The sequence below is a fragment of the Sphingomonas sp. Leaf5 genome (assembly GCF_001421155.1).
In the GTDB taxonomy this organism is placed as follows: domain Bacteria; phylum Pseudomonadota; class Alphaproteobacteria; order Sphingomonadales; family Sphingomonadaceae; genus Sphingomonas.
Genome location: NZ_LMJZ01000003.1, coordinates 57,672 through 152,270 on the forward strand (window position 1 = coordinate 57,672; position 94,599 = coordinate 152,270).

The following is a 94,599-nucleotide window of genomic DNA, read 5'->3' on the forward strand; positions in this document are numbered from 1 at the left end:
ACCCGAGGGGACGCCCGAAAACGATACCGGCGACCCCTTTGCCAGGCCGTCGACGGCCTGTTTGAAGAAGACGTCATATTCTTTTTCACTGCCGCCGCCGATACGGGCGAGCCACACGGTGAACAGCGCCAGCATGACCAGCAGGATCAGCACCACCGCGCCGACAAGGACATGGTTCGACCGGGTTTCCATCAGCGCCTCTGGGCTTGCGGCGAGGCCGGCTCTGCGCCGGCGTCGCGGTCGTGGTTGCGGGCGGCGATGCGTTCCTGCGCATCGGTCGCGGCGCGGCCACGGGGTCCGTTGAAATATTCCTGGATCCACGGATGGTCCAGCGCGAGCAGTTCGTCGATCGTGCCGACGGCGATGACCTTCTTGTCCGCCAGCACAGCCACGCGGTCGCAAATGGCGTGCAGCGTGTCGAGGTCGTGGGTGATGAGGAAGACGGTGAGCCCCAGCGTCTTTTGCAGCGACGCGGTGAGGTCGTCGAACGCCGCCGCACCGATCGGATCGAGGCCGGCGGTCGGTTCGTCGAGGAACAGCAATTGCGGATCGAGCGCGAGGGCGCGCGCCAGCCCGGCACGCTTCTTCATGCCGCCCGACAACTCCGACGGATATTTCGGCCCGGCATTGGCCGGCAGGCCGGTCATCACGACCTTGTACCCGGCAATCTCGTCGAGCAGCGCAGGCTTGAGCTTCGGGTAGAATTCCTTCAGCGGCACCTGCACGTTTTCGGCGACGGTCAGCGTCGAGAACAGTGCGCCGCCCTGAAACAGCACGCCCCATTTCTTGCGGATTTCGGTCGCTTCGGTTTCCTCGCGGCCGATCGTGTTCTCACCGAACACCTCGATCGTGCCGGCGGTTGGCGTCTGAAGCCCAATGATCGAGCGCATCAGCACCGATTTGCCGGTGCCCGATCCGCCGACCACACCGAGGATCTCGCCACGCCGCACGTCGAGATCGAGGTCCTCGTGAATGACCTGGTCGCCGAACTGGTTCTTGAGACCACGGACGCGGATGAGGGATTCGCGCTCGCTCATATCCAGCCGATCCATGCGAAGAAGATCGCGAAAAACGCGTCGAGCACGATCACTAGGAAGATCGCCTGCACCACCGCCGCCGTCGTCCGGCTGCCGACCTGTTCGGCATCGCTTTCGACCTGCATGCCGTGGAAACAGCCGGCCATGCCGATGATCGCACCGAATACCGGTGCCTTGATCAGACCGATATACAGGTCGGTGATCGGCACGACTTCGCGGATGCGGGTGACGAAGGTGATCGGCGGGATGCCGAGCTGTGCCCAGCTGAGCAATCCGCCGCCGATGATGGCGATGATCGACGCATAGAAGCCGAGCAACAGCATCATGACGATCGCGGCGATGACGCGCGGCAGGACCAGCGCCTCCATCGGCGACACGCCGATCGTGCGCATCGCGTCGATCTCTTCGGTCAGCTTCATCGTGCCGAGCTGCGCGGCGAACGCCGAGCCCGAGCGACCCGCGACCATGATCGCGGTCATCAACACGCCCAGTTCGCGGAAGGTGAGGCGACCGATCAGGTTGATCGTGAACACTTCTGCACCGAATTGTCGCAGCTGCACCGCGCCCTGCTGCGCGATGACCATCCCGATCAGGAAGCTCATCAACCCGATGATGCCGAGCGCCGAGACGCCGACGACCTCGAACCGTTGCACCGTCGCATTGAAGCGGAAACGGCGCGGGTGACGCAGGATGTTTAGGAACGCGATGACGGTCGCGCCCATGAAGCCGAGCAGGCCCAGCATCTGTCGCGCGCTGCCCGATACCGCTTCGCCGATCTCTTCCAGCACCCGCAGCGGCGGGCTGAGCGCCTTGCCCTTGCGGACGACCGGATCGTCGGCGGCCGCGACCTGATCGAACAGGTGCTGGCTGTCGGTGTTCAATCCCTCGATGGCGACGTCGCGGTCGCGCGCGAAGCGGTGGACCAGCCACGCACCGACCGTATCGATCCGGTCGACTTGCGACAGGTCGATCCGGCTGACCGGTCCGTCGACCTCGTTCAGTCGTTCGGGCAGGTCGCCGACATGGGCGAGCGACAGGTTGCCGGTGAAGCGCAGCACGCCACCGCCATCGGCCCGGTCGTGCGAAAAATCGGCGGAAGCGCTCATCGCAGCCATCCATCGGCGATTTGCGGCGTCGCGGCAAGATGGTACGCGCTTGGCGCATGCGCCACCGCGACCTCGCCATCTATGACATGGACAAGACCATCACCCGCGTCGCGACATGGACGCCGTTCCTGCGCCATGCGCTGAAGGAGCGCGGACGGGGTGCCTTGTGGCTGCTGCCGATCGCGGGGATCGCCGTCACCGGCTATGTCTTGCGCCTGTACGGTCGCGACCGGTTGAAGGAGATGACGCACCGGCTGGTGCTGGGTCGCACGGTGCCGGGCGAACGATTGACCGATACGGCGCGCGCCTTTGCGCGGGCTACGGTCGCCACCGGCCTGCTCGATGGCGCGCGGGCGCGAATCGAAGCCGACCGTGCCGATGGTCGGATGCTGGTGCTCGCCACCGCATCCTATCGTTTCTACGCACAGGAGATCGCGGACCTGCTCGGCTTCGACGCGGTCATCGCCACCAACTGCGCGCAGGAGCAAGGCGGCAACGTGCTGGCGCGAATCGATGGCGAGAATTGCTACGGCGCGGCCAAACTGCGCGCGATCGAGGCGTGGACCGCCGAACAAGGGATCGCGCGCGGCGACGTGGCGGTCCGGTTCTACAGCGATCACGTCTCGGACGCGCCGGTATTCGACTGGGCCGACGAACCGTTTCCGGTCAACGCCCATGCCCCGCTGAAGGCGCTGGCGCGCAAACGGGGCTGGCCGGTGCTCGACTGGCGCGACTGACGCTGGGGCGGATCGGGTCGGAATGGGGCGGCTCGTCTTCCGTGCGGTTCGACCGCTGTAAACGTTACGCGGGCCAAACGGTTCAATGCCCGCGGCGGACCCTTTTCCCGACATGCTCCCCCCGTCCCTCGTCAGGAAGGAGAAGAGCCTTCAGCGCTTCGACGTCCCCAGCCGCTTCGCGTTCGCCGTCGCCTTGGCATGGATCGGGGTCAGCGCCCGGCCGCCGGCACCGATCACGCCCGCGGTCAGCCGCATCGCCCGGTCCTGCCCTGCCGCGATCCGCCGTGCGGACGGCAACCGGCCGGCGGTGCCGAGCGACCAAGCGTCCTGCATCGCCTGCATCCACAGCCCCTGCATCGCCGCCATGTCCTTCGCCAGCGAATCGCCCGCCTTCGAAAAGGCCTGCGTCTTTTCGGTGACCATGCCGGTCAGTTCGACGTGATCGGCGGTCCATGGATTGCGTAGGCCGGCATCGATCATCGGCATCCGCCGGTCGATCACCACGGCGGAGGCAGCCATCGTTTCCCACAGGCGCAGGCTGGTCTGGGCAGCGTCGGTCCACATCTGCCACCACAGGGTCATTGGCATCGTCATCGCTGGTTCCTTCGACAAGGTCCGCCGCGGATCGGGTGCAGCGCCACCGCCTTACCCGATGACCATTCTTTATACCATGCGCGTGATCGTCGCTTGACCCGCATCCTGCCGCATTGCAGCAAGTGTGCCCATGACGACTCTGCCCCCGATCACCAACAATCCCGACATCCGCTTTCTCGGCCGGCTGCTCGGTGACGTCATCCGCACCTATGGCGGGGACGCGCTGTTCAAACGGATCGAGCATATCCGATCGACGTCGGTCGACCGGCATCGCGGGGTGGCCGGGGCCTATACGATCGACCTGGGGCTCGACAGCCTCAGCCTCGACGATACGATCGCGTTCGTGCGCGGGTTCATGATGTTCTCGATGCTCGCCAATCTGGCCGAGGATCGGCAGGGCATCGCAGCCGAACCGGGGGCCGATGTCGCGACCGCGATCGAGAAATTGCAGGCCGAGGGCATCGGGCGCGATGCGGTGCTGGCACTGCTCGACCATGCGCTGATCGCGCCGGTACTGACCGCGCACCCGACCGAGGTGCGGCGCAAGTCGATGATCGACCACAAGAACCGCATCGCCGACCTGATGCTGTTGAAGGATCAGGGCGCCGAGGAAACGCCCGAGGGCGACCGGGTCGACGAAGCGATCCTGCGCCAGATCGCGCTGCTGTGGCAGACCCGCGTCCTGCGCCGCGAACGGCTGTACGTCGCCGACGAGGTCGAAACCGCGCTCAGCTATCTGCGCGACGTGTTCCTGCCCACCCTGCCCGCGCTGTATGCCCGGTGGGAACGGGTGCTGGGCCAGCGCCCGCCGTCGTTCCTGAAACCCGGCAGCTGGATCGGTGGCGACCGCGACGGCAATCCGTTCGTCGATGCCGCCGCGCTCAGGCTGGCGCTGGCCAAGGCCGCCGATGCGGTGCTCGGCTATTATCTCGACCAGCTCCACAGCCTCGGTGCCGAACTATCGATCTCGACCGAGCATGTCCCGGTCGACGAGGCGATCGCGGCACTGGCCGACAAGAGCGGCGACAATGCCGCATCCCGTGCCGACGAACCGTTCCGCCGGGCGATCAGCGGCATCTATGCGCGCCTTGCCGCCACCCACCAGAAGCTGACCGGAAAGGTCGCGCCGCGCCCTGGCAATTTGACCGGCGAACCCTATGCCGATCCGGCGGCGTTCCGCGCCGATCTCGCGTCGCTCGCCCGCGGACTGGTGCAGCAGAATAACGGTCCGCTGTCGACCGGCGGCGCGCTCGGCCGGCTGATCCGCGCGGTCGAGACGTTCGGTTTCCACCTCGCCACACTCGACATGCGCCAGAACAGCGTGATTCATGAGGGCGTCGTCGCCGAACTGCTGAAGGTCGCCGGGGTTGAGGCGGATTATACGGCGCTGGACGAGGATGCGCGCGTCGAACTGCTGCGCCGCGAACTCGAAAGCCCGCGCCCGCTGACCAGTCCCTATGCCGAATATTCGGAGCAGACCGCATCCGAACTGGCGATCCTGCGCGCCGCCGCCGACGCCCATGCCCGCTATGGCCGCGAGTGCATCCGCCATTACATCGTGTCGATGGCGCAGTCGGTATCGGACCTGCTCGAAGTGCATCTGCTGCTGAAGGAGAGCGGCCTGTACGTCCCGGGCGAGACCCCGCAGGCGCATATCATGGCGATCCCGCTGTTCGAGACGGTCGCCGATCTGGAAGCGGCACCGGCGATCATGACGCGGTGGCTGGCGTTGCCCGAAGTCGCGGCGATCGCACAGAAGCGCGGCCATCAGGAAGTGATGATCGGCTACTCCGATTCGAACAAGGACGGCGGCTACCTGACCTCGACCTGGCAATTGTCGAAGGGGTCGACGGCGCTGGCGCCGGTGTTCGAAGAGGCGGGCATCGGGATGCAGTTGTTCCACGGGCGCGGTGGCGCGGTGGGGCGCGGCGGCGGGTCGTCGTTCGCCGCGATCCGGGCGCAGCCGCACGACACGGTGCAGGGCCGCATCCGCATCACTGAACAGGGCGAGGTCATCGCGGCGAAGTACGGCACGCGCGACAGTGCCGTCACGAACCTAGAAGCAATGACGTCGGCGACGTTGCTCGCCAGCCTCGAACCTGATTCGCTGAACCCCGCCGATGCGGCACGCTTCGCTGCCGCCATGGACACGCTGTCCGATACGGCGTTCAAGACCTATCGCGGCCTCGTCTATGGCACCGATGGCTTCACCACCTTCTTCCGACAAGCGACGCCGATCGCCGAGATCGCCGGACTGAAGATCGGGTCGCGCCCGGCCAGCCGGAAGAAATCCGACGCGATCGAGGACCTGCGCGCGATTCCGTGGGTGTTCAGCTGGGCACAGGCGCGGATCATGCTGCCGGGCTGGTACGGGGTCGGCGCGGCGCTGCAATCGTTCGAGGACAAGGGATTGCTGCGCGAGATGGCGACCGCATGGCCGCTGTTCGCGGCGACTTTGGCCAATATGGAAATGGTGCTCGCCAAGTCCGACATGGACGTCGCGGCGCGCTATGCCGGGCTGGTCGAGGACAAGGCGCTGTCGGAGGCAATCTTCGGCCGGATTCGCGAAGGCTGGCAGGCGACGCATGACGGGTTGCTGTCGGTCACCCGCCAGACGCGGCTGCTGGAAAAGAGCCCCGCGCTCGAAGCGTCGATCCGGCTGCGCACGCCGTATATCGAGCCGCTGAACCTGCTCCAGATCGAACTGCTCAAGCGGCACCGTGCGGGCGAGGCCGATGCCCGGATCGGCGAGGGCATCCTGCTGTCGATCAACGCCATCGCGACGGCGCTGCGCAACAGCGGCTGACGGGCGGAGCCTGTCCAGCCTGCGGCGCGGGCCACAGGACCCGATCCGGCGCAGCTGCACCGGATCGGGCGCGTGGTTACTTCGCGGCGGCCGGCGTGCCGGCGGCGGCGATACGCGATCCGTCGGCATTGAGCCCCAGGTCGCGCAGCAGCGGTCCGACCTGCGGATCGGCCCCGTTGAAGTTGCGGAACATGACCGCGTAATCCTCGGTATGGCCCTTCGACAGGATCATCTCGCGGAACCGCTGGCCATTGGCGCGGGTCATACCGCCGTTGTGCTCGAACCAGTCGAACGCGTTCGCGCTCAGCATCTTGGTCCAGCTGTACGCATAATAGCCGGCGGCATAGCCATTGCCCCAGATGTGCAGGAAATAGGTGGATCGATAGCGCGGCGGCACGTCGGCGACGTCCAGCCCGGTGGCGGCCAGCGCCTTCGTCTCGAACGCGTCGGCGTCCTGAACCCCCTGTGCGGCGGTCAGCGAATGCCAGCTCATGTCCATTTCGGCGGCGGCCAACGCCTCGCCGAACGAATAGCCCGAATTGAACGTGCCGGCGCGCTTGATCTTGTCGATCAGGGTCTGCGGAATGACCTGTCCGGTGCGGTAATGGACGGCGTAATGCGGCAGGACCTTGGGGTTCAGCGCCCAGTGCTCGTTGAACTGCGACGGGAATTCGACGAAATCGCGCGCGGTGTTAGTGCCCGAGATGCTGGGATAGGTCTGGTTCGCGAACAGGCCGTGCAACGCGTGACCGAATTCGTGGAACATGGTCGTCACGTCGTCGAAACTGATCAGCGCGGGCTGACCGGCGGCGGGCTTGGTGAAATTGCTGACATTATAGATGACCGGCTTGGTTCCGATCAGCTTCGACTGGTTGACGAAGTTCGACATCCACGCGCCGCCATTCTTGTTGTCGCGCTTCCACAGGTCGAAATACATCAACCCGACCGGGGTGCCGTTCGCCTCCAGCACCTCATAGACGCTGATATCGGGATGATAGACCGGAATGTCGGTCCGCCGCTTGAACGTCAGCCCGTATAGCTGGTTGGCGGCATAGAAGACACCGTCGGTCAGCACCTTGTCGATTTCGAAATAGGGCTTCAGTTCATCCTGATTCAGGTCGTAGCGCGCCTTGCGGACCTGTTCCGAATAATAGTCCCAATCCCATGGCTTCAGCTGGAAATTGCCGCCGGTCGCGGCGATCCGTGCCTGTAGTTCCGCCGCCTCGCGCCGCTGTTCGGCGGCGACCGGCGTTCCCAGTTGCTGCATGAAGCCGAGCGCGGTCTTCGGATTCTGCGCCATCTGGTCCTGCAACACGTAATCGGCCCAGGTGGCGAAGCCGAGCAGCTTCGCCTTTTGCGCGCGCAGCGCCGCGATCTTCACGATCGTCGCGCGGGTGTCGTTCGCATCGCCCTTCGCCGCGCGTGTCCAGCTGGCGTTGAACAGCGCCTCGCGCGTCGCGCGGTTCTTCAGCGTCGCCAGTTCGGGCTGCTGGGTCGTGTTCTGCAACGTCAGCACATAGTTGCCGGCCAGCCCGCGCGCCGTTGCCGCATCGGCGGCCGCCGCGATCTCCCCCTCCGACAGGCCGTCGAGCTTCGCCCGGTCGTCGATCACCAGCGCGCCGGCCTTTGCCGCCGCCAGCAGCTTTTGCTGGAACGCCGTCTCCAGCGTCGACAATTGCGCGTTATAGGCGCTCAGCGTCTTCTTGTCGGCCGGCGACAGCAAGGCACCGGCGCGGACCATCCCCTGATAGGTCAGGGTCAACACCTGCAACTGTTCGGCGTTCAGCCGCAGCGACTGGCGCTGGTCATACAGCGTCTTGACCCGCGCGAACAAGGCGGGATCGAGGTTGATCGCATCCTGATGCGCGGCATAGGCGGGGGCCAGTTCGGCCTGCGTCGCCTGCAAAATGTCGTCGGTATTGGCACCGACCACCCCGTAAAAGGCGAGGCTGGCCCGTTCGAGCAGACGGCCCGACCGCTCCATCGCGGCGATGGTGTTGTCGAAGGTCGGTGCGCTGCGGGCGCGGGTGATCGCGGTGATTTCGGCACGCTGTTCGGCCATGCCGGCGCGGATCGCGGGGCCGTAATCGGCGCTCTTGATCCGGTCGAACGGCGGCGCTTCGAACGGCAGCGTGCTGGCGCGGGCGAACGGGTTGGTTGCGGGCAGTGGCGCGGCGAGGGCGGTCGTCGACAGCATCAGGAAGGTAGCGGCGGCGGTAACGGGAAACAGGCGCATGACAGCTCCGTCGATACAGGGAGAACCGCCTGTGTCGCACCCCCCGCCCCGCCGGGCAATGCCCCGCCGGTCAGCGCAGCATCAGCCAGCCGAGGACGGTCAGCGCGGCCAGCGCCCGCCATCCCCCCTCGGTCCGGATCAGATAGACCATGCCGAGCACCCCGGCGGCGGCCAGCGCGCCCGCCGCGGCCTGTCGCGTGGTGATCCGGTCGAGCACCATGATCCCGGCGACGATGTTCGCCGCGATGTTGACGACGATCCATCCATAGGACGGGACCACGCCGATCGATCCCCATAAGGGCAGCTTGATCGTCGCAAAGCCGCGCATCGTCCGTGGAAACAGGTCGGCGGCGAGATGCAGCCCGATCCCGAACGCCAGCCCCGCCGCCACCGGCCAGGTCCGCGGGTCGAGCAGGGCGATGCCCGGCGGCAGGATACTGTGGAGCAGCGCGCTGCGGTGGCGCAGGCGCAACGGGGTATCGAGATCGGGCAAGGTGCTGCCCGCCGCCGTCGCAAGCGTGACGGTCGCGATCAACGTCCAGTTCCCGGTGCCCCCGACAAACGCCAGCACCACCGCACACAATAGAAACAACGCCGCCGCCATCGACGCGCGTTACCTATCCGTACCCGGTTTGTCCACCGGAACGCGCGAACGACAGGTCGCCTAACACGCTGTAAACGATGTGATTCCCGATGCGATCGGTCAGGGCATCGAATAGCGGTCACGCGGCACATCGGCCGGGACATCGATCGCCGGCACCGGCCGCGATGCCGCCTGGGCCAGCCACGCATCGCCGCCGTCGCGGTGGCGCGTCGATCCGTCGCCCCGCGTGGCGACCCGGCCATAGACCGGCCGGTCGCGGTCGCCAGGCGAACCGCCGAACATCGCCGCGATATTGCCATAGGTCGCCGGATCGCGCCCATCGAGACTGAGCCGATTGTTCAGATAGCACGCCGTCGCCCATGCCGTTTCGGGATCGGGCGTCATCGCGATGATCCGTTTCGCCCAGTACATGCGCAGGTTATTGTGCATCCAGCCGAAGCGCAGAAACTGGCGCTGACAGGCATTCCAGCTCTCGTCGCGCGTCTCGCCGCGCGCCATCGCCGACAGGCTTTCCAGATCGGGGCGCGGATCGCCGGCATGATCGGCCAGCGTCGTCCGTGCCCATGCCGCGACCCGGTCATAGCGTTCGGGCGCGGCCAGTGCGCGCGCCTGATAGTGAAACCATTCGCGCCACCCGAGCAGTTCGTCGGCGAATTTGGTGCGGTGTTTGGCGCCTGCATCGGCGTCCCCGACCGCGCGCATCACCTCGCGCGGGCCGAGGACCCCGAAATGGAGATAGGGCGACAGGCCGCTGGCCCCGTCGCGCCGGGTCGCGTCGTTGCGCGCGGTGGCATAGCCCGGCAGCACGTCGCGGATCAGCCGCGCCAACCGCTCCTCCGCCGCCGTGCGCCCGGCGGGAAAGGCGGCGCTGGCCGGCAGGCTGTGGTCGATCGCCAGACCCGCGACGATGGCGTCGAGGTCGATCGTGTCGAGCCGGTCGGGCGCGAACGGCAAATCTCCGACCCAGGGCGCGACGATCGGCTTTTCGACATCGGCATCGATCCAGTCCCCGCGCGCGGGTTCGTGGCGGCGCAGGAAGCCCGACCGGCCGCCGATCCCGTCGCCGATGGCGGCGGGCGGCACCAGACAGGCGGCATTCACCGCATAGACCGCGACCGCCGCACGGTCGGCGACGCGATCCACCTGCCAGCGTGCGACGAAGGTCGGCTGATCCTCCACCACCAGCGCGGCGGCATCGGCGACGAGGCGGTGGACCAGCCCCTTCTCACGGTGGCCCGCCCGATCGATATGATGGACGCAGGTCAGCCCCCGCGCGCGGCATCCCGCCGCCAGATCGCGACCGGCCCCGAGGATGAAATGGTGCAGCCGGTCGGAGGCGTATGGGTAATCCTCGCGCACGCCGTGATAGACCAGCACCGGCAGCGACAGCGCATTGCCGAGACGGATCGCCGCGTCGATCACCGGATTGTCGTCCGCGCGCAGCGCCTGTTGCAGCCAGCACAGTACGTAGCGTCCACCGTCCGCGACGCCGCACGCGTTGCGCGCCCGGACGCGCGGTGCCTCCCGCCAATCGGCCAGTGCCGGGGGCAGCGCGACGCTCACCATGCCATGCCGGCCGTAGCCGCGCATTCGGTGCCTCGCCGGCGGCGGGGGCAAGCTGTGATCGGACGGGGGCGGTGCATCGGGCAATCTCCTGTGCGCCGGATAACGATCGGGAACAGCTTCGGTCGCGGGGGCGGACGCGCCTTGAAAACGAACGCACAGTCGGTAAGCCTGTGGCAACGGCGGCGCCGAAGCACGCCGATCGACAGGAGAACCCCCATGCGCACGGCACTCGGCATCGGCTTGGCCATGGTGATGCTCGCTTCGCCGCTCGCCGCCGGACCGGTTCGCGACAATGTCCTGAGTGCGCAGGAACGCGCGCAGGGCTGGCGATTGTTGTTCAACGGGCGCGACCTGTCGGGATGGCGATCGTTCGACGGCGGGACACCGCCCGCGACATGGACGGTCCGCGACGGCGCGCTGACGCTGATCAAGGCCGACGGACAGATGAGCGGAACCGATCTGGTGACCGCCGGTCGCTATGGCGCGTTCGAACTGACGCTCGACTGGAAGGTGGCGCGCGGCGGCAATAGCGGCATCCTCTATCTGGCGCGGAAGGTACCGGGCGCGCCGCTGCTGTATCAGACCGGGCTGGAGATGCAGGTGCTCGACGATGCCGGCCATTCCGACGGCAAGATTCCGACGCACCGCGCCGGCGCGCTGTACGACATGACGGTGCCCCCCGCCGGTGCGGCGCGACCGGCCGGCAGCTGGAACCATGCCCGCCTGCTGGTGGAGCGCGGCCGGATCCGGCAATGGCTGAACGGGACGCCGACCGCCGACGTTTCCTATGGCGACGAAGGCTGGCGTCGCCGGGTGGCGGGATCGAAATTCGCCGGGATGCCGCAGTTCGGCACCTTCCCCAGCGGGGTCATCGGCCTGCAGGACCATGGCGAACCGGTCGCGTTCCGCAACATCAAGCTGCGCCCGATCGGGCCATCGGCCACCGGGGCGGCCAAATGACCGGCGCGGCCGACGCCGCGATCGACGTCGTCATCGTCGGGTCGGGCGCGGCGGGCGGGATGGCGGCGTACAGCCTGACCAAATCGGGGCTCCGCTGCCTGATCCTGGAGGCCGGGCGCGACTATGATCCGCAAAAGGAGGTGAACATGTTCGCCCCCGAAAGCGCGGCACCGCTGCGCGGCACGGGCACCCCCGACAAGCCGTTCGGCTATTTCGACGCGACGGTCGATGGCGGCTGGCAGGTCGATGGCGAACCGTACACGATGCGCGAAGGCACCGATTTCCGCTGGTATCGTCCCCGGATGCTGGGCGGACGCACCAACCACTGGGGGCGGCACGTGCCGCGCTTCGGTCCGTACGACTTCAAACCCTTTTCCCGCGACGGGCTGGGGGTCGACTGGCCGATCGGCTATGACGAGGTCGCGCCGTTCTACGACCGGGTCGAACGGATGATCGGCGTCAATGGCGGGCCGATCGGACTGGAAAACCACCCCGATTCGCCGGCGGACTGCCTGATGCCGCCGCCCAAGCCCCGCGTGCCCGAAATGCTGATCGCCGCGGCGGCCGAAAGCATCGGCATTCCCGTGCGCGCCGCGCATACGGCGGTGCTGACCCGCGACATGCCGGACCCGGTCGCGCCGCGTAGCGCCTGTTTCAACGCGACGCCGTGTACGCGCGGTTGCACCATCGGTGCGATGTTCCAGACCACGACCTCGCTGCTGCCGATGGCGAAGGCGACCGGGCGGCTGCGCGTCGTCACCGATGCGATGGTGTCGCGGATCGTGATGGCGTCGGGCAACCGCGCCGGCGGCGTCGAATATGTCGATCGCAAGACCGGCATGCGCCACCAGGTCACGGCGCGCGCGGTCGTGCTGGCGGCCGGTACCGGCGAGACGACGCGCCTGCTGCTCAATTCGGGGCAGGACGGGCGCGCCCTTGCCAACACCTCGGGCGAACTCGGCCGCAACCTGACCGATTCCACCGGGGCGTCGTTCCGCGCCTATATTCCCGGCCTCGCCAACCGCCCGCGCTATAACGAGGACGGGATCGGCGGGCAGCACATCTACATCCCGTTCTGGCTGTACGGCCAGCAGCATCGCGGCGAACTGGATTTCGCGCGCGGCTATCATTTCGAAATCAACGGCCGGTTCGGCATTCCGCCCGACACCGCATTGCCACGCACATGGGGACCGGCGTTGAAACAGGCGGTGCGCGAACGCTCCGGCGCGACGATCGGGCTGGTGCTGCGCGGCGAGATGATCCCCAACAAGGATTCCTATTGCGAGATCGATCCGGGCGTGAAGGACCGCTTCGGCATTCCGGTGCTGCGCTTCGCGTTCAAATGGTCGCAGCATGAGATCAATCAGGTCGCACATGGCCGTCGTGCCGCGCATTCGGTGTTCCGCCGGCTGAATGGCACCATCCTCGACCCCGACCTGCCGCCCGAAAAGATCATGACGGCGGGCGGCGAGATCATCCACGAACTCGGCACCGCGCGCATGGGCAGCGACCGGCGATCCTCGGTCGTCGACGGCTATGGCCAGACTTGGGACGTCGACAATATCGTGCTGATGGACGGTGCCGCCTTCGCATCGGGACCGCACAAGAATCCGACCCTCACCATCCTCGCGCTCGCGCTGCGCGCCTCGGAACGATTGGCGACGCGCCTGCGGTCGGGAGCGCTCGCATGACCTTCAGCCGCCGCACGACCCTGCAATGGTTCGCGACCGCGACCGCCCTGACGCTGACCGCACGGCTGCCGGCCATCGGCCCGGTGGCGAGCGACGCCGGCATCCCGCCGCCCTTCGCGGTGGTCGACTGGCCCGCGCAGGTCCCCGACCTGCCGCCGGCAAAGGGCTACGGCCGCGATCCCGACCTGACCGATCCCAAGGTGCCATGGCCGCTCACCCTGACCAAGGGGCAGCGCGCCACCATCGACCTGCTCGGCGACCTGATCCTGCCCGCCGACAAGGCATCGCCCGGGGCCGGCACGCTCGGCTTGGGTGCGTTCATCGACGAATGGATCAGCGCCCCCTATCCGCGACAGCAGGAGGATCGCGGCAGGGTGCTCGCCGGCCTCCTCTGGCTCGATGCGCAGAGCCGGGCGCTGCACGGCGCGACGTTCGCCGCATCGACGCCCGCCCGGCGGACGACGCTGCTCGACGCGCTGACCGTCGCCACCCCGTCGCCGGCCATGGCCCAGCCGGTCGCGTTCATGGACCGGCTGCGCAACCTCCTCATCCTGGGCTTCTACAGCCTGCCCGAGGGGAAGGCGGATATGGGCTATATCGGCGACCAGCCGACCGAGGGCCCCTATCCCGGCCCGACCGATGCCGCCCTGACGCATTTCGCCGCCTTGCTCGACGAACTGAAGCTGACGGACGCGACCCGGCGGGCATAGCCGGTCGTGACGCCCATACCGCGCCCGCACCGGCACCTGCATCGCCCTGTATGCGCGGCGTTTGGCGTACCGATGTCAGATTTTTCCGCCAATCAATATGCACGACCGTTGGAAAGGTCGGGTATGGCGGTAAACGTCGGGTTGTGACCGAATCGGAAGCCCTTGCCCGCCTGACACCGCGCGAACGACGCTGCCTCGAACTGGTGGCGCTGCATTACGACACCGGACAGATCGCTGTCGAACTCGGCATTTCGGTCGCGACCGTCAATGGCTATCTCGCCGATGCCCGTCAGAAACTGGGGGCGCGCAACCGCAAGGAAGCGGCGCGGATGCTGGGTGCCATCCCCGTTTCGCCTGCGGAAACCGTCGTTTCGGCGGCCCCCATCGATGATAGGGGTATGTTCGAACGGGTTGAGCCGACCCCCGCCCCCGGCCCACCATCCGCTTCGCAGACCGGGAATCGATCCGGCGGTACCTTGTCCCGCCTGCTCTATCTCGAACGGACGACCGAACCGCACCGCATCGGCATGGGGGGGCGCACGTTGATGATCGTCGGGCTGGTGGTGGCACTGTGCGCCGCGCTGGCGATGGCCGTCGTCGCTGCCGTGGGTCTCGTGTCGATCTTCGCGAGCCTGCGTCCTTGAGCGACGAAGGGGGTAAGCCATGTACCAACCACTGCATCCGGTGGTCACCGATATCACCCACGGCCTGTTGACCGCCGAACGGTCGAACGACGACGCCATCGTGTCGGCCGCGGCGATGATCCAGGCAATGGTCGCCGATCGCGGCCAGTTGCAACTCCAGTTCGGCACGATCCAGGCGCCGCTGACCGATGCGGCCAAGGCGATGATGCTCGCGGTCGAGGCCCGCGCCCATCTCGGCCGCTGTCACAAGCGGATGCACGAGATCGGCATCGAACACGCCTTCTTCACGTCGACCTCGCACGGCGACGTCTTTCCGACGACCGGCGATCCCGAACCGACCCGTTCCACGCTGCCGCTGGCGGCCTGAACGGTCCGCCGGTCGCGTGAACGCCTGGCTCTATCTGACGCTGCTCCTGACCGTATCGGTCTGGACGCTCCGCCGCGGCGGCGCCCCCGAACGGATCGCGATATCGGCGATCCTGTTCGCGGTCGCCGCCACGATCGCGGTCGCATCGAACCGGATCTTCGGCAGTCGGGAAATCGGCATTTTCGTGGTCGACATGGTGTTGACCCTCGTGATTTGTACGCTGGCGATGCTGGCGGAAAGGTTTTGGCCGGTATGGCTAAGCGCGATTCTGATCGTCGGCGTGATGCTGCAACTGGCGATCTGGTACGCTCCCCATTATTATCGGGACGTCTACCTGATCCTGCACGCGATGAGCGCGTATCCGACGCTCCTGCTGATCCTTGCGGGGACACTGCGCCACCGCCACCGGCTGCGGCGCGACGGGTACGATCCGGCATGGTCGAGGACGGCCCGTCGGAAAACGCCGGACGCGCCCGCCGCCTGATCGCGATGAAGAACCGCATCGCCGGCCTGTATCCGGTGAAGGTGACCGATCCGGTCTATGACGCGCTGTTCCAGCTCTACATCGCCGAGGAAGAAGGCCGGCCGATGTCGGTGTCGGCGGTGGCACCGATGATCCGGGTGCCATCGACCACCTGGCTGCGCTGGGTATCGTTGATGGAAGAAGCCGGGCTGGTCGTGCGTCAGCCCGATCCGGCCGATGGTCGCCGTTGCTGGATCGCGCTGACCCGCGACTGCAAGGCGCGGCTGGATCAGTTGATCACCGATCTATGGTAAGCGGCGATTGTGCGATACCGTACATTGGCCATCGATTGCATCCGCTATCACCATGATGCGAGCAAAACCGGCTCGACCGCCACAGCATCAGCACCCGCAAGACAACCGCCTGAAAGCACAATATAAATATCGCTTTGCAATTCGTCTGACATCGAATTTGCAACGGTTCGTCGCGAAGCATCCCTAACGATATGGTAGTTTACTACTAGTCCTTACGGCAGAAATACCAGGAACGGTAATCCGGCCGGTCGGTTGATGCGCCCGAACCGGTCGCACCTTTACGCCCCGGTCGGAGGAACCGACCATGAAACCTTTGGCGCTGATCTTGATCGGTGCGGCCACGCTATCGGCATGTGCTGCACCCGCCACCCGTATCTCTACGGGCTTGCAGCGTTATGGTCTCGATGCGCCGCGTGCCGATTGCGTCGGTACCCGCCTGCAGGGCGATCTGTCGCTTGGACAGTTGCAGCAACTCGGCCGCGCCGCCGCCGCATACGGGAAGAACGATCCCAATCCGGGCGTCCTGACCGTCGGCGACCTGATCCGCGTCGCCGGCGAGCTGAAGGACCCGGCGATCCCGCTGGCGGTCGGCAAGGCCGCGGCGGGTTGCAACGTCCTGCCCTGACGCCCCGATCCCATTCATGCATACAGGAGACAATGGATGAACAGCGACGAATTCGAAGGCGGCATCCGCTATGCGACCGGCAAGGTCGAAAAGGCCGTGGGCGATGTCGCCGGCCGCCGCGACTGGCAGGCCGATGGCGTGGTCGATCAGGTCGCGGGCGGTGCGCAGCACGGCTACGGCCGCGCCAAGTCGATCCTGAACGACGCGATCGACAGCGCACCGGGCCTGCTGAAGGACGCCCGCGACCGTCTGGAATCGACCGGCCGGCAGGTGGCCGATGCCGCACAGCGCGGCGGCGAGACCACCGTGCGCGCCGCACAGGAACAGCCGCTGGTCTGGGCACTGGGTGCGATCGCGCTCGGCTATGGTCTGGGCTGGCTGATCCACGGACGGCACGACTGATCGCAGCATGACGAAGGCGTCGTTCACCTCGCTGCGCGAGACGGCCGATCTGCGGCATTTGCGGCAGATCATCGTCGGTCTCGACGAAGGCGTGATCCTGATCGATCCCGATCAGAGCCTGTTATGGGCGAACGACGCCGCGCTTGCGATGCACGGCGTGAAAAATATTGCCGATCTGGGGGCGACGGTCGACGAATACCGGTCGCGCTTTCAGCTGCACTATCGCAACAACCACCGCCTGTCCGCCGACGACTATCCGATCGACCGGGTCGTATCGGGCGACCGTTTTTCGGAAGTCGTGGTCGAGGTGACGGTCGCGGGCGAGGACAGGCCGCGCTGGACGCACCAAGTGCGCAGCCTCGTCCTGAACGATGCCGACGATGCCGATCCGGCCTGTCTGGTGCTGATCGTGCAGGACGTGACCGCGCAATATGAGGCCGAGGACCGGTTCGAACAGTCATTCAACGCGAACCCCGCCCCCGCCGTCATCTGCCGCCTGCGCGATCTGCGGTTCGTGAAGGTCAATCAGGGGTTCCTCGACATGACCGGCTATGACCGTGATCAGGTGCTGGACCGTACGGTGTACGACATCGACGTGCTGCGCGGTGCCGAGCGGCGCGATCTGGCCAAGGAACGGCTGGCCAACGGGCGCACCATTCCGCAGATGGAGGCCGAACTCGACCTGCCGAACGGCGAGACCAAGCTGGTGATCGTCGCCGGACAGCCGATCGAGATGGGCGACGAACCGTGCCTGTTGTTCACCTTCGCCGATCTCGAACCCCGCCGCCGCGCACAGGATGCGCTGCGACACAGCGAGGAACGCTTCACCCGGACGTTCCAGATGGCGCCGGTGCCGATGGCGATCGGCGCGCGCGACGGCCATCTGCTGTGCGAGGTGAACGCCAGCTTCGTGCAGATGACCGGCTATTCGCCCGAGGAGATCATCGGCCGGCCGCTCGGCGACGTCGGTCTCTGGGAGAGTCCCGCGGTCCGGTGCCGTGTCGAGGCGGCGATCGATGCTGGGCAGGCTCTGCGCGAGGAAGAGGTACGCATCCATGCCAAGGACGGCGCGATCCTCGATTGTATCGTGTCGACCGAAGCGATCCGGCTGGGCGACGGTGCCTGCGTGTTGTGGGCGATGCAGGACATCACTCAGCGCAAGGCTACCGAAGTCGAGCTGGTCGAGGCGATCGAGGCGGTGATGAAGGATACCAGCTGGTTCAGCCGGTCGGTGATGGACAAGCTGGCCCGGCTGCGCACGCCGCCGGGGGACAGGAGCGGTCCCGGCCTGAACGACCTGACCGCGCGCGAACGCGACGTGCTGGCGCTGATCTGTCGGGGTCAGGACGACAAGACGATCGCGCGCACGCTGGACGTATCGTCCAACACGGTGCGCAACCATGTCGCCCGCATCTACGCGAAAATCGGCGTCAATCGCCGGATCGCGGCGGTGGCATGGGCACGCAGCCGCGGCTTCGACGACGGCGCGCGGCTGGAAACCGGCGATCGGGAGGCAGCCGAATGAACGACAAGACTTCCCCCCGCCCCAAGGGTGCCGACGACAAGCCGTCGGTCTGCGACGCCAGGGGATCGGTCCACGAAGCGATCGGCAAGCTGATCGGCGACGACATCGCCCGCGATCGCGGCTCGGCCGAAAAGGCCGCGGGCGAAACTGCCGACAAAGATAAATCCTCGCGGCGCTGAGCCGCAAGCGATCCGTAATCAACAGGAGTAACTATGGCGACCAATCAGAACACCGGCTACCGGCCGGCAGACCCCGCATATGTCGACAAGACGCCGACCCGTATCTCGTGGGGCGCGGTATTCGCCGGGGTCGTGATCGCGGTCGCGGTACAGCTGGTGCTCGGCATCCTCGGTGCCGGCATCGGCCTGACGATGGTCGATCCGGTGGAAGGCACCACCCCCGGTGCCGCCGGCTTCGGCATCGGCGCAGGCATTTACTGGCTGATCACCACCGTCGTCGCGCTGGGCGCGGGCGGCTATGCCGCGGCACGCGTGTCGGGCGTGACCGAACGGTTCGACGCGCTGGTCCATGGGCTGGTCGTGTGGGGCGTCACGCTGATCCTGACGCTGTATCTGCTGACCTCGGCGGTCGGTGGCATCATCGGCGGCGCGTTCCGCACCGTTGGCGCGGTCGCCGGTACGGCCGGCAGTGCGGTGGGTACGGTCGCGTCGGCAGCACCCGCTGCCGCGTCGGTCGCCGGCGTCGATGCCAATGACGTGAAGGACGTCGCGCAGGACGTGCGCGGCGAAGCCGCCGCCTATCTGTCGGACGCGCCGAATGATCCGGCGCAGATGACTCCGGAACAGGCGCAGACCGAAATCGCCAAGCAGCTGCCCGCGCTCGCCCGTGGCGGTGCCGATGGCCAGCGTGCCGAGAGCCGCATCGTCGATATCGTCGCGGCACAGCGCAAGATCAGCCGCCCCGAGGCGCAGGCACAGGTGACGCGCGCCAAGCAGCAGTTCGTCCAGACCAGGGACGAAGCGGTCGCGACCGCCAAGTCGGCGACCGACAAGGCAGCCGGCGCGGCTGCAGGCACCTCGTTCGTTCTCGTGCTCGCACTGCTGATCGGTGCGGCAGCGGCAAGTTTCGGTGCAACCACGGCGGCACGTCGTAAGTTGCGCTGAGTGTAGGTGGCGGGTCGGCGTATCTCGACCCGCCACAACCCGGTTTTACCAAGAAGGAGAATCATCATGACCCGCAAGATCGGTCTCATCGTCGCCCTTGCCGCCACCGTCACGCTCGGCGCGTGCAACACGGTGAACGGCGCCGGCAAGGACCTGAAGTCGGCCGGATCGGCGATCGAAGGCGCCTCGGGCACGGACAAGAAGTAAGTTCGGCGACGGGCGGGGCATGGAAGCGCCCCGCCCGCTTTGCAGTCGTGCGACCGCGATCCTACATCGTGGTTCGTGCGAAACCTTCCCGCTCCCCTGTCCGACTGGTTCGCCGCACGCGGCTGGACCCCCCGCCGCCATCAGCTCGAGATGCTCGAACAGGCGCGCGCCGGACGCCATGCCCTGCTGGTCGCCGCGACCGGGGCGGGCAAGACGCTGGCCGGTTTCCTGCCGACGCTGGTCGACCTGATCGACACCCCGCGCGACGGACTCCATACCCTCTACATCTCGCCGCTGAAGGCGCTTGCGGTCGACGTGCAGCGCAACCTGCTGACCCCGATCGCCGACATGGGGCTGCCGATCCGGGTCGAGACGCGCACCGGCGACACCCCCTCCGACCGCAAGGCACGCCAGCGCGCCAAACCCCCGCATATCCTGCTGACGACGCCGGAATCGCTCAGCCTGCTGCTGTCCTATCCCGACAGCGACACGCTGTTCGCGTCGCTCTCGTCGATCGTCATCGACGAAGTCCATGCCTTTGCCACCGACAAGCGCGGCGACCTGTTGTCGCTGTGCCTGACCCGGTTGCAGAAATTCGCGCCCGCGCTGCGCCGCGTCGCGCTGTCGGCGACGGTCGCCGATCCCGATGGCTATCGCGCATGGCTCGGTCCCGATGGCGATATCGATACGGTGGCACTGGTTCAGGGCGAGGCGGGGGCCGAACCCGATATCCGCATCCTGCTGCCACAGGAACGCATTCCATGGTCGGGCCATTCGGGGCGCTACGCCGCCGAACAGGTGATGCGCGAAATCCGTGCCCACCGCACGACCATCGTCTTCTGCAACACCCGCAGCCTCGCCGAACTGATCTTTCAGGATCTGTGGAAGGCGAATGACGACCAGTTGCCGATCGGCGTCCACCACGGCAGCCTCGACCGCGAGGCGCGGCGCAAGGTCGAACAGGCGATGGCCGACGGCCGATTGCGCGCGCTGGTCGCCACCGCCAGCCTCGATCTCGGCGTCGACTGGGGCGATGTCGATTGCGTGATCCAGATGGGCGCGCCCAAGGGGTCGTCGCGCCTGCTCCAGCGGATCGGGCGCGCCAACCACCGGCTGGACGAATCGTCGAAGGCGCTGCTGGTGCCCGGCAACCGCTTCGAATTTCTGGAGGCGCAGGCGGCCCTCGACGCGGTCGATGCCGGCGAACTCGACCGCGACGTGTTTCGCCCCGGCACGCTCGACGTGCTGGCGCAGCATCTGATGGGCTGCGCCTGTGCCGAACCGTTCGATACCGCCGAGATGCTCGACGAAGTGCGTGGAGCCCTGCCCTATTCGGCCCTCGACAGCGATACGTTCGACCGCGTCCTGCACTATATCGCCGAGGGCGGCTACGCGCTGAAGGCATATGATAAATTCAAGCGCCTGCGCTTGGGGAGCGACGGCCGCTGGACCGTCACCAAACCGGGTTTCATCGCGCAACACCGCCTGAACGCAGGCATTATCGTCGACGCCCCGACGCTCGACGTGCGGTTCAAGAACGGGCGGCGGCTGGGCACGGTCGAGGAATATTTCGCCTCGACCCTGTCGCCGGGCGATACCTTTTTCTTCTCCGGCTTGAGCCTAGAGGTCGAGAAGATCGAGCTGACCGATCTGGTCGTCCGCGCGACCAGCAAGCCGGCGCGCATTCCCAAATATGGCGGCACGCGCATGGCGCTGTCGACCAACCTCGCCGACCGGGTGCGCGGCTTCCTTGCCGATGCCGGCGAATGGCACCGCTTCCCCGACGATGTGCGTGAATGGCTGGAGATACAGGCGCGGCGATCGGTGCTGCCGCGCGCGGGTGAATTGCTGGTCGAAACCTTCCCGCATGACGGGCGGCATTATATGGTCGCCTACAGCTTCGAAGGGTGGAACGCGCACCAGTCGCTCGGCATGCTGATCACGCGGCGGATGGAGGCGTTGGGGCTGATGCCTATCGGCTTCGTGTCGAACGACTATGCGCTCGCCTGCTACGCGCTCGAACCGATTACCGATCCGGGGGCGTTGTTCTCCCCCGACATTCTCGAACATGAATTCGTCGACTGGGTGCAGGGCTCCGCGCTGCTCAAACGCGCCTTTCGCGAAGTGGCGGTGATCGGCGGCCTCGTCGAACGTCAGCATCCCGGCAAGCGCAAGACCGGCAAGCAGGTCACCTTCTCGACCGACCTGATCTACGACGTGCTGCGCAAATACGAACCCGGCCATCTGCTGTTGCAGGCGGCGTGGGAGGATGCGCGGGCAAGAATGACCGATGTCGGGCGATTGGCGGTCTTGCTCGAAACCGCCCAATCCCGGATGCGGCACGTCACGCTGGAACGGGTCAGCCCGCTGGCGGTGCCGGTACTGGTCCTGATCGGCCGCGAACGGGTGACGCAGGGGTCGGCGGACGACGCGCTGCTGGTCGAAGCGGAAGCACTGGCCGCGCAGGCGATGGCGCTGGATTGACGCTTCTGCACCGCCCGTTGCGTCGGCGGCGTGCATTCGCACCAACGCCGGTCAGCCGCCGGTTGCGCTGGATGCAGGAATGGGGTCACGTACCGTCGACCGAAACCGGCGGGGGGACGATATGCGCGGCAGGTTGATGGCGGTGGTGCTGGCGCTGCCGGCGGTATTGCCGGCGCAGGACGTGCGACAGGTGACGACGCCCGGCAATCCCGTTCTCGACACGCCGTCGTCGACCGACCCGGCACCGTTGGTCGATGGCGACACGCTCTACATCCTCGCCGGGCGCGACGAGGCTCCGGCGGGCGTCAACGATTTCATCATGAACGAATGGCAGTTGCTGTCGACCACCGCACCGGCATCGGGCAAATGGACGCACCGCCCGGGTTTCGCCCGGCCGGAAACGATCTTCGCCTGGGCCGAACCCGGCCGCGCCTATGCCGCGCAGATCGTCAAGGGGTTGGACGGGCGCTTCTATCTCTATGCCCCGGTCCTCGAACGCGGTCCCGATACCGGGGACCGGTTCGCGATCGGGGTCGCGGTCGCTGATACGCCCACCGGCCCGTTCCGCGATGCACACCCCGCCGGCCCGATCGTGTCGCAGAAGCGGCCAGTCGCCAATACTATCCACAATATCGACCCGACCGTGCTGGTGGCCGCCGATGGCCGGGTGTGGATGTATTGGGGATCGTTCGGCCGGTTGCGCGGGATCGAGCTGCAACGCGACATGGTGACGACGATCGGCGAACCCTTCGCCGTGACGGGATTGACCGGCTATTTCGAGGCACCGTGGATCCTGCAACGCGACGGCACCTATTATCTGATCTATGCCGGCAACCATGCCGGGTCGACATCGGATTGCACCGCGGCAGTCTATTACGCCTGTCTGGCCTATGGCACCGCCTCCGACCCCCGGGGGCCGTGGACCTATCGCGGGGTCATTCTGAAACCGGTCAGTTCGACCACGTCGCACGCCGGGATCGTGCCGTTCAAGGGCCGCTGGTACATCGCCTATCACACCGCCGACGGCATCGGCGGCGGTCATTTCCACCGCAGCGTGGCGATCGACAGGCTGTGGTGGGACGATACCGCCACGCCAGCGCGCATCCTGCCGGTGGTCCCGACCCGACGTCCGCTGCCCCCGCGCCCGCCGACCCGCAACCGCGCGCCGTCCGCCATAGCGACCGCATCGAACGTGCCGATCCCCCTGCAATATTGGATCGGCGCGCTGAACGACGGAAAGATTCCCGGCAATCCGCTGCCCCCCGACCTGTGGGGCAGCTGGACCGACCACAACCCGCCGCAACAATGGATCGAGTATCGCTGGCAGGCACCCGTCACGCTGAACGGGTCGCGCATCTGGTTCTGGGCCGATCAGCCCGCCGGATCGGGGGTGGGCGTCGCCCCGCCGGCGCGATGGCGGATCGAATATTGGGCCGGCCGGTGGAAACCGGTCGTGGCGCAGACGCGCTATGGCACCGCAGCCGACCGCGCCCAGACGGTGCGCTTCGAACCGGTCACGACCCGGCGGCTGCGCGCGGTGTTCGACGCCAGCTATGCCGGCGGCACCTATGCAGCGATGGCGGTAAAGGAGTGGGAGGCACTGTCGCCGACGGTCGCGCCCGCCACGCCCCGCGACAGTGTCGCTTCCCCAGGAAGATAACCGACCCGTCGGGCTGAACCGGCGTTTGCCCGATGCCGTTCGTCATGTTGGTATCGGCATCGCGGGTCCGCACATCCCCGGCCTATTGCTTGCCGGCCCCGCCGAACGCTGCTGCATCCACGATCGCGGTCGGCAACGTCCCCTGCGCTGCTGCCGTCGGATCGCCCCCCGCCGCGACCGCCCCCGCAGCCTCGCGCTTCCCCCGCGCGCGAGGCCGCGGTCGCCCGGCGATGCCGGCTGAATGCGGGCACCGGCCGAGACGATCGGCCAGTGCCCGTAAGCGCGCTTACCGAACCGCGCCGCGACGAAAGAGGTTGATGATCGCGAGCAGCACGATCGCCCCGACCAGCGACACCAGGATCGACGGAACGCTGATGACACCGCTTGTGATCGGCGCGCCGCCGATCAGCGGCGTGACGAGGAAACCGGCGAGCAGCGCGCCGACGATGCCGACGACGACGTTCAGGACGATGCCCTGTTGCCCGTCGGTCCGCATGATCAGGCTGGCGACCCAACCGATGATACCGCCGACGACGAGGAGTATGAGGAGACCCATGACCATTCCTTTTTCTTAAACTGAGGACCATGGTGAAACGGGTGATGCATTCCTTCGGTTCACGACCCGCCATCGGCGACTCTCGCGGCGCATGGTGCAGCAGCACTATTGTAACTGGTACGATGCCGGGAACGCAGCGCCGCCCGCAGCGGTTGAAGGGCCATGCCTGATCCCGCTGCACCGCCCACGCTCCGCCATCTCGAACAACTGATGGCCCAATTGCTCGACGGCGTCATCGTCGTCGATCCGACCGGGGTCATCCTGCGCGCCAATGCCGCTGCGTTGAAGATGCACGGCATCGATCGCGTCGAAGACCTGGGCGCGACTGCCGAGGGCTATGCCGAACGCTTCACCCTGCGGTCGGGCACTGGCCGCCTGCTCAAACGCCGCGAATATCCGCTGTTTCGACTGCTGGCCGGCGAAGCATTCCCCGACGAGACGGTGCAGGTGGCCCCGGCGGGCGACGACGAGGTGCGATGGGTCCATGAAGTCCGCGACGTGACCATGGACGTCGATGGCGGCGATGCGGATTATCTGGCGCTGGTCCTGAGCGACGTGTCCGCACGCTTCAACGCCGAACGACGGTTCAGGGCGATGTTCGAAGCCAATCCCGCCCCCGCCCTGATCGTGCGCCTGCGCGATCTGCGCATCGTGCAGGGTAATCCCGGATTTCTGGCCCTTACCGGTTTCTCGCAGGAACAGCTTGCCGGAAAGAGCCTGTTCGGGCTCGACCTGCTGGGCGGACTGGCGGACCCGACCGCGACCCGTGCCCGAATCGAACAGGGTCGGGTCCTGCCACAGTCCGACGCCGAACTGCTCGTCGCCGACGGGACCCGGCGACTGGTCGTCTTCGCCGGCCAACCCATCGACGTCACCGAGGAGGACGCGCTGCTGCTGACCTTCGCCGATCTGCAACCACGTCGCGAAGCCGAGAACGCCTTGCAGGCGAGCGAGCGGCATCTTCTCGCCGTCTTCGACATGGCACCGGTCGCCATGGTGGTGACGCACCATGCCGACCATCGCATCGCGCGGGTCAACGCCGCCTTCCGGTCGCTCACCGGTCTCGACGACGAACGCCTGCTGGGAAAAATCGCCGACGAACTGGCGCTCTGGCAAACGGCGGCCGAACGGGCGGTCGCGGAAGCGACCCTGACGGCGACCGAATCGCTCCACCAGCAAGAAGCCCGATTGCTGGCGCGGGAGCGCGGCCCCATCGACTGCCTCGTCTCCGCGCAAGCCGTCGACATGGACCAGCAGCCCTGCGTGCTATGGGTCTATCAAGACGTCACCGAGCGGCGACGCAACGAAGCGGAACTGGCCGCGGCCATCGACGAAGTGATGAAGGACGCCAGCTGGCTCAGCCGCTCGATCCTCGACAAGCTCGCGACGTTGCGGCGACCGGGGCCGATCGCCCCCGCCATCGACCTCAGCGCCCGCGAACGCGAAGTCCTCGGCCTCATCTGCGACGATCTCGACGACGGCGACATTGCGCAGCGGCTGCACCTGTCGCGCAACACGGTCCGCAATCATGTCGCCCGGATCTACGCCAAGCTGGGCGTCAATCGCCGCAGCGGTGCCGTCATCTGGGGCCGCGAGCGCGGCCTCGGCTCGCACGGACTGTAGCTGCGGGGCCTGTCGCCGGACGGGCGAATCATGCCGTCCTGCCCAAGCCCGGATGAGCGGTTGAACCAACGAGATAGTGCTGCTGCACCATCGCCCCGAAGCGCTCCGGTGAACCGTCCACGCCCCGGCACGTTCGAACCTGCCTGGGTACAGCCCCATGGACCGCACCCCCTACGCTCCACCCGACTGTGCTCCGGCAAGACAACTCGATTGGAGAGACAGCATGAGCGATGGCAACCGGAACGGATACGGGGACAATGCTACCGACGACGGCATCGCCCGGCGGTCCGAAAGCGCATTCGACCGCCACGACGATTCCAACCGCGGCCCGCTCGATCGTGCCGCGAACGCCATCACCGGCGGCAGCGGTGGCATCGACGGTGCGCTGCATCGCGACGATCCGAACCGCGGTCCGTTCGACCGGGCCGAAAATGCCTTGCACGGCCATGACGACCCGAACCGCGGCCCGCTCGATCGCGCCGCGAACGCCGTCACCAGCGGCAGCGGTGGCGTTGCCGCCGCCACGGCCGGAACGTCGCGCGGAACGGGCCAGACCGTCTCGGCAATCTTCGACACCGAAGCCGAAGCGCAGCGGGCGGTGGCCGACCTACGCAGCGCCGGGGTCGGCGACAGCGCGCTGTCGGTGATCGCACGCAACAACGGCACGACGACCGCACGCGATGTCGACGGCGAAATCACCGACGAGCATCATGAAAGCATCGCTCGTGGCGTGCTGGGCGGTGGCACTCTCGGTGCCGGTCTCGGCGTACTTGCGCTAGCGATCCCGGGCGTCGGCCCGCTGGTCGCGGCCGGTGCGATCGCTGCCACCGCCGTGCCCGGCGCAATGGCGATCGGGGCCGCTGCGGGTGCCGCCGCCGGGACCTTTAACGAAGTGTTGAAGGGCCATGGCATCAGCGACGAGGACGCATCCTATTACGGCGAGCACCTGACCGGTGGTGGCGTCCTCGTCACCGTCGACGCAGTTGCAGCGGATGCGAATGTCAGCGACATCCTGCGCCGCAACGGCGGCCATAGCGTGAACAGCCCGCGCGCCACCGCGCTCTGACGTCCGGGAAGTACCGGGAGTTTACGCTCCCGGTCCTACCTTGCACGTCGATCTGCCATTCGGTGCCTGCCCGCGATCCGCCTCCGCCTCGCGCTGTGGCAGGATCGCCACCAGCAGCACGATCGCGGTCGCCAGCACGACTGAGGCGAGGGGCCGGCTGAGCGCCAGTCCGCCATGATCGACCGGCTTGTCAAGAAAATCGCCGACCGCCGCGCCCAGCGGGCGGGTCAGGATGAAGGCTCCCCGAAACACCGAACCGGCGTCAAACGTCGAGATTGGCGACGTTCAGCGCATTTTCCTGAATGAAGTCGCGCCGCGGTTCGACGACATCGCCCATCAACCGCGTGAAGATCTCGTCCGCCACATCGGCCTGATCGATCGCCACCCGCAGCATCGACCGGTTCGACGGGTCGAGCGTGGTTTCCCACAACTGCTCGGCGTTCATCTCGCCCAGCCCCTTGTAGCGCTGGATCGACAGGCCTTTGCGCCCGGCCGCCAGGATCGCGTCGAGCAACTGGCTGGGCCGTGCGACCAGCGTCTCGCCCTTGCCGGCGACGGCCGGGGCTTCTTCCTCGGCGTCGGCCAGCGGATCGGCGGCGCTGCGGGCGCTGACCAGCTTCGACACGCCGGCATAGCTCGCCGCTTCCTCGGCGGCGAGGCTGTGGAGCTTGCGCCCCTCGGCCGACAGCAGGAACGCCGGTTCGATATTGTGGGTGTCGGTCACCCCGCGCCAGCGGCGCTGGAACTGCAGCCCGCCATCCTCGGTCACGCGCGCGGTCCAGTCCGCCTCGACATCGGTCCGCCCGATCCGCGACACCGCATCCTGCAACCGCGTCTGACGGTCGGCATCGCTGATCTGCGGATCGAGCACACCGGCCAGCGCCAGCACCTCGACGATCCCCATGTCGTACCGCCGCGGCACATAGCGCATCAGCGTCCGCATCCGCCGGGCATGACCCAGCAGCGCCTTCAGATCGTCGCCGCTGCGCGCGCCCGCCGGGCTTTCCAGCACATGCGCGTTCACCCCGGCCTCGACCAGATATTCGTCGAGCGCGTTGTCGTCCTTCAGATACACTTCGGACCGGCTCTTCGTGGCCTTATACAGCGGCGGCTGCGCGATATAGAGGTGCCCCGCCTCGATGATCTCGGGCATCTGGCGATAGAAGAACGTCAGCAGCAGCGTGCGGATATGCGCGCCGTCGACGTCGGCGTCGGTCATGATGACGATCTTGTGGTAGCGCAGCTTGTCGAGGTTGAAGTCGTCGCGGATGCCGGTGCCGAGCGCGGTGATGATCGTCCCGATCTCGCGGCTGGCCAGCATCCGGTCGAAGCGCGCACGCTCGACGTTTAGGATCTTGCCCCGGAGCGGCAGGATGGCCTGGAAATGGCGGTCGCGGCCCTGCTTGGCGGAACCACCGGCCGAGTCACCCTCGACGAAGAACAGTTCGGACTTGGCCGGATCGCGCTCCTGGCAATCGGCCAGCTTGCCGGGCAGCGACGCGATGTCCATCGCCCCCTTGCGCCGGGTCAGCTCGCGCGCCTTCTTGGCGGCCTCGCGCGCGGCGGCGGCGTCGATCACTTTCTGGATGATCGACTTCGCATTGGCCGGATTTTCCTGAAGATACTCGGCCAGCTTGTCGGCCATCAGTGCTTCGAGCGGCTGACGGACCTCCGACGAGACCAGCTTGTCCTTGGTCTGCGACGAGAATTTCGGATCGGGCAGTTTGACCGAAACGATCGCGGTCAGCCCCTCGCGCATGTCGTCGCCGGTCAGGCTGACCTTTTCCTTCTTCAACATGCCCGACTTGTCGGCATAATTGTTGAGCGTGCGCGTCAGCGCCGCGCGGAACGCCGCCATGTGCGTGCCGCCATCGCGCTGCGGGATGTTGTTGGTGAAGGCGAGGACGTTTTCGTAATAGCTGTCGTTCCATTCCAGCGCGACGTCGATGCCGACATCGTCGCGGAAGCCGTGGATCGCGATCGGATCGGGCATCAGCGGCGTCTTGGTCCGGTCGAGATATTTCACGAACGCGGCGATCCCACCTTCGTAGAACAATTCGACCTCGCGCGTTTCCGCGTGCCGGGCATCGACCAGCACCAGCCGCACGCCCGAATTCAGGAACGCCAGCTCGCGGAAACGATGTTCCAGCTTGTCGAAATCGAATTCGACGATCTTGAACGTGTCGGGGCTGGGCAAAAAGGTGACGCGGGTCCCGCGCTTGTCCGATGGCCCCACCATCTTCAGCGGCGCTTCGGCATCGCCGCGGCGGAAGCGCATATAATGCTCCTGTCCGTCGCGCCAGATCGTCAGGTCGAGGAAATCGCTCAGCGCATTCACCACCGACACGCCGACGCCGTGCAGGCCGCCCGACACCTTGTAGGCGTTGTCGTCGTTGGTATTCTCGAACTTACCGCCGGCGTGGAGCTGGGTCATGATGACCTCGGCCGCCGACACGCCTTCTTCGCTATGGATGCCGGTCGGAATGCCGCGGCCGTTATCCTCGACCGAGACCGACCCGTCGGCATTGAGCGTGATCAGAATGCGGTCGCAATGTCCGGCCAGCGCCTCGTCGATCGCATTGTCGCTGACCTCGAACACCATATGGTGCAGGCCGGAGCCGTCGTCGGTGTCGCCGATATACATGCCGGGGCGCTTGCGGACCGCGTCCAGCCCCTTGAGCACCTTGATCGAGTCTGCGCCGTAATCGTTCTGATTGGGGTTCGTTGCCATAGCGAGTATATAGGGTTTCGGGGCACGGAACTAAAGCAAAACCCGCATCGCCCCCGCGACCGTTCCGGCCCGATAATGAACGGCAGCTAACAGGCGCATTCAGTATCGGCTCAAGCGAATCAGGGCATACCCCAAATCACAGACGGACTTGCCCAACGGGAACCGTCGCCAGATTTGAGGGAGAAGACTCATGTTCAAGAAGCTGACGCTCGCCGCCGCCGTCCTTGCCACGGTCGCCACCGCCGCCGCTCCGACCGCCGCATCGGCGCAGAGCTGGCGCGGGGACCGCTATGAGCGGGACTATCGCGACGGCCGCAGCTACCGCGAATATCGCGGCGACCGCGGTTACTACAACGATCGCAACTATGCCCGCCGCAGCAACAACCGCGGATGCGAGAATGGCGACGGCGGCACGGTGATCGGCGCGATCGCTGGCGGCCTGCTCGGCAACCAAGTCGGCGGCAACGGCAATCGCCTGCTCGGCACCATCCTTGGCGGTGGCGTCGGCGCCCTTGCCGGCCGCGCGATCGATAAGTCGGACGCGCCGCGCTACTGCCGCCGCTAAATCTCTCCCGACCCCCGGTGGCGTAACGGGGTCAGGGAATGGGCCGGTCCTCCGACACGGGGGGCCGGCCCTTCTTGCGTGCGCTCAGTCGCCGAATCGGAAGCGCAGACCCACGCCGTAGTAACGACCCTCATCGCGCACGTCGATCGGCGACGACCGGCCGGGCTGGAAGTTCACATAGTTACGGAACGGCCGCGCCAGGATGTTGCCGATATCGGCGCTGACGGTGATGTTCTTGTTGATGTCGTAGCTCGCCCCGGCATCGAGCCGATCGCGGGCATAGGTCGACTCGCCCGAATATTGGAAACCGCTCAACTGGTCGGTATTGTACCGATTCACCCAGTCCGAACGCCGGTTGTACGATATCCGGGCGACGAGACCCGATTTTTCATAGAACAGCGCAGCGTTGTACGTCCATTTCGACAGGCCGGGGATGGTCAGATACGCACCCTCCCCCTCGAACGTGTCGGTATTCGGGTTGTAGCCGTTGGGATACCGGCTCTTGCCCGTCAAGTAGCTGACGTTGCCCGAGACACCGAAGCCACTCAACGCGCCCGGCAGGAAGTCGAAGAAGGTCTGGAAATTGGCTTCCGCGCCCTTGATGTTCGCATCGCCAGCGTTGATCGGGCTCGACAGCGCCAGGATGCCATATTGCGGATCGTTGCGGAACCGCTGCACCCCGGTCGTGAACCCGAAAATATCCCGCTGGAACACCGACGCGCTGACATAGCCCGTCTTCGAGAAATACCATTCGAGGCTGATGTCGTAGTTGGTCGACGTGAACGGCTTGAGCGACGGATTGCCCTGCGACCCGCTATAGTTCGGGTAGATGCGGCCCGGAATCCGGCAGCTGGTCGTGTCGGTCGGGTTGTAGTTCGGGGCCGTCGGTTCGAGGCACGGCTGGTAGATCACCGGCTGGATGTTCAGCGCCGGGTTCAGGTCGCCGAAATTCGGCTTGGTCCGCGTCTTGGTATAGCCGAGACGAAGCTGCAGTTCCGGCGTGAATTTGATGCGGGCGCTGACGTTGGGCAGGATGTCGAGATAGTCCTGCTTCTCGGTCCGCTCCGACAGCGAACGGGTGCAGGTATCGTCCCGCGGATCGGCCGGCGTGCCGCCATCGTTCAGGGTACAGATGTTCGACACACCGAAGCTGGTACCGTGGGTCATCACGGCGCGAACGCCGACGACGCCGTCGATTTCCAGCCCGGCCAGCGCGAAATTATACTTGCCCTGCGCATAGGCCGCATAGGTGCTCTCGTCGGCCTGCCAGCCCGAGGTCGTCGGCACCTGAATCGCTTCGGTGCTCCATTCGGCCAGCCGGTCCTTATACCCCTGATCGTTCGGGAACCGTGCCACCAGCTGAGCGAGCGTATCGTAGCTCAGCTTCCGCAGGGCTTCGCGGTTCTCGTAGATGCCGGCACGCGGCGGTTGCAGGTACGACACGAAACCCTGCGCGCTGCCGCGGAACGGGTCGATCGTCTTCGACAGCTCGCCGATCGGCAACGATGCATAGGGGATCAATGCCGCCGACAATTCGGCATAGCGTGAACCGTCGGTGGTGCGCTCGCTGTGATGCTTCGTCGCGCGCAGACCGAACTGGATCTTCGGCAGCGCCGCCCAGTCGGTATCGAGGCCAAGGTCGCCGCGCCACTGCCAGTCGTCGCCCTTCACGTCGTACGTGGCTTCGTAATAGCCGCGGAACATGTAGTTGGCGGGATTGAACGGATCCCAGCTCGGAAAATTGAACGACACGCCGCCATCGCGATCGAACGCGACGTCGACCGACTTCGCGCCGATGGTGCGGAAATCGAGGCTGTAGTTATCGCGGTTGTAGCGGCTCCGGCTATAGGCAAGGTCGGTCGACAGCGTCGCACGATCGGTCTGCCAGCGCGCACCGGTCGCGATCTGATAAGTGTTGGTCTGATCCTGCGTCGTGTTGCGATAGCCCTGCGGCTCGGAGCCCGACGTCTTCGACAGCGATGCCGCCTGCGGTACCGTCGTCACGTCATAGGGCGGTTCCTTGCCGGGAAGCAGCTTGGTGTCGTTATACGACTGCCCATCCATCAACACGACGTTGGTGAAGACCGGCGGGGTCGAATTCGGACCCCATTGTTCCAGCGGCACGTCGAAATTGTCGGCATAGCCGCGCCCGCGATAACCCTGGTAGATACCCTCTACGTAGATTTCGGTGTCGGGGTTGGGCTTGTACTGCAGCGCGAAGTTGCCGGACGGGCGATACCGCTTGCCGCCGTCATTATACAGGCCGACATTGTTCGGGAAGAAGAACAAGCCATTGGCGTTGCCGTTCGCGAAATTGTCGCGAACCTTCGCACCCTGCACGCCGAAATCCGAGTAACGCGAATCACGGACATAGCTCGCATTGTAGCGGACGCCGTTATAATATTGCGACTGCGCGAAGGTGGCGTTGACCAACAGGCCCATTTCGCCGTCGCCGACTTTCCAGCGGTCCGAAATCAGCACGTTGCCACCCGGATCGTACTTGCGACTCTGGTCATTGTAGGTGCCGCGGAAGCCGCCGGCGATGACGCGGCCGTTGAAATCGAGCGGGCGACGCGTGCGGACGTTGATCAGGCCGGCAAGGCCCGGTTCGACCAGATCGGCGGTGCCTGACTTGTAGACTTCCATGCTGGCGATCGCCTGTGCCGGGAAATCCTGTAACTGGACGCGGCGCAGTTCGGCAGTGAACAGTTCGCGGCCGTTATATGACGTTGCGACGTCGGGCAGGCCGCGGATGAGGACGCCGTTCACTTCGTCGCTGAAGCGGGTGACCTGCACACCGGCGATCCGCGCAAGGCTTTCGGCGGCGGTATAGTCGGGCAGCTTGCCGATATCGTCGGCGACGATCACATCGACGATCGCATCGGAATTGCGCTTGATCGCCTGCGAACTGGCAAGGCTGCGGCGAAGACCACGGACGAGGATTTCGGCCTGCTCGTCGTCCTTCTTGGTCGCGTCCGGTACTTCGACCGTCTCGCCGGCATCGGCACCGACCGGCTTGTCGGTCGGCGAAACCTGCGCGGATGCCGGCGCGGCAGCCAGCATGAATGGCACGACGGCGACCGACGCCATCAGCGTGAAACGACGCATTTAACCCCCCCCTGTTTTGTATTTTGTGTTCTGTATGACAAATCGCTATTATCTATTTGTCCTACTTTCAAGAGCTATTTGTTGCTGTAGCGTTGCTGATATCGCTACCAATTGCGCAATGCATTCGCGACGGGTGGTCGACACCCATGCTGACCCAATCTGACCCTTGCCAAACGCCGGAATCTGGTAAGATTGTTGCCGACGATACGGTATGCGGACGGCCAACCATCGGCGATTCGATCCTGAACCGATAGGGGAGAGACCATGCCGGAAGCCGCACCAGAACCCTTTGCGGCACCGGTACCGGGTCGATTAGTACGGCAAGTCGTCATCGTCGGCGGCGGAACGGCGGGCTGGATGGCGGCGGCGGCGCTGTCGCGCGCGCTCGGACCGGTCGGGCGTCGTGTCACGCTGATCGAGTCCGACGCGATCGGCACAATCGGTGTCGGCGAAGCGACCATCCCGCCGATCCGCGCCTTCAACGCCATGCTCGACATCGCCGAGGATCGCTTCCTGCGCGAAACGATGGGCAGCTACAAACTCGGCATCGAATTCGTCGACTGGAGCCGGATCGGGCAGCATTATTTCCACCCGTTCGGCGCGGCGGGACAGGACTTCCACGGCGTCGCCTTTCACCAGCTCTGGTTGCGGCACCGCGCGCGCGGCGGCGATACCCGGGTGACCGATTATTCGATGTGCACCGTCGCCGCGCGCGAGGGCCGGTTCGGGATCGCACCGGCCGGCGACCGCACCCCGCTCGCGCATATCGCCCATGCCTATCATTTCGATGCGACCCTCTATGCCGCGCTGCTGCGTCGCGTCGCCGAGGAACAGGGCGTCGTCCGCCATGAGGGGCGGGTCGTACAGGTCGATCGCGACGGCGAGACGGGTGACGTCACCGCGATCCGGTTGGACGACGGCCGGACGATCGCCGGCGATCTGTTCGTCGATTGCTCGGGATTTGCCGGGCTGCTGATCGAAGGGGCGCTGGCGACTGGCTATCACGACTGGCGGCATTGGCTGCCGATGGACCGCGCGCTGGCGATGCCGACGACCCGGCTCGATCCGCTGCCGCCCTACACCCGCGCCACCGCCCATTCCGCCGGATGGCAGTGGCGGATACCGTTGCAGCATCGCACCGGCAACGGGCATGTCTATTCCAGCGGCTTCACCACCGCCGACGATGCCGAACGCCTGCTGCGCAACCATGTCCCGGGGGAGCCGTGCGGCGATGTCCGGTCGCTGTCGTTCACCACCGGCATGCGGCGCAAGGCGTGGTCGCACAATGTCGTCGCGCTGGGTCTTGCCGCCGGTTTCGTCGAACCGCTCGAATCGACCAGCATCCACCTGATCCAGCATGGCATTCAGCGGCTGATCGCGCTGTTCCCCGGTGCCGCCGTCCACCCGGCCGAGCGCGACGCCTATAATGCCGACATGGCCCGCGCGTTCGAAGCGGTCCGCGACTTCGTCGTGCTGCATTACAAGGCGACGACCCGCGACGACAGCGACTTCTGGCGCGCGATGCAGGCGATGACCGTCCCCGACAGCCTTTCGCACCGTATCGAATTGTGGCGCGCGCAGGGGCGACTGATCCCGCAGGCGGGTGATATCTTCGCGATTCCCAGCTGGGCGGCGGTGCTGACCGGACAGGAGCTGTGGCCCGCCGCCTATGAACCGGGCGTCGACCGGCTGAACGCTGATTCGGTCGAAGCCGCACTGCGCGACATGCACGCCGCCTATCGCCGCGCCGCACTGTCGCTGCCGATGCACGACGCGGCCTTGCCGCGATAGGATGGCCCCGCCGCGCCGCTGCCGCGTTTTGCCACGATCCGGTCGGAAACGCCGCTTATTGCGCGCTCGCAACGATGATGGAGCATGCTGCATGACGGGATACGGGCGGGACGGCTGGCGGATGCTGGCCGGGGCGGCATTGGTGATGGCCCCTGCCCCGGTACTGGCGCAGGACGATCCCGAACCAACCAGCGACGACAGGCACAAGGACGACATCGTCGTCACCGGCAAGCGTCCGCCGGGATCGGCGCTGGGCGAGGCCGCGCCGGTCGCGGTGCTCGATGCAGAGGCGATCCGCGCCCTGGGCGTGACCAGCATCAACGACCTGCTGAAACTGCTGAAACCGCTGACCACGTCGAACAGCGGCGGCGAACCGGTATTCCTGCTCAACGGCCGCCGCATCTCCGGCTATCGCGAGATCCAGACCCTGCCGCACGAGGCGCTGGAACGGACCGAGATTCTCAACGAACAGGATTCGGCGCGATTTGGGTTTCCGGCCACGGTCCGCATCGTCAATTTCGTCACCAAGAAACATTTTCGCGCGCTGACCATCGAACAGGGGGCGGGCACCACCACCGATGGCGGCGGCGGCACCGCGCGCGTCGAACTGGGCACGACCCGGATCGAAGGGGACCGCCGCACCCTGCTGTCGATCAAATACGACCGGCAGAATCCGCTGTTCGCCGATGAACGCCCCTATCAGATCGACAGCGACACGGTGTTCGACCGTACCGGCAATCTGCGCGGGCTGAACGGGGGCAGCATCGACCCCGCGCTTGATCGCCTCGCCGGGCGCGCGGTCACCGCCACCGCCGCGCCGACCGATCCGGCGCGGCGCGACAGCCTGAGCGCCTATACCGCCGGCACGACCCGCGCGACCGATCTCTCGCCCTTCCTGTCGCTGCCGACGCGCGACCAGCTGAAGGTCGACATGACCCATGCCGTGCCGATCGGAAAAACCCTGACCGGGTCGCTGAACCTCATCGTGGACGCGCAACGCGGTTTTGCGCTGGCCGGGTTGCAGGGTGCAGCACTGCGCTTGCCATCCGCCAATCCCGCCAGCCCGTTTGACGGCGACGTGCTGCTCTATCGCTATCTGGACGAAGCGGGCGCGCTGACCCAGCGCAACGACAATCTGACGCTGCACGCCGGATCGGCGGTGCAGGGCGGAATCGGTCGCTGGATGTGGACGGTGAGCGGCGAATTCGACCGCGTCCGCGCCCGCGCCTCGGTCGATCGCGGCGTCGATCCGGCGGTGTTGCAGGCGGCGGTCGATGCCGGTGCCGATCCGTACGACCTGTCCGGTCGGGTCGCCACCGCCGGCCGGATCGTCGTCCGCAGCCGCACCCTGACCAACACCGCCACGGCCAAGGCGACCGCCAACGGCCCGCTGTTCGATCTGCCGGCCGGACAGGCGCTGCTGACCCTCAACGCCGACTATGCCACTTCGAACAGCACCGGGCGGCTGGCCGACAATGTCGGGGCGGCGACATCGCTCACCCGGACGATCGCGGGCGGCAGCGCCAGTCTCGACCTGCCGATCACCTCCGCCGATCGCGGTGTGCTGGATGCCATCGGCACGGTTTCGGCCAATGCGACGCTCGGGCTGACCGGCGTATCGGAGTATGGCAACCTGACCAGCAGCAACCTCGCGCTGCGCTGGAATCCGTGGCGTCCGATCCAGATCACCGCATCGATCAACACCGCCCAGACGCCGCCGGCGATCGCGGCACTGACCAATCCGATCGTCACCGTTCCCAATACGCCGTTCTTCGACTTCGTGACCGGCACCAGCGCGTTGATAACGGTGACCGGCGGCGGCAATATCGATCTCGCGCCCGAAGAGCGCCAGATCCGCACCCTCGGCGTCGACTGGCAACCGATCAAGGGCCGCGAGCTGCGCCTGAACCTCGCCTATGTCGACACGCGGATCACCGATCAGCTGGTCTATCCGGGCAGCGCGACCGCCGCGCTGCAAGCGGCGTTCCCCGAACGATTCCCGCGCGATGCCGCCGGACAATTGCTGCGCGCCGACCTGCGCCCGATCAACGCACTGCGCGAACGCGAACGCAAGATCACCACCGGCTGGTCGTTCTTCGGGCAACTCGGCCCCAAACCGCCCGCGCCGACACCCCTGGCCAAGGACGCACCGCCCCCGCCACCGCCCCGGCAGCGCCCGATGCTGTGGAGCTTCACCACCTTCACCGTCCGGCTCGACGATCAGCTGGTGCTCGCCCCCGGCCAGTCGCAGCTCGACCTGCTGGATGGCGCATCGCTCGACGGCAATAGCGGCCGGCCGCGCTATGAATTGCAGGGCAATGTCGGCGGTTCCTACGGCCCGGTGCGGCTGGGCACCTATATCTTCTGGCAGGCACCGACCCGGATTCGCAGCATCATCGCCGCATCCGACCTGCGCTTCACCCCGGCGACGTTCATGGGCCTGTATTCGCAGCTCGAAGGCCAGCAACTCGCCCCCAAGGCGGCGTGGGCAAAGGGCACGACGTTCCAGTTCGAGGTGCAGAATATCCTCAACGACCGCCCCGACGTCCGCGACCGGAACGGCGCGGTGCCGTTCCGCTTCCAGCCGTCGTTCCTCGACCCGTACGGGCGGATCGTGAAGCTGTCGGTGCGCAAGCTGTTTTGAGGCTTCTTCCCCCCCCCTGACAAGGGAGGGGCCGGGGGTGGGTCGGCCCATGGGGAAACGCTACGCCAGCCACGGACCTACCCACCCCCAACCCCTCCCTTTCAGGGAGGGGAGCAGCGAATATCCCTACTCGACCCAATCCAGCCCGATATCGCGGTACAGCATCCGGTCTTCTTCCCAGTTCGGCTTGACCTTCACATGCAGGTACAGATGCACCCGCACGCCGAGCAGTTCCTGCAATTCCTTGCGCGCGGTCGCGCCGATTTCCTTGATCCGCTGCCCGCCCTTGCCCAGCACGATCGCGCGCTGGGTATCGCGCGCGACATAGATTTGCTGATGGATTTCGACCGACCCGTCCTCGCGCTCCAGATAGCGTTCGGTATCGACCGCGCTGGCATAGGGCAGTTCCTCGTGCAGCTGGTGATACAGCTGCTCGCGCGTGACTTCGGCCGCCAGCATCCGGTCGGTGGCGTCGCTCACCTGATCCTCGGGGAAATGCCATGGCCCCTCGGGCATCCGCTTCGCCAGCGCCGCCTTCATCTCGCTCAAGCCGTCGCCGGTCGTCGCGCTGACGAAGAAGGTCTCCTCGAACGCCGCCAGTTCGTGCAACCGCGCCGCGTGGTCGAGCAGGCGCGGCTTGTCGGCGATATCAACCTTGTTCAGGATCAGGATCTTCGACTCCTTCCGCCCGGCGAGCGGCTCGACGATCGCGCGGACCTTCGGCCCGATCCCGCCCTTGCCATCCACGACCACCGCGACCGCATCGGCACCCGCCGTGCCCTCCCACGCCGCCGACACCATCGCCCGGTCCAGCCGCCGCTTCGGTTCGAAGATGCCCGGCGTATCGACCAGCAACAGCTGCGTATTTCCCTCGATCGCGATGCCCATCAACCGGGTGCGCGTCGTCTGCGCCTTGGGACTGGTGATCGCGACCTTTTGCCCGACCAGCGCATTGACCAGCGTCGACTTGCCCGCATTCGGAGCACCAAGGACCGCGACGAGGCCGCACGACTGGGGGGATGACGTCAAAAGTTCATACTCGCTCGGTTGGGACAAACCCCTTCTTACCCGCCGCCGCCGCGCAAGCAAAGCGGGTGCGGACGCCGATCAACGCTTGATCCCCATGCACATGCCCGCTACCCAATAGTCCGACAAGAACAAGTCAGGAGGGGGCGAGAACCCAATGCGTGACCAATCCACTGCACGCCGCACGATGCGGACCCGTGCGCGCAATTTCGTGCTCGGTACGGCATCGCTGCTGATCGCCGCGACCGCATCGGCGCAGACGCCCGCCAATCCGCAGCCCGGCGAGCCGGCGCAGATCGCGATCCGCGGCGACCAGCAGGGTCCGACCTATGACCGCCGCATCTTCACCCAGTTCGCCGAACATCTCGGCAACGGCATCTATGGCGGCCTGTGGGTCGGCAACGACCGCGGGATTCCCAACACGCGCGGGTTTCGCAACGACGTCGTCGCCGCGCTGAAGCGGCTCGGCGTGCCGGTCATCCGCTGGCCCGGCGGCTGCTTCGCCGACGAATATCACTGGCGCGAAGGGATCGGGCCCAAGAACAAGCGCCCGGTCAAGATCAACAACCACTGGGGCGGCGTGACCGAGGATAACGCGGTCGGCACCCATGAATTCATGGACCTGACCGAACAGGTCGGTGCCGAAGCCTATATCTCGGGCAATGTCGGCAACGGCTCCCCGCGCGAAATGGCCGAGTGGGTCGAATATATGACGCAGGAGGCCGGCACCCTTGCCGACGAACGCGCGAAGAACGGCCGCAAGGCGCCGTGGAAGGTACCCTATTTCGGCATCGGCAACGAGCTGTGGGGCTGCGGCGGCAATATGCGCCCCGAATATGCCGCCGACGAGACGAAGCGCTTCGCGACCTTCATCAAGTCGCCCACCGGCAGCCGCGTTCTCAAGATCGCATCCGGCGCCAATGTCGAGGACTATAACTGGACCGACGTGATGATGCGCGAGGCGATCAACCAGATCGACGCCGTCTCGCTGCATTACTACACCGTGCCCGGCGGTGGCTGGCCGCCCAAGGCGTCCCCGACCCAGTTCGACGAATCCGCCTGGGCCGAAACGCTCGCGCGGACGTGGAAGATGGACGAGCTGATCACCAAGCATTCGCAGATGATGGACAAGTACGACCCGCAAAAGCGTGTCTGGCTGGCCGTCGACGAATGGGGCACGTGGTATGCACAGGACCCGGGCACGACGCCGGGCTTCCTGCGCCAGCAGAACACGATGCGCGACGCGCTGGTCGCCGCGATCAACCTCGACATCTTCGCCAAACATGCCGACCGCGTGAAGATGACCGCCATCGCCCAGATGGTGAACGTGTTGCAGGCGATGATTCTGACCGACGGGCCGAAGATGGTCCTGACGCCGACCTATCACGTGTTCGAAATGTACAAGCCGTTCATGGACGGCACGGTGCTGCCGATCACGGTCAACAGCCCCTATTACTCGCGCGACAAATGGGTGATGCCGGCGGTGTCGGCCTCGGCGGTGCGCGGCAAGGACGGGGTGGTCCATGTCGCCCTGTCGAACGCCGATCCGAACCGTCCGACCACCGTGTCGGCGGCGCTGACCGGGATCAACGGCGCAACCGTCACCGGCCGCGTGCTGACCGCCCCGACGATCACGGCGCACAACACGTTCGACAACCCGAACGCCGTGACCCCGACCGCCTTTACCGGCGCACAGGTCGCGAACGGCACGCTGACGGTGACGCTGCCGGCCAAGTCGGTGGTGATGCTCGACATCAAGTGAGGAACGGGGCGGCGCAGGTCGCCCCGGACCGCTCCCCTCCCCGAAACGGGAGGGGAACCACACCGATCGACGCACCGACCGCGCATTCTTCACCGAATCTGCACAGGCCATCCATTCGCGGCCGACACCGACCGGCCATAGGGTCCGGTACGAAGACCGCGAAAGGACCGTCATGCCCCGATCGATCAATCCACACCTGCTCGGCTGGGGCGGCGCGCTGTTGCTGCTCGCCATGCCCGCCCTGCTGGGCGCGCCATGGACGTCGTCCGATTACGGTTTCGCCGCGATCCTGTTCGCGCTGGCGGGCGGCGCGGTCGAACTCGGCCTGCTGGCATCGTCGAACATCGCCTATCGCTTCGGCACGATGGTGGCGGTCGTCACCGCGTTCCTGCTGATCTGGGTCAATGCGGCGGTCGGGTTTCTCGGCAACGAAGCCAATCCCGCCAATGCGTTGTTCGGCATCGTGCTGCTCGTCGCGCTCGGCGGGGCGGTCCTCGCCCGCTTCACGGCACGCGGCATGGCACAGGCGATGGCCGTCGCCGCCGTCGCGCAACTGCTGGCGGGCATCGTCGGCTGGAGCCTCGGCTGGGCCTCACCGGGCGCGAACGGTGTCCGTGAAGTGGCGATCGGCACCGGCCTGTTCTGCGCGCTGTGGTGCATCAGTGCGGCGTCGTTCGCCCGCGCCGCGCGTCAATCGGCCCAGAGCCGCACCGCCAGCCCCTCGATATAATCCGCCGCCCGCGCCGCTGCATCCGCGTCGTAAAGCGCGGCCAGCGCCGCCGGATCGAGTGCCTTCGCCGCATCCAGCAGCCCGCGCCACGGTGCCAGCGACCCCGGCCACTGGTGCAGCGCCACCGCCGCGCCGACCTCTGCCAGCCGGTCGGCCTTGCGCGTCTGTTCGGCGAAATACCGCCATTCGGGCGCGCAGATATAGGGGCGGCCGACCCGCGCGATCTCGTGTACGGTATTGTCGCCCGCCGACGCGATGACGACGTCGGCGGCGGCGATGTAATCGGTGACGCCCTCGACCCAGCCGCGCTCGACCAGATTGCCGAAATCGGTCTCATGCCCTTCGCGGTGGACCGGCCCGATCACCAGCCACAGGGCTTGCGGAACCGCCCGCGCGGCCATGGTCAGCGGCGCATATGGCGTCCCCGCCCCGCCGCCGCCGGTCAGCACCAGCACGACCTCTTGGGTAGGATCGATGCCCAGCTTCGCCCGTGCCTCGTCCCTGGTCGGCACGGGATCGGTCGTGGTGCACAATCCACCGGTGTAACAGGTCTTGGCCCGGCCCCAGTCGGGGAAGTCGTCCTGTTCGATCGCTTCGTCGAACGGCGCCAGCAATCCGACGCATGCCTGATACGCCCCCAGATGCCCCGGATCGGTGCGGTCGCCATGCATGCGGATCTTGATCGCCGGAACGCTGGCGATCCGCGCCATCAGCGCGATTTCCGCCGACACATCGACCACGAACAATGCCGGCGCGGCATCGTCGAGATGGTCGAGGATCGTCCGCATCGTCCGCCGCGTCGCCTCGACGCCCAGCGGCACGCAGTGCAGCACTTCGGGCGTCGGCTGGTCGAACAAGGCCCTGGTCGGCACCGGCGCACCAATCATGTTGGGCAGGGCGACGATCTCGATCGGGCGATCGAAACCGTCGAACAGGTCGGGGCGGGCGCACAGGATCGTCACCCGGCGATCGGCGGGCAACTCGCGGATGATCGCCATCGCCCGATTGGCATGGCCGCGACCCTGATGATGGATGAAGAAGGTGATCGGCCGCGTCGTCATTCGTCCCCCGGAAAAACCCGTCTTGGCCGCACGAACGCGGCGGAACCGTTTCCGGCTCCCTGCGTAGCGCCTGCACGGCAAATTATTTCGGAAACTCAACGATTTCCGACGATTCAGATGGGAATAGAACCTGCATGACGACGCATGACGGCTGGTCCGATCCGCGCCCCGGCCTGACGATCCTGCGTCGCGGCGACGCGCCGATCCGCGCGATCCAGGTCTATGGACAGCGTTGTTCGGGCACCAACGTCCTGATCCGTTCGATCGAGGCCAATCTCGGCCGCGCCGCCTTTACCGAAGGCTATGGCTTTAAACACTGGTTCGTGCCCGAACAGGTGCTGTTCCCCCGCGACGTCATGGTGCTGGCGGTGGCGCGCGACCCGGTCGACTGGGTGCGCAGCCTGCATCGCCAGCCATGGCATGCCCATCCCGAACTGAAGCAACTCGGCTTCTCCGACTTCATCCGCGCGCCGTGGCACAGCTATTGGGACAGCGAGTTCTGGGGCGTCGAGGACGATCATCCGGTGCTGGGCCGCGAGATGCTGCACGAACGCTGCCCCGACACCGGCGACCGCTTCGCCAACCCGCTGGCCAAGCGCACCGCTAAGCTGCGTCACTGGGCCGGGCTGCACGACCGGGCGCACCATGTCGCCCTGCTCGGCTATGACGCCTTCCGCGCCGACCCGGCCGGGGTGATCGGCGACCTCGCCGCTGCGACCGGCCTTGCGATGGCCTATCCCTTCATCGCGCAGGACACGTACAAGGGGCAGGGCCGGCGCAGCTTCACCCCGACCGCCTACCCACCGGTATCCGACGCCGATCTCGCCCATATCCATGCGTGGCTCGACCCGGCGGTCGAGGCCAAGTTCGGTTTTGCCATTCCGGCGCGTCAGGCGCAGGCTGCCGAGTAGAAGAGTGGTTCACGCGGAGGCGCGGAGACGCGGAGGAGTGACGTTCCGGGCAACGCCTCGCGACCGGGAGACACCTGCTCCAGTGGCAGCACAGAGAAGGTCGCTGACGCGGCAAGGTCTTGCCGTGGCGCACCCCCTCCGCGGCTCCGCGAACCCCTACCTTCTTACCCTTGCCCGCCCGACCAACACCGCCAAAGCAACCGTCAGCAACCCGGCAACCAAAGCCCAGATCGCCAGCCCCTGCCACGGCGTATACCCGAACCACTCATCGGCCACCGTCCGCAGATAGCCTGGATCGAACCGCGCCGCGAATACCGACTTCGCCAGTGCGCGCGGTTCGTCCTGCGGGGCGGTGATCTCGGCACTCGCGATCGCCATGTTCAACGTAACCGATCCGGCCAGCAGCGCGCCGACTGCCACCCGCGACCAGCGCGTCGTCCGTGCCCAGAAGGCACCGATGCCGATGCACAGGAACCCGACCGCGGGCAGCGCATGGCGTGGCCCGGTCGCGTTGCCGCCGTCCCAGTAATAATAAGAGGCATTGATCAGGAACGGCACCACCGCCCCCGCCACGGCCAGCCAGCCGAGATCGCGTGTGGCGCGATCCCGCACCAGCATCGCCAGCCCGAACGGCGCGACGATCAGGATCGGCGCGACCCACAACATGCCGCGCCGCTCGCCGAAGATCAGTTCGAACAGTACATAGGGCTTGGGATAGGTCAGCCCGAACAGCCCCTGCTGCATCCCCGAAAAGTCGGTGACGCCCGAATAGCCGAGCCGGAACACCGTCCCGAACGCGATCAGGTTATAGGCGAGCAGCACGACCAGCGCGCTTGCTCCCGCAGCCAGCGCGACGGCGGCCGTCCCTATGGCGGTGGCGCGCGGCAGATCGCGCAACCGCCACAGCGCGAAGCCGGCGACCGGCAGCCCGGCGATCAACGCCGAATGCTCGATCAGCACCGCCCAGCCAAGCGCCAGCCCGGCGACGACGGCATGGCCCCGCGATCGCGCCGGCCCGGTCCCGCGCCACACCGCCCAGCTTGCGATCAGTAGCAGCGCGGCGACCGGCGCATGGCCGAAGATCGTCGTCGACCATCCCCAGACGGTGGTACCCAGCCCGTACGCCAGCGCCGCGACCGCCCCCGCCTCGATATCGCCGGTGATCCGGCGAACGAAGTCGTAGAGCAGCATCGCCGCCAGCGCGCTCAACACCGCACAGATCGTCACCGCGACCAGCCGGATGCGGATCTTTAGGAAGCGGTTGAACGCGGCATTTTCGAAGGCGGGGATGAAGGCATCGGCGCGTTGCCCCGATATCCGGTCGGCAAGGACGACGGCGGGAATGCCGAGCACGGTCATCCCCGGTGCCTTGTCCGAATAATAATGGGTGCCGAACTGCGCCTTGTCGATCGTCAGCGGCGCGAATTCGTCGATCGTCGCGTCACCCTGTTCGACCAGCGACAGCGTGGCGAACATCCGCACGGCGTTGTTGGGATTGAACTCCCACGATCCGAACCATGCGCAGGAGAACCATACGAGGATCAGGATCAGCCATGCCACCGGATCGCGGCGGAGCGGCACGACCGGCACCGCATCGGGCCGGTCGACCCGCTCCGCCGCTCCCGTCATCCGATCAGAAGACCCGGTTGAGCAGCAGGTACAGCGACCCCGACAGCAGCACCGACACCGGCAGCGTCAGCACCCATGCCATCATAAGGTTGCGCACCGTCGACATCTGCAACCCCGACCGGTTCGCCGCCATCGTGCCGGCGACACCCGACGACAGGACATGGGTGGTCGACACCGGCAGGCCCATGCTGTCGGCACCGAAGATCGTCGCCATCGCCACCAGTTCGGCCGACGCGCCCTGCGCATAGGTCAGGTGGGTCTTGCCGATCTTTTCGCCGACAGTGACCACGATCCGCTTCCACCCGACCATCGTGCCGAGGCCGAGGGCAAAGGCGACCGCGACCTTCACCCAGAGCGGGATGAAGCGCGTACCGGCGTCGAGCGAACCGCGATAATCGGTCAGCACCTGCTGATCGCGCTCGTTCAGGCCCAGCGACTTTTCCTTGCCGATGCGCTTCACCGCTTCGGAGGCGAGGTACATGTCGTTGCGCATATTGCCGCTGACGGCGGCCGGCACCTTTGCCAGCGAACCATATTCGCGGACCTGCCGGTCGATCGTGCCGACCAGCGCGGTGACGGCGGGCACGGTTTCGGCGTCCAGCTTGCGCTCGGTGATGTAGCGCTGCGTCTGGGTGCGGGCGGCGGTATCGTCGAGGCTGACTCGTGCACCGCGCGGGCTCAGCACCTGCGTCGCGGCCGCGCTGTTGGTGACGAACTGCGCTTCATATTCGGCGGGCACCGCACGGTTGAGCGCATAAGCGGTCGGAACGGTCCCGATCAGGATCAGCATGATGAGCCCCATACCCTTCTGGCCGTCGTTCGATCCGTGGGCGAAGCTGACGCCGGTGCAGGTGAAGATCAGCAGCGCACGAATCCACATCGGCGGCGGCGTGTCGCCGACCGGTGCCTCGTACAGCTTGCGGTTGCGGATCAGCGTCTTCATCGCGAGGAACAGCAACGCGGCGACCCCGAAACCAATCAGCGGCGAAATCAGCAACGCCTTTCCGATCTCGGTCGCCTTGTCCCAATCGACGCCGGCCGATCCGCTGCGCCCCTGCAGGATCGCGTTGGCGACGCCGACGCCGATGATCGATCCGATCAGCGTGTGCGACGACGACGACGGAATGCCCAGCGCCCAGGTGGCGAGGTTCCACACGATCGCCGCGATCAGCAGCGCGAATACCATCGCAAAGCCCGAGGACGACCCGACCTGCAGAATCAGTTCGATCGGCAGCAGCGAGATGATGCCGAACGCGACCGCGCCGGTCGACAGCAGCACGCCGAGGAAATTGAAGAAGCCCGACCACACGACCGCGACATGCGCGGGCATCGAATTGGTGTAGATCACCGTCGCCACCGCATTGGCGGTATCGTGGAACCCGTTCACGAATTCGAAGCCCAGCGCGATGATCAGCGCCAGCACCAGCAGCCCGAACGGCATCAGCGTCAGCGGATCGACGCTCGCCGCCGCCGCATCGCGATACACGTTGTAGACGACATAGCCGAGTGCGGCGACGACCGCCGCGGCGAATCCAAACGTACCGGCACGACCAAAGCTGTCGTCCAGTTTCGGGCCGGGGCGTACATCCCGCTCCAGCGCTGCGCTCGTCATCGAAATTCCCCTGCCGAATGAACGAATCGCCCTACCGGCGAAGTGTGACAGTTGCACACCGCCCCCGCGTCGGCATCGCGGTCGGCGAGCGGCCCATAGCCGATGGAAGATGCTTTGGCGATATGATGCGAAAGGCTGGTCGGCCACGGTTTATCCGCCGGCCGCGCCCTTTTCTGTGCTTGACGCAGACGCCCGCTTCGCCGCACCGCAGGGTGGCCATGACCGACCGCATCGATCCGCCGCGCGCCGGACGGCGCAACCGTCGCGACCTGCTCGACGAGCGGACCTGTCAGATGATCTGCCCGATCGCCGCGGCGATGGTCGGCGTCTGCCTGACCGGCATCGGGCTGCTCCACGTCACCATCACCCTGCGCGCGCGCCAGACCTTTGCGGACGACCTGTTGTCGATCGACGCGCTGATGTTCCTGATCGCGACGCTCAGCGCCTATTTCGCGCTGCGGGTACAGGGCGTGCGGCGACTGCACTGGCTGGAACGGATCGCGGATACGGCCTTCATCATCGCGATGCTGTTGCTGACCGCCGCCTGCTTCTTCATCACCTACTCGCTCAACCGGTGAATCATTACCGATTGTTCAGCGCGCGCTGAACAATCGGCAAGAATAAAACCGCTACACGCCCCAGGATGAAGGGGATGTGAGCGATGCGCAGGTGGTTGGCGATTTTGGCGATGACACTGGCGGTGCCGGCGGGCGCGGCGGAAGCGCCCCAGCCCGCCGGGCTGTGGCTCAGCCCGCATAGCGATGTGGCGGTCCGCACCGCGCCGTGCGGCAACCGGCTGTGCGGCTGGGTGGTCTGGGCCAGTGCGACCGCGCAGGCCGATGCCCGCGCCGGCGGCACCGACCGGCTGATCGGCACCGAATTGCTCGAAGACTATACCGCCGACGGGCGCGGCACCTGGTCGGGCATGGTGTTCGTCCCCGATATGGGCCGGCGGTTCTCGTCGCGGATCGAACAGCCCTCGGTCGATCGCCTGCAGATTCGGGGCTGCCTGCTCGGCGACATGCTGTGCCGGACCCAGATGTGGACCCGGATCGCGCAAGTGCCCCATGGCTGACCTGCGCCGCTGGATCGAACGCTATCGGACGCCGATCAGCGTTCTGATCGTCCTCGTACTGATCGGACTGGGCTTTGCGGCGCTGGAGCATCTGACGCAGGAAGTCCGCTTCGACGATGTCCGCGCGGCAATGCACGCGCTGTCGCCGCACCGGATCGTGCTGGCGCTGATGGCGACGGCGGGCAGCTATCTCGCGCTGACCTTCTACGACGTGCTGGCGCTGAGCGTCATCGGACGCCCGCTGCCGTGGCGCACCGCCGCGCTCGCCTCGTTCACCAGCTATACGCTCAGCCATAATCTCGGCCTCGCCCTGCTGACCGGTGGATCGGCGCGCTACCGCGTCTATACCACCGCCGGACTCGACGGACCCGACGTCGCCCGCGTCATCGCGATCGCCAGCGGTACCTTCTGGGCCGGGGTGATCAGCGTCACCGGCGTGGCGCTGCTGCTGCATCACGGCCCCCTCGACCTTGTCGGGCTGAAGCTCGGCGCGGGTGAGGTCGCGCTGGCCGGCTGGGGCATCGCGGCGCTGACGCTCGGGTCGCTCGCCGCCTGTGCGCTGATGCGCAGCCCGATCCGCCTGTTCGGCTTTTCCATCCCGCTGCCGACGCCGATGCAGCTGTTCCTCCAGATCGCCATCGCGCTGATCGACATCAGCTGCGCCAGCGCCGCCCTGTTCGTGCTGATCCCCGGCGCGACCCCGGCGCTGCTGCCCGCCTTCATCCTCGCCTATGCGCTCGGCATCGTCGCGGCGGTCATCACCCATGTTCCGGGCGGGATCGGTGTGTTCGAGGCGGTGGTGCTGGCGGTCGTCCCCGCCGGCCGCGCCAAGCTGTTCGCCGCGCTGATCGCCTATCGTGTGCTCTACTACCTCCTGCCGCTCGCGCTCGGCATCCTCGTGCTGGCATGGCATGAAGGCGCGCGGCAGCGGCGGCGGCCGGTTCGCTTCCTGTCGGGCGTCCGCGCCGTCGCCACCGGCGTCGCCCCGCTGGCACTCAGCGCCGCGACCTTCACCACCGGCGCGATGCTGCTGCTGTCGGGATCGCTGCCCTCGGTCCGCGCGCGCATGGGCGACCTTGCCGCGATCCTGCCGCTGCCGATGATCGAGGCGAGCAGCATCGCCGCCAGCCTGACCGGCACCGGCCTGCTGCTGCTGGCCCCCGCGCTCTATCGCCGGCTCGACGGCGCGTTCGTCGCCGCTCGCGCGCTGTTGATCGCGGCCGCGCTGTTCTCGATCGGCAAGGGGCTGGATTATGAGGAAGCGACGATCTGCCTGACCGTCGCCGCGCTGCTGCAATGGACCCGCAGCGCCTTTTATCGCCGCACGACGCTGACCAGCCAGCCGATCGGTCCCGGCTGGGTCGCATCGGTCGCGGCGGTCATCGCGCTGACGATCTGGGCGGGCTTCTTTGCGTATCGCCACGTGCCCTATTCGGAAAATCTGTGGTGGAAATTCGCGCTGAACAGCGATGCGCCGCGCTTCCTGCGCGCGTCGCTGGGCGTGATCGTGATGCTGGCGGGGGCGTGCATCTGGCGGTTGATGGCACCGACCGCCGCTGCTGCCCGCACCATGCCCTCGGTCGTCGATGCCGCCAGCGTCCGCCGCATCCTGACCCAGGCCAACCGGACCGATGCAATGCTGGCGCTGACCGGCGACAAGCGTTTCCTGCTGTCCGACGCCGGCGACGCCTTCGTCATGTATCAGGTGTACGGTGCCAGCTGGATCGCGATGGGCGATCCGGTCGGCCCGCGCGATGCGTGGGGCGAATTGCTGTGGAACCTGCGCGATCTGGCCGATCGCGAACAGGGGCGGCTGCTGCTCTACGAAGTCTCCTCCCCCGTCCTCGACATCGCGATCGGCATGGGGCTGAACATCGTCAAATATGGCGAGGATGCGGTGGTCGACCTGACCACCTTCACCCTCGACACCCCCCGCCTGCGCGCGCTGCGCAAGTCCGAACGCGCGGTCGCGCGCAAGGGCGCGACGCTGCACATCGTCGCCGCCAGCGAGCTCGGCAGCATCATCGACGAACTGGAAAGCGTGTCCGACGAATGGCTGACGGCCAAGGCACAGCGCGAAAAGGGCTTCAGCCTCGGCCATTTCGACCGCGCCTATCTCAGCCATTTCGACGTGGCGGTGGTGACGATCGACGACCGCATCGTCGCCTTCGCGAATCTGTGGCTCACCGCGTCGAAGAACGAAGCCTCGGTCGACCTGATGCGGCACCGGGTCGATGCGCCGCCGGGAACGATGGACTTTCTGCTGGTCGACCTGATGCTGTGGGCGCAGGCACAGGGCTATGCCCGCTTCTCGCTCGGCATGGCGCCGTTGTCGGGGATCGAGGATCGCCGGCTCGCCCCCGCCTGGGCCAAGGCGGCGGCATTCATCTTCCGCCATGGCGAGCGGTTCTACGGCTTCCGCGGCCTGCGCACCTACAAGGAGAAGTTCGCGCCCGGATGGGAGCCGCGCTACATCGCCGGCCCCGGCGGCATCGGCCTGTTGCAGAGCCTGCGCGACCTTTCCCGCCTGATCGGTCGCCCGCAGCCCGCCCAGTATCTGCCCCCCGCCCCGGCCCCCGCCCCCCTGCCAGCGAAAGTCCACCCATGAGCCTGTCGCCCCGCGCCCGCCGCACCCGCCTGCGCCGCCGGATCGGCATCGGTGCACTTCTCGCCGGGCTGCTGGTCCTGCTCGGCCTTGCCGCCCCGGCGCTGCACCTGATCGATACCCAGTCGATCCGCTTCTTTCAGGGAAAGAAGCATCCCGACGTCGTCGCCGTCTATTTCTCCGGCGACATGGGATTGCGCTTCGGCATGGGCAGCAAGGTCGTGCCGGCGCTTGCCGCGCACGGCATTCCGGTGATCGGGGTCAGCTCGCCGGTCAATTTCGGCACCACCCGCAGCCGCGAACAGGCCGATGCGATCGTCGTCAGCGCCATCCGCACCGCGCTGGCGCAGACCGGGGCGCGCCGCGTGATCCTGATGGGCCAGTCGTTCGGTGCTGACATCGTCTCGGCGATCGCACCCGACCTGCCCGCCGACCTGCGGGCAAAGGTCGCGGCGATCAACGTCGTCGTACCGGCGCAGACCGTCTTCTTCCGCTCCGACCCGACCGGCATCCTGTATCACGGCACACCCGACGCGCATCCGGCGGCGGCGATGCGCGCCCTGCACTGGGCACCCGTCATCTGCATCTACGGCACCGACGAAACCGAAAGCCTGTGCCCGACCCTGCGGGGCAGCGGGGCGCAGGTCGTCGGCCTGCCCGGCGGGCATTTCCTGCGCAATGACGACCAGTTGCTGGTCGCCACCATCCTCGCAACGCTGCGCACCGCCGATCCTTCGATCCTGATGTAAGGATTCTCCCGCCTCTGCCTTGAACCGGACACTTTGTCCGCTTATTGTGCGATGCAGCGGACGAAGGGGCGTTCCGCGACTCATCGGAACGACGACCCATGACCGACCAGCAGCCCGTTGCCACTGCCGCTGACGAACCGGAAACGGTCAAGCCGACCCGCAAGAACGGCCGGGCGAAGCTCGTCCTGATCGTCGTGCTTCTCGTCGCGCTGGTCGCGGGCATCTGGTGGTACATCGGCTATCAGGACCACGGCAAATATCTGCAAGACACCAACGACGCGACCGTGCAGGCCGACATGGTGACCATCGCTCCGCGCGTGTCGGGCTATGTCGCCGAGGTGCTGGTCGCGGAAAATCAGGACGTTCGCGCAGGCCAGCCGCTGGTCCGCATCGACCCGCGCGACGCGCGCGCGCAGGCGGCGCAGGCCGAGGCGCAGATCGCCGTCGCCGGGGCGCAGGCCGATACCGCCCGCGCCCAGATCAACGAACAATATGCCGCGATCGAACAGGCGCGCGCCCAACTTGCCGCCGCTCGCAGCAAGGCGGCCTATGACGCCGCCGAGGTCGCCCGCTATCGCCCACTCGCCGCATCGGGTGCCGAAACCCGCCAGCAACTGGCGCAACTCGAAGTCACCGCGCGCCAGTCGGCCGACAATGTCCGCGCGGCGGAGGCCGCCGTCGCCGCGCAGCAGCGCCGCGTCGCCTCGCTGGAAAGTCAGGTGGCGCAGGGCCGTGCGCAGGGGCAGGCCGCGCGCGCGCAGCTCGCCGCCGCCAGCGTCGATGTCGGTGCCACGCAACTGACCGCACCGATCGGCGGGCGGATCGGCGACAAGACGGTGACGATCGGCCAATATGTTCAGGCCGGCACGCGGCTGATGTCGGTCGTCCCGCTCGACCGCCTGTATATCACCGCGAATTTCAAGGAAACGCAGCTCGCGCTCATGCGCCCCGGTCAGCCGGTCGAGATCCATGTCGACGCGCTCGACGACGTGGTGGTGAAGGGTCGGGTCGAGAGCCTCGCCCCCGGCACCGGCGCGCAATTCTCGCTGCTGCCGCCGCAGAACGCCACCGGCAACTTCACCAAGATCACACAGCGCGTGCCGGTCCGCGTGTCGATCGAGGCGACGCCCGCCGCCCGCCGCCTGCTGATCCCCGGCCTGTCGGTGACCGTCACCGTCGACACCCGATCGGCCCGCGACGAAATGCAGCAGCTTCGCGAGCAGGCGGGCCGCTGACATGGCCAGTGCGGCGATGACCGCCGCCGCCCCGCCGCAACGTGCCGATCTGAGCGCGTGGCTGGCGGTGATCGCCGGCAATCTCGGTGCACTGATGGCGACGCTCGACATCTCGATCGTCAATTCGGCGCTGCCGACCATCCAGGGGGAAATCGGCGCGAGCGGGACCGAGGGGACGTGGATCGCCACCGCCTATCTGGTCGCCGAGATCGTCATCATCCCGATGGCCGGCTGGTTGCAGCGGATGCTGGGTCTGCGCACCTTCCTGCTGATCGCCGCCGGGCTGTTCACGATCTTCTCGGTCGTCTGCGGCATCGCCACCACCCTGCCGATGATGATTATCGGCCGCGTCGGACAGGGCTTTACCGGCGGGGCGATGATCCCGACCGCGCAGACGATCATCGCCCAGCGCCTGCCGCGATCGCAGCAGCCGATCGGCATCGCCGTATTTGGCGTGACGGCAATTCTGGGGCCAGTGCTGGGGCCGCTGGTCGGCGGCTGGCTGACCGAGAATATCAGCTGGCACTATGCGTTCTTCCTGAACATCCCGATCTGCGCGATCCTCATCACGCTGTTGCTGGTCGGGCTGCCGCACGAGAAATCGAAGCTCGAACTGTTCCGGCAGGCCGACTGGTTCGGCATTGCCGGCCTCGCGCTCGGTCTCGGTGGCCTCACCGTGTTCCTTGAGGACGGGCAGCGCGAACAATGGTTCGATTCCGAATTGATCCGCTGGATGGCGTTCATCACCGCTATCGGCTTCGGCCTGCTCTTCTATGGGCAGGCGACGTCGCAGCGCCCGATCATCAAGCTGAAGCTGCTGCTCGACCGGCAATTCGGATCGGTCGCGCTGATGGGCGTGGTGCTCGGCGTCGTCCTCTACGGCACCAGCTACGCAATTCCGCAATTCCTTGCGGCGCTGGCCGATTACAACGCGTTGCAGGCGGGCAAGGTCGTGCTGCTGTCGGGCATCCCCAGCCTGATCCTGATGACGATGGTCCCGATCCTGCTCAAACGCGTCGATATCCGCATCGCGGTATCGGCCGGGCTGCTCATCATGGGCACGTCGGCGCTGCTCGACGCGAACCTGACCGCGCAATCCTCCGGCCCCGACTTTACCGTGTCGCAGCTGATGCGCGGCGTCGGGCAGATCCTCGCGATGCTGTTCCTCAGCCAGGCCTGTGTCCGCTCGGTCCCGCCCGAGGATGCCGGCGATGCGTCGGGCCTGTTCAACGCGATGCGCAATCTGGGGGGCAGCTTCGCGCTGGCCGGCATTTCGATCCTGCAGGATCAGCGGATGTATTTCCATTCGCGCCGGATCGAGGAAACGCTGAACGCCAACAGCCCTGCGGTGCAGTCCTATGTCACCGGCCTCGGTCAGGCGGCCGGCGACCAGCGCGCCGGTCTGCGGCTCCTGTCGCAACAGATCGCGCAACAGGCGCTGACCATGACCTATAACGACATCTTCTGGATCATGGGCGTCGGCGCGCTTGCCGTCCTGCCGCTGGTCCTGTTCCTGCGCCCGCTACCCACGGGTGCCGAACCGGTAACGGTGCACTGATGACCCGATCCTTTCCCCTGTCCGCCCTGTTGCTGCTCGGTGCCTGCACCGTCGGCCCGAACTATGCCGGTCCGCCGGCGACCGCATCGGACGCGACCCGCTTCGTCCGCGCGACCGATGCGGCGCTGACGCCCGCCCCCGGCCTTGCCCGCTGGTGGGAAGGGCTGAACGACCCGCTGCTCACCCGGCTGGTCGACGATGCGCTGATCCATAGCCCGACCATCGATCTGTCCACCGCGCGTCTGCGTGAGGCGCGGGCGCGACTGACCCAGCAGCGCGTCGGGCAACTGCCCAGCGCCAGCGCCAATGGCACCGCGATCTTTGCCGAACTGCCGCCGATCCAGCCGGATGCGGGCGGCACCAGCGCCAGCTTCTACAATCTCGGCCTCAATGCGTCGTGGGAAGCCGACCTGTTCGGCGGCGGCCGCCGCACGGTCGAACAGGCGCGGGCGACCGCCGGTGCCCGGCAGGCCGATCTTGCCGATGCGCAGGTCTCGCTGTCGGCCGCCGTCGCCCAGGCCTATGTCGCGCTCCGCGACGTCCAGGCACGCATCGGCTTGAGCGACGCCAATACCCGCCTGCAACAGCGCCAGCTCGACCTGACCCGCCAGCGTTTTGCCGCCGGCACCGCGTCGCAACTCGCGATCGAACGGCTCCAGACCCAGCTGGAAAACACGCAGGCCGACGCGATCCCGCTCGCTGCGCAGCGCGACGAATATCTGAACCAGCTGGCGGTCCTGACCGGCCGCACCCCCGGCACGCTCGATGCGACGCTGACCCCGCCCGCCCCGGTGCCGCTGCCGCCGCAACGCATCGCGGTCGGCGATCCCGCCGCGCTGATCGCCCGCCGTCCCGACATCCGCGCCGCCGAGCGCCAGCTTGCTGCCGGCACCGCCGCGATCGGTACAGCCAAGGCGCGCGAACTGCCTGGCATCCGCTTTCTCGGGCTATTGGGCCTTGGCGGCACGTCGCCCGAAAAGATCTTCGATCTCGGCAATCTGGCGGCACTCGCCGTGCCGTCGCTCAACTGGTCGTTCCTCGATTTCGGCCGTGCCAAGGCCGCGACCCGCGTGTCGGAGGCGCAGCGCGATCAGGCCGATGCGACCTATCGCCGCACCGTGCTCGACGCGTTGCAGGATGCCGAGACCGCCCTGTCGCGCTTCGGCAATCGTCGCCGGCAACTGGGGCAGTTGGTGCAGGTGGAGGCGACCGCCGCCCGCGCCGCCGCGCTCAATCGGCAGCGGGTCGCCGCCGGCACCGCCACGCTGATCGACCAGCTCGATATCGAACGCCAGCAGGTCGCCGCCGCCAGTGCCGTCGCCCAGGCGCGCGCCGGCCTGACCCAAAGCTATATCGCGGTGAACAAGGCGCTGGGGCTCGGCTGGACCGATCCGGTCAGCGCGGACGCAGCCCCGCGAACAACAGCCGCAGACCCGTCTCGATCTGCGCGCTGACTTCGTCGTCGCTCATTACCGGCAGCACCAGACTGCCGGCCATGCGCAGCGCCAGCACCAGATCGCGCGCCGTCGCGTCGCCCCGCACCTCGCCGCGCCGCTGGGCTTCGGCAAGGGCGGGGGCAAGGATCGCCTCCATCCGCACCCCCAGCGCCTGAAACGCCGCGCGGTTGGCGTCGTCCAGATGCAACTCGGCCGAAATCCGCGCGAAGAGCGAGAACGCCCCGGCCCCGGTACGGACCATCGCCGCGATCGTCTGCGCGATCGGCAGCGCCGGGTCGACCAGCGCCGCCAGCCGATCGACCGCGCGCGAAAAGATCGCCAGCGCCAGCGCCTCGCGATCGTCGAAGTTGCGATACAGCGTCGCCCGCCCGACCCCGGCCGCCGCCGCGACGGTTTCCAGCGGCACGCCATAGCCCTGTTCGGCGAAACAGGTCGCCGCCGCATCGATCAGCGCGTCGCGGCGACGGGCGGCATCGCGGCGCGGTGCGCGGATCGACCGTGGCTCGGCATCGTCGTTCATCCCGGTGCCCTACCGGGAAAAGGGGGCGGCGTCATCGGCCCGACACGCTCCATCGCCTCCATCGTCACTCCCGCGAAGGCGGGAGTCCATAAACGCTGCCGGTGCGGACCCTGCCAAAACGTTGGCGTGTATGGATTCCCGCCTGCGCGGGAATGACGCGTGAATTACCTCCACGCCCCCAACTGGCCTCCCCCCGCCAAAACCACTACACGCCCCCCGTGACCAACGCCGCTGCCCCTGCCGCGCCCGCCAGCGCCCGTGCCGAACTCGCTGCGACGTTGCGGCTGGCAGCCCCGCTCGTCGGCGCGAATCTGTTGCAGATGGCAGTCTATGCCGTCGATGTGGTGTTCGTCGCCCGGCTGGGTGCGGTCGAACTCGCCGCCGCGACTCTGGGCGTCTATCTTTATAGCGTCATCCTGTTCGCCCTGTCGGGGCTGGTCGGGGCCGCCGCGCCGATCATCGCCGCCGAACTGGGTCGTCGCCATCATGCCGTGCGCGAGGTGCGGCGCTCGTTCCGGATGGGCGCGTGGATCGCGGTGCTGGGCAGCCTGCCGTTCATGGCGCTGCTGGCGCATGGCGAAAGCCTGTTGCTGCTCGCCGGACAGGATCCGCGCGTCGCGGTGCGCGCCGATGCGTTTCTCGACATCCTGTTATGGGCGATGATCCCGGCGCTGGCGGGCAATGTCATGCGGATCACCGCCTCGGCGCTCGGCCGCGCCGGCTGGGCGATGGCGATCACCGCGCTGGGTCTCGGCGTGTCGATCCTTGCCAACTGGCTGCTGGTGTTCGGCAATCTCGGCTTTCCGGCCTGGGGGCTGGAGGGGTCGGCGGTGGCCAGTCTCAGCACCGCGATCGCGATGATGATCGCCTATGCGGTGGTGCTGGTCGCCGATCGCAGGCTGCGGCGCTTCCATCTGTTCGGCAATTGGTGGCGCGGCGAATGGACCCGCCTGCGCCAGATTTTTGTGTTGGGGCTACCGATCGCGGCGACGATGACATTCGAAGGCGCGCTGTTCTCCGCGGCCGGATTCCTGATGGGCCTGATCGGCGTGACCGAGGTCGCGGCCCATGCCATCGCGTTGCAGATCGCGGCCTTCCTGTTCCAGGTGCCGTTCGGCATCGCACAGGCGGCGACGATCCGCGTCGGCCTTGCCTATGGGGCCGGCGACCGCATCTGGATCGCGCGCGCCGGATGGTCGGCGCTGATCGTCGGCACCGGCTTCATGGGGTTCACCGCGCTGCTGCTATGGGTCGCGCCGCGCGCCTTCCTGTCGATCTATATCGAACCGCAGGCACCGGCCAATGCGGCGATGGTCGCGCTGGCGCTGCAATATCTCGCCATCGCCGCCATCTTCCAGCTGGCCGATGGTGCGCAGGCGGTCGCGGCGGGGGTCCTGCGCGGGGTTCAGGATACGCGAGTGCCGATGGTGATCGCGTTCGTCGGCTATTGGGGCGTCGGCTTCACCGCCTCGGTCGCGCTCGGCTTCTGGACCGATCTGGCCGGGATCGGGGTATGGATCGGCCTTGCGCTCGGATTGCTGGCGGTCGCGCTGCTGCTGGTCGACCGCTGGCGCCGGCGCGAACGGCTGGGGCTGGTTCGACCCGTCTGACGGGGGCCACGTATCACCTGCAAAATTGTTCCGACCCCGCTTGACGCTCGATGAACGGCTCCACATATCCGGGCGGCTGGCACTCCCGAATGGTGAGTGCCAGGAACAGTTTCGTTTTACCAATCAAAGGGAACCGCGCATGAACTTCCGTCCGCTGCATGACCGCGTGCTCGTCCGCCGCGTCGAGGCCGAGGAAAAGACGCTCGGCGGGATCATCATCCCCGACACCGCCAAGGAAAAGCCGCAGGAAGGCGAGGTCGTCGCCGCCGGCACCGGCGCACGCACCGAAACCGGCACGATCACGCCGCTCGACGTCAAGGCCGGCGACCGCATCCTGTTCGGCAAGTGGTCGGGCACCGAGGTCAAGGTCAACGGTGAAGACCTGCTCATCATGAAGGAAAGCGACATCCTCGGGATCGTCGGCTGACCTTCCGTCGCATTCGCGTGGCGAGTGTGACTTTCGTGACTTTTGAGATTTGGAAAGGGTAGCCACATGGCAGCCAAGGAAGTAAAATTCGGTCGTGACGCACGCGAACGCATCCTGCGCGGCGTCGACATCCTCGCCGACGCGGTGAAGGTCACGCTGGGGCCAAAGGGCCGCAACGTCGTGATCGACAAGTCGTTCGGTGCGCCCCGCATCACCAAGGACGGTGTGTCGGTCGCCAAGGAAATCGAACTGAAGGACAAGTTCGAGAACATGGGCGCGCAGATGGTGCGCGAAGTGGCCTCGAAGACCAACGACATCGCGGGCGACGGCACCACCACCGCCACCGTGCTGGCGCAGGCGATCGTCCGCGAAGGCATGAAGTCGGTCGCCGCCGGCATGAACCCGATGGACCTGAAGCGCGGCATCGACATCGCCGTGACCAAGGTGGTCGAGGACATCAAGGCCCGTTCGAAGCCGGTGTCGGGCACCAACGAGATCGCCCAGGTCGGCATCATCTCGGCCAATGGCGACCGTGAAGTCGGCGAGAAGATCGCCGAAGCCATGGAAAAGGTCGGCAAGGAAGGCGTCATCACCGTCGAGGAAGCCAAGGGCCTCGAATTCGAGCTGGACGTCGTCGAAGGCATGCAGTTCGACCGCGGCTATCTGTCGCCATACTTCATCACCAACCCGGAAAAGATGCAGGTCGAACTGACCGACCCGTACATCCTGATCCACGAGAAGAAGCTGTCGTCGCTGCAGGCGATGCTGCCGATCCTCGAAGCGGTGGTGCAGTCGGGCCGTCCGCTCCTCATCATCGCCGAGGACATCGAAGGCGAAGCGCTGGCGACCCTCGTCGTCAACAAGCTGCGCGGCGGCCTGAAGGTCGCAGCGGTCAAGGCTCCGGGCTTCGGCGATCGTCGCAAGGCGATGCTCGAAGACATCGCGATCCTGACCAAGGGCGAAGTCATCAGCGAAGACCTCGGCATCAAGCTCGAGACCGTGACGCTGGGCATGCTCGGCACCGCCAAGCGCGTGACGATCGACAAGGACAACACCACGCTGGTCGACGGTGCCGGTGAAGCCGACGCGATCAAGGGCCGCACCGATGCGATCCGTCAGCAGATCGAAGTCACCTCGTCGGACTATGACCGTGAAAAGCTGCAGGAGCGTCTGGCGAAGCTCGCCGGTGGCGTCGCGGTCATCAAGGTCGGCGGTGCGACCGAAGTCGAGGTCAAGGAGCGCAAGGACCGCGTCGACGACGCGCTGCACGCAACCCGCGCAGCCGTCGAAGAAGGCATCGTCCCCGGTGGCGGCACCGCGCTGCTGTACGCGACCAAGGCGCTCGAAGGCGTCACCGGCGCGAACGACGACCAGACGCGCGGCGTCGACATCGTCCGCAAGTCGCTGACCTCGCTGGTGCGTCAGATCGCGCAGAATGCCGGCCATGACGGTGCGGTCGTCTCGGGCAAGCTGCTCGACCAGACCGACACGTCGTTCGGCTTCAACGCCGCGACCGACGTGTACGAGAACCTCGTCGCCGCCGGCGTGATCGACCCGACCAAGGTCGTCCGCACCGCGCTGCAGAATGCGGCATCGGTCGCCGGCCTGCTCATCACCACCGAAGCGACCGTTTCGGAACTGCCGGACGACAAGGGCGCAGCGATGCCCGCCGGCGGCGGCATGGGCGGCATGGGCGGCATGGACTTCTGATTTTGGACCGGGGGAGCCACGCTCCCCCGGACACAAAATCGGAACGGCCGGCGGGTGCCAAGGCACCCGACCGACGGGCACCGGCTTTGCCGGTGTCGGATCCAGACGCAGAAAAGGCCGGGAAGGGAACCCCCCTTCCTGGCCTTTTTCTGTTCACTGCAGGCCAACCACCATGGCCGGCGGCAATCCTGTCAAGGCTCCGCGCAGACCGTCCCGCCCATCGAAATCAGGGTCGGCAGTCCACTGGCACGATGATCCATCAGCGCCCATTCGGGACCGCCCGCTTCCGCCGCAAACGACACGACGTACAAATCGTCCGACAAGACCACCTGCAATTCCGGCAAGCGCCCGAACGTCGTGACATCCAGAACGTCCTTACCGAGCAACCGGTTCAGCGAAGCGTCGATGACGGCATCCTCGCTTGAGCTGCCCGACAATATCCGCTGGCCATGCTCGATCCGCCATGTCCGTTCGATCATCAGCGACAACTCGCCATCGGGATTATTGGCCGGCGATCCATCCCTGCGCAACTTCGGCGTAAGTACGCCGAACTCGACCATGATCGCCGTGCCATGGCCCCGCCAGACGTGCGAAAGCGGCCGTTCAATCAACGCCGCCCGGTACTGCTCCAGTATCTGGTCGCCGTTCATTCTGGGAATTCGCACGGTATCGATACCGTTCCCTACCCCACGGGCTTCCACAACTGCGTCTGGCAGATGAAGGCGATACATCCCTGCACCTTCAGCGAGCCGTCGCCGTTGCGCGACACGATCGACTTGTAGCTCTTGCCGTTGCGCGGGTCGTAGATGCGGCCGCGCCAGTCCTTGCCGCCGTCGGTGAAGCCGCTCAGGATCGGCATCCCCAGAACGGGCCGCGAGCGCAGCGCCGGATCGCTGTTGTTGACGTCGGTCTTGGGCGCGTTCGGCTCGGACTTCAGGATACGGACCAGCCTGCCGCAGACGGTCGCGCCGCAGCGGCCGATCTCGATCACGCCCGATCCGTCCTCGGTCACATATCGCCCGGCGATCGGTGTCGCCGCCAACGCGGGCACGGCCAGCAGCATCGCGCCGGCGACGAACGAAGTGCGAATCATTTGAAGTTGTCCGCATAGGCTTGCAGCTTCAACTTGCGCTCGGGGGCCGGCACGACATGAAAGTCGATCCCTTCGCGCGTGGCGTAATCGGTCGCGGCGTCGAGCGACGGAAAGCGCAGCTTGACCTGCTCGCGCGTATCGCCCGACCCTGCCCAACCGGTCAGCGGATCGGCCTGTTTCGGCTCGGCCGGCTCGAATTCGAGCATCCAGATCTGCGTCTTGGCACGACCCGACTGCATCGCGTTCTTCGGGTACTGATAGATACGGGCATTGGGCATCGACGAAACCTTAGCAATCGGAATTCCACGCCTGCATAGCAAAGCCCACGCCGGTTGCCAGCAGAGTCGCACGCCGGACCGCCACGAATCGCGGTTTGTTGCCCCGCCCGGTCGCGATAACGGCAGATTTTCAGCGCTTGTTTGGCAAGAAGCCCGATTTTCCGGCCGGAATGCACTCTATTGCATTTGCGATCTATTATCATTAAGGCGTGCTTTAGGGTTGTTTCTCGTTGGAAAACACCGTACAGCGCCCCCGTCGCGGCAGGACCGCGCCCGACTTGCTACGGAGAGAGACGTCTTGGCTCGCAAGAAGATCGCGCTGATCGGCGCTGGCAACATCGGCGGCACGCTCGCCCACCTCGCTGCCCTTAAGGGGCTGGGTGACATCGTTCTGTTCGACGTCGTCGAAGGCGTGCCGCAGGGCAAGGCGCTCGACCTGTCGCAGTGCGGACCCGTCGAAGGGTTCGATGCGAAGATCATCGGCAGCAACGACTATGCCGACATCGCGGGCGCGGACGTCATCATCGTCACCGCCGGCGTCGCACGCAAGCCGGGCATGAGCCGCGACGACCTGCTCGGCATCAACCTGAAGGTGATGAAGGCCGTCGGCGAGGGCATCAAGAACAACGCCCCCGACGCCTTCGTCATCTGCATCACCAACCCGCTCGACGCGATGGTGTGGGCGCTGCGCGAATTCAGCGGCCTGCCGCACCACATGGTCGTCGGCATGGCCGGCGTGCTCGACAGCGCGCGCTTCAGCCACTTCCTCGCCGACGAGTTCGAGGTGTCGGTCAAGGACGTGACCAGCTTCGTGCTCGGCGGCCACGGCGACACGATGGTCCCGGTCATCTCCTATTCGACCGTGTCGGGCATCCCCGTTCCCGACCTCATCAAGATGGGTCGTTCGACGCAGGAAAAGATCGACGCGATCGTCAAGCGTACCCGCGGCGGCGGCGGCGAGATCGTCGCGCTGCTCAAGACCGGCTCGGCCTATTATGCGCCCGCGACCAGCGGCATCGCGATGGCCGAGGCGTATCTGTACGACCAGAAGCGCGTGCTGCCCGCCGCCGCCTATGTCGATGGCCAGTACGGCGTGAACGACCTGTACGTCGGCGTGCCGGTGGTGATCGGTGCCGGCGGCGTCGAGCAGATCGTCGAGATCGCGCTGGACGACGAAGCCAAGGCGAACCTCACCGTCTCGGTCGACGCGGTCAAGGAACTGCTGGTCGCCTGCAAGGGCATCGACGAGACGTTGGCGTAAGTCCTTTGTCCGCAACCCGACCGCACCCCGGCGAAGGCCGGGGTCCAGTTGGGTGAAGGCCAATGATCGGACGAAACGCCTTGGTCTATATCATGGCCAGCGGGCGCAACGGCACGATCTATATTGGATCGACCAGTGATCTGGTGAAGCGCATCTTCGATCACCGTACCGGGATGGTCGATGGCTTCACCAAAGAACGACATTGTCATCGCCTCGTCTGGTACGAGGTGCATGACGACATCAATTCCGCCCGCCTGCGCGAGCGGCAAATGAAGGAATGGAAGCGAGCCTGGAAACTGCGCGAGATCGAAGGCTTCAATCCCGACTGGGATGACCTGTACGATCGGATCGCACGACCATGACCGACTTCGCAACTGGACCCCGGCCTTCGCCGGGGTACGCTGGAGCAGACGCATGAGCATCCTCGTCAACAAGAACACCAAGGTCATCACCCAGGGGATGACCGGCGAAACCGGCAGCTTCCATACCAAGGCGGCGCTGGAATACGGCACGCAGATGGTCGGCGGCGTGACGCCGGGCAAGGGCGGCACCGAGCATCTCGGCCTGCCCGTCTACAACACCGTCGCCGAAGCCAAGTCGAAGACCGGTGCCGATGCCTCGGTCATCTATGTGCCGCCGCCCTTCGCTGCGGACTCGATCCTCGAAGCGATCGACGCCGAAATCCCGCTGATCGTCGCGATCACCGAAGGCATTCCGGTGCTCGACATGGTCAAGGTCAAGCGCGCGCTGTCGGGTTCGAAGTCGCGGCTGATCGGTCCGAACTGCCCGGGCGTGCTGACGCCGGGCGAGTGCAAGATCGGCATCATGCCGGGCTCCATCTTCAAGAAGGGTTCGGTCGGCGTCGTCTCGCGCTCGGGCACGCTCACCTATGAGGCGGTGTTCCAGACCTCGAACGCCGGCCTGGGTCAGACGACCGCCGTCGGCATCGGTGGCGATCCGGTCAACGGCACCAACTTCATCGACGTGCTGGAGCTGTTCCTGGCGGACGAGGCCACCCAGTCGATCATCATGATCGGCGAAATCGGCGGCGACGCGGAAGAACAGGCTGCGCAGTTCCTGATCGACGAATCCAAGCGCGGCCGCAAGAAGCCGATGGCCGGCTTCATCGCGGGCCGCACCGCTCCTCCGGGTCGTCGCATGGGCCATGCCGGCGCGATCGTGTCGGGCGGCAAGGGCGATGCGGAAAGCAAGATCGCGGCGATGGAAGCCGCCGGTATCAAGGTTGCGGCTTCCCCAAGCGAACTGGGTTCGACGCTGCTCGCAGTGCTGAACGGTTGAAGGTGACTTGCCCCGTGCGACCACCCGCACGGGGCACCGCCCGGTTCGACCGGGCAGAAGCGGACAGGATGTGACCATGGGCTACGAAGGCCAGGATTTCGACATCGCCGCCGGCGTCAGCCCGGCATTCGTGGAAACGCTCTATGGTCGCTACCGCGAGGACCCCTCGTCGGTCGATGCCGGCTGGCGTCAGTGGTTCGACGGGCTGGAGGGTGCGACCCAGCATCCCAGCTGGCAGAGCAAGCGCTGGCCGCTGACCGAGACCGACGCGCTGACCGCAGCGCTCGACCCGACGCAGATGGAGCCGGCCCCCAAGCCTGCCCGAGGCGGCAAGCCCGCCCCGGCCGCCGCTGCCGCGCCCGCGCCGAAGGTCGATGTCGCCAAGGCCGCCGGCGACGCGATCCGCGCGCAGTTGCTGATCCGCACCTATCGCGTGCGTGGTCACCTTGCCGCCAATCTCGATCCGCTGGGCCTCGCCCGTCGCGAACTGCCCGAGGATCTGCGTACCGAATATCACGGCTTCTCCGATGCCGAGATCGACACGCCGGTCTATCTGGGCGGGACGCTCGGCCTCGAATGGGCGACCGTGCGCGAGATCGTCGACATCCTGCGCGCCAATTACTGCGGCAATGTCGGCCTCGAATATATGCACATCGCCGACGTGGAGGAGCGCAAGTTCCTGCAGGACCGGATGGAAGGCCGTGACAAGGCGATCCAGTTCACCCCCGAAGGCAAGAAGGCGATCCTCGCCAAGGTCATCGAGGCGGAACAGTGGGAGAAGTTCCTCGGCCGCAAATATGTCGGTACGAAGCGGTTCGGCCTCGACGGCGGTGAATCGATGATCCCGGCGCTCGAAGCGGTCATCAAGTACGGTGGCCAGCTCGGCGTGCGCGAGATCGTGTACGGCATGGCGCATCGCGGTCGCCTGAACGTGCTGACCAACGTCATGAACAAGCCGTTCCGCGTCCTCTTCCATGAATTCGCGGGCGGCAGCGCCAACCCCGACGATATCGGCGGTTCGGGCGACGTGAAGTACCACCTCGGCACCTCGACCGACCGCAGCTTCGACGACGTATCGGTCCACATGTCGCTGGTCGCCAACCCCAGCCACCTTGAAGCGGTCAATCCGGTCGTGCTCGGCAAGGTCCGCGCGCAGCAGACGTTCCGCGGCGATCTGGAAAAGCACGAACAGGTCCTGCCCGTCCTGATCCATGGCGACGCGGCATTCGCGGGCCAGGGGATCGTGTGGGAATGCCTCGGCTTCTCGGGCATCCGCGGCTACAATACCGGTGGCTGCGTCCACTTCATCATCAACAACCAGGTCGGCTTCACGACCTCGCCGCAATTCGCGCGCTCGTCGCCCTATCCGTCGGACGTGGCGAAGGGCGTGCAGGCACCGATCTTCCACGTCAACGGCGACGATCCCGAGGCGGTGACCTTCGCCACCAAGATGGCCATCGAATTCCGTCAGGCGTTCAAGCGCGACATCGTCCTCGATATGTGGTGCTATCGCCGCTTCGGCCATAACGAAGGCGACGAACCGTCCTTCACCCAGCCGCTGATGTACGCGAAGATCAAGGGCCACCCCGGCGTCAGCGACATTTATGGCAAGCGGTTGCAGGAAGAGGGCGTCATCGACGGCGACTTCGTCACCGCCAAGACCGCCGAATTCACCCAGCATCTCGAAGGCGAATTCGAAAACGCCAAGAGCTACAAGCCCAACCGCGCCGACTGGTTCGCCGGTCGCTGGTCGGGGCTGCATGCGCCGATGGATGCCGAAGGATCCCGCCGTTCGGTCGATACCGGTATCGAACAGAAGCTGTTCGACTCGCTGGGCCGCACGCTGACCACCGTTCCGGACAGCATCCAGGTCCACAAGACGCTGTCGCGCGTCCTCGACGCCAAGCGTGGCATGTTCGCGGGCGGCGAAGGCTTCGACTGGGCGACCGCCGAGGCACTGGCCTTCGGTTCGCTGCTGTCGGAAGGCTTCGGCGTCCGCCTGTCGGGGCAGGATTCGGGTCGCGGTACCTTCTCGCAACGCCATGCGGTGTGGGTCGACCAGACCGACGAGCACAAGTATGTGCCGCTCAACAATATCGAGCATGGCAGCTTCGAAGTGCTCGACAGCCCGCTGTCCGAATATGGCGTGCTCGGCTTCGAATATGGCTATGCGCTGGCCGATCCGAAGGCGCTGGTGATCTGGGAAGCGCAGTTCGGCGATTTCGCCAACGGTGCGCAGATCATGATCGATCAGTTCATCGCGGCGGGCGAAGCCAAGTGGCTGCGCGCCAACGGCCTCGTGCTGATGCTGCCGCACGGCTATGAAGGTCAGGGTCCGGAACACAGCTCGGCGCGTCTCGAACGCTTCCTGCAACTGTGTGCGGGCGACAATATGCAGGTCGCCAACGTCACGTCTCCGGCAAATCTTTTCCACCTGCTGCGCCGGCAGATGCATCGCAATTTCCGCAAGCCCCTGGTCATCATGACGCCAAAGTCGCTGCTGCGGCACAAGCTGGCGGTGTCGAAGACCGAGGACTTCCTGCCAGGCACCCATTTCAAGCGGTTGCTGTCCGATCCGGCCGCGCCGGCGGATGCGGACACGACCCGGCTGGTGCTGTGTTCGGGCAAGGTCGCGTTCGACCTGATCGAAGCACGCGATGCGGCGGGCGATACCGCGACGCAGATCGTCCGCGTGGAACAGATCTATCCGTTCCCGTCGGACGCGCTGGTCGAGCGGCTCAAGCGCCTGCCCAACCTGACCGACGTGGTCTGGGCGCAGGAAGAGCCGAAGAACAACGGTTCGTGGTTCCTCGTCGAACCGGCGATCGAGGAGGCACTGGCCGAGGCCGGTTCGCAGGTCGCGCGCGCCCGCTATGCCGGTCGTACCGCGGCGGCATCGCCCGCCACCGGCCTGATGAAGCGTCACCAGGCCGAACAGGGCGCGCTGGTCGCCGATGCGCTCGGCCACAATGTTCGCGACGAAATCCGCCGGACCCGTCAGTCCGAAAGCGCTGCCGCCGCCGAAAAGGTCGCCAAGGCCGCGTCGTAACCCAATGTGCTCGCCCCTGACGGGGCAGAGGAGGAATATCCGATGGCTACCGAAGTTCTGGTCCCGACCCTGGGCGAATCGATCACCGAAGCGACGCTGGGCGAATGGTTGAAGAAGCCCGGCGAGGCGGTCGCCGCCGACGAACCGATCGCCAGCCTCGAAACCGACAAGGTGTCGGTCGAGGTGCCCTCGCCGGTCGCCGGCGTCATGGGGCAGCATGCCGTGCAGCCCGGCGATACCGTGTCGGTCGGCGCGATGATCGCGACGATCGAATCGGGCGACGGTGCCGCCGCCGCGCCGAAGGCGGACGCGCCGAAGCAGGACGCCGCGCCGGCACCTGCCGCCGCCCCTGCCCCGGCCCCAGCGGCTGCACAGCAGGCCCCGGCCGGTGGCGAGAACAATGTCGACGCCGCCGCGCTGTCGCCGTCGGTGCGTCGCGCGATCCTCGAACACGGCGTCGATCCGGCCAAGGTCAAGGGGACCGGTCGCGACGGTCGCATCACCAAGGAAGACGTGGTCGCCGCCGCGGGTGACAAGTCGGCCGCTGCCGCGCCGGCCGCCGCGCCCGCTGCCGCCGCAGCGCCTGCCGCTAGCACCGCCCCGGCGCGCGGCGAGGAACGCGTGAAGATGACGCGCCTGCGCCAGACGATCGCCCGCCGCCTGAAGGAAGCGCAGGACACTGCCGCGCTGCTCACCACCTTCAACGACGTCGACATGACGGCGGTGATCGAGGCCCGCGCCAAGTACAAGGACCTGTTCGAAAAGAAGCACGGCGTTCGGCTGGGCTTCATGGGCTTCTTCGTGAAGGCCGCGACGATGGCGCTGAAGGACATTCCGTCGGTCAACGCATCGATCGAGGGCGATGAGATCGTATATCGCGACTATGCCGACATCTCGGTCGCCGTGTCGGCACCGGGCGGTCTGGTCGTTCCCGTGATCCGCGACGCCGACAAGCTGTCGGTCGCGGGCGTCGAAAAGACGATCGGCGATTTCGGCAAGCGCGCCAAGGACGGCACGCTGAAGATGGACGAGATGAAGGGCGGCACCTTCACCATCTCGAACGGCGGCGTGTTCGGTTCGCTGATGTCGACGCCGATCATCAACCCGCCGCAGTCGGCGGTGCTGGGCCTGCACCGGATCGAGGAACGCCCGGTCGTTCGTGACGGACAGGTCGTGGTGCGCCCGATGATGTATCTCGCGCTCAGCTACGACCATCGCCTGATCGACGGTCGCGAGGCGGTGACCTTCCTCGTCGCGCTCAAGAACGCGATCGAGGACCCGACCCGCCTGCTGATCGACCTGTAAGGGACGGGCGAGCACCGATGGGCATGGTGATCTATCTGCGTCGGGCCGGCGATGCCGACATCGACCGGCTGGTCGCCGACCCATCGGTGTTCGAGGACTTCCTGTTCGAGGAAGGCGTCGAGGATCTCGACTTCCTTGATCTGGGCGAGGCGTGGCACGCGGTCCATTATCTGCTGACCGGGTCGGCGGACGATATCGGCGACACGCTGGGCATCATCATCGCCGCGCTGCCCGAACTGGGTGCCGACGAGAATGGCGAGGGCGGGATCGGCCTGATCGCGCCGCCGCTGATGAAGGCGTTCGCCGATGCGCTCGACCGGCAGGACGATGCCGGCCTTGCCCGGCGCTTCGATCCGCGGGCAATGACGAAGGCCGATGTCTATATGGCGGAAACCTTCGGCAATGCCGATGCACTCGATTACGTGATGCGGGGAGTTCCGGCCCTGCGACAATTTGCGGCACAATGCCGCCGTACCGGCGACGGCGCGATCCGCGTGATCGCCCACAACGACTAGGACGGGATGTAAGACCAATGGCTGACTATGACTTCGATGTTCTCGTGATCGGTGCCGGCCCCGGCGGCTATGTCGCGGCGATCCGCGCGGCGCAGCTCGGGCTGAAGACCGCGTGCGCCGAAGGGCGCGAGACGCTAGGCGGTACCTGCCTGAACGTCGGGTGCATTCCGTCCAAGGCGCTATTGCATGCGTCCGAACTGTATGAGGAGGCCACCGGCGGCCACCTCGCCAAGTTCGGCGTCGAGATTCAGGGCGCGACGCTGAACCTCGACCAGATGCACGCCGAAAAGGCCAAGGCGGTCGGCGAGCTGACCGGCGGCATCGAATATCTGTTCAAGAAGAACAAGGTCGAATGGCTGAAGGGCTATGCGTCGTTCGAGAACGACCATAGCGTGAAGATCGGCGATCGCACCGTCACCGCGCGCGACATCGTCATCGCCACCGGGTCGAGCGTTACCCCGCTGCCGGGCGTGGCGGTCGACAACGACGCGGCGATCATCGTCGATTCGACCGGTGCCCTCGCACTGCCCAAGGTGCCCGAGCATCTGGTCGTGATCGGCGGCGGCGTGATCGGGCTGGAGCTGGGCAGCGTATGGCGTCGCCTGGGGGCGAAGGTCACCGTGGTCGAATATGCCGACCAGATCCTGCCCGGCTTCGACGGCGAGGTCCGCAAGGAATCGGCCAAGCTGTTCAAGAAGCAGGGCTTCGACCTGAAGACCTCGACCAAGGTCACCGGCGCATCGGTCGACGGCGGCACCGCGACGCTGACGGTCGAACCTGCCGCCGGCGGCGAAGCGACGACGATCACCGCCGACGCCGTGCTCGTGTCGATCGGTCGTCGCGCCAACACGGAACATCTGGCGCTCGACAAGGCCGGCCTGTCGGTCAACCAGCGCGGGCAGGTCGATATCGACGACGAATTCCGCACCAAGGTCGACGGCATCTGGGCGATCGGCGACGTGGTCCACGGACCGATGCTGGCGCACAAGGCCGAGGACGAGGGCGTTGCGGTCGCCGAGTTCATCGCCGGCCAGACCGGCATCGTGAACCATGACGTCATCCCGTCGGTCGTCTATACCATGCCCGAAATCGCCGGCGTCGGCCTGACCGAGGAAGCCGCCAAGGAAAAGGGCGAGGTGAAGATCGGCAAGTTCCCGTTCGCCGCCAACAGCCGCGCCAAGACCAACCGCGACACCGACGGCTTCGTGAAGGTCATTGCGGACGCCAAGACCGACCGCGTCGTCGGCGTGTGGATCGTCTCGTCGCTGGCCGGCACGATGATCGCGCAGGCGGCACAGGCGATGGAATTCGGCGCGACCAGCGAAGACATCGCCTATACCTGCCACGCACACCCGACCCATGCCGAGGCGCTCAAGGAAGCGGCGATGGCGGTGCAGGGCAAGCCGATCCACATCTGAACCATCCTTCGTCGTTCCCGCGCAGGCGGGAACCCATTACCGCCGACGCCCGGTAGTATCCGCAGACGTCGGGTGTATGGATTCCCGCCTTCGCGGGAATGACGACGGAGGCAGCGGCCGGCGTATCCTCGATCCAACCGTTGTCGGGCGGGGCATGGTGACATGCCTCGCCCTTCGCGCATCAGCCGTTCCGGACATGCTTAGGCAATTGTAAAAGCTTCCCCCCTAGCCTGTCGTCTGAGAATCAATGGGGTGGCGAGCGTGAACGCATTCGGGCGGCGGAGCGGCATGGGCGGAGCGGGCGGCGGCAGGCCGTCCTTCGGGGTGGCGCGGCCGATGCAGGGATCGGGACCGGCGCGCGCCGCCGATATCGACATGGGCTCGCAATTTCCACCGCTGACCCAGATACCGCTGTCGGGCGACGATTTCGCACCGATGCCCGGCGAACAGGCAGGCAGCCTGCCACAGGGAGTGGGCGATGCGATGCAGCGGCTTGCCGACCGGCAGGCATTGTCGGGCGAGGCCGGCAACAGCCGCGTCGAGGGGTTCGAATCCTCGATCCACCGGATCAAGGAACAGGTGTTGCCGCGCCTGCTCGAACGCGTCGATCCCGAAGCCGCCGCGACGCTCAACAAGGACGAGCTGGCCGAGGAATTCCGGCCGATCGTCGGGGAGGTGTTGGCCGAATTGAAGCTGACGCTGAACCGGCGCGAGCAGTTCGCGCTGGAAAAGGTGCTGGTCGACGAGTTGCTCGGCCTTGGACCGCTTGAGGAATTGCTGGCGGACCCGGCGATCAGCGACATCATGGTCAACGGACCGGAACAGACGTTCGTCGAGCGCAAAGGCAAGCTGGAGCTGGCCAATATCGCGTTTCGCGACGAAGAGCATCTGTTCCAGATCGCGCAGCGCATCTGCAACTCGGTCGGGCGGCGCGTCGACCAGACGACGCCGCTGGCCGATGCGCGGCTGAAGGACGGCAGCCGCGTCAACGTGATCGTGCCGCCGCTGAGCCTGAAGGGCACCGCGATCTCGATCCGGAAATTCTCGGCGAAACCGATCACCATCGACATGATGTCGGGCTTCGGATCGATGAGCAAGGAAATGGCGACCACGCTGAAGGTCGCAGGCGCCAGCCGGTTCAACGTCGTGATCTCGGGCGGCACCGGATCGGGCAAGACCACCATGCTCAACGCCCTGTCGAAGATGATTGACCCCGGCGAGCGCGTGCTGACGATCGAGGATGCCGCCGAATTGCGGCTGCAACAGCCGCACTGGCTGCCGCTGGAGACCCGCCCGCCCAACCTCGAGGGGCAAGGCGAGATCACCATCCGCGATCTGGTGAAGAACGCGCTGCGTATGCGCCCGGACCGGATCATCCTCGGCGAAATCCGTGGCAGCGAGTGTTTCGACCTGCTCGCGGCGATGAACACCGGTCACGACGGATCGATGGCGACGCTCCACGCCAACTCCCCGCGCGAATGCCTCGCGCGGATGGAGAACATGGTGATGATGTCGGACATCAAGGTGCCGAAGGAAGCGATCAGCCGCCAGATCGCCGACTCGGTCGACCTGATCGTACAGGTCAAGCGCCTGCGCGACGGTTCGCGGCGCGTCACCAACATCACCGAGGTGATCGGGATGGAAGGGCCGGTGATCGTGACGCAGGAGCTGTTCAAGTTCGAGTATCTCGACGAAAGCGCCGACGGCAAGATCATCGGTGAATATCGATCGATGGGGATGCGCCCCTATACGCTCGACAAGGCGCGGCAATATGGCTTCGATCAGGCGCTGCTGGAGGCCTGCCTGTAGCACTTGCGCGACCGTCGCCCTACATCCGGGCGGTGTTGCTCCGCCTGATCCTCGCGCTGCTGCTGTGCGCGCCCGCCATCGCCCGTGCGCAGGGCACGCTGTCCGCCGATGCCGAGGCGCGCTGGGTGCCCTTCACTTTGACCACCGCCAACCATCTGCGGTTCGCGATGACCGTCGACGGCGTCGCGGCGCAGGCGCTGCTCGACACCGGGCTCAACCATTCGGCGGTCAGCCGCGACTTCGCCCGCCGTGCGAAGCTGACCATCGATCCGCAGGGCGCAGCGGCGGGCGTGGCGCTGGGCGGTTCGATCCGCGTCGACTGGGCGGCGACCAAGTCGGTCGCGTTCGGCGCACTCGACCGCAGCGGCGGACGGGTGGCGGTAATCGACCTGCCCAAACTGCTCGCCAGCGCCTCGGGCGATGCCGATGTACTGGTCGGTACCGACCTGATCTCTCCGCATGCGCTCGACATCGATTTCGCCAACCGCCGGTTCCGCCTGTTGCCGAGCGGACGGATGCCGTTCACCGGCACCCGCGTGCCGCTGTCGGTCCAGTCGGGCAGCGGCCTGTATCTGACGCAGGCGATGCTGGCGAAGACGCGCCTCCGCCCGCTGCTGATCGATACCGGCGATGGCGGCGCGCTCAGCATTGCGCGGAGTGCATGGCGCACGGCCGCGATCAGGGGCGCGCGGGTCACGTCGACGATCGCCTATGGCGCGGGCGGGGTGGTCGATGCCGGGCTGACCGTCACCGACGCGGTGTCGCTGGGCGGGCAGCCGACCGGGCCGATCGAAGTGCGGATCGAGGCGGATGGCGGCTTTGCCAAACAGGTTCGCGTCGTCGGGCGGGTCGGCACCGGGCTGTTGCTGCGCTACCGCGTGCTGCTCGATCCCGGCGCGGGGCAGATGCTGTTGTCACCGAACCCCGACGCCCCGCCCGCGCCGCTCAAATCGACCAGCGGCCTGCTGCTGGGGTACGACCGGGCGCGGCTGCGCGTGCTGCACGTCATGGCCGGCGGTCCGGCGGCGAAGGCGGGGTGGAAGGCCAACGACCTGATCTGTCAGGTCGATGGACAGGCCGTGGCGCTGACGGCCAATGGCGGCGTCGACGTCCGCTGGGGCACCGATGCACCGGGACGGGTCGTGCGGCTGACGATGTGCGACGGCGCGGTACGCACGCTGACGCTGGCGCGCTTTTATTGAGCGGTGGCAGCGGGGGTGAACAGCGTGCCTTGCCCGGCGTCCGCCGGCCGGATATCGCGCGCTATTTCAGGGCCATCGCGACGCTGAACACCGCCAGCAGCACCGCGATCAACTGAACCAGCGTCCATGGCATCCAGCCGACGCGATCGGGATCGCGGCGCAGGGTACGGCGACGTTCCGCCAGCACTGACACCGCAAAGAGCATCGCCGCCACGCCCGCGATCGTCCATAACAGCCTGTGTGCGTCGTCCACCCGTTCCTCCCGTCAGGAGTTTTCCCATGCGTCGAACCGCCCTGTTCCTGCCAGTCCTAAGTACCGCGCTGGTCGCGCTGACCCCCGCCCCGGCGCAGGCCCCGCGCGGCCCGCTGGCCGCCGCGGTCGCATCGCCGCTGCGCGATCCGGCGAATACGGCACGCGACCGCTATCGCCATCCGGCCGAGACGCTGGCGTTTTTCGGGGTGAAGCCGACCGACACGGTCGTCGAAATCTGGCCGGGCAATGGCTGGTACACCGAAATCCTGGCACCGATGCTGCGCGAAAAGGGCCGGTATGTTGCCGCCGGCCCCTTGCCGCGCACCGCCGAGATGGTGGCGAAACTGCAAGCGCGCGATGCGACCGCGTTCGGCAAGGTGCAGACGATGGCCTTCCCCGCCGATGCCGGACAGGCCGGCGTGGCGGACGGCGTCGCCGACAAGGTGTTGACGTTCCGCAACGTCCACAACTGGCGCTTCGGCGGGGCCGATCAGGCGCAGGCGGCGTTCGACGCGATGTTCCGGATGCTGAAGCCCGGCGGCGTGCTGGGCGTGGTCGAGCACCGCCTGCCCGAGCGACGCGACGCCGCCGCCGAAGAGAAATCGGGATATATGAAGGAAAGCTCGGTCATCGCCTTTGCAACGAAGGCCGGGTTCAGGCTGGCCGGCAAATCGAACGTGAACGCCAACCCGAGGGATACCGCCGACTGGCCGCAAGGCGTGTGGACGTTGCCGCCGACCTATCGATTGAAGGACGTCGACCGCGCCAGATATGCCGCGATCGGCGAAAGCGACCGAATGACGCTGCGCTTCGTCAAGCCGAAGTAACGTTCATGGGGTGAGGGCCGTATCGCCCTCCCCCCTGCCGTTCGGTCCGGTTCGAGCCGCGATCGGACGACGTACCGCGCGCGCACCGGGAACGGGGTTTCGCAGGGTAGCCGTTCTTGGCGGACGCTTCCCGACAAGTTCGAACCCGACTGCGCGGGCGGGGCACCGAACGGCACCCCCGCCCGCTCATCCCAGCTTGTCGACCTTGTCCTGCAAGCGGGCAAGTTCGGCGCGCAGGGCGGCCATTTCATCGACCTTGACCGGCGTTTCGGTCGTGTTGGTCGCGGGCGTGGTTGCGCCGGGGGTACCGGGCGCACCGGGAGTACCCGGCTTGAACGCATGCGCCGCCGCTTCGAACATGGCGAGGTTGCGCTTGGCGATTTCCGCGAAGGGCGAATGGGCGAAGGCACCCTCGACCGCGGTCTTGAACTGTTCCTGATTCCGGCGGAAGCTGTCCATCGACGCCTCCAGATACCCCGGCACCATCGCCTGCATCGAATCGCCGTACAAGGTGATGAGTTGACGCAGGAAGCTGACCGGCAACAGCGTCTGCCCCCGGCTCTCCTCCTCCATAATGATCTGCGTCAGCACGTTATGGGTGATGTCGTCGTCGGTCTTCGCATCGACGACCTTGAAATCGCGATGCTCGCGCGTCATCGCTGCCAGATGCTCGAGCGTGATGTAGGACGAAGTCTCGGTATTATAGAGCCGACGATTGGCGTATTTCTTGATGATGACGGGGCTGCCGTCGGCCGCTGCCTTCTTCATGCGAAATCCTTGCGCGAAAGATGTTCCTATGGCTACACCGGTTGATACCGCGCCGCAACACGGCCCACGGCCTTTACCGTTGTTTCTCTCGATGTTGCGCAGCGAAACCGCCGACGATCCCGGCCGTCGCGCCCGCGCGCTGACGGGTCTGCGCGCCTATCAGGACGCGCCGCGCCTGCCGCGCGCGCCGATGGCCGAACCGGTCGCGCGCGACGGACGGATCGGGTTGCGCGATTATGGCGGGACCGGCCGTCCGGTGGTGGTGATCCCGTCGCTCATCAATCCGCCGTTCGTCCTCGACCTGTCGCCCGAAAACTCGCTGCTGCGCTGGTTGGCCGGACAGGGGTTGCGGGTGTTGCTGGTCGATTGGGGGACGCCCGCGCCCGACGATCGCGCGATGGACCTTGGGCGTCATGCGCAGGCGGCGGCGCGGCTGTGCGCGACGCTGGACGAACCGCCGCTGCTGGTCGGCTATTGCCTTGGCGGGACGATCGCGCTCGCCACGGCGGGGTTCGTGCCGGTGGCGGGCATCGCCCTGATTGCCACGCCGTGGCGTTTTGCGGGGTTCGACGATGCGACCCGCGCCGGCATCGCCGACCAATGGACCATGGCGCAGCCGACCGCCGAGCGGATGGGCCTCGTCCCGATGGAGTTTCTCCAGGCGATGTTCTGGCAACTCGATCCGGGGCGCACGGTCGACAAATATGTCGCCTTCGCCGATCTCGACCCGGCATCGGCCAAGGCGCAGGCGTTCGTCGCGCTGGAGGATTGGGCCAATGCCGGCGCGCCGCTCCCCTATGCGGCGGGGCGCGAATTGTTCGACGACCTGTTCGATGCCGATCTGCCCGGCACCGGACGCTGGCGGGTCGCCGATCGCATCGCCGCCGCCGACCACCCCGTGCCGATGGTCGAATTCGTCGCGGCGGACGACCGCATCGTTCCCGCCGCCAGCGCGATCGGCCTGCCCGACCGGCGGATCGTGCCCGCGGGCCATGTCGGCATGATCGTCGGCTCGCGCGGACGAAGCGTCCTGTGGGAACCGCTTGCGCACTGGCTATGCGACGGTTCGCGCACTAGATAGCGCGGGAACCTTTAGGAGAAGGATTGCCCATGACCGACGTCGTCATCGTTGCCGCCAAGCGTACCCCCGTCGGGAGCTTCCTCGGCGCTTTTGCCGCGGTGCCGGCGCACGAACTGGGACGGCAGGCGATCGCCGCCGCGCTGGATCAGGCCGGTGTCGCGCCGGCGGACGTATCGGAAGTGATCCTCGGCCAGGTGCTGACCGCCGCACAGGGCCAGAACCCGGCCCGGCAGGCGTCGATGGCGGCAGGCGTGCCGAAGGAAGTGCCGGCATGGAGCCTGAACCAGGTTTGCGGGTCGGGCCTGCGCGCGGTGGCACTGGCGGCACAGGCGATCCAGACCGGCGACGCGACGATCGTCGTCGCGGGCGGACAGGAGAGCATGTCGCTGTCGGCACATGCGGTGCAACTGCGCGCCGGGACCAAGATGGGTGACGGCACGATGGTCGACACCATGATCAAGGACGGCCTGACCGACGTCTTCAACGGCTATCACATGGGCATCACCGCCGAAAACCTTGCCGAGCAATATCAGGTCACCCGCGCCGAGCAGGACGAATTCGCCGTCCGTTCGCAGAACCGCGCCGAAGCCGCGCGCAGCGAAGGCCGCTTCGTCGACGAGATCGCCCCGGTGACGATCAAGGGCCGCAAGGGCGACACGGTGGTCGATCAGGACGAATATATCCGCGCCGGCGCGACCATCGACGGCGTGTCGGGCCTGCGTCCGGCGTTCAAGAAGGACGGTTCGGTGACCGCCGCCAACGCATCGGGCTTGAACGACGGTGCCGCCGCGCTGGTCGTGATGTCGGCCGACGAAGCCGCCAAACGCGGCCTCGAACCGCTCGCCACGATCAAGAGCTGGGCCACCGCCGGCGTCGATCCGTCGATCATGGGCATCGGCCCCGTCCCCGCCTCGCGCCGGGCGCTGGAAAAGGCCGGCTGGAGCGTCGACGACCTCGACCTGGTCGAGGCCAACGAAGCCTTTGCCGCACAGGCGCTGGCGGTCGGCAAGGACATGGGCTGGACCGCCGACAAGGTGAACGTGAACGGCGGCGCGATCGCGATCGGCCATCCGATCGGCGCATCGGGTGCCCGCGTGCTGACCACGCTGCTCTACGAAATGAAGCGCCGCGACGCGAAGAAGGGGCTGGCAACGCTGTGCATCGGCGGCGGCATGGGCATTGCGATGTGCGTCGAGCGGTGAAAGTGAAGTAACAAACTGTTGCTGCGTAGTATCATTATAACATTTATCATGTGGAACGTTGTTTAATATCACTGCTGCGCAGTACTGTTTCATTCATGTGGCATTCATGCAACTGTCGCGTACCTGTATTATATCGGTGCGCAGCCGCCCCTTGCATGGTATCCGATAATACATTTTCCTGTCCCAGTCGGACCGGTTTCATCCGGTACACATAACGGGGCCAAAATCATGAAAATCTACCGCTGGTTCGGCGCGACGGCGCTTGCGTCGTACGCGCTTATCCCTACCGCTGTCATTGCGCAGACGGCCGAAGCCGGCCGTCAGGCCGCCGCTACCGAAGCTTGCGATCCGGGCGATGCCGCCTGCCTTGCAGAAGCGCGCGTCGAAGAGGCGAACAACAGCGTCGACACGATCATCGTCACCGGGTCGCGTATTCGCAATCCGAACCTGACCTCGCCGGAACCGATCACAACGTTCAGTAGCGCGCAGCTTCGTGAACGCAACTTCACCAACGTCGCCGACGCGCTGAACGAACTGCCCGGCGTGCGTGGCAGCGTCACGCCGCAGGGCGGTCAGGGTTTTGGTCAGGGCACTAACTTCATCAACATCTTCAGCCTCGGCTCGAATCGTACCCTGACGCTCTACAATGGCCGCCGCTTCGTCAGCTCGAACGTCGCGACGATCTTCACCAATGCAGCTGCCGGTACGCAGGTCGACACCAACATCATTCCGAGCATCCTGTCGACAGCATCGATACCCTGAGCATAGGCGGCGCGCCGATCTATGGTTCGGACGCGATCGCCGGCACGATCAACATCACGCTGCGGTCGCGGTATGAAGGCCTCGAACTCAGTGCCACCAGCGGAATTTCGGAACAGGGCGACAACCAGAATCTGAACTTTTCGGGCATCGCGGGACGCAGCTTCCTCGACGATCGCCTGAACATCACCGTCGCCGCGTCGCACGACGATCTCAAGGGCATGGTCTACAACGACCGTGATTTCCTCCGCCGCCGCATCGGCGGGGCCACCAACCCATCGGCGGCGCAGTCCGCCACGCTGCGTCCGGGCGGGATCGTGCCGGGGGACGACGGTCGCCTAAACCCGAATTACGGTTTCAACAACAGCCCGACCGATGGTAATCCCGGCACGGTGTTGATCCGCAACGTCAACATCCCGTTCCTCACGCCGGGTGGCCTGATCACGGGCACCAACCTCGCAACCGGCAACGCCCTCAATCCGGCGGTCCCGTTCGGCGTGGCAACGTCCAACGGCCTGCAGTTCGCATCGAACGGCAACCTCGTGCCCTTCAATCAAGGCATCGTTTTCCCCGGCACGTCGGGATCGGGCGGCGACGGTTTCCGGTTTTCGGACTATACGCAGATCACGTCCGACCTGCGTCGTACGACGCTGAACGGCTTCATCACGTTCAAGGCCACCGACGATGTCGAACTGTTCGCGGAAGGGACCTATTTCAAATCCCGCGCCGACGAGCTCACCCAGCAGCCAACGTTCAACTCGTCGCTGTTCGGCGGGTTAAGCGCTCCGGTGAGCTACAGCGTCAACAATCCGTTCCTGAACGATCAGGCGCGGGCGCAGCTGACCTCGCGTGGCGTCACCACCTTCCAACTTTCGCGCGCATCGGACGACCTTGCCGATTTGACTGGGTACAACGAAACGGACGTCGCCTATGGTGTGGCCGGCATCCGCAGCACGTTCCGCTTCGCCGGCGGCGATTTCGATGCCGAGGTCTATGGCTCGTACGGCCGGACGCGCAGTAGTGACTATGGTCAGGATCTGAACGCGCAACGATTTATCAACGCGACGAATGTCGCGCGCGACGCCTCCGGCAACATCGTCTGCGCCACAGCCGCGACTCGTACCGGCGGCAACGGCTTCGCAGCCCCCGGCGGCACGCCAATTGCCGATTCGGCCTGCGTTCCGCTGAACCTGTTCGGTCGCGGTGCGGCATCGCAGGCGGCCCGGGCCTATGTCATCGAACAGTTCGTGACGCGCAGCCGTCAGGAACAGACGGTGTTCAACTCCAGCTTGTCGGGTACGACCGGCGACATCTATGGATCGGGCGGTATAGGCCTGAACGTCGGCTACGAATATCGTCGCGAAGCGGCGAGCTTCACGCCATCGGATTTCCAGCAGCAGGGCCGCGGCCGGTCGGTGCCGATCACCGCGCTGTCTGGCGCGTACGAGCTGAACGACATTTTCGGCGAAGTCGTCCTTCCGCTCGTCTCGCCACAGCTGGAATGGTCGTTCCTGCATCAGGTGCAGTTGACCGGACGTGGGCGATATTCGCACAACTCGATCAACGGTGGCTTCTTTGCCTATACCGGCGGTGCCAACGTCGCGCCGATTGAGGACGTCATGTTCCGCGGCACCTATACGCGGTCGTTCCGTTCGCCGGGTATCACCGAACTGTTCCTCCCGCAGGTCAACACTTTCTCGACCGTCCCAGATCTGTGCCAGCCGGCGAGCCGTAACAGCGGTCCTGCACCTGCGGTCCGTGCCGCAAATTGCGCGGCGTTCATCGCGGCATTCCCCGGCACCGACTTCAACACGCCGGACCCGGCGTCGCTGGCGACTGTTTTCGCTCGGTCGGGTGGCAATCCCAACCTCGAGAACGAAGAAGCCCGCAGTTTCAGCTACGGCGTCGTCCTCCAGCCGCGGTTCCTGCCCCGCTTCTCGGTCACGGCCGACTATATTAACATCTCGCTCCGTGGGCCGATCGCCAACCTGTCTGTCGCGCAAATCGTATCGGGCTGCTTCGACAACCCGTCGTTCAACGCTAGCGACGTGTTGAATGCCAACGGCTTCTGCTCGCAGGTTCTGCGCGATCCGACCACCGGGCGTGTAGTCAATAATCCGTCGACGCCGGCCGTCACCAGCGGGTTCGTGAACGGACAGCGTCTGGAAGTCAGCGGCATCCAAGGGACGCTGAACTATTCCTTGCCCATGTCCGGCGTCGGCATGAATGGGACGCTGAGCTTCGGCACCGACCTTACCTATGTCGATCGCCGTCTGAACGACATCACCGGCGTCGGTGCGGCCAATTCGCAGGGCGTCATCGGCGACCCGCAACTAGCCGGGCAGCTGCGCATCCGCTATGTCGAGCGGAACTTCGGTCTGAACACCACGGTCAACTTTGTCGGCCAGCAGTTGTTCAACCGCCTGAACCGCGCACAGGGCGTTGCCGGCAGCGGAACCGACGCCCGAGAACTGGACAAGCTTGACGCCTATGCGGTCGTCAACCTGGGCGTGTTCTTCGATCCAGCGGACAATTTCCGTTTCACGGTCGCGGTCAACAACCTGTTCAATCGTCAGGGTCAGGAATATTATGGCGAGCTACATCCCAGTTCGTACAACGACCTGATTGGCCGCCGCTTCAACGCGAGCGTCCGCGCCAACTTCTGATCCTCGGAAACGGGTTTCCGAAAATGAGGTCGCCTCCCTGTGAGGCGGCCCTTTTGTTGTTGCGCCGTCAACGTGACAAAGACCGCCTCGATCGTCACAGCTGTACAACCGCTGATATGAGAAGACCGGACATGACCACCGACCGATTGTTGCCTAGTCAGGAAATCGTAATGATGGGCCAGTCCGCCCGCACCGCTGCGCAGACGCTCGCCATCACGCCGACCACGCTCAAGGCCGCCGCGCTTCGTCACGCTGCCGCCGCGATCCGCGCGGACGGCCCCGCGATCCTCGCCGCCAATGCGCAGGACATTGCCGCGGCCGAAGCGAACGGCCTGTCGGGGGCGATGCTCGACCGGTTGCGACTCGACGCCGCCCGGCTCGAAGCTACCGCCGCCGGGGTCGAGGCGGTGGCCGGACTGCCCGATCCGGTCGGCGACGTCATCGACCGCGCCGAACGTCCCAACGGCCTCGTCCTCACCCGCGTGCGCGTGCCCATCGGCGTGATCGGGATCATCTACGAAAGCCGCCCCAACGTGACCGCCGATGCCGGGGCACTGGCGGTGATGGCGGGCAATGCGGCGATCCTGCGCGGCGGTAGCGAGGCGATCCATAGCAACCGCGCGATCCATGCGGCGATGGTCCGCGGGCTGGCGGCCGGCGGGTTGCCCGAAGGGGCGGTGCAACTGATCCAGACGACCGACCGGGCGGCGGTCGGGGCGATGCTGGCCGCCGAGGGGTTGATCGACCTCATCATCCCGCGCGGGGGCAAGAGCCTTGTCGCGCGGGTGCAGGCAGAGGCGCGGGTACCGGTGCTGGCGCATCTCGACGGGCTGAACCACAGCTATGTCGATCGCGCCGCCGATCCGGCGATGGCGCGGGACATCGTCGTCAATGCCAAGCTGCGTCGCACCGGCGTGTGCGGCGCGACCGAAACCCTGCTGATCGACCGGGGCTTTGCCGATCCGCTGCCGATCCTGACCGGGTTGCTCGACGCCGGCTGCGAATTGCGCGGCGATGCGGAGGTGCGGGCGCTGCACCCGGCGATCCTTGAGGCGAACGACGACGACTGGGACACCGAATATCTCGACGCGATCCTGTCGGTGAAGCTGGTCGACGGCGTCGACGCGGCGATCGCGCATATCGCGGCGCATGGATCGCATCATACCGACGCAATCATCACCGCCGACGAACCGACTGCCGACCATTTCCTCGCGCGGGTCGATTCGGCGATCGTGATGTGGAACGCCTCCACCCAGTTCGCCGATGGCGGCGAATTCGGGCTGGGCGCGGAGATCGGCATCGCTACCGGGCGGCTGCACGCACGTGGCCCGGTCGCGCTGGAGGGGCTGACCACCTACAAGTGGATCGTGCGCGGGACCGGTCAGACCCGGCCTTGATGACGGGGCTGGCGCGGCATAGGTTGCGGTGATGGAAATGCGACCGATCACCACCGCGATCGACGCGGCGACCGACGATGCGATCAGCCGCGTTGCGGCGGCGCGCGGTATTACCCGTGACGAGTTCGCCGCCGACGCGCTGCGCCGCGCGGTGCGTGCCGATGAGGAATTGGCGGCCTTCGTTCAAGTCGGGATCGATGCCGCCGATCGAGGCGAGTTGATTCCGCACGAGGTCGTGTTTGCCGAATTGAAGGAACGACGAAGGCGGCTCCGCGGCGGATGATCGGTATCGAGTGGTCGGCACCGGCCCGCGTTGATCTCGAAGCGATCGACGACAAGTTTCTGGCAATCGACACGGCGCTCGCCGATCGTATGATTGATAGGATCGAGCAGGCGGGCAAGTTCCTCCGCGAACATCCGGGTGCAGGGCCGGAGATTCTTTCGGGCACGGTTCGCAAATGGCGGGTCCGGGGGACGCCGTACCTCCTGTTCTACCGCATGCTACCCGACCGCGTCGAAATCCTGCGCATCCGGCATGATCGGGAGGATTGGGACGCATGAGCCGCATCGGCCTGCTCGGCGGATCGTTCAATCCCGCGCACAACGGCCATCGCCGGGTGTCGCTTGCCGCCAAACGCGCCCTGGCGCTGGATGAGGTGTGGTGGCTGGTATCGCCCGGCAACCCGTTGAAACCGGCCGCAGGCATGGCCCCGCTCGCCGCGCGGCTGGCGTCGGCGAGGCGGGTGGCACGCCATGCACCGATCCGGCCGACCGCGATCGAACGCCGGCTCGGCACGCGCTATACCGTCGATAGCTTACGCAAACTGGTGCGGCTATACCCGCAGCATCGCTTCATCTGGCTGATGGGGGCGGACAATCTGGCGGAGTTTCATCGTTGGCGCGACTGGCGCGGAATTGCGCGGACTGTGGCGATTGCGGTCGTCGCGCGTCCGGGCTATGACGGGCGCGCCCTCGCTAGTCCTGCGATGGGCTGGTTGCGGCGCCATGCGCGGCCCGCAGGCCAGGCGAGACGATGGACGATGTGGAGTTTGCCGGCGCTGGTCCGTTTACGCTTCCGCCCCGATCCGACTTCGGCGACCGCGATCCGCGCCGCCGATCCCGCTTGGCACCGTCGGGCAATTCCGCCCGTCCGGTCCGGTGCACAGGCCCCTGAAAGCTGACCCCCTTGCCGACTTCTTCCGACCCGACCGATGCCATGCGCGAGACCGAAGCGCTGCACCGCCTGGTGCTCGCCAGCCTCGACGACGACCAGGCGGTCGAGACGGTGTCGATCCCGCTCGCCGGCAAGTCGAGCATCGCCGATTACATGGTCATCGCCAGCGGCCGGTCCAGCCGGCAGGTGGCATCGATGGCGACCAAGCTCGCCGAACGGGTCAAGGCCGAGTTCGGTCGCCCGTCGCGCATCGAAGGGCTGCCGACCGCCGACTGGGTGCTGATCGACACCGGCGACGTGATCGTCCACCTGTTCCGCCCCGAAGTCCGCACCTTCTACAATCTGGAGCGGATGTGGGCGTTCGGCGACACGCTGAACCCGACCGCGCACGCATAACGCCGGCCGCCCGTGCTGCTGCATATCGTCGCGCGCGGGCGGATCGGGCGTGGTCCCGAAGCCGAGCTGATCGACCGCTATCTCAAGCGGGTCGGCTGGCCGACCCGGATCACCGAACTGCCCGATACCGGCGGCAAGATCCCGCCGGTCGATCCGGGCACGCGCATCGTGATGCTGGATGAGAAGGGCCGCGACCTGCCGTCGCTGGCGTTCGCGACGCAGCTTGGCCGCTGGCGCGACGATGGCGTGCGCGAAACCCGGTTCCTGCTGGGTGCCGCCGATGGCTTCGACGATGCGCAGCGGGCGCAGGCCGACCTGTTGCTGGCGTTCGGCCGGGCGACATGGCCGCATCTGATGGCCCGCGCGATGCTGGCCGAACAATTGTGGCGCGCGACCAGCATCCTCGCCGGCCACCCTTATCACCGCGAGGGATGAGGCGCGCCGTCGCCCTGATCGCCGGGCTGGCCGCGCTGGCGGGTGCGGCGGCGTGGGCGCAGGACGACCCGATCGCCACCGGGCGCGCGCGGCTGGAAAGCGCGCGCCGGGCGGCGGCGGCGGCCAGTGTCCGATCACAACAGCTCGACCGCGCCGCCCGCGCCGCCAGCGCCGGGGCCGAACGCAGTCGTGCCGCTCAGGCCGCGCTCGCCGCACGCATCACCGCTGCCGAAGCCGGCCGCCGGGCGGCGCAGGCGCGCGTCGCCCTGATCGGGGAGCTGCTCGCCCGGCGGCGTGGCGAACTGGCGGCCCGGCAGGCTCCGGTCGCGCGGCTGGTCGGCGCGTTGCAGTCGCTGGCCAGCCGTCCCGCATGGCTGGCCGTCGCGCAGCCGGGGTCGACCGACGATCTGGTCCATGTCCGCGCGGTGCTCGGCACCGTGGTGCCCGCGATGCAGCAGCGTACCGCCGCGGTCCGCACCGCCATCGCCGATGCCGGGCGGCTGCGGTCGCAGGCCGGCACGGCGCTGACCGCGCTGGCGGCGAGCAACGCGCGACTGGAGAGCGAACGACTGGCGCTGGTTCAGGCGGAGGCGGCACAGCGGCTGCGTTCGCGGGCGCTGGCGCGCGGGGCGCTGGTCGAATCGGACCGGGCGATCGCGCTGGGCGAACAGGCGCGCGACATCGTCGATTCGCTGGAGGAACTGGGCGAGGTCAGCGATACCCGCGCCGCGCTGGCGGCGTTGCCGGGACCGCTGCCGCGCCCCGAAACCGGCGCTTCGCCCCTGCCCCCGCCCGCCTATCGCCTGCCGGTCGCAGGGATCGTCGCCGCCGGGTTCGGCGAAATCAGCGATAGCGGGGTGCGCGCGCGCGGCGTCACGCTGACGGTTCCACCGGGGGCTGTCGTCGTCGCGCCGGCGGCCGGCACCATCGCGTTCAGCAAGCGGTTTCGTGGCTATCGCCGGGTCGTCATCCTCGACCATGGCGGCGGCTGGACGACGGCGATCACCGGCTTGGCCGCCAGTGCCGGTCCGGTCGGCGCGCATGTCCGCGCGGGAACGGTGATCGGGCGGGCACCGGGCGGGGAGTCGCGGGTGACCGTCGAACTGCGCCGCCACGGCGTCCCCGTCGATCTGGCCGCGATGCTGTAGCGAGGAAGGCTGTTCGAAAACGCGCGGTTGCGCGTTTAGCGGTGCCGGCCCGCTCCGCGCGTTTCCAGACACACTCTCCGGCAACGGCGGAAAACCGCTTGCATCCGCCCCCGCGTCGTCCATCTCCGGTTCAGGCCATCGCCGCTTTGATCGCCGGACGATTTCCAGCTAGTGTGGCTTCCGTACCGCAGTCGAAAGCATCAAGCGTATATGCGTATGTCCCGTCCGTTTCTTCAGGCTACCGCGATCGTCGGCGCGCTGGCGCTGGTCCCCGTCGCGACCGGCGCGATGGCGCAGGCCGATGCCGGCAGCTTTCGCGAACTCGATAACTTCATGGACGTCTATAACCGGGTGAAGGCGAGCTACGTCGACAAGGTCGACGACAAGACGCTGATGGAAGGGGCGATGCGCGGCATGCTGGCCGCGCTCGACCCGCATTCCAGCTACCTCGACGCCAAGGATTTCGAGAATCTCCGCATCGCCACGAGCGGCAATTATTCGGGCCTCGGCCTGTCGGTCACGATGGAGGACGGCGCGGTCAAGGTCATCACCCCGACCGAGGATACGCCGGCGGCACGCGCGGGCATCAAGTCGGGCGACTATATCACCCATGTCGACGGCAAGCTGATCGTCGGCGGCACGCTGGACGAAGCGGTCGCGCAGATGCGCGGGCCGACGGGGTCGAAGGTATCGCTGACCATCGTCCGCCCCGGCCGCGACAAGCCGATCGAACTGACGCTGGTGCGCAGCACGATCGTGCAGAAGCCGGTGAAGTGGGAAGTGAAGGACGGCATCGGCGTCATCAACATCAACACCTTCAGCGAGACGACCGGGGCCGATACCCGCGCCGCGATCGCCGGGATCGACAAGGCGCTGGGCCACAAGCCGAAGGGCTATGTCATCGACCTGCGCGACAATGGCGGCGGGCTGCTGACGCAGGCGATCGAGGTGTCCGACACCTTCCTGGCGCGCGGTGAGATCGTGTCGCAGCGCGGCCGCGACAAGGCGGATACCGAACGCTATTTCGCCGAGGAAATGGTGCCGGGCGATCTGGCGCAGGGGCTGCCGATCATCGTGCTGACCAATCCGGGGACGGCATCGGCATCGGAAATCGTCGCCGGCGCGTTGCAGGACCATCACCGTGCGATCGTAATGGGCGAGCGCAGCTTCGGCAAGGGATCGGTCCAGTCGATCTTCGACCTGTCGAAGAACACCGCGCTGCGCCTGACCACCGCCCGCTATCATACGCCATCGGGCCGGTCGGTCCAGGAAGGCGGCATCGACCCCGACCTGAAGGTACCGCAGATTTCGGACCCCGATTACAAGAGCCGTCCGGTGTACCGCGAGGCCGATCTGCGCCGGCATCTGGTCAACGAAGCCGGCATCGACGACAAGACGCTGACCGAGGATACGAAGGACGATCCGCGCTTCGCCGAAACCGCCGAATCGCTGAAGAAGCGCGGCGTCGACGATTTCCAGCTCTATTACGCGTTGCAGACGATGGGCCGGGTCGGGCCGACGACGCGGATGGCCGCCGCCGCGCCCAAGCCCGGCAAGCGCTGAACCGATGCGCGCCAACGACCTGCCGCTCGCGCGCTGGATCGCGCTGCTGCTGCCGCTCATGCTGATCGCGGGGGCGCTCGGCTCGCAATATCTGGGCGGGCTGTACCCGTGCGAGATGTGCCATTGGCAACGCTGGCCGCATTATGCGGCGATCGTGCTCGCGGCGCTGTCGTTCTTCGCGCCGCGTACCTCGGCGAAACGGCTGCTGGTGATCCTTGCGGCGCTCGGCATATTGACCAGCGGGCTGATCGGGGTGTTCCACGCCGGCGTCGAATATCATTGGTGGCAGGGGGTCACCGCCTGCGCGAACACGCTGCATGCGACCGGCGGCGATTTGCTGGCGGCGATCGTCCGGCAACCGGTGGTACGCTGCGACGTGCCGCAATGGTCGGTGCTCGGCATCTCGCTGGCCGGATTCAACGCGATCTTTTCGATCACCGGTGCGTTGGTGGTGCTGATGCTGGCGACACGGAGGCGGACATGAGCAAGTGGCGACCCGGCGATCCCCGGCCGGGCGGGGTCCGATCGATGATCCGCGTTGATCAGGCGGGTGAATATGGCGCGACGCGCATCTATGCCGGACAGCTGGCGGTGATGGGCGACCGCAGCCCGATGTCGGCGGCGATCCAGGGCATGGCGTTGCAGGAGGCGGAACACCGCGCCTATTTCGACGCGCTGATCGCCGAACGCGGCGTGCGGCCGACGATCATCCAGCCGATCTGGGACGTCGCCGGCTTCGCATTGGGTGCGGCGACGGCGGCGCTCGGGCCGGAGGCGGCAATGGCGTGTACCGCCGCCGTCGAGACCGAGATCGACAAGCATTATGAGGATCAGCTCACCGAACTGGGCGACGACGATCCCGAACTCGGGGCCGCGATCCGCAAATTCCAGGCCGAGGAACTGGAGCATAAGGAAGCGGCGCTGGCGCATGGTGCCGAACGCGCGCCCGCCTATCCGCTGCTGTCGGCGACGATCCGCGCGGGCTGCCGCATCGCCATCGAAGTTTCGAAACGCATTTGATCGTCGGCGCGTTACCCCGACAGGAGGATTTTGTGATGACCCGCATGTTTCTGGCCGGTGCCGCCGTGATCGTCGCCTTTGCCATGCCGGCGGTGCCTGCCGACGCGCAGGTCCGCAACGGTACGATGGTCATCTATGGCAACGACAAGTGCCCGACCAACGCCGATGGCGAGGAAATCGTGGTCTGCGTCCGCCGTGGCGAGCAGGAACGGTTCCGTATTCCCAAGGAATTGCGCGACGTCGAACCGACCCGCGACGGCGAAAGCTGGGCGACGCGCGTTGGCGACAATCTGAACGCGGGTGCAAGCGGGATCGGCAGCTGCTCGACCGCCGGCGTCGGCGGGCAGACGGGATGCTTCGTCCAGCGCGCCAATGCCGCACGGGCGGAACGTCGCGCCCGGCGCGATGCCGAGGCGAACGTCCCGCTGCCGTGAAGGCGGTTCGCTGACCGGTAGCTAGGGGATGATGACTTAACATCGAACCGCTCGTCCTGAGTAGCCACTGAGCTTGTCGAAGCGACGTATCGAAGGACTGCCAAAGATGCTTTGATACGGGCCTTCGAAAAGCTCAGTCCCTACTCGGCACAAACGGGTGGACTTGATGTCGTCGTGATCTAGCCTGCGGCGTTACCGGGGATGCGGACACTGCGCATGTAACCCGACATTGGACGTACCCCCGCGCAGGCGGGACTGTTTACACGAGGTGCGTTTTGGATTCTTCGGTGTTCCTTTGATTTGGGACGGGGAGGATAGGATGCGTTGTCCAGCGTGCGAGGGGACCGACCTTATCAAGCGGGGCCGCAAGTCGGGGCATCAGCGCTATGTGTGCCGGGCGTGCGGTCGATACTGCACCGACAGCCAGCCCAGGTTCAGTGCCGAGACGAAAGCTTTGGCGATCGAGATGTACATGAACGGCATGGGCATCCGGGCGATCGGCCGNCGATACTGCACCGACAGCCAGCCCAGGTTCAGTGCCGAGACGAAAGCTTTGGCGATCGAGATGTACATGAACGGCATGGGCATCCGGGCGATCGGCCGGGTGCTGGGTGCATCGCCGGCGGGGGTCCTCAAATGGATCCGCAAGGAGCATGCGACGCTRCAGGTCAAACTTGCGCAAGCCGCTCCGGTCGACACCGGGGAGGCYGACGTCATCGAGATGGACGAGATCTAYACCTACGTCCAAAAAAACGGCAGCGAGCGGTGATCTGGACGGCGTACAGCCGCCGGCATCGACGCGTCGCGTCACGAGCGCGACCGCCATCTACGCCCTGGCCAAGGCCGCTGTCGGCCAGATCAGCGCCATCTTCACCGACGCCAACTCCTGCTACCACCTCGCCTTTGCRCGRATCGGCGCGCCCGAACCCCACCAGCAGACCAAGGCGCAGACGCATCTGATCGAATCGTCCAACGCCTCGTTTCGCGACATGCTGGCCCGCTTCAACCGCCGAACCAGGCGCGCTTCCAAGACCCAACAGATGCTCGAAATCACCCCCGACATCCTCCTCGCCAGAGAACGTCTACAGAGTCCGACGTGAACACTCCCGCCTGCGCGGGGGTACGGCAGGGGGTCAGGATCGGTACTTTCGCAGCGGTCTCGATCAAGTCCGGAGTGACGGCAACTACCGCCCATCTCACCGCGTGAACCGGTCGACCACCTCGGCAGGCACGCGCAGCAGTCGCCCGCTCCGACGGTCGAGCAGTGCCCAGGTCGTGCGGGCCTCGACCTTTACCCGCCCATCCGCGCCGGTGAATTGCATCAGCCGGTCGAACCTCGCCCCCTTCGGCGCATCGGCGACCCAGGTTTCGGCCGTCACCGTCTCGCCCGCGAGGACGCTGCCGCGATAGTCGATTTCGTGGCGGGTGATGACCCAGACATAGGCGGCATGCTGTTCGGGCGTGGCCAACGCGTGCCAGTGCGCAACCGCCACGTCCTGAATCCAGCGGACCCAGACGGCGTTGTTGACATGGCCCAGCTCATCGATGTCGTCGGGACCGGCGGTGATCTGTCGGGTGTAGCGGGGCGCACTCATGGTGCCGGACGCGGCTTCAGGCCACTGGTCTGGATACGCCATGCCCGTTGTTCGGCGGTCGCGCCGTCGATATCGCCGGTCCGGTGCAGCGTGATCGGTCCGGCGAGCGATACCGGCGTGCCGTCCTTCAGCCGTCCGGTCACCCGGACCGGTATGTCGATATAGCGTTGCCCGGCCCCGGCATCGATCCGGCCGGGCGTTCCGATCGTCGCGCGATACTCAGCATATTTGGCGAAGGAATCGGCAAACGCCTTCGCCGTCATGCCGGCTGCCTCGCCACGCCCGTTCCACAGGCGGTAGGCGTCGTCATATCGCCCGCTGCCGATTGCCGCGAAATACTGGTTCAGCACCGCCACCGCTTCCTGTGGACCCGCTTCGGTCGCGACGGGATCGGGTGTGGCGACCGAGCGGACTTCGTTGGCCGGGGGCGGGGCCGATACGCCGGGAATGCCGTCGCCGGGGGGCAATGTGGTCGACGGCGTCACCGGTGTCGGCGCACCGGCAACGGGCGTCGGTTCGGCGGCACCGACGGCGGCGTCGTTCGCCGCCGCCATCTCGTTACCCGCCTCGCCGCCGCCGCACGCCGACAGCAGCACCGCCAGCCCGACGACCGCCGCTATCCTCACGGTTCGATCGCGTCCCGATCGGCATCGGCAAGGTCGCTATCCTCGGGCAGATTGTCCTCGTCGAAATCTTCCTGCAACTCGTCCTCGGCCTGATCGCCCTGACCGGTGATCGTTACCGTCTCGTCCTCTTCGGCGAGTTCGTCGTCGACCATGTCGAGTTCGTCCTCGTCCTCGTCGTCGGACAGGCCGAGATCGGGTTCGAGGTCGGTCAGGATCGTGCCGTCGCTGGGTCCGTCGCGGGTCGCTTCGAGGATTTCGGCGCGCTGGCTTTCGTCATAGCCGTCCTCGTCATAGCCGTCGTCGCCCGACCCCTGACCATTTACCTGATGACCACCCATCGCGTGACTCCTGCTGGTTAGGACGGGGAAACCCGCCGGATCGCGCCCCGGTTCCTATCCCCGGCGGAACAGGCGGCCATGTTCGGTACGAAACACGACGAGCAGCGCGAGAATGCCGAGGAACAGGAACCCGCCATACAGCGGCACGGTGGTGCCGTCGAAGGCCTGACCGATCAGCGCGCCCAGCACCGCACCGCCCAGCATCGACACGAATCCCTGCAACGACGAGGCGGTGCCGGCGATCGATCCCATATTCTCCATCGCCATCGCCGAGAAATTGGAGGAAGCAAGACCGAAACAGGCCATCATGATCGCCTGCAGGATGATGAAGCTGGTCAGCGATTCGAGACCGGCGAGCGTGATCGCCAGATGGACCGCCGCGACCGCGACCAGCCCCAGCAAGGCGGCGTGCGAGATCAGCCGCGTGCCGAAACGCATCACGATCCGCGAATTGAAGAACGACCCCGCCGCCATCGTGCCCGCGACGCAGGCGAACACGACGGTGAGCAGCCTGGGCTTGCCGAACGTCACTTCCATGATCTGCTGGATCGATCCGACGAAGCCGAACAGCCCGCCCGACAGCAGCGCCGCCGCGACCGTATAGCCGACCGCATATCGATCGCGCAGCACGATGCGATAGCCGGCGATGATCCGGCCGGGGTCGAGCGGCGCACGGTCCGATTCGGCCAGCGTTTCTGGCATCCTCAGCACGAACCACGCGAACACAGCGGCGGTGACGATCGCGATCCCGCCGAAGATCCAGCGCCACGATGCGAAGGCGAGCACGAACTGGCCGAAGGTCGGGGCCAGCACCGGGGCGGCCATGAAGAAGATGAAGGCGAGGCTCATGACCCGCGCCATCGCCCGGCCCGAATAACAGTCGCGTACCAGTGCCACCGTCACGACGCGTCCGCCCGCCACCGCCGCGCCCGATGCGAATCGCGCGATCAGCAGCAGCAGGAAACTGCCCGATACCGCTGCGACCAGATTGGTGATCGTACTGGCGATCAGTGCAAAGATCAGCACCGGCCGCCGGCCATAGCGATCGGCCAGCGGACCATAGGCCAGCTGCGCGATCGAGAAGCCGAGCAGGAACGAGGTGACGACGAACTGCCGCGTATTGGGTTCGGCGACGCCCAGCGCATCGCCGATCGCGGGCAGCGCGGGCAGCATCGAATCGATGCCGAGCGCGGTCAGCGCCATCAGCGCCGCGATCAGCGTCACGAACTCGCCGAACGGCAGCGGCGAACGGTCCGCCGATCCTTCGGGGCCGGTGGCGGCGTCGGTCAGCGCGGCGGAGGTGTCGGGCGACAGGGGATCGGTTCTTTGTTGCATCGCGTCATCCCCCATGCCGGAACTCGGGCGCTGCGTCACGCAAAGGATGACCCTGTTCGTGGGCGGGCCGGGCGTCTATCTTCATGGCTTCGTTCCGGTATCTTTCAGGATTTGAGACCCATGGCCGACACGCCGCTTTCGCAGGTTCCGTTGATTTCGATGGCGCAGGCGGATCGGGACCCCGATGGCTTTGCCCGCGATTTCGGCGGCTCGTTCCAACGCTTCGGGTTCGCGATGGTATCCGACCATGGCGTCGATCAGGACGTCATCGACCGTGCGTGGGCGATGACCAGGGCGTTCTTCGACCTGCCCGAGGGCGAAAAGCGCGGCTATTTCGTCGACGGCGGCGGCGGCGCGCGTGGTTATACCCCGTTCAAGACCGAGATCGCCAAGGGCGCAACCCATGTCGATCTGAAGGAATTCTGGCACGTCGGCCGCGAACTCGTGGCCGGCCACCGCTATGGCGACGTCATGCCCGCCAATGTCTGGCCCGACCGGCCGGAGGGGTTTCGCGAGGCGTTCCTCGACCTGTTCGCCGCGCTGGATGCGGCGGGCGACCGGTTGCTGTCGGCGATCGCGCGCTATCTCGGGCTGGAGCCGAACTGGTTCGACCCTGCGGTGAAGGACGGCAATTCGGTGTTGCGCCTGCTGCACTATCCGCCGGTCGCGGCCGATGCGCCCGAAGTGCGCGCCGGCGCGCATGAGGACATCAACCTCATCACCCTGTTGCTGGGGGCCGAGGAAGCGGGGCTCGAACTGCTCGACCGCGACGGACGCTGGCTGCCGGTCGCGCCGCCGCCGGGTGCAATGGTCGTCAATGTCGGCGACATGCTGCAACGGCTGACCAACCACGTGCTGCCGTCGACCACTCACCGCGTCGTCAATCCGGCCCCCGAACGGCGCGGCCATTCGCGCTACTCGATGCCGTTCTTCCTGCACCCCGCGCCCGATTTCCTGATCGAGACGCTGCCGGCCTGTGTCTCGGACGAACGCCCCAATCGCTACGAAACGCCGATCACTGCGCACGACTATCTCTATCAGCGGCTGGTCGAGATTGGGCTTATCAAGGCATGACCCGCAGCCAAGCCCTTTCCCTCCGTCGCGGTGGCGACTAGAGACACGAAACCGGCCGGGGCGACGCTCCGGCCGCAATTTTATGTCGTAACGAACCGAGGATATCATGACTGAACCGCTCCGCGTCGCCATCGCCGGCCTTGGAACCGTGGGTGCGGGCGTGATTCGGTTGATCGAGACCAACGGCGCGCTGATCGCCCGCCGCGCCGGTCGCCCGATCGAAGTCGTCGCGGTATCGGCGCGCGACCGCAGTCGGGATCGCGGCGTAGACCTGTCGCGCTACCAGTGGGTCGACGACACCGCGGCGCTGGTGCAGGCGGGCGATGCCGATGTCGTGGTCGAACTGATCGGCGGATCGGATGGCCCGGCGCTGACGCTGGCGCGCGGCGCACTGGCGGCGGGCAAGAGCTTCGTTACCGCCAACAAGGCGATGATCGCGCATCATGGCCTCGAACTGGCGAAGGCCGCCGAAGGCAAGGGCGTCGCGTTGAAGTTCGAGGCGGCGGTCGCGGGCGGCGTGCCGGTCGTCAAGGGCCTGCGCGAAGGCGCGGCGGCCAACGAGATTTCGCAGGTCTTCGGCATCCTGAACGGCACCTGCAATTTCATCCTGTCGAAGATGGAGGCCGAGGGGCGCGATTTCGCCGAAGTGCTGGCCGAGGCGCAGGCGCTGGGCTTTGCCGAAGCCGATCCGAGCTTCGACATCGACGGCGTCGATGCCGCGCACAAGCTGTCGATCCTCGCCAGCCTCGCGTTCAACACCCAGCCGGCGTTCGATGCGGTGGCGGTCACCGGCATCCGCCACGTGCTGGCCGCCGATATCGCCGAAGCGGCGGCGCTCGGCTACCGCATCCGGCTGGTCGGGGTGGGGGAAGCGGGGCCGCGTGGACTGTTCCAGCGGGTCCATCCCCACCTCGTGCCGCTCGACCATCCGCTGGCGCATGTCACCGGATCGCTGAACGCCGTGGTCGCCGAGGGTAATTTCGTCGGCCGCCTGTTCTTTCAGGGGCGCGGTGCCGGCGATGGGCCGACCGCCAGCGCGGTGGTCGCCGACCTGATCGACATCGCCCGTGGCGAATTCGGCCCACCCTATGCGATGCCGGTCGCCGACCTGACCCCGGCGGCCCCCGAACCGACCGGCGACCGCCGCGGCCGCGCCTATCTGCGGTTGCAGGTCACCGACAAGGTCGGCGTCCTCGCCGAAATCGCCGCGGCGATGCGCGATGCCGGCGTGTCGATCGAAAGCCTGATCCAGCGCGGCGCGAATGCCGATGGCAGCGTGCTGGTGGCGATCGTCACGCATGAAGGACCCGAGCGCAGCGTCGCGCAGGCGCTGGAAAAGCTGGAAAGCTCGACCAGCGTGCTTGGCCGACCGATGTGGATGCACGTGCTGGGTGCGTGAGTATCGGGAAGTAGCATTCTGCCGCGATCGTCGCGGTAGCGGACTGCCGCTTAAATGTGGCGACCGGCGTATGTCCGTAGGGTCACCGACGCAAGCGGAGTGCTATTCGGCTCTGGACCCCCGCCTCCGCCGGGAGTGTTCACGTGGGACTCTGTAGGCGTTTTCTGGCGAGGAGGATGTCGGGGGTGATTTCGAGCATCTGTTGGGTCTTGGAAGCGCGCCTGGTTCGGCGGTTGAAGCGGGCCAGCATGTCGCGG

86 protein-coding genes and 1 pseudogene (1 of these 87 cut by a window edge) are annotated in these 94,599 nt (G+C 66.6%); 62 read left to right on the forward strand and 25 right to left on the reverse strand.

What is annotated here, in order from left to right; all coding sequences use genetic code 11:
* The 3 genes in view from ASE50_RS04505 to ASE50_RS04515 are tightly spaced (each overlapping or abutting the next) and all read right to left on the reverse strand, a layout consistent with a single transcriptional unit that may run on beyond the window.
* On the reverse strand, window positions 1-192 hold the beginning of the coding sequence (locus tag ASE50_RS04505) for an MlaD family protein (protein ID WP_056396233.1). It extends 774 nt beyond the left edge of the window; only the first 192 of its 966 coding nucleotides appear in the window; its start codon is at window positions 190-192; its stop codon lies off the left edge, out of view.
* Window positions 192-1,052, reverse strand: coding sequence for an ABC transporter ATP-binding protein (locus ASE50_RS04510; protein WP_056396236.1), 861 nt, complete (start codon window positions 1,050-1,052; stop codon window positions 192-194). The genes ASE50_RS04505 and ASE50_RS04510 overlap by 1 nt, the downstream gene beginning before the upstream one ends.
* Complete coding sequence (locus ASE50_RS04515) at window positions 1,034-2,143, reverse strand: ABC transporter permease (protein ID WP_056396460.1); 1,110 nt, start codon at window positions 2,141-2,143, stop codon at window positions 1,034-1,036. The genes ASE50_RS04510 and ASE50_RS04515 overlap by 19 nt, the downstream gene beginning before the upstream one ends.
* 56 nt (window positions 2,144-2,199) lie before the next feature.
* Here ASE50_RS04515 and ASE50_RS04520 point away from each other — a divergent pair, with 56 nt between their 5' ends.
* Window positions 2,200-2,880, forward strand: a complete 681-nt coding sequence (locus tag ASE50_RS04520; protein WP_056396239.1) for an HAD family hydrolase — start codon at window positions 2,200-2,202, stop codon at window positions 2,878-2,880.
* Window positions 2,881-3,030: 150 nt separating this feature from the next.
* On the opposite strand, the gene ASE50_RS04525 is transcribed toward ASE50_RS04520, so the two are convergent.
* A complete protein-coding gene (locus ASE50_RS04525; RefSeq protein ID WP_056396242.1) occupies window positions 3,031-3,474 on the reverse strand; it encodes a hypothetical protein in 444 nt (147 codons plus the stop codon).
* Window positions 3,475-3,604: 130 nt separating this feature from the next.
* On the opposite strand from ASE50_RS04525, the gene ppc reads away from it, so the two are divergent.
* Window positions 3,605-6,280, forward strand: coding sequence for a phosphoenolpyruvate carboxylase (ppc, locus tag ASE50_RS04530; RefSeq protein WP_056396245.1), 2,676 nt, complete (start codon window positions 3,605-3,607; stop codon window positions 6,278-6,280).
* Window positions 6,281-6,356: 76 nt separating this feature from the next.
* On the opposite strand, the gene ASE50_RS04535 is transcribed toward ppc, so the two are convergent.
* The 3 genes from ASE50_RS04535 to ASE50_RS04545 all read right to left on the reverse strand — a co-directional run bounded on the left by ASE50_RS04535 (window position 6,357) and on the right by ASE50_RS04545 (window position 10,710).
* On the reverse strand, window positions 6,357-8,516 hold the full coding sequence (locus tag ASE50_RS04535; protein WP_056396253.1) for a M3 family metallopeptidase: 2,160 nt from the start codon (window positions 8,514-8,516) through the stop codon (window positions 6,357-6,359).
* 70 nt (window positions 8,517-8,586) lie between these two features.
* On the reverse strand, window positions 8,587-9,120 hold the full coding sequence (locus ASE50_RS04540; RefSeq protein ID WP_056396257.1) for a hypothetical protein: 534 nt from the start codon (window positions 9,118-9,120) through the stop codon (window positions 8,587-8,589).
* Between the two features lie 99 nt (window positions 9,121-9,219).
* The gene (locus tag ASE50_RS04545; protein WP_235512156.1) at window positions 9,220-10,710 is read right to left on the reverse strand and encodes a deoxyribodipyrimidine photo-lyase; all 1,491 of its coding nucleotides are present in this window, start codon (window positions 10,708-10,710) and stop codon (window positions 9,220-9,222) included.
* Between the two features lie 192 nt (window positions 10,711-10,902).
* Here ASE50_RS04545 and ASE50_RS04550 point away from each other — a divergent pair, with 192 nt between their 5' ends.
* The 15 genes from ASE50_RS04550 to ASE50_RS04615 all read left to right on the forward strand — a co-directional run bounded on the left by ASE50_RS04550 (window position 10,903) and on the right by ASE50_RS04615 (window position 23,862).
* A complete protein-coding gene (locus tag ASE50_RS04550; protein WP_200909476.1) occupies window positions 10,903-11,646 on the forward strand; it encodes a DUF1080 domain-containing protein in 744 nt (247 codons plus the stop codon).
* Window positions 11,643-13,337 carry a GMC oxidoreductase gene (locus tag ASE50_RS04555; RefSeq protein WP_056396260.1) on the forward strand — a complete coding sequence of 565 codons (1,695 nt, stop codon included), beginning with the start codon at window positions 11,643-11,645 and terminating at the stop codon, window positions 13,335-13,337. The genes ASE50_RS04550 and ASE50_RS04555 overlap by 4 nt, the downstream gene beginning before the upstream one ends.
* Window positions 13,334-14,047 (forward strand): gluconate 2-dehydrogenase subunit 3 family protein, encoded by a 714-nt coding sequence (locus ASE50_RS04560; protein ID WP_056396262.1) that lies wholly within the window; start codon window positions 13,334-13,336, stop codon window positions 14,045-14,047. Before ASE50_RS04555 ends, ASE50_RS04560 begins: the two co-directional genes overlap by 4 nt.
* Window positions 14,048-14,190: 143 nt before the next feature.
* A complete protein-coding gene (locus ASE50_RS04565; RefSeq protein WP_056396265.1) occupies window positions 14,191-14,691 on the forward strand; it encodes a helix-turn-helix domain-containing protein in 501 nt (166 codons plus the stop codon).
* Window positions 14,692-14,710: 19 nt separating this feature from the next.
* The gene (locus ASE50_RS04570; protein ID WP_056396270.1) at window positions 14,711-15,058 is read left to right on the forward strand and encodes a hypothetical protein; all 348 of its coding nucleotides are present in this window, start codon (window positions 14,711-14,713) and stop codon (window positions 15,056-15,058) included.
* A gap of 16 nt (window positions 15,059-15,074) precedes the next feature.
* Window positions 15,075-15,542 (forward strand): hypothetical protein, encoded by a 468-nt coding sequence (locus ASE50_RS04575; protein WP_056396273.1) that lies wholly within the window; start codon window positions 15,075-15,077, stop codon window positions 15,540-15,542.
* A complete protein-coding gene (locus ASE50_RS04580) occupies window positions 15,494-15,835 on the forward strand; it encodes a MarR family transcriptional regulator (RefSeq protein ID WP_056396276.1) in 342 nt (113 codons plus the stop codon). The genes ASE50_RS04575 and ASE50_RS04580 overlap by 49 nt, the downstream gene beginning before the upstream one ends.
* A 385-nt stretch (window positions 15,836-16,220) precedes the next feature.
* Window positions 16,221-16,460, forward strand: a complete 240-nt coding sequence (locus tag ASE50_RS04585; protein ID WP_235512158.1) for a hypothetical protein — start codon at window positions 16,221-16,223, stop codon at window positions 16,458-16,460.
* 36 nt (window positions 16,461-16,496) lie between these two features.
* Window positions 16,497-16,862, forward strand: a complete 366-nt coding sequence (locus tag ASE50_RS04590; protein WP_056396280.1) for a CsbD family protein — start codon at window positions 16,497-16,499, stop codon at window positions 16,860-16,862.
* Between the two features lie 7 nt (window positions 16,863-16,869).
* Window positions 16,870-18,387 carry a helix-turn-helix transcriptional regulator gene (locus ASE50_RS04595; protein WP_056396283.1) on the forward strand — a complete coding sequence of 506 codons (1,518 nt, stop codon included), beginning with the start codon at window positions 16,870-16,872 and terminating at the stop codon, window positions 18,385-18,387.
* Window positions 18,384-18,566: a hypothetical protein gene (locus ASE50_RS04600; RefSeq protein ID WP_056396286.1), complete on the forward strand. Its 183-nt coding sequence runs from the start codon at window positions 18,384-18,386 to the stop codon at window positions 18,564-18,566. The genes ASE50_RS04595 and ASE50_RS04600 overlap by 4 nt, the downstream gene beginning before the upstream one ends.
* A 33-nt stretch (window positions 18,567-18,599) precedes the next feature.
* Window positions 18,600-19,511, forward strand: coding sequence for a hypothetical protein (locus ASE50_RS04605; RefSeq protein WP_056396287.1), 912 nt, complete (start codon window positions 18,600-18,602; stop codon window positions 19,509-19,511).
* 66 nt (window positions 19,512-19,577) lie between these two features.
* Complete coding sequence (locus ASE50_RS18130) at window positions 19,578-19,718, forward strand: entericidin A/B family lipoprotein (RefSeq protein WP_082438795.1); 141 nt, start codon at window positions 19,578-19,580, stop codon at window positions 19,716-19,718.
* Window positions 19,719-19,793: 75 nt separating this feature from the next.
* Window positions 19,794-22,202, forward strand: coding sequence for a ligase-associated DNA damage response DEXH box helicase (locus tag ASE50_RS04610; RefSeq protein WP_082438796.1), 2,409 nt, complete (start codon window positions 19,794-19,796; stop codon window positions 22,200-22,202).
* Between the two features lie 121 nt (window positions 22,203-22,323).
* Complete coding sequence (locus ASE50_RS04615) at window positions 22,324-23,862, forward strand: family 43 glycosylhydrolase (protein WP_056396289.1); 1,539 nt, start codon at window positions 22,324-22,326, stop codon at window positions 23,860-23,862.
* 286 nt (window positions 23,863-24,148) lie between these two features.
* On the opposite strand, the gene ASE50_RS04620 is transcribed toward ASE50_RS04615, so the two are convergent.
* Complete coding sequence (locus ASE50_RS04620) at window positions 24,149-24,418, reverse strand: GlsB/YeaQ/YmgE family stress response membrane protein (protein WP_056396467.1); 270 nt, start codon at window positions 24,416-24,418, stop codon at window positions 24,149-24,151.
* A gap of 162 nt (window positions 24,419-24,580) precedes the next feature.
* Here ASE50_RS04620 and ASE50_RS04625 point away from each other — a divergent pair, with 162 nt between their 5' ends.
* Complete coding sequence (locus tag ASE50_RS04625; RefSeq protein WP_056396292.1) at window positions 24,581-26,041, forward strand: PAS domain S-box protein; 1,461 nt, start codon at window positions 24,581-24,583, stop codon at window positions 26,039-26,041.
* A 223-nt stretch (window positions 26,042-26,264) separates the two neighbouring features.
* Window positions 26,265-27,107 (forward strand): hypothetical protein, encoded by an 843-nt coding sequence (locus ASE50_RS04630; protein ID WP_056396295.1) that lies wholly within the window; start codon window positions 26,265-26,267, stop codon window positions 27,105-27,107.
* A gap of 21 nt (window positions 27,108-27,128) precedes the next feature.
* On the opposite strand, the pseudogene ASE50_RS04635 reads toward ASE50_RS04630, so the two are convergent.
* Window positions 27,129-27,359, reverse strand: a pseudogene (locus tag ASE50_RS04635) (hypothetical protein); the annotation flags it as partial.
* Between the two features lie 10 nt (window positions 27,360-27,369).
* Window positions 27,370-29,838, reverse strand: coding sequence for a DNA topoisomerase (ATP-hydrolyzing) subunit B (gyrB, locus tag ASE50_RS04640; RefSeq protein ID WP_056396301.1), 2,469 nt, complete (start codon window positions 29,836-29,838; stop codon window positions 27,370-27,372).
* Between the two features lie 190 nt (window positions 29,839-30,028).
* On the opposite strand from gyrB, the gene ASE50_RS04645 reads away from it, so the two are divergent.
* On the forward strand, window positions 30,029-30,403 hold the full coding sequence (locus ASE50_RS04645; protein WP_056396304.1) for a glycine zipper 2TM domain-containing protein: 375 nt from the start codon (window positions 30,029-30,031) through the stop codon (window positions 30,401-30,403).
* A gap of 84 nt (window positions 30,404-30,487) precedes the next feature.
* Here ASE50_RS04645 and ASE50_RS04650 read toward each other — a convergent pair whose 3' ends face one another.
* Window positions 30,488-33,511 carry a TonB-dependent receptor gene (locus ASE50_RS04650; protein ID WP_200909477.1) on the reverse strand — a complete coding sequence of 1,008 codons (3,024 nt, stop codon included), beginning with the start codon at window positions 33,509-33,511 and terminating at the stop codon, window positions 30,488-30,490.
* Window positions 33,512-33,775: 264 nt separating this feature from the next.
* Here ASE50_RS04650 and ASE50_RS04655 point away from each other — a divergent pair, with 264 nt between their 5' ends.
* Complete coding sequence (locus ASE50_RS04655) at window positions 33,776-35,302, forward strand: tryptophan halogenase family protein (RefSeq protein ID WP_056396307.1); 1,527 nt, start codon at window positions 33,776-33,778, stop codon at window positions 35,300-35,302.
* Window positions 35,303-35,393: 91 nt separating this feature from the next.
* Window positions 35,394-37,946, forward strand: a complete 2,553-nt coding sequence (locus ASE50_RS04660) for a TonB-dependent receptor (protein ID WP_235512159.1) — start codon at window positions 35,394-35,396, stop codon at window positions 37,944-37,946.
* 126 nt (window positions 37,947-38,072) lie between these two features.
* Here ASE50_RS04660 and era read toward each other — a convergent pair whose 3' ends face one another.
* A complete protein-coding gene (gene era, locus ASE50_RS04665) occupies window positions 38,073-38,975 on the reverse strand; it encodes a GTPase Era (RefSeq protein WP_056396312.1) in 903 nt (300 codons plus the stop codon).
* Between the two features lie 184 nt (window positions 38,976-39,159).
* Between era and ASE50_RS04670 the strand changes: the two genes are divergently transcribed.
* The gene (locus ASE50_RS04670) at window positions 39,160-40,734 is read left to right on the forward strand and encodes an alpha-N-arabinofuranosidase (protein ID WP_056396314.1); all 1,575 of its coding nucleotides are present in this window, start codon (window positions 39,160-39,162) and stop codon (window positions 40,732-40,734) included.
* Window positions 40,735-40,906: 172 nt separating this feature from the next.
* Window positions 40,907-41,464, forward strand: coding sequence for a hypothetical protein (locus tag ASE50_RS04675; RefSeq protein ID WP_056396317.1), 558 nt, complete (start codon window positions 40,907-40,909; stop codon window positions 41,462-41,464).
* On the opposite strand, the gene ASE50_RS04680 is transcribed toward ASE50_RS04675, so the two are convergent.
* A complete protein-coding gene (locus ASE50_RS04680; protein WP_056396320.1) occupies window positions 41,425-42,525 on the reverse strand; it encodes a glycosyltransferase in 1,101 nt (366 codons plus the stop codon). The two genes, ASE50_RS04675 and ASE50_RS04680, sit on opposite strands and share 40 nt — an antisense overlap.
* Before the next feature lie 134 nt (window positions 42,526-42,659).
* Here ASE50_RS04680 and ASE50_RS04685 point away from each other — a divergent pair, with 134 nt between their 5' ends.
* Window positions 42,660-43,436, forward strand: a complete 777-nt coding sequence (locus ASE50_RS04685; protein WP_056396323.1) for a hypothetical protein — start codon at window positions 42,660-42,662, stop codon at window positions 43,434-43,436.
* Between the two features lie 156 nt (window positions 43,437-43,592).
* Here the strand turns inward: ASE50_RS04685 and ASE50_RS04690 are convergent, their stop codons facing one another.
* Window positions 43,593-45,065: a hypothetical protein gene (locus ASE50_RS04690; RefSeq protein WP_056396326.1), complete on the reverse strand. Its 1,473-nt coding sequence runs from the start codon at window positions 45,063-45,065 to the stop codon at window positions 43,593-43,595.
* Window positions 45,066-45,069: 4 nt separating this feature from the next.
* Complete coding sequence (locus ASE50_RS04695; protein ID WP_082438797.1) at window positions 45,070-46,677, reverse strand: inorganic phosphate transporter; 1,608 nt, start codon at window positions 46,675-46,677, stop codon at window positions 45,070-45,072.
* A gap of 218 nt (window positions 46,678-46,895) precedes the next feature.
* Between ASE50_RS04695 and ASE50_RS04700 the strand changes: the two genes are divergently transcribed.
* The 7 genes from ASE50_RS04700 (at window position 46,896) to ASE50_RS04730 (ending at window position 55,353) form a co-directional block, all read left to right on the forward strand.
* Window positions 46,896-47,255 (forward strand): hypothetical protein, encoded by a 360-nt coding sequence (locus ASE50_RS04700; RefSeq protein ID WP_056001243.1) that lies wholly within the window; start codon window positions 46,896-46,898, stop codon window positions 47,253-47,255.
* Window positions 47,256-47,338: 83 nt separating this feature from the next.
* Window positions 47,339-47,752 carry a DUF2147 domain-containing protein gene (locus ASE50_RS04705; protein ID WP_056001240.1) on the forward strand — a complete coding sequence of 138 codons (414 nt, stop codon included), beginning with the start codon at window positions 47,339-47,341 and terminating at the stop codon, window positions 47,750-47,752.
* On the forward strand, window positions 47,745-50,360 hold the full coding sequence (mprF, locus tag ASE50_RS04710) for a bifunctional lysylphosphatidylglycerol flippase/synthetase MprF (RefSeq protein WP_056396329.1): 2,616 nt from the start codon (window positions 47,745-47,747) through the stop codon (window positions 50,358-50,360). Before ASE50_RS04705 ends, mprF begins: the two co-directional genes overlap by 8 nt.
* Window positions 50,357-51,106, forward strand: a complete 750-nt coding sequence (locus tag ASE50_RS04715) for an AcvB/VirJ family lysyl-phosphatidylglycerol hydrolase (protein ID WP_056396331.1) — start codon at window positions 50,357-50,359, stop codon at window positions 51,104-51,106. The genes mprF and ASE50_RS04715 overlap by 4 nt, the downstream gene beginning before the upstream one ends.
* A gap of 98 nt (window positions 51,107-51,204) precedes the next feature.
* Window positions 51,205-52,341 (forward strand): HlyD family secretion protein, encoded by a 1,137-nt coding sequence (locus ASE50_RS04720; protein ID WP_056396334.1) that lies wholly within the window; start codon window positions 51,205-51,207, stop codon window positions 52,339-52,341.
* Between the two features lies 1 nt (window position 52,342).
* Entirely contained in the window at window positions 52,343-53,899 is a 1,557-nt protein-coding gene (locus ASE50_RS04725) for an MDR family MFS transporter (protein ID WP_056001229.1), read from the forward strand.
* A complete protein-coding gene (locus ASE50_RS04730) occupies window positions 53,899-55,353 on the forward strand; it encodes an efflux transporter outer membrane subunit (protein WP_056396337.1) in 1,455 nt (484 codons plus the stop codon). The genes ASE50_RS04725 and ASE50_RS04730 overlap by 1 nt, the downstream gene beginning before the upstream one ends.
* Here the strand turns inward: ASE50_RS04730 and ASE50_RS04735 are convergent.
* Window positions 55,295-55,876, reverse strand: coding sequence for a TetR/AcrR family transcriptional regulator (locus tag ASE50_RS04735; protein WP_056396340.1), 582 nt, complete (start codon window positions 55,874-55,876; stop codon window positions 55,295-55,297). The genes ASE50_RS04730 and ASE50_RS04735 overlap by 59 nt on opposite strands.
* A 218-nt stretch (window positions 55,877-56,094) precedes the next feature.
* Between ASE50_RS04735 and ASE50_RS04740 the strand changes: the two genes are divergently transcribed.
* The 3 genes from ASE50_RS04740 to groL all read left to right on the forward strand — a co-directional run bounded on the left by ASE50_RS04740 (window position 56,095) and on the right by groL (window position 59,623).
* A complete protein-coding gene (locus tag ASE50_RS04740) occupies window positions 56,095-57,486 on the forward strand; it encodes an MATE family efflux transporter (RefSeq protein ID WP_235512161.1) in 1,392 nt (463 codons plus the stop codon).
* Between the two features lie 139 nt (window positions 57,487-57,625).
* Entirely contained in the window at window positions 57,626-57,913 is a 288-nt protein-coding gene (gene groES / locus ASE50_RS04745; RefSeq protein ID WP_056001221.1) for a co-chaperone GroES, read from the forward strand.
* 66 nt (window positions 57,914-57,979) lie between these two features.
* Window positions 57,980-59,623 carry a chaperonin GroEL gene (gene groL / locus ASE50_RS04750; RefSeq protein WP_056396342.1) on the forward strand — a complete coding sequence of 548 codons (1,644 nt, stop codon included), beginning with the start codon at window positions 57,980-57,982 and terminating at the stop codon, window positions 59,621-59,623.
* 191 nt (window positions 59,624-59,814) lie between these two features.
* On the opposite strand, the gene ASE50_RS04755 is transcribed toward groL, so the two are convergent.
* From ASE50_RS04755 to ASE50_RS04765, 3 genes are read right to left on the reverse strand one after another with little or no spacing between them, the layout of a single operon-like run.
* Window positions 59,815-60,354: a hypothetical protein gene (locus ASE50_RS04755; protein ID WP_156347300.1), complete on the reverse strand. Its 540-nt coding sequence runs from the start codon at window positions 60,352-60,354 to the stop codon at window positions 59,815-59,817.
* On the reverse strand, window positions 60,306-60,716 hold the full coding sequence (locus ASE50_RS04760) for a DUF2147 domain-containing protein (protein WP_056396354.1): 411 nt from the start codon (window positions 60,714-60,716) through the stop codon (window positions 60,306-60,308). Before ASE50_RS04760 ends, ASE50_RS04755 begins: the two co-directional genes overlap by 49 nt.
* Entirely contained in the window at window positions 60,713-60,994 is a 282-nt protein-coding gene (locus ASE50_RS04765) for an ETC complex I subunit (RefSeq protein WP_056396358.1), read from the reverse strand. Before ASE50_RS04765 ends, ASE50_RS04760 begins: the two co-directional genes overlap by 4 nt.
* A 298-nt stretch (window positions 60,995-61,292) precedes the next feature.
* Here ASE50_RS04765 and mdh point away from each other — a divergent pair, with 298 nt between their 5' ends.
* The 9 genes from mdh (at window position 61,293) to ASE50_RS04810 (ending at window position 72,852) form a co-directional block, all read left to right on the forward strand.
* On the forward strand, window positions 61,293-62,255 hold the full coding sequence (gene mdh, locus ASE50_RS04770) for a malate dehydrogenase (RefSeq protein ID WP_056396360.1): 963 nt from the start codon (window positions 61,293-61,295) through the stop codon (window positions 62,253-62,255).
* 62 nt (window positions 62,256-62,317) lie between these two features.
* Window positions 62,318-62,617, forward strand: coding sequence for a GIY-YIG nuclease family protein (locus tag ASE50_RS04775; protein ID WP_056396363.1), 300 nt, complete (start codon window positions 62,318-62,320; stop codon window positions 62,615-62,617).
* Between the two features lie 52 nt (window positions 62,618-62,669).
* A complete protein-coding gene (sucD, locus tag ASE50_RS04780) occupies window positions 62,670-63,554 on the forward strand; it encodes a succinate--CoA ligase subunit alpha (protein WP_056396365.1) in 885 nt (294 codons plus the stop codon).
* A gap of 76 nt (window positions 63,555-63,630) precedes the next feature.
* Entirely contained in the window at window positions 63,631-66,603 is a 2,973-nt protein-coding gene (locus tag ASE50_RS04785) for a 2-oxoglutarate dehydrogenase E1 component (RefSeq protein WP_082438799.1), read from the forward strand.
* 42 nt (window positions 66,604-66,645) lie between these two features.
* Window positions 66,646-67,908, forward strand: a complete 1,263-nt coding sequence (gene odhB, locus ASE50_RS04790) for a 2-oxoglutarate dehydrogenase complex dihydrolipoyllysine-residue succinyltransferase (RefSeq protein WP_056396370.1) — start codon at window positions 66,646-66,648, stop codon at window positions 67,906-67,908.
* 23 nt (window positions 67,909-67,931) lie between these two features.
* The gene (locus ASE50_RS04795; protein WP_056396374.1) at window positions 67,932-68,423 is read left to right on the forward strand and encodes a DUF1877 family protein; all 492 of its coding nucleotides are present in this window, start codon (window positions 67,932-67,934) and stop codon (window positions 68,421-68,423) included.
* 17 nt (window positions 68,424-68,440) lie between these two features.
* A complete protein-coding gene (lpdA, locus tag ASE50_RS04800) occupies window positions 68,441-69,841 on the forward strand; it encodes a dihydrolipoyl dehydrogenase (protein ID WP_056396376.1) in 1,401 nt (466 codons plus the stop codon).
* A 288-nt stretch (window positions 69,842-70,129) separates the two neighbouring features.
* The gene (locus tag ASE50_RS04805) at window positions 70,130-71,650 is read left to right on the forward strand and encodes a CpaF family protein (protein WP_056396379.1); all 1,521 of its coding nucleotides are present in this window, start codon (window positions 70,130-70,132) and stop codon (window positions 71,648-71,650) included.
* A gap of 32 nt (window positions 71,651-71,682) precedes the next feature.
* A complete protein-coding gene (locus ASE50_RS04810) occupies window positions 71,683-72,852 on the forward strand; it encodes an aspartyl protease family protein (protein WP_056396382.1) in 1,170 nt (389 codons plus the stop codon).
* A gap of 61 nt (window positions 72,853-72,913) precedes the next feature.
* Here the strand turns inward: ASE50_RS04810 and ASE50_RS04815 are convergent, their stop codons facing one another.
* Entirely contained in the window at window positions 72,914-73,105 is a 192-nt protein-coding gene (locus ASE50_RS04815) for a hypothetical protein (RefSeq protein WP_056001183.1), read from the reverse strand.
* A 26-nt stretch (window positions 73,106-73,131) separates the two neighbouring features.
* Here ASE50_RS04815 and ASE50_RS04820 point away from each other — a divergent pair, with 26 nt between their 5' ends.
* Window positions 73,132-73,932, forward strand: a complete 801-nt coding sequence (locus ASE50_RS04820) for a class I SAM-dependent methyltransferase (RefSeq protein ID WP_056396385.1) — start codon at window positions 73,132-73,134, stop codon at window positions 73,930-73,932.
* 186 nt (window positions 73,933-74,118) lie between these two features.
* On the opposite strand, the gene phaR is transcribed toward ASE50_RS04820, so the two are convergent.
* Complete coding sequence (gene phaR, locus ASE50_RS04825) at window positions 74,119-74,700, reverse strand: polyhydroxyalkanoate synthesis repressor PhaR (RefSeq protein WP_056396389.1); 582 nt, start codon at window positions 74,698-74,700, stop codon at window positions 74,119-74,121.
* A gap of 91 nt (window positions 74,701-74,791) precedes the next feature.
* Here phaR and ASE50_RS04830 point away from each other — a divergent pair, with 91 nt between their 5' ends.
* From ASE50_RS04830 to ASE50_RS04900, 15 genes are all read left to right on the forward strand, one after another.
* Window positions 74,792-75,781, forward strand: a complete 990-nt coding sequence (locus tag ASE50_RS04830) for an alpha/beta fold hydrolase (protein ID WP_056396392.1) — start codon at window positions 74,792-74,794, stop codon at window positions 75,779-75,781.
* A 29-nt stretch (window positions 75,782-75,810) separates the two neighbouring features.
* The gene (locus ASE50_RS04835) at window positions 75,811-76,983 is read left to right on the forward strand and encodes an acetyl-CoA C-acetyltransferase (RefSeq protein WP_056396395.1); all 1,173 of its coding nucleotides are present in this window, start codon (window positions 75,811-75,813) and stop codon (window positions 76,981-76,983) included.
* A 228-nt stretch (window positions 76,984-77,211) separates the two neighbouring features.
* Complete coding sequence (locus tag ASE50_RS04840; protein ID WP_056396397.1) at window positions 77,212-77,745, forward strand: TonB-dependent receptor plug domain-containing protein; 534 nt, start codon at window positions 77,212-77,214, stop codon at window positions 77,743-77,745.
* Window positions 77,746-77,963: 218 nt separating this feature from the next.
* Window positions 77,964-80,408 carry a TonB-dependent receptor domain-containing protein gene (locus ASE50_RS04845; protein ID WP_056396400.1) on the forward strand — a complete coding sequence of 815 codons (2,445 nt, stop codon included), beginning with the start codon at window positions 77,964-77,966 and terminating at the stop codon, window positions 80,406-80,408.
* A 116-nt stretch (window positions 80,409-80,524) separates the two neighbouring features.
* The gene (locus tag ASE50_RS04850) at window positions 80,525-81,805 is read left to right on the forward strand and encodes a glutamate-5-semialdehyde dehydrogenase (RefSeq protein ID WP_200909478.1); all 1,281 of its coding nucleotides are present in this window, start codon (window positions 80,525-80,527) and stop codon (window positions 81,803-81,805) included.
* A 31-nt stretch (window positions 81,806-81,836) separates the two neighbouring features.
* Window positions 81,837-82,088, forward strand: coding sequence for a CopG family ribbon-helix-helix protein (locus ASE50_RS04855; RefSeq protein WP_056396406.1), 252 nt, complete (start codon window positions 81,837-81,839; stop codon window positions 82,086-82,088).
* Window positions 82,085-82,366 (forward strand): type II toxin-antitoxin system RelE/ParE family toxin, encoded by a 282-nt coding sequence (locus ASE50_RS04860; protein WP_056396409.1) that lies wholly within the window; start codon window positions 82,085-82,087, stop codon window positions 82,364-82,366. The genes ASE50_RS04855 and ASE50_RS04860 overlap by 4 nt, the downstream gene beginning before the upstream one ends.
* On the forward strand, window positions 82,363-82,986 hold the full coding sequence (locus ASE50_RS04865; RefSeq protein WP_056396414.1) for a nicotinate-nucleotide adenylyltransferase: 624 nt from the start codon (window positions 82,363-82,365) through the stop codon (window positions 82,984-82,986). The genes ASE50_RS04860 and ASE50_RS04865 overlap by 4 nt, the downstream gene beginning before the upstream one ends.
* Before the next feature lie 35 nt (window positions 82,987-83,021).
* Window positions 83,022-83,375: a ribosome silencing factor gene (rsfS, locus tag ASE50_RS04870; protein WP_056001157.1), complete on the forward strand. Its 354-nt coding sequence runs from the start codon at window positions 83,022-83,024 to the stop codon at window positions 83,373-83,375.
* A gap of 12 nt (window positions 83,376-83,387) precedes the next feature.
* Window positions 83,388-83,810, forward strand: a complete 423-nt coding sequence (locus ASE50_RS04875; protein WP_056001154.1) for a 23S rRNA (pseudouridine(1915)-N(3))-methyltransferase RlmH — start codon at window positions 83,388-83,390, stop codon at window positions 83,808-83,810.
* The gene (locus tag ASE50_RS04880) at window positions 83,807-84,958 is read left to right on the forward strand and encodes a murein hydrolase activator EnvC family protein (RefSeq protein ID WP_056396419.1); all 1,152 of its coding nucleotides are present in this window, start codon (window positions 83,807-83,809) and stop codon (window positions 84,956-84,958) included. Before ASE50_RS04875 ends, ASE50_RS04880 begins: the two co-directional genes overlap by 4 nt.
* 216 nt (window positions 84,959-85,174) lie before the next feature.
* Window positions 85,175-86,521, forward strand: a complete 1,347-nt coding sequence (locus tag ASE50_RS04885) for a S41 family peptidase (RefSeq protein ID WP_056396423.1) — start codon at window positions 85,175-85,177, stop codon at window positions 86,519-86,521.
* 4 nt (window positions 86,522-86,525) lie between these two features.
* Entirely contained in the window at window positions 86,526-87,005 is a 480-nt protein-coding gene (locus tag ASE50_RS04890) for a disulfide bond formation protein B (protein WP_056396426.1), read from the forward strand.
* Complete coding sequence (locus ASE50_RS04895; protein ID WP_056396429.1) at window positions 87,002-87,541, forward strand: demethoxyubiquinone hydroxylase family protein; 540 nt, start codon at window positions 87,002-87,004, stop codon at window positions 87,539-87,541. The genes ASE50_RS04890 and ASE50_RS04895 overlap by 4 nt, the downstream gene beginning before the upstream one ends.
* Before the next feature lie 35 nt (window positions 87,542-87,576).
* On the forward strand, window positions 87,577-87,975 hold the full coding sequence (locus ASE50_RS04900) for a hypothetical protein (protein WP_235512163.1): 399 nt from the start codon (window positions 87,577-87,579) through the stop codon (window positions 87,973-87,975).
* Window positions 87,976-89,171: 1,196 nt separating this feature from the next.
* Here ASE50_RS04900 and ASE50_RS04915 read toward each other — a convergent pair.
* Genes ASE50_RS04915 through ASE50_RS04930 form a run of 4 tightly spaced genes read right to left on the reverse strand, consistent with a single transcriptional unit; the run spans window position 89,172 to window position 91,869 of the window.
* The gene (locus tag ASE50_RS04915; RefSeq protein ID WP_056396443.1) at window positions 89,172-89,570 is read right to left on the reverse strand and encodes an acyl-CoA thioesterase; all 399 of its coding nucleotides are present in this window, start codon (window positions 89,568-89,570) and stop codon (window positions 89,172-89,174) included.
* Window positions 89,567-90,196 (reverse strand): hypothetical protein, encoded by a 630-nt coding sequence (locus ASE50_RS04920; RefSeq protein WP_056396446.1) that lies wholly within the window; start codon window positions 90,194-90,196, stop codon window positions 89,567-89,569. Before ASE50_RS04920 ends, ASE50_RS04915 begins: the two co-directional genes overlap by 4 nt.
* On the reverse strand, window positions 90,193-90,534 hold the full coding sequence (locus ASE50_RS04925) for a hypothetical protein (RefSeq protein ID WP_056396449.1): 342 nt from the start codon (window positions 90,532-90,534) through the stop codon (window positions 90,193-90,195). The genes ASE50_RS04920 and ASE50_RS04925 overlap by 4 nt, the downstream gene beginning before the upstream one ends.
* Before the next feature lie 54 nt (window positions 90,535-90,588).
* Window positions 90,589-91,869, reverse strand: coding sequence for a multidrug effflux MFS transporter (locus tag ASE50_RS04930; RefSeq protein ID WP_056396481.1), 1,281 nt, complete (start codon window positions 91,867-91,869; stop codon window positions 90,589-90,591).
* A 120-nt stretch (window positions 91,870-91,989) separates the two neighbouring features.
* On the opposite strand from ASE50_RS04930, the gene ASE50_RS04935 reads away from it, so the two are divergent.
* Both ASE50_RS04935 and ASE50_RS04940 read left to right on the forward strand, forming a co-directional pair.
* Window positions 91,990-92,943 (forward strand): isopenicillin N synthase family dioxygenase, encoded by a 954-nt coding sequence (locus ASE50_RS04935; protein ID WP_056396452.1) that lies wholly within the window; start codon window positions 91,990-91,992, stop codon window positions 92,941-92,943.
* A gap of 106 nt (window positions 92,944-93,049) precedes the next feature.
* A complete protein-coding gene (locus ASE50_RS04940) occupies window positions 93,050-94,342 on the forward strand; it encodes a homoserine dehydrogenase (RefSeq protein WP_056002264.1) in 1,293 nt (430 codons plus the stop codon).
* Window positions 94,343-94,599: the final 257 nt, after the last annotated feature.

Excerpts from the sequence above, each read along its gene's own strand:
- ASE50_RS04510 (WP_056396236.1), bottom strand. The coding sequence starts at position 1,052 with ATGGATCGGCTGGATATGAGCGAGCGCGAATCCCTCATCCGCGTCCGT.
- ASE50_RS04515 (WP_056396460.1), bottom strand. The coding sequence starts at position 2,143 with ATGAGCGCTTCCGCCGATTTTTCGCACGACCGGGCCGATGGCGGTGGC.
- ASE50_RS04520 (WP_056396239.1), top strand. The coding sequence starts at position 2,200 with ATGCGCCACCGCGACCTCGCCATCTATGACATGGACAAGACCATCACC.
- ASE50_RS04525 (WP_056396242.1), bottom strand. The coding sequence starts at position 3,474 with ATGACGATGCCAATGACCCTGTGGTGGCAGATGTGGACCGACGCTGCC.
- ppc (WP_056396245.1), top strand. The coding sequence starts at position 3,605 with ATGACGACTCTGCCCCCGATCACCAACAATCCCGACATCCGCTTTCTC.
- ASE50_RS04535 (WP_056396253.1), bottom strand. The coding sequence starts at position 8,516 with ATGCGCCTGTTTCCCGTTACCGCCGCCGCTACCTTCCTGATGCTGTCG.
- ASE50_RS04540 (WP_056396257.1), bottom strand. The coding sequence starts at position 9,120 with ATGGCGGCGGCGTTGTTTCTATTGTGTGCGGTGGTGCTGGCGTTTGTC.
- ASE50_RS04545 (WP_235512156.1), bottom strand. The coding sequence starts at position 10,710 with ATGCGCGGCTACGGCCGGCATGGCATGGTGAGCGTCGCGCTGCCCCCG.
- ASE50_RS04550 (WP_200909476.1), top strand. The coding sequence starts at position 10,903 with ATGCGCACGGCACTCGGCATCGGCTTGGCCATGGTGATGCTCGCTTCG.
- ASE50_RS04555 (WP_056396260.1), top strand. The coding sequence starts at position 11,643 with ATGACCGGCGCGGCCGACGCCGCGATCGACGTCGTCATCGTCGGGTCG.
- ASE50_RS04560 (WP_056396262.1), top strand. The coding sequence starts at position 13,334 with ATGACCTTCAGCCGCCGCACGACCCTGCAATGGTTCGCGACCGCGACC.
- ASE50_RS04570 (WP_056396270.1), top strand. The coding sequence starts at position 14,711 with ATGTACCAACCACTGCATCCGGTGGTCACCGATATCACCCACGGCCTG.
- ASE50_RS04580 (WP_056396276.1), top strand. The coding sequence starts at position 15,494 with ATGGTCGAGGACGGCCCGTCGGAAAACGCCGGACGCGCCCGCCGCCTG.
- ASE50_RS04590 (WP_056396280.1), top strand. The coding sequence starts at position 16,497 with ATGAACAGCGACGAATTCGAAGGCGGCATCCGCTATGCGACCGGCAAG.
- ASE50_RS04595 (WP_056396283.1), top strand. The coding sequence starts at position 16,870 with ATGACGAAGGCGTCGTTCACCTCGCTGCGCGAGACGGCCGATCTGCGG.
- ASE50_RS04600 (WP_056396286.1), top strand. The coding sequence starts at position 18,384 with ATGAACGACAAGACTTCCCCCCGCCCCAAGGGTGCCGACGACAAGCCG.
- ASE50_RS04605 (WP_056396287.1), top strand. The coding sequence starts at position 18,600 with ATGGCGACCAATCAGAACACCGGCTACCGGCCGGCAGACCCCGCATAT.
- ASE50_RS18130 (WP_082438795.1), top strand. The coding sequence starts at position 19,578 with ATGACCCGCAAGATCGGTCTCATCGTCGCCCTTGCCGCCACCGTCACG.
- ASE50_RS04615 (WP_056396289.1), top strand. The coding sequence starts at position 22,324 with ATGCGCGGCAGGTTGATGGCGGTGGTGCTGGCGCTGCCGGCGGTATTG.
- ASE50_RS04620 (WP_056396467.1), bottom strand. The coding sequence starts at position 24,418 with ATGGGTCTCCTCATACTCCTCGTCGTCGGCGGTATCATCGGTTGGGTC.
- ASE50_RS04625 (WP_056396292.1), top strand. The coding sequence starts at position 24,581 with ATGCCTGATCCCGCTGCACCGCCCACGCTCCGCCATCTCGAACAACTG.
- ASE50_RS04630 (WP_056396295.1), top strand. The coding sequence starts at position 26,265 with ATGAGCGATGGCAACCGGAACGGATACGGGGACAATGCTACCGACGAC.
- gyrB (WP_056396301.1), bottom strand. The coding sequence starts at position 29,838 with ATGGCAACGAACCCCAATCAGAACGATTACGGCGCAGACTCGATCAAG.
- ASE50_RS04645 (WP_056396304.1), top strand. The coding sequence starts at position 30,029 with ATGTTCAAGAAGCTGACGCTCGCCGCCGCCGTCCTTGCCACGGTCGCC.
- ASE50_RS04650 (WP_200909477.1), bottom strand. The coding sequence starts at position 33,511 with ATGCGTCGTTTCACGCTGATGGCGTCGGTCGCCGTCGTGCCATTCATG.
- ASE50_RS04655 (WP_056396307.1), top strand. The coding sequence starts at position 33,776 with ATGCCGGAAGCCGCACCAGAACCCTTTGCGGCACCGGTACCGGGTCGA.
- ASE50_RS04660 (WP_235512159.1), top strand. The coding sequence starts at position 35,394 with ATGACGGGATACGGGCGGGACGGCTGGCGGATGCTGGCCGGGGCGGCA.
- ASE50_RS04670 (WP_056396314.1), top strand. The coding sequence starts at position 39,160 with ATGCGGACCCGTGCGCGCAATTTCGTGCTCGGTACGGCATCGCTGCTG.
- ASE50_RS04675 (WP_056396317.1), top strand. The coding sequence starts at position 40,907 with ATGCCCCGATCGATCAATCCACACCTGCTCGGCTGGGGCGGCGCGCTG.
- ASE50_RS04680 (WP_056396320.1), bottom strand. The coding sequence starts at position 42,525 with ATGACGACGCGGCCGATCACCTTCTTCATCCATCATCAGGGTCGCGGC.
- ASE50_RS04685 (WP_056396323.1), top strand. The coding sequence starts at position 42,660 with ATGACGACGCATGACGGCTGGTCCGATCCGCGCCCCGGCCTGACGATC.
- ASE50_RS04690 (WP_056396326.1), bottom strand. The coding sequence starts at position 45,065 with ATGACGGGAGCGGCGGAGCGGGTCGACCGGCCCGATGCGGTGCCGGTC.
- ASE50_RS04695 (WP_082438797.1), bottom strand. The coding sequence starts at position 46,677 with ATGACGAGCGCAGCGCTGGAGCGGGATGTACGCCCCGGCCCGAAACTG.
- ASE50_RS04700 (WP_056001243.1), top strand. The coding sequence starts at position 46,896 with ATGACCGACCGCATCGATCCGCCGCGCGCCGGACGGCGCAACCGTCGC.
- ASE50_RS04705 (WP_056001240.1), top strand. The coding sequence starts at position 47,339 with ATGCGCAGGTGGTTGGCGATTTTGGCGATGACACTGGCGGTGCCGGCG.
- mprF (WP_056396329.1), top strand. The coding sequence starts at position 47,745 with ATGGCTGACCTGCGCCGCTGGATCGAACGCTATCGGACGCCGATCAGC.
- ASE50_RS04715 (WP_056396331.1), top strand. The coding sequence starts at position 50,357 with ATGAGCCTGTCGCCCCGCGCCCGCCGCACCCGCCTGCGCCGCCGGATC.
- ASE50_RS04720 (WP_056396334.1), top strand. The coding sequence starts at position 51,205 with ATGACCGACCAGCAGCCCGTTGCCACTGCCGCTGACGAACCGGAAACG.
- ASE50_RS04725 (WP_056001229.1), top strand. The coding sequence starts at position 52,343 with ATGGCCAGTGCGGCGATGACCGCCGCCGCCCCGCCGCAACGTGCCGAT.
- ASE50_RS04730 (WP_056396337.1), top strand. The coding sequence starts at position 53,899 with ATGACCCGATCCTTTCCCCTGTCCGCCCTGTTGCTGCTCGGTGCCTGC.
- ASE50_RS04735 (WP_056396340.1), bottom strand. The coding sequence starts at position 55,876 with ATGAACGACGATGCCGAGCCACGGTCGATCCGCGCACCGCGCCGCGAT.
- groES (WP_056001221.1), top strand. The coding sequence starts at position 57,626 with ATGAACTTCCGTCCGCTGCATGACCGCGTGCTCGTCCGCCGCGTCGAG.
- groL (WP_056396342.1), top strand. The coding sequence starts at position 57,980 with ATGGCAGCCAAGGAAGTAAAATTCGGTCGTGACGCACGCGAACGCATC.
- ASE50_RS04755 (WP_156347300.1), bottom strand. The coding sequence starts at position 60,354 with ATGTATCGCCTTCATCTGCCAGACGCAGTTGTGGAAGCCCGTGGGGTA.
- ASE50_RS04760 (WP_056396354.1), bottom strand. The coding sequence starts at position 60,716 with ATGATTCGCACTTCGTTCGTCGCCGGCGCGATGCTGCTGGCCGTGCCC.
- ASE50_RS04765 (WP_056396358.1), bottom strand. The coding sequence starts at position 60,994 with ATGCCCAATGCCCGTATCTATCAGTACCCGAAGAACGCGATGCAGTCG.
- ASE50_RS04775 (WP_056396363.1), top strand. The coding sequence starts at position 62,318 with ATGATCGGACGAAACGCCTTGGTCTATATCATGGCCAGCGGGCGCAAC.
- sucD (WP_056396365.1), top strand. The coding sequence starts at position 62,670 with ATGAGCATCCTCGTCAACAAGAACACCAAGGTCATCACCCAGGGGATG.
- ASE50_RS04785 (WP_082438799.1), top strand. The coding sequence starts at position 63,631 with ATGGGCTACGAAGGCCAGGATTTCGACATCGCCGCCGGCGTCAGCCCG.
- odhB (WP_056396370.1), top strand. The coding sequence starts at position 66,646 with ATGGCTACCGAAGTTCTGGTCCCGACCCTGGGCGAATCGATCACCGAA.
- ASE50_RS04795 (WP_056396374.1), top strand. The coding sequence starts at position 67,932 with ATGGTGATCTATCTGCGTCGGGCCGGCGATGCCGACATCGACCGGCTG.
- lpdA (WP_056396376.1), top strand. The coding sequence starts at position 68,441 with ATGGCTGACTATGACTTCGATGTTCTCGTGATCGGTGCCGGCCCCGGC.
- ASE50_RS04805 (WP_056396379.1), top strand. The coding sequence starts at position 70,130 with ATGGGCGGAGCGGGCGGCGGCAGGCCGTCCTTCGGGGTGGCGCGGCCG.
- ASE50_RS04820 (WP_056396385.1), top strand. The coding sequence starts at position 73,132 with ATGCGTCGAACCGCCCTGTTCCTGCCAGTCCTAAGTACCGCGCTGGTC.
- phaR (WP_056396389.1), bottom strand. The coding sequence starts at position 74,700 with ATGAAGAAGGCAGCGGCCGACGGCAGCCCCGTCATCATCAAGAAATAC.
- ASE50_RS04830 (WP_056396392.1), top strand. The coding sequence starts at position 74,792 with ATGTTGCGCAGCGAAACCGCCGACGATCCCGGCCGTCGCGCCCGCGCG.
- ASE50_RS04835 (WP_056396395.1), top strand. The coding sequence starts at position 75,811 with ATGACCGACGTCGTCATCGTTGCCGCCAAGCGTACCCCCGTCGGGAGC.
- ASE50_RS04840 (WP_056396397.1), top strand. The coding sequence starts at position 77,212 with ATGAAAATCTACCGCTGGTTCGGCGCGACGGCGCTTGCGTCGTACGCG.
- ASE50_RS04845 (WP_056396400.1), top strand. The coding sequence starts at position 77,964 with ATGGTCTACAACGACCGTGATTTCCTCCGCCGCCGCATCGGCGGGGCC.
- ASE50_RS04850 (WP_200909478.1), top strand. The coding sequence starts at position 80,525 with ATGAGAAGACCGGACATGACCACCGACCGATTGTTGCCTAGTCAGGAA.
- ASE50_RS04855 (WP_056396406.1), top strand. The coding sequence starts at position 81,837 with ATGGAAATGCGACCGATCACCACCGCGATCGACGCGGCGACCGACGAT.
- ASE50_RS04860 (WP_056396409.1), top strand. The coding sequence starts at position 82,085 with ATGATCGGTATCGAGTGGTCGGCACCGGCCCGCGTTGATCTCGAAGCG.
- ASE50_RS04865 (WP_056396414.1), top strand. The coding sequence starts at position 82,363 with ATGAGCCGCATCGGCCTGCTCGGCGGATCGTTCAATCCCGCGCACAAC.
- rsfS (WP_056001157.1), top strand. The coding sequence starts at position 83,022 with ATGCGCGAGACCGAAGCGCTGCACCGCCTGGTGCTCGCCAGCCTCGAC.
- ASE50_RS04880 (WP_056396419.1), top strand. The coding sequence starts at position 83,807 with ATGAGGCGCGCCGTCGCCCTGATCGCCGGGCTGGCCGCGCTGGCGGGT.
- ASE50_RS04885 (WP_056396423.1), top strand. The coding sequence starts at position 85,175 with ATGTCCCGTCCGTTTCTTCAGGCTACCGCGATCGTCGGCGCGCTGGCG.
- ASE50_RS04890 (WP_056396426.1), top strand. The coding sequence starts at position 86,526 with ATGCGCGCCAACGACCTGCCGCTCGCGCGCTGGATCGCGCTGCTGCTG.
- ASE50_RS04895 (WP_056396429.1), top strand. The coding sequence starts at position 87,002 with ATGAGCAAGTGGCGACCCGGCGATCCCCGGCCGGGCGGGGTCCGATCG.
- ASE50_RS04900 (WP_235512163.1), top strand. The coding sequence starts at position 87,577 with ATGACCCGCATGTTTCTGGCCGGTGCCGCCGTGATCGTCGCCTTTGCC.
- ASE50_RS04915 (WP_056396443.1), bottom strand. The coding sequence starts at position 89,570 with ATGAGTGCGCCCCGCTACACCCGACAGATCACCGCCGGTCCCGACGAC.
- ASE50_RS04925 (WP_056396449.1), bottom strand. The coding sequence starts at position 90,534 with ATGGGTGGTCATCAGGTAAATGGTCAGGGGTCGGGCGACGACGGCTAT.
- ASE50_RS04930 (WP_056396481.1), bottom strand. The coding sequence starts at position 91,869 with ATGCAACAAAGAACCGATCCCCTGTCGCCCGACACCTCCGCCGCGCTG.
- ASE50_RS04935 (WP_056396452.1), top strand. The coding sequence starts at position 91,990 with ATGGCCGACACGCCGCTTTCGCAGGTTCCGTTGATTTCGATGGCGCAG.
- ASE50_RS04940 (WP_056002264.1), top strand. The coding sequence starts at position 93,050 with ATGACTGAACCGCTCCGCGTCGCCATCGCCGGCCTTGGAACCGTGGGT.